The organism is Kitasatospora sp. NPDC088783 (assembly GCF_044750705.1).
Taxonomy (GTDB): domain Bacteria; phylum Actinomycetota; class Actinomycetes; order Streptomycetales; family Streptomycetaceae; genus Kitasatospora; species Kitasatospora fiedleri.
In genome coordinates, this window is the sequence record NZ_JBIVKJ010000004.1 from 495,486 (window position 1) to 610,828 (window position 115,343).

The following is a 115,343-nucleotide window of genomic DNA, read 5'->3' on the forward strand; positions in this document are numbered from 1 at the left end:
GGCTCGCTTCCGTCCCTGGCGGTGCCCATCCCGCTGCGCGGGGGCGGTCCGGAGGGCTTCCCGGAGCCGGTGGTCGCCCCGCCGACTCGCGTCCCGTGCCCCAGCCCGGTCCCGCCTCGGTCCCGGCTCGCTCCCGCCCCGGCGGTGCCCGCCCCGCTGCGCGGGGGCGGTCCCGAGGGCTTCCCGGAGCCGGTGGTCGCCCCGCCGACTCGCGTCCCGCGCCCCAGCCCGGCCCCGGACCCGCCTCGGTCCCGGCTCGCTCCCGCCCCCGGCCTCAGCTGCGGGCGATGAACTCGGCCACCAGCGGCCCCAGCGCCTCGGGCGCGACCTCGTGGGTCTGCCCCGCCAGGGTGCGGTACTCCGCGCCCGCGGCGGCGGCCGTCGCGGCGGCGGCGTCGCGCAGCGGCGCGGGGCTGAGCCCGCCGTCGGCCACCAGCACCGGCACCGGCAGCGCGGCCAGCAGTCCGGCGGGCACCGGCGCGCCCGCCGTCCCGTCCAGCACCTCCGCGTCGTTGACCAGGGTCGGGGCCACCGCCTCGAAGGCCGGCCAGGCCGGTGACCGCCGCAGCTGTTCGACCAGCTCCCCGGGGGAGCCGACGAGGGCCATGAACCGGGCCACCGCGTCGCCCGGCCGGCCCGCGGTGATGTCCGCCTCGACGCCCGCCCGGTACGCCGCGAACCGGGCGAGCTGCTCCGGCGAGGTGCTGAACGGCGGCTCGTACGCCACCACCCGTTCCACCCCGATGCCCGCCCCCGCCGCCCGCAGGGCGAGCGCCGCGCCGGAGGACAGGCCCAGCAGCGTCGCCCGGCCGCCCGCCGCGGCGACGACCGCCGCCAGGTCCTCCACCTCCCGCCGCACGGCGTACGGCCCGCCCGCGCCGCTCTCCCCGCGCCCGCGCCGGTCGTATCTGAACACCCGGTGCGCCCCGGCGAGTTCGGCCGCGATCCCGCCCGACGGCCCGAACGCGCGGTGGCACAGCGCCCCGTCCACGACGACCACGGCCGGGCCGTCCCCCACGGCCTGGTGGGCGATCCGGGTGCCGTCGGCGGAGGTCACGTACGCGGTCGTGCCGTCTCCCCGCCGGGTGTTCACCGCTCACCCGCCGCGGCGGCGAGGGTGTGCGCGACCAGCGCGTTGGCGTGGCCGTGGCCCAGTCCGTACTCGGTCTTCAGCCAGGCCACCAGTTCCATGTGCCGGGTGAGCGGCGAGTCGGTGATCAACCGCTGCCACTCGGCGATCGGACGCCCGTACTTCTGCTCGATGGAGGGGAAGTAACTGGCCGGTCCCTTGACGCTCATCCCGTCGCTCCGTCCGTTCCGCGTGCCGCGCTCGCCGCGCCGCACGCCGCGTGCTGCCGTCACAGGAAAGGACGGGGCGCACCGGCGGAACTCATCGGTCCGCGCCGAAGTTTCTCCCGCCCCGTACGGTCGGCCCGTGGCACGCATCGACGACGGCACGATCGACCGGGCGGCCGGCTACCTGTGGACGGCCGGCCGGGTCCTCGAACAGCGGCGCTTCGCCCACCTGTTCGGCGACGCCCCCGACCCGGCGGGCGTCCTCGCCGCCCTGGACGCCTACCGCGCGCCCGGCGGCGGCTGGGCGTACGGGCTGGAACCCGACGTCCGCGGGCCCGCCGCCCAGCCGCTGGCCGCCGGCGCCGCGGCCCGGATCCTCGCCGAGGCGGACGCCCTGGCCGGTCCGCGCGGCGCCGAACTCTGCGACTGGGCCGCCACGACGACCACCCCGGACGGCGGCGTCCCGGCGGTCCTGCCCAGCCTGCGCCGCTACCCGCACCCGCCCTTCCTGCCGGTCGCCGACGACCCGCCCGCCGACCTGCTCGCCACCGGCCAGATCGCCGCCCCGCTGCTCCGGGCCGGGCTGCGCCACCCCTGGCTGACCGGCGCGGCGGACTTCTGCCGCCGCGCGATCGAGGCGATCGACCGGACCCACCCGTACGAGGTGATCACCGCCGTCGGCTTCCTGGACGCCGCCCCCGACCGCGCCTGGGCCGTCGAACAGGCCGCCCGGCTGGGCGAGTCGGTGCGTCGGCAGCGGCTGGTCCTGCTCGACCCGGCCCGCCCCGAGCAGGTCCGGCTCGCCCCCGGCTACGCGCCCGGCGAGTTCCACCTCCCGCACGACTACGCGCCCACCCCGGACAGCCTGGCCCGGGCCTGGTTCACCGACGCCGAGACCGAACGCGGCCTCGACCACCTCGCCGCGGCCCAACTCCCCGACGGCGGCTGGCCGATCACCTGGGCCCGCTGGTCCGCCGCCACCGAGAACGAGGCCCGCCCGGGCGTCACCCTGGCCGCCCTGCGCACCCTGCGCGCGTACCAGGGGTAGCGGGACGGGCCCGCGCCACGGCGCCGCCGTCGGTCGGTCAGGAGGCCGCGCGCTCGACCAGCTCGCCGATCCGGGCCGCCTCCGCCTCGCCCAGCTCGGCGATCGCGAAGTAGGTCGGCCACATCGCGCCGTCGTCCAGCTTGGCGTTGTCGCTGAAGCCGATCATCGCGTAGCGGGACTTGAACTTGGCGGCGCTCTGGAAGAAGCACACCGGCTTGCCGTCCGCGTTGTTGTACGCGGGCATGCCGTACCAGGTCTTCGGAGCCAGCTGCGGCGCGACCTCGGTGACGATCCGGTGGAAGCGCCGGGCGAGCACCCGGTCCGCCTCCGGCATCTCCTCGATCTTCTCCAGCAGGTCCTTCTCCGCCTCGGCCGCCTTCGCCGCCGCGGACGCCCGCTTGGACTCCGCCTTCAGCTCCTTGGCGCGCTCCTTCATCGCCGCGCGCTCGTCCGCCGTGAAACCCTCGTGCTTCTCCGCCATGGCCGGTCCTCCCGTTTCCCGTTCTCCGTCGCTCTCGATCGTAGGGACGGGACGGCCGCCGGGGCTTCTCGGAAACTGATCGGCTCCGGCCCCGTCAGGCCGCCCGGAACCTGCGCAGTCGCAGGCTGTTGCCGACCACGAACACCGAGGAGAAGGCCATGGCGGCCCCGGCGATCATGGGGTTGAGGAGGCCGGTGGCGGCGAGGGGGAGGGCGGCGGTGTTGTAGGCGAAGGCCCAGAAGAGGTTGCCTTTGATGGTGGCCAGGGTGTGGCGGGCGAGGCGGATGGCGTCGGCGGCGGTGCGCAGGTCGCCGCGGACGAGGGTGAGGTCGGCGGCTTGGATGGCGGCGTCGGTGCCGGTGCCGAGGGCGAGTCCGAGGTCGGCTTGGGCGAGGGCGGCGGCGTCGTTGACGCCGTCGCCGATCATGGCGACGGTGTGGCCTTGGTTCTGGAGGCGTCGGATGGTGGCGGCCTTGTCCTGGGGGAGGACGTCGGCGTACACGTCGTCGGCGGGGATGCCGACCTCGGTGGCGACGGTCTCGGCGACGGCCCGGTTGTCGCCGGTGAGCAGGACGGGTCGCAGGCCCAGGGCGCGTAGTCGGGTGACGGCTTCGGCGCTGGTGGGTTTGACGGCGTCGGCGATTTCCAGCACGGCGCGGGCCGTTCCGTCCCAGCCGACCGCGATGGCGGTCCGTCCGGCCCGCTCGGCCGCGGCCTTCGCCGCCGCCAGTCCGGCCGGCAGGGGCTGCGACCGGTCGGCCAGCAGCGCCTCGCGTCCGGCGATCACCGCGTGCCCTTCGACCAGGCCCTGCACGCCGAGGCCGGGGAGGTTCTCGAAGCCCTCGACGGCGGGCAGGTGGCCGAGGCGTTCCCGGGCGGCGGTGGCGACGGCGCGGGCGATGGGGTGTTCGGAGGCGTGTTCCAGGGCTCCGGCCAGTCGCAGTGCCTGGTCTTCGTCGGTGTCTTCGGTGGTGTGGAGGGCGAGGAGGGTCATGTGTCCGGTGGTGACGGTGCCGGTCTTGTCGAGGACGACGGTGTCGGCTTTGCGGGTGTTCTCCAGTACTTCGGGGCCTTTGATGAGGATGCCGAGTTGGGCGCCGCGTCCGGTGCCGACGAGGAGGGCGGTGGGGGTGGCCAGGCCCAGGGCGCAGGGGCAGGCGATGATCAGTACCGCGACGGCGGCGGTGAAGGCCTCGGTGGGGTTGTCGGAGGCCAGTAGCCAGCCGACCAGGGTGCCGAGGGCGATCAGGATCACGGCGGGTACGAAGACGGCGGAGATCCGGTCGGCCAGGCGTTGGGCGGCGGCTTTGCCGTTCTGGGCGTCCTCGACGAGTTTGGCCATCCGGGCCAGTTGGGTGTCGGCGCCGATGCGGGTGGCCTGCACGACCAGTCGGCCGCCCGCGTTGACGGTGGCGCCGGTGACGGTGTCCCCGACGGTGACCTCGACGGGCACGGATTCGCCGGTGAGCATGGAGGCGTCCACGGCGGAGCTGCCCTCGACCACGGTGCCGTCGGTGGCGACCTTCTCGCCGGGGCGCACCACGAAGCGGTCCCCGACGGCGAGTTGCCCGACCGGGACGCGGACCTCCCGGCCGCCGCGCAGCACCGCCACGTCCTTCGCACCCAGCTCCAGCAACGCCTTCAGCGCGGCGCCCGCGGTCCGCTTCGACCGGGCCTCGAAGTAGCGTCCGGCCAGGACGAACGCGGTGACGCCGGCCGCCGCCTCCAGGTAGATGTTCGACCCGCCGTCCGAGCGGGCGACGGTGAACTCGAAGCCGTGCCGCATCCCGGCCATGCCCGCGTCCCCGAGGAACAGCGCCCACAGCGACCACAGGAACGCGGCGCCGGTGCCGATCGAGACCAGGGTGTCCATGGTCGCCGCGCCGTGCCGGGCGTTGGTCCAGGCGGCCCGGTGGAACGGCCAGGCGGCGTACGTCACCACCGGCGCGGCCAGGGTCAGCGACAGCCACTGCCAGTCGTCGAACTGCCACGCGGGCACCATCGCCATCGCGATCACCGGCACCGCCAGCACGACGGCCGTGACCAACCGCTGCCGCAGCGGCGCCAGTTCGTCGGCCCGCTCGCCGCCTCCGGCCGCCGCCGTCGGGGGCTCGGGGAGCGCGGCGGTGTAGCCGGTGGCCTCGACGGCGGCGATCAGGTCGGCGACGCTGGTGCCGGGGCCGAAGTCCACCCGGGCCTTCTCGGTCGCGTAGTTGACGCTGGCCCGCACGCCGTCCATCCGGTTGAGCTTCTTCTCGATCCGCGCGGCGCAGGACGCGCACGTCATCCCGCCGATGCGGAGTTCCACCTCGGTGGAGGCGGGTGCTGTCTGGGTGGTCATCAGGGCTCCTCGTGTTCTCTCCCGGCCGGAGCCGGGCTCCCGCGGCCGGTCGCTCAGACCCGGCCGGTCAGTTCGTAACCGGCCTCGTCGATCGCGGCGCCCACCGCCGCCTCGTCCGGTTCGCCGTCCCAGTCGACACTCACCACCCCACCCGCCACGTCGACCTGCACGCCCCGGACCCCCACCAGCGCGCCGACCGCCGCGCCGACGGCCCGCTCGCAGTGGCCGCAGCTCATCCCGGCGACGGTGAACACGGTGGTGACGGCGACCGGCGCGGTCGCGGTGGTCGAACAGGTGCCTTCGCTGGAGCAGCAGGACACGGAAACCTCCGGTGTGGTCCTCCGATACCCATGGGGGGTATCGGCTTCGTGCCCCCAGTTATACCCCTGGGGGGTATCTACCGCAAACGTCTCCCCCCACGCCTCCCCGTGCTCTGTCGTCGGTTTCCGGCCAACTCCGCACCACCGTGGGCCTCTTTGCCCAAGTGCGCGGTGGTGGTACGAGCAGGTTGGTACGGTCGTCCGCCAGTGGGTGGGGAAAAGAAGCGGGTGGGGGAGAATTGCCGGAATGGCATGGCGGTTCTGGCCGGAGCGAGCCTTCCGAGGTGACGCGCCGCTTGGCGGTGAACGCCTATTCCAGGAAGAGCGGACTGCAGCTCAGGATCGAGCGCTGGCTGAGAATCGGGAAGAAACGGAAGAAGGAACCGGGGGTACTGACGGGGGAGAAGTACGCGGACTGGGTGCTGCGCCGGATAGCGGTCGAACGTCCGGTGCCGTCCTTCGGATTCGACCAGCCCCTGGTGGTCGCGCACTGCCTCCGCGCGGTCCGGCTCAGGGTCTGGCGCAGGTCGTTCACTGCGCTCCTGATCACACCGGGCGCTGTCTGCGGCGCGATGCGGACCGTGCCGTTCCCGGTGTCGGTCGGCCTGGTGGTCTGCGGCGTCTGGCTGGCGCTCTGGATCGACCGGGCCCGCGCCCAGTACGCGACGTACGCGCTGCGCCCCGATGCGTTCCGCACCGGCCGCAGCCGTGAGCCAGCCGTCGCGCGCCGGCTCCGGAAGGTCTGGCCGGCCCCGTACGCCGTTCCGCACGAACGCCGGCTGCGTGACGCCGAGGCCAGGGACCACTTCATCGGCGCGGGCTGGACGGTCTGGCCGGCGACCTCCATCGGCATCGATGTCGAGCCGGTTCCCCTACGACCGGACGGAAAACCCGTGGAACGGGAACCGGATTCCGTGGTCGATTCCCGGATGCGCAAGAAGGCCGGTCCTTTCGAGCCGGAGGATCCGCCCGAATCGCCTGCCGGATTCCGCCAGTTCACCGTGTCAGAGTTGCACGACTACGTCGCGGACCGGCTGCTCGACCCGGCACCGACGCACGCGGCGGACCACCCCCTGGCCGATATCGAGGTCCTCGGCGTCGCCACCCTCTCGGCGAAGCGCTGGCAGGACCTGGCCGAGCGGGACTGGCTGGAACTGGAGGGTCTCGCGATCGGGAAACCCGACGCGGGGCCGGGGGAGTTCGTCGCCCGCCGGTACCTGTGGGCGCGCATCCTGTCCTGGCACGGTGAGTTGGCGGTGTCACTGATCGTCAATTTCGCCTACGAGAGCGGCTTCCTGCGGGTGACCGCACGGCCGCACCTCATGGGGCCGCTCAACGAGGAACTCGACCCGGCCACCGATCCACCCCCGCCGTGGTCCTGGAAATGGCTTCGGACCTCCTGGCTGAAGGCCCTGCTCGACCTGGTCGACGTCGCCACCGGCCCCCTCGCACCGGCGGCGGCCGTCCGCGGACCCGAACGTGACGACGGCGGACCGGTCAGTCTCCGCGAGGCGTACTCCACCAGCTACATCGACGACATGGAGATGTACGAGGACGCCCGCCGGTACGTCCAGATGATGCAGCGCCGCGTGTTCGAAACGGTCGAGGTGTTCCTCGGCCACCGCCACATCGACCTCACCGCGTACAAGGCCCAGGCCACCGCGATCTACAACTTCGGGGTGATCGCCGGTGGCGACATCTCGGGCACCGTCACCAACCAGCCGTCCGACCCAGGAGCGCACCCGTGAACCCGACCCAGCGGCCGTCCGTCAACTTCGGCGTGATCGTCGGAGGCGACCTCACCGGCACCGTCCAGAACGCCCCGGCCGCCCGGGGCAGCACCCTGCACCAGGGCTCCGGTTCGACGGCGGCCGACCTGGAGGAGGCCCGCCGCCGCCTCCGGGAACTCCGCGAGGCCCTGACGCGGCACCGGGACGAACTGCCCGACCCGCAGGCGTGCCTGGACGAACTGGCCGTGGTGGAGGAGCGCCTGCCCCGGGCCGCCGAGGACCCGACCACCCTGCGGGCCGTCATGCGGTCGCTCTACCAGCGCTGTGGTGGCGTCCCAGGCCTGTTCACCATCGCGGGGGTCGCCCAGCAGGCCGTCGCAGCCCTGCTCTGACCGGTCCCGCAGCGGCCGGGTGCGGCCGATTCCCGGCCGTGGCCCGGCCGCTTCGGCGTAGCCTTCGTGCATGGCAGAGAGCAAGGCCGCGAAGGCCCCGCGGAAGAAGCCCGAGACGCACCTCGGGATGGTGCGCAGGGCCCGGAGGATCAACCGTGAGCTGGCGGAGCTGTACCCGTACGCGCACCCGGAGTTGGACTTCGACGGACCGTTCCAGTTGCTGGTGGCGACCGTGCTGTCGGCGCAGACCACCGACCTGCGGGTGAACCAGACCACCCCGGCGCTGTTCGCGAAGTACCCGACGCCGGAGGACCTCGCGGCGGCGGTCCCCGAGGAGCTGGAGGAGATCGTCCGGCCGACGGGGTTCTTCCGGGCCAAGGCGAAGTCGCTGATCGGCCTGTCGATCGCGCTGCGCGACCGCTTCGACGGCGAGGTGCCGCGCGCGCTGGAGGACCTGGTCACGCTGCCGGGCGTGGGCCGCAAGACCGCCAACGTGGTGATCGGGAACGCGTTCGGCGGGGCCGGCATCACCGTCGACACCCACTTCGGGCGGCTGGCCCGCCGCTTCGGCTGGACGGCCGAGGAGGACCCGGAGAAGGTCGAGGCCGACGTGATGGCGATCTTCCCGAAGTCGGAGTGGACGATGCTCTCGCACCGGGTGGTGTTCCACGGCCGCCGGGTCTGCCACGCCCGCAAGCCCGCCTGCGGGGCGTGCCCGATCGCGCCGCTGTGCCCGTCGTACGGGATCGGGGAGACCGACCCGGAGCGGGCCCGCAAGCTGCTCAAGTACGAGCTGGCCGGTCAGCCCGGCCAGCGCCTGCGTCCCCCGGCGGACTTCCCGGGCGAGGCCGCGGCCCGCGCCGAGGTCGCCGCCGGCCACCCGCTGCCGGACACCGACCCCGAGGCCCGGCCGGCCGCGCGGGGGCGGGCATGACGGCGTTCCCGACCCCGCCCGCGCTGGTCCGCGACGGCCTGCCGGCCTGGCTGCTGCCGGTGCGGGAGGCCGCCGAGCGGGCGGCGCCCGAGCAGTTGAGCCGGTTCCTGCCGCCCGCCGAGGGCGGTCGCCCGTCGGCGGTGCTGATGCTGTTCGGCGAGGGCCCGGCCGGGCCGGACCTGCTGCTGATCGAGCGGGCCCGCAGCCTGCGCTCGCACGCCGGGCAGCCGTCCTTCCCGGGCGGCGCGCTGGACCCGGAGGACGGCGACCCGGCGGGCGGCGGCCCGCTCGCGGCGGCGCTGCGCGAGGCCGTCGAGGAGACCGGCCTGGACGCGTCGGGCGTGCAGCTGTTCGCCCGGCTGCCCGCGCTGTACATCCCGGTCAGCGGCTTCGTGGTGACGCCGGTGCTGGGCTGGTGGCGGGAGGAGTCGCCGGTCGCCGTGGTCGACCCGGCGGAGACCGGCGCGGTGTTCCGGGTGCCGCTGGCCGAGCTGACCGACCCGGCGAACCGGGCCCGGCTGCGGCACCCGTCCGGCTTCACCGGGCCCGCCTTCCAGGTGGCCGGCCGCCTGGTGTGGGGGTTCACCGCGGGGGTGATCGACCGGGTGCTGCACTTCAGCGGCCTGGAGCGCCCCTGGGACACCCAGCGCACCGTGGAGCTCTCCGCCGAGGCCGTGGCGCTGTCCCGGCCGCGCCCCGACGCCTGAGGTCCCCCACCCGGGCGGCGCCCCTCAGCGCGGCAGCGGCGCCATGGTCGACACCGTGCCCCCGTCGTCCTCGTAGGAGTCCCAGTCGTTGGTCACCGAGCTCGCCGCCGACCCGATCACCCCGAGCACCAGGTAGATCACCAGCAGCGCCTTCGCGGCCCCGGTCAGCACCAGCGGCCGGGTCGCGGAGCGCACCGGCTCGGAGTCGGCCGGGTCGCCGAACACGGCCTTGGGGTAGGCCGCGGTGAGCATCATCAGGTACGCCTCGAACCGCATCCGGTAGCGCAGCACCGCGGCGGTGGCCTCGAACAGCGCCCGCGGCATCCGCCCGAGCACCAGCACCACCAGCCAGCTGATGAAGGACACCGCCCACCAGCCGCTCTGCAGCAGCCCCTGGACGATCCCGGCGGGGATCGCCAGCAGCAGCCGGAAGAACACCGCGAGCCGGTTCAGCGGCCCGCCGGCCCGCAGTTCGATCCGGACCGGGTAGTCGGGGGCGTCGAACCGGAACGGCGGGTAGCGGTCGGTGATCAGCAGCGTCGAGGCGTAGACCCGGGTGTCGTACGCCAGGTACCCGCTCAGCCAGCCGACGGCGAACCGCGGCAGCCGCCCGGCGAACAGCGCGCCGAACCAGCCGATCACCACCACCACGAAGGCGACGATCGACAGCAGCCACAGCACCACGTACTGCGGGACCAGCAGCAGCAGGCGCAGCAGCACGGTGAGCCGGTTCTGCGCCCCGGGCGGCGGGATGTCCAGGGCGGGCTGGAACTCGGTGCGGTCCACGACCGGCACGTCCCACCTGGGTTGTTCCATGGTTCGGCTCCCTGTTCCCTGGTCGGCTGCGCGGAAGGTCGGATGGTCAGACGGTCCCAACCGTCCCGGCCGCGCTGCCCGCCGGACTGACCCGATCGGGCGACGGCCGGGGACCGGTGTCCCCCGCCCGGCGGGACGTGGGAGGGTATTCGGGTGAACGTCCTGGATCTGCTGTTGATCGCCGCCGCGCTCGGCTTCGCCGTCTCCGGCTATCGGCAGGGGTTCGTGGTCGGCGCGCTCTCGGTGCTGGGCTTCCTGGGCGGCGGACTGGTCGCCGTCCAGCTGCTTCCGCTGCTGCTGCGCCACCTCTCGCCGGGCACCACCGCCTCGGTGGTGGCCGTGGTGGTGGTGATCGTGCTGGCCGCGGTCGGGCAGGCGGTCACCACGCACTTCGGGTGGAAGCTGCGCGGCCGGATCGGCCGGGCCGAGGTGAAGACCCTGGACGCGGTCGGCGGCGCGCTGGTCAACGTGCTGTCCATGCTGCTGGTGGCCTGGCTGATCGGCTCGGCGCTGGCGGGCACCTCGCTGCCCACCGTCTCCAAGCAGGTCCGCAGTTCGAAGGTGCTGGGCACGGTGCAGCGGGCGCTGCCCAGCGACGCCCCAAACTGGTTCTCCGACCTCAGCCAGGACCTGGCCCGCAACGGCTTCCCGCAGGTGTTCAACCCGTTCGAGCAGGAGCCGATCACCGAGGTCGAGCCGCCCGACCCGGCGCTGGCCAACAGCCCGGGCGTGCTGCGGGCCAGGGGCTCACTGGTGAAGGTGCTGGGCACCGCCACCTCCTGCGGCAAGACGCTGGAGGGCTCCGGTTTCGTGTTCGCCCCGCACCGGGTGATGACCAACGCCCACGTGGTGGGCGGCGTCGACGAGCCGACCGTGCAGATCGGCGGCGCCGGCCAGCTGTACGACGCGACGGTGGTCCGCTACGACTGGCAGCGCGACATCGCGGTGCTGGACGTCCCGAAGCTGAACGCCCCGCCGCTGTCCTTCGCGGGCGAGGCCCGCTCCAACGACTCGGCGATCGTCGCGGGCTTCCCCGAGAACGGCTCGTTCAACGTCCAGCCCGCCCGCATCCGCGGCCGGATCCAGGCCAACGGCCCGGACATCTACCACCGCGGCCAGGTCGTCCGGGACGTCTACTCGGTGCGCTCGCTGGTCCGCCAGGGCAACAGCGGCGGCCCGCTGCTCACCCCGGACGGCCAGGTGTACGGGGTGGTGTTCGCCAAGTCGCTGGACAGCTCCGACACCGGGTACGTGCTGACCGCCGCCGAGGTGAAGGACGACGTCACGCAGGGTGCCGCCGCCAGCGGAAAGGTCAGCACCGAGGGCTGCGCGCTGTGACCGCTCCGGGGCCGAAACCACTCTGACGGTCCGTCCGCCGCTCCTGGTAGCGTCGGCCCAGCTCACCCGATCGGTCCAATCCCGGGCCGCCTTGGACGGGAGCCCACGGGAGGTCGGACACACGTCATGATGGGTCACTCGCACGCGGTCAGCGGCGCCCTGCTGTTCGCGGCCACCGCGCCGTTCCTCCCGCCGGTGCTGAACATGCACCTCCAGCCGGCCGACGTGCTGATGGGCACCGTGCTGTGCGCGGGCGCGGCCCTCCTGCCGGACCTGGACCACCACGACGGCACCATCGCCAACTTCCTCGGCCCGATCTCCAAGCTGCTGTGCCGGATCGTCGCGCTGGTCTCGGGCGGCCACCGGCACGCCACCCACTCGCTGCTGTTCGTGGCGCTGATGGGCGGCGGCAGCTGGGCCGGGATCACCTACCTGGGCCGCAACTTCACCATCGGCCTGACGTTCTTCCTGCTCGCCATGGCGATCCAGTCGCTGCACCTGCACCCGCCGGGCGACGGCCCGCAGTCCTGGATCACCGTGATGGGCCTGGCCGCGCTCGGCACCTTCGGCATGCTCGAGTGGCTGCCCAGCGCCCCGGGCTGGCTGCCGTACGCGGTGGCCCTCGGCACGCTGGCGCACCTGCTCGGCGACTGCCTGACCAAGCAGGGCGCGCCGCTGCTGTGGCCGCACAAGGTGCGCTACGAGGTGGTGCTGATCAAGCGCACCGGCAACAAGGTGGAGACCAAGGTGCTCGTCCCGGTGATGACGCTGGCGACGTTCGCGCTGCTGCTCTGGTCGACCACCATCTCGCCGACCGTGCTGAGCTGAGCGCGCGGAACGGCCGGGGCCGGCCCGGAGGACCCCTCCGGGCCGGCCCCGGCCGTTCGCGGTGCTCGGGGCGGCTCACCCCTCCCGGCGGAGCCGGGCGCCGACCCAGCGGGCGCGCCGTCCGATGATCTTCGGAATACCGAGCCGGTACCCCGCTCCGCGTGGCGTCCGCCCGGCGGACTCGTAGGGCCACTCCGGCTGCGGGACGTGCTGTTGCGAGCTGCTGCTGCCACGGCGGCCTCGGCGCGGCTGGGCTTCTCGATCGGGCATCCAGGTCATACCGGAGGGATTCCCCTGGGCCGCCCGGAGTAACCGCCTCCGGGACCGCCGACTGGCCTATGCACTTGTCATATGAACGCCGCCAACTGGGCCGGATCGGCGGCCGGTTGGGCCGCCGCCGCTCAGGCCCCGTCGTGCCGGCGGACCCACTCGATCAGCTCCGCGGTGAACTCCTCCGGGACCTCCTCGTGCGGGAAGTGCCCGACCCCCGGCAGCAGCCGCCACCGGTACGGCGCCGACACGTACTCGCCCGCCCCCAGCGCCGTCCGCGACAGCAGCACCGGGTCCGAGGCGCCCTGCACGTGCAGCACCGGCGCGGTGATCTGCTTCTTCATCCGGCGGGCGAACTGGATGCCGTCCGGCCGCGCCATCGACCGCATCAGCCAGCGGTACGGCTCGATCGAGCAGTGCGCGGTGCTCGGCACCTGGATCGCCCGGCGGTACGCCGCCACCGCCTCCGCGGGCAGCATGTTCGGCCCGGTCCAGTCCCGCAGGTACGCGCCGACCAGCGCCCCGTCGTCCGCGACCAGCCGGCGCTCCGGGATCCACGGCCGCTGGAAGCCCAGCACGTGCTCGAACGCGGCGATCTGCTTGCGGTCGGTCAGCAGCGCCCGGCGCAGGTGCCGCGGGTGCGCCGCCGAGACCACCGTCAGGCTGCGGATCACCGAGGGGCGCATCACCGCCGCCACCCAGGCCAGCGTGCCGCCGGTGGCGTGCCCCACCAGGTGCGCCTGCCGCTCGCCGAGCGAGCGGATCACGCCGGTGACGTCCAGCGCCAGGTTGCCGGGGTCGTAGCCGCGCGGGGTGCGGTCCGAGCCGCCCATGCCGCGCAGGTCCAGCGCGACCGCCCGGAAGCCCGCCGCGGCCAGCGCCGTCAGCTGGTGCCGCCACGCCCACCAGTACTCCGGCCAGCCGTGCACCAGCAGCACCAGCGGGCCCTCGCCGAGCTCGGCGATGTGGAAGCGCGCGCCGTTCGCCGCCACGTCCCGGTGCGTCCACGGCCCGGCCGAGCGCACGCTCCACGGCTCCCCGGGCACCGGCGGTACGGGAACGGGAGCGGACTCATCCACGGGCTTCTGGTCCAACGACATACCAGCAGCCTGTCACATCCGCACCCCTCGCACCCGCCCGGTGCCCACGCCCGCGCGCAACCGTTACCGGCCGGTGCTCACTGGATCCGGCCCAGCGCCCGGTCGATCTCCTCCTTGGTGGCCGGCCGGGGCTTGGCGTTCTTCAGCACCTCGGCGGTGGCCTGGGCGCCCGCGATGGTCCGCTCCGGCTTCCGGATCTTCTTGAAGTACCGGACCATCAGGAACGCCAGCAGCAGCGCGATCAGCACGTACGCCCCGCCGACGATGGCGAACGACCAGCCGGTGGTGATGCCCAGCGCCTGCAGGCCCCAGGCGAAGGCGAAGGAGAACATCGGGATCGAGGCCAGCGCGACCACGCCCGCCACCACGCCGGCCGCGGTGCCGATCCCGCCGCGCACCACGTCGGCCTTGATCTCCGCCTTGGCCAGCGCGATCTCGTCGTGCACCAGGCTGGACAGCTCGGCGCTGGCGTCGGCGAACAGCTCGCCGATCGTCCGCTCGCCCTCGTGCGGGGTGCGGCCGTTCGGGGGTGCGGCTCCTGCGGCCATCGGCGGTCTCCGTTCAACGGGCTGGTGGGGTGTCCTGAGCGAGCGTTACACACGGGTGTGTCAGCTCAGCATCATGCCCCTACCGGCGAGTCGGGCACCACTCCGGGTACCCGCCGGACGGCGTGTCACCCCTGCTGTTGGTACACATCGGGGATCCCGTCGCCGTCCTCGTCCCGGTCCTCGTCCGCGCACAGCTGCCGGTAGTACCGGTTGCGCCGCTTCAACAGCAGGGTGCCGACCACCGCGCAGACCAACGAACCGACCAGCACGGCCTCCTTGCACAGCTCGGCCAGGTGCGGGTCGTCCGGGAAGGCCAGGTCGCTGATCAGCAGCGACACCGTGAAGCCGATGCCCGCGACGGTGGCCAGCGCGACCATGTCGGACCAGGTCAGCCGGGGGTTCAGAACGGCCCGGGTGTAGCGGGCGGCCAGCCAGGTGCCGCCGAAGACGCCCACCGACTTGCCGACCAGCAGGCCGATCACGATGCCCAGCGGCGCCGGCTGGGTGAACACCTCGCCCAGGACCTTCCCCGACACCGGCACGCCCGCCGCGAACAGCGCGAACACCGGCACCGCCAGCCCCGCCGACAGCGGCCGCACCAGGTGCTCGATCCGCTCGCCCGGCGACCGCTCCTCGCCCTCCTCGCGGTGGCAGCGCAGCAGCAGGCCCATCGCCACGCCCGCCACCGTCGCGTGCACCCCGCTCTCGTGCATCAGCGCCCAGATCACCACCGCCAGCGGCACGTACAGCCACCAGCCGCGCACCCCGCGCCGGTGCAGGAACCAGAACAGCACCAGGCCCGCCAGCGCCGCCCCCAGCGCCCAGAACTCGATCCCGGACGAGTAGAAGACCGCGATGATCAGGATCGCGATCAGGTCGTCCACCACCGCCAGGGTCAGCAGGAACGCCCGCAGCGCGGACGGCAGGTGACTGCCCACCACCGCCAGCACGCCCAGCGCGAAGGCGATGTCGGTGGCCGTCGGGATCGCCCAGCCCGCCGGGTGCCCGTTCGGCGCGGCCACGTTGACCACCGTGAACAGCAGCGCCGGCAGCAGCACCCCGGACGCCGCCGCCACCACCGGCAGCAGCGCCGCGCTCGGCGTGCGCAGCTCCCCGGCCACGAACTCGCGCTTCAGCTCGATGCCCGCCACGAAGAAGAAGACCGTCAGCAGCCCGTCCTGCGCCCACGCCTCCAGCGGCAGGTCCAGGTGCAGCGGCCCGCTCGGCCCGACGGTGTGCTCCAGCACCGCCTCGTACCCGTGCGGCCAGACGTTCGCCCAGACCAGCGCGCAGGCCGCGGCCACCAGCAGCAGCACGCCGCCGACCGTCTCGGTGCGCAGCGCGTCGGCGAGGTAGCGGCGTTCGGGCAGGGACAGCAGGCCGAGGAACGGACGGCGGTCGTCGGACGGGCCGGTCACGGCGGGGACCTCCTGAGGCGGCATGCGGACACACGGGTGGTGCAGTGCCGACCAGACTTCCCGGCGCGCCTCGGATCCTGACGTTTCCTTGACATCCTACGACGCGTGACAAGCGGGTCATCGGTTCGTCCCACTTTATGCCGGTCCGGCGGCGGCCCGCGGCGCACTGACCCGGATGGGTTCGGCCGGATGCGGACCACCCGCCGCGTTCCTAGGGTCGGGCGCAGAAGCGGGCCGCCGTCCGGGTGGCCCGCCCCGTCATGGAGGAGCCAATGCCCAGTCAGGAAGCCGAACCCATACCGGTGCAGGCCGTGGGTCCCCAAGCGAGAGGAGCCGTGGGCGCCGACACCGCCCAGCCTCCGTTAGCCGATCCGGACCTGGAACACCTGCTGCGCCCGCTGTTCGCCGCCGGCGCGCCCGAGGGCGGCATGGCCGTCGCGGTGATCCGCGGCACCGAGCGCACCGTCGCCTGCCGCGGCTACGCCGACCGGGCCGGCGAGCGCCCCGTCCGGGCCGACACCCGGTTCGAGCTCGGCTCGGTCACCAAGACCTTCACCGGCCTGCTGCTCGCCGACATGGTCGCCCGCGGCGAGGTCGGCTACGACGACCCGATCGACCGCTACCTGCCCGCCGAGGTGCTGCCCGGCTACCCGCACGAGCGCCCGATCACCCTGCTGCACCTGGCCACCCACACCTCCGGACTGCCCCGGCTGCCGGTCGGCCTGGCCCCCGCCGCGGTGCCCCGCTGGTTCACCAGCCCGTACGCCACGTTCAGCGCCGCCCACCTGCTGCGGGCGCTGCCCCGCACCCCGGTGCGCGGCACCCCCGGCACCCGGGTCCGCTACTCCAGCCTCGGCGCCGGGCTGCTCGGCCTGGTGCTGGAGCGGGCGGCCGGGCAGCGCTACCAGGAGCTGCTCACCGGGCGGGTCTGCGAACCGCTCGGCCTGCTCGACACCTCCTGCGGCACCGGCCGGGACGAGACCACCGGCTACCGGCGCGGCCGCTGGATCCCCTCGTTCAAGATCCCGGCGCTGCCTGGCGCGGCGGCCCTGCGCTCCACCGCCGACGACATGCTGCGCTACCTCCAGGCCCACCTGGCGGTGGACGCGGTGCCGATCCCCGAGCGGACCGGCGCGGCGGCGAGCCTGCGGACCGCGCTGCGCGAGGTGTGCCTGCCCCGGGTCTCCCGGCGCGGCTCCGGGCAGCGGATCTGCCTGAGCTGGCACCACCGCCCGGCCGAGGACGCCGAGGTGGTCTTCCACAACGGCTCCACCGGCCGCTGCACCGCCTTCGTCGGCTTCGACCGGGCCGCGCAGACCGGCCTGGTCGCCCTGGCCGGCCCGCTGGCCACCGGGCGCCGCCGGTTCGCGCAGACCGCGTACGACACGCTGCGGGCGCTGGCGGTCTGACCCCGGGGCCGACCGGCCCCGGTCGCCCGACGGGCCGGGCCCCGATCCGCACCGCGCGGATCGGGGCCCGGCCCGTCGGAGCGGTGGCGGATCAGCCCTCGGAGCCGGCGGCCGGCAGCTGGGACTGGATCAGGTTCATCACCGAGGAGTCGGCCAGCGTGGTGGTGTCGCCCACCTCGCGGCCCTCGGCGATGTCGCGCAGCAGTCGGCGCATGATCTTGCCGGAGCGGGTCTTGGGCAGCTCCGAGACCACCTTGATCTGCTTCGGCTTGGCGATCGGGCCGAGGGTGCGGCCGACGTGGTTGCGCAGGTCCGCGATCAGCTCCTCGCTGTCCGTCGCGGTGCCCCGCAGGATCACGAAGGCCACGATCGCCTGGCCGGTGGTGGCGTCGGTCGCGCCGACCACCGCGGACTCGGCCACCGCCGGGTGGCCGACCAGCGCCGACTCGACCTCGGTGGTGGAGATGTTGTGGCCGGAGACCAGCATCACGTCGTCCACCCGGCCGAGCAGCCAGATGTCGCCGTCCTCGTCCTTCTTGGCGCCGTCGCCGGCGAAGTAGCGGCCCTCGAAGCGCGACCAGTAGGTGTCGACGTAGCGCTGGTCGTCGCCCCAGATGGTGCGCAGCATGGACGGCCACGGCTCGGTCAGCACCAGGTAGCCGCCGGAGCCGTTGGGCACCTCGCGGGCCTCGTCGTCCACCACGGTGGCGGCGATGCCGGGCAGGGCGCGCTGGGCGGAGCCCGGCTTGGTCTCGGTGACGCCCGGCAGCGGGCTGATCATGATCGCGCCGGTCTCGGTCTGCCACCAGGTGTCGACGATCGGGGTCCGGCCCGCGCCGATGTGCTCGCGGTACCAGACCCACGCCTCGGGGTTGATCGGCTCGCCGACCGAGCCCAGCACTCGCAGGCTGGACAGGTCGAACTGGGCGGGGATGTTGTCGCCCCACTTCATCCAGGTGCGGATCAGCGTCGGCGCGGTGTAGAGGATGGTCACGCCGTACTTCTGCACGATCTCGAACATCCGGCCCTGGTGCGGCGTGTCCGGGGTGCCCTCGTAGATCACCTGGGTGGCGCCGTTGGAGAGCGGGCCGTAGACGATGTACGAGTGGCCGGTGACCCAGCCGATGTCGGCGGTGCACCAGTAGACGTCGGTCTCCGGCTTGAGGTCGAAGACCGCGTTGTGGGTGAAGCTGGCCTGGGTGAGGTAGCCGCCCGAGGTGTGCAGGATGCCCTTGGGCTTCCCGGTGGTGCCCGAGGTGTACAGGATGAACAGCGGCTGCTCGGCGTCGTGCGCCTCGGGGGTGTGCTCGGCGGACTGGCCGTCGACCAGCTCGTGCCACCAGACGTCGCGGCCCTCGGTCCAGGCCACCTCCTCGCCGGTGCGGCGCACGACCAGGACGCTCTGCACGCCGTCGACCTTGGTCAGCGCCTCGTCGATGGCCGGCTTGAGCGCGGAGGGCTTGCCGCGGCGGTAGCCGCCGTCGGCGGTGATGACGACCTTGGCGTCGGCGTCCTTGATCCGGGAGGCCACCGCGTCGGCCGAGAAGCCGCCGAAGACCACCGAGTGCGCCGCGCCGATCCGGGCGCAGGCGAGCATCGCGACGACCGCCTCGGGGATCATCGGCAGGTAGACGGCGACCCGGTCGCCCTTGGCCACGCCGAGCTCCTGCAGGGCGTTCGCGGCGCGGGAGACCTCGTCCTTGAGCTGCGCGTAGGTGATGGCGCGGCTGTCGCCGGGCTCGCCCTCGAAGTGGATGGCGACCCGGTCGCCGTGGCCGGCCTCGACGTGGCGGTCCACGCAGTTGTACGCGACGTTCAGCTTGCCGTCGGCGAACCACTTGGCGAACGGCGGGTTCGACCAGTCCAGGGTCTCGGTGGGCTCGACCGCCCAGCTCAGCCGGCGGGCCTGCTCGGCCCAGAAGGCCAGCCGGTCCTCGGAGGCCTGGGCGTAGGCGTCGGCGGTGACGTTGGCGGAGGCGGCGAGCTCCGCGGGCGGGGCGAAACGCCGCTCCTCCTTGAGCAGATTGGCCAGGCTCTCGTTGCTCAACGCGCACTCCTCATCGAGTCTCAAATGCCGGGGAACCCCGTGCGGAGGGATTGTCCCGTGTGTCCCAGCGCACAGCTCACCAGGCCGACAGCTCCGTTGACAAGTGCTGCCGGGAAATTGGTGTAGACCTTTGACCGGATCGGGACTCCGCCCCAGGTGGGCACGGCCCCGGCGCTTCCGCCGGCCCCCACCACGTTTTCCCGCCCCTCGCGCCGGTCAATCCCGCACAGTGCCTTGACGCCCCCGCCGACCGGCCCTCCACTGAGAGTGCTCACTCCATCACCATGAGCAACCATGATGGAGGTACCACCATGACCGTCACCCCACCCCTCCCCGGCGACTTCGCGGTCGTCCGGATGGACGGCGCCATCGGCCGTCTGATCCGGATCGGCCAGTTCCTCAACGGCGACGGATTCGCCGACTACGAGCACGCCTTCGTCTACCTCGGCGACGACCGCCTGCTGGAGGCCCAGCCCGGCGGGGCGCGGCTCGAACCGCTCTCCGGCTACGACGGCGTCCCCGCGCGCTGGTCCACCGGCCGGATACCGCTCACCGACGGCCAGCGCGCCGCGATCACCGCGGCCGCCCACTCCTACCTCGGCACCCCCTACAGCTTCGCCGACTACCTCGCCCTCGCCGCCGCCCGCCTGCACCTCCCGGCGGGCCCCCCGCTGCGGCGCTTCGTCGCCACCACCCGGCACATGATCTGCTCCCAACTCGTCGACCAGTGCTACCAGGACGCCGGCGTGCACCTCTTCACCGACCACCGCTGGCCCGGCTACGTGACCCCGGCCGACCTGGCCCGGCTGCTGCGGTGACACCGGGGCCCGCGGGAGCGGCCAACCGCTCCCGCGGGCCTCCGACTTGGTGGGCCTCCGTTGTGACGGGCCTTCGCGGCCGCACGCGTCGTCCGGCTCGTAGCGTGCGGCTCGTACCGGGCGGCTCGCGCCTCCTACGCGGCCAGGTCCTGCTCCGGCTCCACCCGCGCGTGCACCGGGGTGAACCGGCCGGTCGCGGCGTCCAGCACGTAGGTCTGGGCCGTGGCGAAGTCGAAGTACATCCCGACCAGCCGCAGCGAACCGTCCGCGACCCGGCGCCCCACCGCCGGGTTGGCCAGCAGCTGGTCGAGCTGCTGCACCACGTTGGTGATGCACAGCTGCTCGACCACGTCCGCCGCCGGACGGCCCTCGAACTCGGCGGGGGCGCGCCGCAGGCGGTCCAGCGAGCTGCGGCCGTTGCGCAGCCAGCGGGCCAGCGCGGTGGGCGGGCCGGACGCCTCGGTGACGCCGTCCAGCAGGGCCTTCATCGCGCCGCAGCCGGAGTGCCCGCAGACCGTGATCGAGGCGACCTCCAGGACCTCCACCGCGTACTGGACGGCGGCAGCCACCGAGTCGTCGGCGGCACCCGGCTCGTACGGGGCGGGGGCCAGGTTGCCGACGTTGCGGACGGTGAAGAGGTCTCCGGGGCCGGAGCTGGTGATCATGCTGGTGACCATCCGGGAGTCCGCGCAGGTGAGGAAGAGCTGCGAGGGCGTCTGGCCGTCCCGGGCGAGGCGGGCCAGCTCCTGGCGGACCAGTGGGGCGGTGTGCTGCTGGAAGCCGCGGACGCCGTCGAGCAGGCGGACGTGCGGGTCGTCCTCGTTCTGCTCGATGCAGTGGTGGCCGACCCAGGGCGTCCAGGCCCGGCAGCGGTGCGGGCCGGGGGAGCTGCCCGCGCGGACGGTGCCGTCCGGGTCCAGCACGTCGTTCGGCCGGCGCTCGGTCAGCATCGCCACCTGCGCGCCGGAGTCCTGGTGGCCGGTGCGCCAGGCGTGCAGCGCCTCGTAGGCGGCGTGGTCCAGGAACGAGCCGTCGTGGTGGACCGTCACCCGGGCCCCGGCGGGGATCCGGGTCAGCGCCCGGCTCAGCTTGGGGACGGCGGCGAAGGTCAGCGGGCCGTGGGTGCGGACGGTGTACGAGCCGTCCTCCTCGGCCAGCACGTCGACGTGGGCGCGGGTCAGCCGGTAGAGGGCGAGCAGCATGGCCACCGCGCCGCCGAGCACCACCCCGAGCGGGACGCCGAGCAGCACCACTCCGAGCACGGTGGCCAGGTACACCGGGAACTCGCGGTGTCGGTGCACCCGGCGGATGTGCGCGAAGCTCACCATCTGCACGCCGACCACCAGCACCAGCGCGGCCAGCGCGGCCAGCGGGATCCGCCGCAGCCCGGCGGTCAGCGCGAGCGCGGCGACCAGCACCCAGCAGCCGTGCAGCACCGCGGAGGCCCGGGTGGCCGCCCCGGCCTGCACGTTGGCCGTGGAGCGGACGGCGCCGCCGGCCACCGGGAGGCCGCCGAGCAGTCCGGAGAACAGGTTGGACGCGCCCTGGGCGCGCAGCTCGCGGTCCAGGTCGCCGCTGCGGCGGGTCATCCGGTCGACCGCGACGGAGGACAGCAGCGATTCCACGCCGGCCACCGCGGTGACCGTCAGCACCAGGCCGAGCAGCACCGCCCAGTGGTCGGACAGCAGGGCGGAGGAGGGCAGCGAGAAGAACTGGTGGTGCTCCCAGACCGGGAGCTCGACCCGGGCCAGCCGCAGCTCGGCCAGCAGCGACAGCGTGGTGGCGGCGGCCACCGCGACCAGCGCGGCGGGCAGCCGGGCCAGCCGGGCGCCGATCCGGCCGGCCGCGCCGGGCAACCGGCCGAGCCGGGGCCAGCCGTACAGGATCGCGAGCGCCAGCAGGCCGACCATCAGCGCGGGCAGGTGAGGTCCGGCCAGTTCGCCGGGCAGCGAGCGCAGGTCGGCCAGGGCCGAACTGTGCGGCGTGCCGCCGAGGATGACGTGCAGTTGGGCGATCGCGATGGTCACGCCGACACCGGCCAGCATGCCGTGCACCACGGCGGGCGAGACGGCGAGCGCGGCGCGGGCCACCCGCAGCGAGCCGAGCAGCAGTTGCAGCAGACCGGCGGCGACGGTGACCAGGCAGGCGGTCGGCCAGCCGTACTGGGCGATCACCCCGGCGGTGACCACGGTCAGCGCCGCGGACGGGCCGCTGACCTGGAGGTGGGTGCCGCCGAGGAAGCCGGCCACCAGCCCGCCCACCGCGGCGGCGACCAGACCGGCCGTCAGCGGGGCGCCGGTGGCCAGCGCGATGCCGAGCGAGAACGGCACCGCGATGAGGAACACCGCGAGGGAGGCCGGCAGGTCGTGCGCCAGCAGGACGCGGACCCGGCCCGGGGTGCCGCCGGGCGGCGGCGGGGCGTGGTCGGTGGTGTCGGAGGCGATGGGGGCGCTGGAGACGTCGAGTGTCATGGGTGTCTTCCCGTCTTCTTCCGGGGGAACGAACGCAGTCAGGTCCGGCGGTGGGTCTGGTCGGATCGGCTGTCGTGGGTCACAGCGGGTGCGGCGGGGCGGCGGCGCGGCCGTGGGGAGCGTGCGCGGCGGCGCGTTGCGAAGGTACGGCGTTGCGGGGTGTGGCGGGGCCTGGGGCGCGGTGGCGACGGCCCGTGGCGTCCGGTGGTTCAAGAGTTGGTAAACCGAGAGTAATGGAACCTTTGCACAGCGTGTGCTTCGAGTGCCAGTACAAATAGGGGCGTTCACCACATCGTGTGGCACCCGGGTCGGTCGGGAATTTCCCGGCGGGAAGGCCGGAGGGGCCGGTCCGCCGGGCTGGGCGGACCGGCCCCTCCGGGCGGTGGAGCGGGGCGTCGGCTCAGACCCCGGCGGTGCTGGCCCGCTCGGCGCCCAGCACGTAGTCCGGGTCGACCTGGTCGGCCAGGTCGGCGCCGACCTTGGCGTTGCCCCAGCTCTCCGCGTTGCGCAGGTGGAAGCGGGCCGCCTGGGCGCTGTACCGGCGCGGGTCGCGCAGCCCGTGGGCGGCGTCGGCGGCGGTCCGCAGCCGGGCCAGCACCTCCCGGTTCGCGGGCTCCAGCTCGCGCAGCGGCGGCTCGTCCCCGCGCTCCAGCCGCCGCACCCAGCCGGACTGCCCGAAGCAGGCGTACAGGTCCTCGCCGACCTCGCGGCGCAGGAAGGCCAGGTCGTCCGGGCTCTGCACCTTGTTGCCGACCACCCGCAGGTGGACGTCGAAGTCCTGGGCGTACTCCTTGTACTGGCGGTAGACCGAGACGCCCTTGCGGGTGGGTTCGGCGACCAGGAAGGTCAGGTCGAAGCGGGTGAACAGGCCGGAGGCGAAGGAGTCGGAGCCGGCCGTCATGTCGGTGACCAGGTACTCGTCCGGGCCGTCCAGCAGGTGGTTGAGCAGCAGCTCCACCGCGCCGACCTTGGAGTGGTAGCAGGCCACCCCGAGGTCCTCCTCGGTGAACGCGCCGGTCGCCAGCAGCCGGACCGAGCCCTCGTCCAGGGCGACCGGGCGGGCGCAGGCCGCGTACACCGGGTTCTCCTCGACGATCCGCAGCAGCCGGGAGCCGGGGCCGGGCGGAGTGGTCTTGATCATCTCCTCGGCGGAGCGGATCAGCGGGTTGTCGCCGCGCAGGTACTCCTTGATCTCCGGCAGGTGCGCGCCCAGCGAGGGGAGCGCGGCGGCCTGGGCGTCCGTCAGGCCGAGGGCCGGTCCCAGGTGCTGGTTGATGTCGGCGTCGACGGCGAGCACCGGGCGGCCGACGGCGGCCAGGTGGCGGATGAACAGGGCGGACAGGGTGGTCTTGCCACTGCCGCCCTTGCCGACGAAGGCGATCTTCATCTCTGAGTCTCCGGCTCTCTGGCTCTGTGGTGTCCGTGGGGCCCTGGCGGCCCCGGCGCTTGTTGGAAACCGTTATCGTCACCGATTAGTGGACATGCTAGCGGTGGTTTGGGGTAGCGCACATGAGGGAAGGGCGGATTGCCACGAAAGGGTGACCCGGGGGTTGCCTCCCGGCCGCCCCGTGGATTCATTACTCTCGGGTAGGTGACCACAGGAACTGACCCGCTCGCCCCGCTGGCCCAGCTCGCCGGGGTCCCCGAGGCCGTCGCCGAAGTGCGCAAGAACGTCGACCGCCTCTACGGGCACCGCGTGATGCGGCGCCGGGCGGGCGAGGTGACCTCCGAGTCCGCGCTGCGCGGCGCCCGCGCCTCGGCCGCCCTGGACGGCGCCGACTGGCCGCTGGAGGAGGTCCGCCGCCGCACCGACTTCGGCGCCGACCCCGAGGCCCGCACGGTCGGCGCCGCGCTCCGCCTGTCCGCCGAGGCCGGCCAGCTGCTCAGCGTCTGGCGCACCTCCCCGCTCCAGGTGCTGGCCCGGCTCCACCTGCTCGCCGTCGGCGACGGCGACCCCGCGGCCGGCCGCCCGCGCCGCGACGGCGAGGAGGCCGCGCCGCTGTTCCCGCGGGAGGTCGCCGCCACCGAGGGCGAGGCCCCGGCCGGCCCGGTCGGCGAACTCCCGCCGCCGCCCCCGCCCGCCGAGACGGCCGCCCGCCTCGACCAGCTCGCCGGGCTGCTCACCGCCCGCACCGAACGCCCCGCCGGCGGCGCGCCCGCCCTGGTGGTCGCCGCCGTCGTGCACGGCGAACTGCTCGCGCTGCGCCCGTTCGGCACCCACAACGGGCTGGTCGCCCGGGCCGCCCAGCGGATCGTGCTGACCGCCGAGGGCCTCGACCCGAAGGCGATCTGCCCCGCCGAGGTCGGCCTCGCCGAACTCGGCACCGCCGCCTACCGGCAGGCCCTGCTCGGCTACCTGGAGGGCACCCCCGAGGGCGTGTCCCGCTGGCTGGTGCACTGCGCCGCCGGACTCGGGCTGGGCGTGCGCGAGAGCACCGCGGTGTGCGAGGCGATGCAGCGCGGCATGGTCTGAGGGCCCCGCCCGGACGCGAGCCGGTCCTGCCCCGGCGCGGTCCTGCCCGGGTGCGGGCCGGCCCCGCGCGGTGCCGGAACCCGTGGGCTCCGGAACCCGCCGGTCCCGGAACGCAGTTGCGGCGACGCCCGAGACTTCCGGGCGTCGCCGCTGGTACGGAGACCGGGTTACCAGTGCATGCACCGTTTCTATGCCCATCAGGCGGGGTCCTGTGCCCGTTCGCCTGGTGCGGCGGCCCGTCAGCGGGTCGGCTGCATGTGGGTGCCCGGCTGTCCGTACATCGGTCCGTGGGGCCTTAACTGCGTTGTCGGTTCGACCTCTTGGGGTCCTGACCGGGTCTCGCGGGCCGTACCCCATTTCTACCTCAGATCCGCCGAAAGAGGAACCCGAAAACAGGTTCTTTACGGGTTTGCGTAGAGGTTTGTCCGATTTTGCGAACCCGGCGGCGGTCGGACCCGCCGCCGCTCAGGCCGCCGCCGGACGCCGCCGCCGCGCGCTGTACCAGAGCACCCCGGCCGTCAGCACCGCCGTGCCGATCGCCACCGCGGCCACCACCGAGCGGCTCGGCGCGTGGAACTCCGGGAGCCGGCGGGTCAGTTCGACCGGCCGGCTGAACGCCAGCACCGGCCACTCGCGGGCCGCCGCCTCCTTGCGCAGCGCCCGGTCCGGGTTGACCGCGGCCGGGTGGCCGACGGCCTCCAGCATCGGCAGGTCGGTCGAGGAGTCGCTGTACGCGTAGCAGTTGGCCAGGTCGTAACCCTCCCGCTCGGCCAGCTCCCGGATCGCCGCCGCCTTGTTCTCGGCGTACGCGTAGTACTCGATCTCGCCGGTGTAGCGGCCCTCCTCGACGTGCAGCCGGGTGGCGATCACGTGGTCCGCGCCGAGCAGTTGGCCGATCGGCTCGACCACCTCGGAGCCCGAGCTGCTGACGATCACCACGTCCCGTCCGGCCGCGTGGTGCTGCTCGATCAGCGAGGCCGCCTCGTCGTAGATGAGCGGGTCGATCATGCCGTGCAGGGTCTCCGCGACGATCTCCCGGACCTGCTGGACGTTCCAGCCGCGGGTGAGCGAGGACAGGTAGGCCCGCATCTTCTCCATCTGGTCGTGGTCCGCGCCGCCGACCAGGAAGATGAACTGGGTGTAGGCGCTCTTCACCACCGAGCGGCGGTTGATCAGGCCGCCCTGGTAGAAGGGGCGGCTGAACGCGAGCGCGCTGGACTTGGCGATGATCGTCTTGTCGAGGTCGAAGAAGGCGGCGGTGCGGGGCGCGTCGTGGCCGCCCCGGTCCGCGCGGTGGCCGGTTTCGGCGCCCGCGTCGGGTCCGGCAGCGGCGTCGCGGTCGGCGAAGTCGGCGTTCTCGGTGGTGTCCACGGGAACCGAGGATAGAGGGGCGGGCAAAAGGGAGGGCCATTCGGTGGACCCGCGGGCGTGCGGGTTTGTGTTTCTGGGCGGTCGGGTACACCATGGAAGTCACGGATCGTTCGCGCGACCGTGCTAACCCGGTCCGGCTCCTCCCCCCCGAGCCGGGCCGTGGATAGACGACCCCCGCTCTCCCCCCCGGCGGGGGTCGTCGCATGTCCGGGCCCATTTCCCTTGGCAGTTGAGCCTGCAGGGAGTGGTGGTGCCGGTGGTTGCGGGGGGTGCTCCAGCGGCTCCGGAGCCGTTGTCGAGGTTTCTCCGCATCCCAAGTTTTTGTCACTCTGCGTAGTTGTATGAGTGTCATATCGGCATACCCGAAGCGTCAATTCCGAACTGCTTTAGCCCCCGTCCGAGTGACCTCGGTTATCCACAGGGGCGAGTTATCCACAGGCAATCGGAAGTCGGCTGACGCATTCCGCGCCGTCCTGCACCGTGGTGTCCGCGCCGCCACGCGGAGCCCGTCCGGGCCACCGCGTCCGACGCGCCGTCAGACCGTCCCCGCACCACGGGAGGCCGCCTTGTCCGCTTCCGTCACCGACCCGCACGCCACCGCGCCCGAGCCCCCGCCCGGGCCGCTGGTCCTCACCGGCGACGCCGCGCTCGCCGAACAGCTCACCCGCCTGTGCGCCGCCGCCGGGGCCGAACCGCGGCTGCTCGGCGTCCCACCGCCCGCCCGGCTGTGGGCGGACGCCCCGCTGGTGCTGGTCGGCGACGACCTCGCCGACCAGTGCGCCGGCCTGGCCCGCCGGCCCGGCGTCCTGCTGCTCGGCCTCGACCTCGACGACGGGGAGGTCTGGGTCCGCGCCGTCCGGCTCGGCGCCGAGCACGTGCTCTTCCTGCCGGACGCGCAGCCCTGGCTGCTCGACCGGATCGCCGACGCCACCGAGGGCGTCGGGCCACCCGCCCTCACCGTCGCCGTGCTCGGCGGGCGCGGCGGCGCCGGCGCCTCCACCCTGGCCTGCGCCCTCGCGGTCTGCGCCGCCCGGGCCGGGCACCGCACCATGCTGATCGACGGCGACCCGCTCGGCGGCGGGCTCGACGTACTGCTCGGCGCCGAGCAGGCCGGCGGGCTGCGCTGGCCCGACCTGGCCGCCTCCCGCGGCCGGATCAGCGGCACCGAGCTGGCCAAGGCGCTGCCCGGGCCGCACCGGCTCAGCACCCTGTCCTGGGACAGGTCCGACACCCTGGCCATCCCCGCCGAGGCCATGCGCAGCGTGCTGGCGGCCGCCCGCAGACGCGGCGGGCTGGTCGTCCTCGACCTGCCCAGACAGCTCGACGCCGCCGCCGCCCAGGCCCTCGAACAGTCCGACACCGGGCTGCTCGTGGTCCCCGCCGAACTACGCGCCCTGGCGGCCGCCGACCGGGTCGCCGCGGCCGTCCGGATACGGCTCACCGACCTGCGGGCCGTCGTCCGCACCCCCGGCCCGTCCGGGCTCACCGCCGCCGACGTCGCCCGCGGCCTGCACCTGCGGCTCGCGGGGGAGCTGGCCCCCGAGCCCGGCCTCGCCCTGGACGTCGAACGGGGCACCCCGCCCGGCCTGCGGGAGCGCGGGCCGCTCGCCCGGTTCTGCGGGCGATTCCTGACCGAAGCGATGCCGCCCGTCGTGGCGGCCTGAGGAGCGACCATGACCAACCGCCTGCACGCCATCGACTCCCGCGCCGTGGACCCGCACGCCATCGACTCCCGGGTCGTCGACTCGGGCGCCGTCGGTCTGGACGCCGTGGGTGTCCGTGCCGAGGACGGCCGTGCCCCGGACGATCACCAGGGCGGCCGGCGGGCCGTTCGGCGGCCGATCGCCCGCACTCACCGCCGGATCGCCGTACCGCGGCCCCGCAGCCTCGTCAGCGCCCCGTCAGATCCCGTGGAGGACGTCCTCCCGGCCGGGGACGGCGGGTCCGCTCCCGAGGGCCGACCGGCCCCGCCGGTGCGCTACCTGGTGCGCCGGAAGCCGCCCGCCGCCCCGGCGGACGACGGGCCGCCGGCCGTCCCCGTCGCGGGGCCCGCCGGACCGGTCCAGGACGGGGCCGCCGACCTGGTGGACGCCGTCCGGATCCGGCTCGCCGAGGCGGGCGCGCCGCCCACCGCCGGGTCGGTCGCCGCCGCGCTGCGTGCGGCCGGGCCCCCGCTCGGCGGGGCCGACGTGCTGAACGCGGTGCGCAGCCTGCGCTCCGAGATCGTCGGCGCCGGCCCGCTCGACCCGCTGCTGGCCGAGAACGGCGTCACCGACGTCCTGGTCAACGGCCCCGACCAGGTCTGGGTCGACCGCGGCCACGGTCTGGAACGCGCCCCCCAGGTGCGCTTCCCGAACGCGGACGCCGTCCGTCGGCTCGCCCACCGCCTCGCCACCGCCGCCGGACGCCGCCTCGACGACGCCCGCCCCTGGGTGGACGCCAGGCTGCCCGACGGCACCCGGCTGCACGCCGTCCTCCCCCCGATCGCCGCCGACTGCACCCACATCTCGCTGCGCACCAGCCGCCGCGAGCCCTTCACCCTCCCCGGACTGGTCGCCGCCGGGGCCCTGCCCCCGTCCGGGGCCGACCTGCTCGCCGCTGTCCTGCGGGCCCGGCTCTCCCTGCTGGTCTCCGGCGGCACCGGCACCGGAAAGACCACCCTGCTCGCCGCCCTGCTCGGCCTCGTCCCCGGCAACGAGCGCATCGTGCTCGCCGAGGACTCCGCCGAACTGCGCCCGGACCACCCGCACGTGGTCCGGTTGCAGTCCCGCCCGCCCAACCAGGAGTCGCTGGGCGAGCTGACCCTGCGCGACCTGGTCCGGCAGGCGCTGCGGATGCGGCCCGACCGGCTGGTGGTGGGCGAGGTCCGCGGCGCCGAGGTGGTGGACCTGCTGTCCGCCCTGAACACCGGCCACGAGGGCGGCTGCGGCACCGTCCACGCCAACACCGCCGCCGACGTGCCCGCCCGGCTGGAGGCCCTCGGCTCGCTGGCCGGCCTCGACCGGCACTCCCTGCACAGCCAGCTCCGGGCCGGACTGGACGCGGTCGTCCACCTCGGCCGGGACCGCGCCGACGGCCGCCGCCGGGTCACCGGGTTGCACCTGCTGGTCGGCGGGCCCGACGGCCTGACCGGCACCGCCGCCGCCGTCCACTTCGACCGCGACGGCCGGGCCCGCCCCGGCCCCGGCTGGCCCCGCCTGCGGGAGCTGTGCGCCGAACGCGGCCTCGACCTCCCGCCGCACCCGGAGGCCGCCGGGACCGGGGCCGGGGTGGGTCCGGGGGCTACCGCCATCGAGCTTGCGGAGGAGGGGACATGACGGTGGGTCGGCTGGAGTGCGTCTGGGTGATCGCGCTGTGCGTGCTCGGGGTGGTGGCGTGGCGCCTGCTGCGCTCCGCGGTCAGGAGGCTGTGATGACCGTTTCGGTCGAGGTACTCGGGGCGTCCGGGGTGCTGGCTGGTGTGTTCCGGCCCGGTGGTGCGGCTCGTGCGGCGGCCCTGCTGGGGGTGGCCGCCGGGGCGATCGGCGGGGTGCTCGTGGCGGCCTGGCTGCTCGGAGTACGCCGCCGGATGTGCGGTGGCGGCCGGATGCGGCGGGTGCTGCACAGGCGTCGGGGCCGGTGTGGGCCGTCGGGCCGGTTGGGGCGGATGCGGGCGCTGTGGCGGCGTCGGCGACCGCGCTGGCTGGTGCCCGAACTGCTGCTGCTCCCGCTCGGGGCGGTGGTGGGGCACGGCACCTCCTCGGTGCTTCCGGTGATCGGGGCGGCCTGCGGGGTGGTCCCGCTCCGGCGCTGGCGGGCGGGGCGGCGCACGGCCCGGGCGGCCCGGCGGCGGGCTACGGCGGTGATCGACCTGTCCGCCGGGCTGGCGGCCGAGCTGCGCAGCGGTGCCACCCCCGAGCAGGCCATGCACGCCGTCCTCGCCCGGGCCGCCCCCGACTGGGGCCGCCGCCTCGGCGCCGAACCCGCGGCCCGGTTGGCGGCGGGCCGCTACGGAGCGGACCTGCCTGCGGCGCTCCGCCTGGTGGCCGAACTACCGGGCGGGGAGGGCGCGGCGGCCATGGCGGCCTGCTGGCAGGTCAGTACCGAGAGCGGCACCGGGCTGGCGGCCGGGCTGGAGCAGGTCGCGGACGCGCTGCGGGCCGAACGGGCCCTCAGCGAGGAGATCGCGGGCGAACTCGCCGGCCCGCGCACCACGATGGCCGTCCTCGCCGCCCTGCCCGCCGTCGGCCTCGGCCTGGGCGCGGCACTCGGGGCGGACCCCGTCCACGTCCTGCTGCACACCCCGGTGGGCCTGTTCGGCCTGCTGGTCGGGGCGGCCCTGGAGACGGCCGGGATCCTCTGGACGGCCCGGATCGTCCGCTCCGCCGAGGACGCCCCGGCCCGCCCCGGACCGGCCCGCCCCGCTACCGCCAGTTGCGGGATCTCCCGGACCCGCGGCGACCTCCGGCTCGCGACTCCGCGGTCGCCGACGGTGGGGCCGGCCGGGTGGTGACGGCCTTCGGGCAGGAGGCTCGGGCTCAGCCGGATGCTTCTACGCGCTACGGCGGCAGGGTGATTGACGGTTACTCGGCGAGGACGGTGGGCGGCGGATGGCGCGGTACGGGCCCCGGGCCGCCGTGTCGGCACCGGGGCGGGGAGTCCTTCGGGCGGATCGGGAGGGGTGGGCGTGGCCAGGGAGCGAGGACGGCGCGGGGTGGTGCGGGCGCGGGGCGATCCAGGGGGTTCGGTGCGGGTGGCGACGAGTGCAGGAGGCGAGGTGGACGTGACGGCGGTTCTGGTGCCGACGGCGGTTGCCGGGTTGGCCGGGGAGGTGCTGGCGGCGGTGCAGGGGCGGGCGGTCCGTCGGCGGGTCGAGCGGTGCGTTCCGGCGGTGTCGGCCGCTGCGGGGCGGGGTGGGCGACGTGGGCGGGTGGCGGCAGGGGTACGGCGGGCGGTCGGGTGGTTGGCGGGAGATCGGCCGCTGGCGGTGCTGCTGGGCATCTCGGTCGGGACGCTGGTCGGCGGCTGGGCGGGCCCGGTGGTGGGTCTGCTGGCCGGTGGGGCGGCCTGGCGGCTGCTGCCCCGGGTGCGGTCGCCGGACGGGCGTCGGCAGGCGGCGGAGCAGGACTGGCTGGTCCGTCAGCTCCCTTTGACCGCAGAGCTGTTGGCGGCCTGCTTCGGGTCGAGCGGTTCCCCGGCCGGGGCGGTCGCCGCCGTCGCGGACAGCGTGCCGGTCCCGATGCGGGATCGCCTGGCCGCGGTCGCCGCCCAACTCGCGCTCGGGGCGGGGCCGGAGCGCTGCTGGGAGCAACTGGCGTCGGACTGCCCGCCATTGGCACCGCTCGCCCGCTGCCTGGCCCGCACCAGCCTCAGCGGTACCCCGCCGGCCGCCACGCTGACCGGTCTGGCCCAGTCCCACCGGGCGGCGGCCGCCCGGGCGGCGCACGCGAGGGTCCGGCGGGCCGGAGTGCTGGCGACCGCACCGCTCGGGCTCTGCTTCCTGCCCGCGTTCGTGCTGATCGGGGTGGTGCCGGTGGTCACGGGGCTGACCGCCGCCTTCTCCCAGCGCCTGTGAGCAGCACCGCCCGGGTGCGCGGTCTCCCCGGAGCCCTCGCGGTGCCCTCCCGCCGCTCTCCCGTCGCGCTCTTGAGCCCTCTGCGGCTCTCCGGCCGGTTCGAACCAGGTCGTTCCTGCGGCCGATCCACTGTCAGAGAAAGGGATTTCACCATGAAGAAGCTCGTCAGGGTTGTCCGGCCCGCTGCCGTGGTGCTCGCCGTCCGCAGGTGCGGGGGCTGGTTCCGGCACCGCTATCGGAGGGTGGCGGACGGTCCGCCGGACGCCGGGATGAGCACCGCGGAGTACGCGATCGGCACCGTTGCCGCCTGTGCCTTCGCCGCCGTGCTCTACAAGGTGGTCACCAGCGGCACGGTCTCCGGAGCGCTGTCCGAGATCCTCGAACGGGCCCTGCATGCGGTCTGACCGGAGGCCGCCTGACCGCAGACCGACTGACCAGAGACCGACTGACCGCAGACCGGCGGACAGCGGGATGGTCACGGCGGAGACCGCGGTCGGGCTTCCGGCCCTGGTGCTGCTGGCGGCGATGCTGACCTGGGGCGTGGTGGCGGCCGGTGCCCAGATCCGCTGCGTGGACGCGGCCCGGGTCGGCGCCCGGGCCGCCGCCCGGGGCGACACCGACGCGCTGGCCCAGGCCGCCGCTGCGGCCCCGCGCGGAGCGAAGGTCGCCATCGACCTGGCCGCCACCACCGCCCGGGCCACCGTCGAGGCCCCCTGCCCGGGCCCGGGCCGCCTCGCCGCCCTGCTGTCGGTCCGGCTCACGGCCACGGCGATCGGCGCCCGGGAGGACGTGCCGGCCGACGGCTGAGGCCGACGGTGAAGGCAGCCGGCAACGAACGGAAGGAGACGGCTCATGCGGGTGAGGGTGCGGGTACGAGCGAGGGGGAGCGGCGCGCCGCCGGGAGCGGCGGGCGACCACGGTTCGGCGACGGTGTGGCTGGTGGCGCTGGGGTCGCTCGGGGTGGTGGTGTTCTCGGCCTGCCTGATGCTGGGGACGGTGGTGGCCGCCCGTCACCGCGCCGAGTCGGCGGCCGATCTCGCGGCCCTGGCCGCCGCCGACCGGCTGCTGCTCGACGAGGACGGCGGCTGCGGACGGGCCGCGGCACTCACCCGGGCCCAGGAGCGGGCCGAACTGGTCTCCTGCCAGGTCCTCCCGGGGCAGGACGCGGTGGAGGTGGTGGTCCAGGTCCCGATCCACGGCGTCCCGGTACCGCTGCCCCCGGCCCGGGCCCGCGCCCGGGCGGGTCCGGTCTGGGCCTGGGGCGAGGGGGCCGACGCGGCGGCGTTCACCGCAGGACGGGAACCGTCGCGGCAACGAACGCGCCCGGGAAGCGCGGTGACGGGCGTTCAGGCAGGCGTGCAGGTGGGCGTCCGGGCGGACGGCAGGTCAGCCGTTCTCGACCGGTCCCTCCTCGCTGGCGCCGTCCGGGGCGGTGGCCCGGGTCGGGGCGCCGGCGAGGAGGACGGTGAGCAAGCGGATCGCGGCGGCCTTGTCGAGCGGCTCGTTGCCGTTGCCGCACTTCGGGGACTGGACGCAGGACGGGCAACCGCGTTCGCACTCGCAGGCGGCGATGGCGTCCCGGGTGGCGGTCAGCCACTCGACGGCGCGCCGGAAGCCGCGTTCGGCGAAGCCCGCGCCGCCGGAGTGGCCGTCGTACACGAAGACGGTCGGCAGGCCGGTGTCGGGGTGCAGCGGGACGGAGACGCCGCCGATGTCCCAGCGGTCGCAGGTGGCGAACAGCGGGAGGAGTCCGATGGAGGCGTGCTCGGCGGCGTGGGCCGCGCCGGGAAGCTGGTCGAACGGGACGAGTGCGTCCAGGAGCTGGTCCTCGGTGACGGTCCACCAGACGGCGCGGGTGCGCAGCGTGCGGGGCGGCAGGTCGAGCTTGCTCTCGCCGAGGACCTCGCCGGTGGAGATCCGCTTGCGGAGGTAGCCGACGACCTGGTTGGTGACCTCCACCGAGCCGAAGCCGAGCCGGGCCTCGCCCCACTCCTCGACGGTGTCGGTGGACAGGATCGAGATGGAGGTGACGTCCCGGGCGGAGGTGGTGTACGGCGGGTTCGCGGGGGAGACCAGGGCGACCGAGGACTCCAGGTCGAACTCGCGGACCAGGTAGGTGGCACCCCGGTGCAGGTGGACGGCCCCGGTGTGCACGGTGGTGTGCGCGGCCTCGGCGTCCACGGTGCCGAGCAGCCGCCCGGTGTCGGCCTCGACGATCTGCACGGGGCTGCCGCCGCTGCCGCGCAGGTCGACGCCGTCGGCGGCGCGCTCGCGGCGGGTCCAGTACCAGGAGCCGTCCGAGCGCCGCCGCAGCAGGCCGCGCCGCTCCAGCACCGGCAGCAGCGGTGCGGTGGACGGGCCGAACAGCTCCAGGTCGGCGTCGGTGAGCGGGAGTTCGGCGGCGGCCGCGCACAGGTGCGGGGCCAGCACGTGCGGGTTGTCCGGGTCGAGGACGGTGGCCTCCACCGGGGTGGCGAACAGCGCCTCGGGGTGGTGGACGAGGTACGTGTCCAGCGGGTCGTCCCGGGCGATCAGCACCGCCAGCGCCCCCTGGCCCTCCCGGCCCGCCCGCCCGGCCTGCTGCCACAGCGAGGCCCGGGTGCCGGGGTAGCCGGCCAGCAGGACGGCGTCCAGGCCGGAGACGTCCACGCCGAGTTCGAGGGCGGAGGTGGAGGCCAGGCCGAGCAGCCGACCGGTGTGCAGGTCGCGTTCCAGGGCCCGGCGCTCCTCGGCCAGGTAGCCGCCCCGGTAGGCGGCGACCCGGGCGGCGAGCGGCTGGCCGAGCTGCTCCTGGGCCTGCAGCGCGACCAGTTCGGCGGCCCGCCGGGAACGGACGAAGGCCACCGTGCGGGTGCCGCCGTGCACCAGGTCGGTCAGCAGGTACCCGGCCTCGGCGGTGGCGCTGCGGCGGACGGGCGCGCCGTGCTCGCCGACGTTCTCGGTCAGCGGCGGCTCCCACAGCGCGAACACCAGCGGGCCGCGCGGCGAGCAGTCCTCGGTGACGGCGGTGGCGGGCAGGCCGGTGAGCCGCTCGGCGGTGACGGCCGGTTCGGCGGTGGTCGCGGAGGCCAGCAGGAAGGTCGGCTCGGAGCCGTAGCGGGCGCACAGCCGCCGCAGCCGGCGCAGCACCTGGGCGACGTGCGAGCCGAACACGCCGCGGTAAGTGTGGCACTCGTCGACCACGACGTACCGCAGCGCCTTGAGGAAGGAGGACCAGCGGGGGTGGGCCGGGAGTATGCCGCGGTGCAGCATGTCCGGGTTGGTCAGCACGTAGGACGCGTACTGGCGGACCCACTCGCGCTCCTGCGGCGGGGTGTCGCCGTCGTACAGCGCCACCCGGACGCGGTCGGGGACGAGTTCGGCGGCGCGCCGGCGCTGGTCGGCGGCCAGCGCCTTGGTCGGGGCCAGGTACAGCGCGGTCGCGCCGCGCCCGTTGCGGGCCTCGGTACCGGTCAGCAGGTCGCTCAGCAGCGGGGCCAGATAGCCCAGCGACTTGCCCGAGGCGGTGCCGGTGGCGATCACCGTGGTCCGCCCGGCGGCGGCCAGGTCCATCGCCTCCGCCTGGTGCGCCCAGGGCAGCACCACGCCGAGCCCGGAGGCCGCCGCGACGACTTCCTGCCGGATTCCTTCCGGCCAAGGCGCATACCGGGCCGCTCGGGCGGGCAGGTGCTCCGTATGGGTGAGGCGGTCAGACCTGCCGCGCCCGTGGGAAAGGGCAGTGAGCAGGGCCTCGGGCTGGTGGTGACGGGGCGGCATGAAGACCCAGTGTGTCACCGGCGTGACGGAGAATCGCTGTTAACCATCGTGCGGCCGTAGCCGCAGGTGGTTGAATGAGGCCCGTGACGGCCGCATGGCCGAGGGCCGCAACGCTGAGGCTCCGACCTGCCGGTTCGTCGCGCCCTGGCCCTGCGACCCTGCGGTGGCAGCCGCTGGGTTGAAGATCGCAATGACGTAGCAAGGCAAGGTGCTGGAGGTTCCGTGGACCTGTCCCTGTCGACCCGTACTGTCGGCGATCGCACGGTCGTCGAGGTTGGCGGCGAGATCGATGTGTACACCGCGCCCAAGTTGCGCGAGCAGCTTGTCGAGCTCGTCAACGAGGGCAACTACCACTTGGTCGTGGACATGGAGGGCGTCGACTTCCTCGACTCCACCGGTCTCGGCGTGCTGGTCGGTGGCCTGAAGCGGGTCCGTGCGCACGAGGGTTCGCTGCGCCTGGTGTGCAACCAGGAGCGCATCCTGAAGATCTTCCGGATCACCGGTCTGACCAAGGTGTTCCCGATCCACAACTCGGTGGACGAGGCCGTCGCGGCGACCGACTGACGTCTCCCGTCGGTCGGCCGTTCCCATCGGTCGCTCCCACCGCATCACTTCGATCGACCGTCGCCGGTCGGCCGGGCCCGTCGCCCTGCCCGACCGGCGTGGTCGGTGTCCCCGCCTCCGCCGTGCGGGCCGGTGTGCCCGGCGGCGGTGGAGCAACCCCGGAGGGGAGACATGGCAACCGTCGAACTTCGATTCAGCGCGCTTCCCGAGCACGTGCGCACCGCCCGGCTGGTGGCCGCCGCGGTGGCCAGACGCGCGGGGGTGGACGAGTCGGTGCTCGACGAGTTGCGCCTCGCCGTCGGTGAGGCCTGCTCGCGCGCGGTGGCGCTGCACCAGCGCAACGGCATGGGCGGCGCGGTCCGGGTGGCGCTCACCGAGCAGGAGAAGCGGTTCCTCATCGAGGTCGCCGACGAGGCCGGACCGGCGCACGCCGCCGGTGCCGCCGCGGGCGGCGACCCGGAGGACGAGGACGCGCTCGGCCTCGCGGTGATCACCGGCCTGGTCGAGGACGTCGAGGTCGGCAACGGCTCCGACGGCGGCGTGATCCGGATGAGCTGGCCGGTCACCCCGGTGTCCGTCTCGGTCTGACTGGGGGGCGGGAGGCCGCTCCGCAGGCTCGTCCGCCCATCGCCTCGTCCGCCCATCGAGTCGTCCGCCCACCGGGTCCGTTCGGGCGGCCCGGTTCGTTCCGGCAGCGCTGTCCGTTCCGGTGGCGCTGCTCGGTCCGTCGTACGTACCGCCTCGGCAGGTCGAGCGAGGCGGTGCTTCGTCGTTCCCGGGCAGGTGCTGAGCTGCCCGGATGCCGTGGGTCGCGGCCTTCCCGCCGGGGCGGTCCGGGCGGGCGTGTAGGTTCGCTGGCGATACCCGGAGCCGGGTGTCAGTGACCGAAAGGGCCCCGGTGAAGAAGCGACTGGTGACCGTCCCCGTGCTCGGCGTGCTGTTCGCGCTGGCGGCGGTCGGCTGCTCCGCCGACGATTCGTCGGCGAAACTCGACGGCTGGGCGAAGAGCGTCTGCGACGGCGCGAAGGACCCGATCGCCCAGTCCAAGGCGGCCCTCGCGGACACCGCGGACGTCAAGCAGGGCGAGGCCCCCGTCGACCTGCAGAAACGGCTCTCGGCCGACCTCGCCTCGCTCGCCACCACCAACCAGCAGCTGGCCGACGCGGTCCAGAAGGCCGGGGCGCCGAAGATCGACGACGGGGCGAAGGTCCAGCAGGACGCCGTCAACGAGCTGAAGCAGGTCGCGCAGGGCTACCTGGACGCGCAGAAGAAGCTCGACGGGCTGACCAGCGCGGACCAGGCTAAGTTCGCGGACGGCCTGCGCAGCGTCGGGGACCAGGTGCAGCAGCTCTCCCAGGTGTCCACCTCCGCGCTGGCCACCCTGCAGAGCGGCGGCCTGGGCGAGGCGATGAAGAAGCAGCCCGGCTGCAAGGCCGGTACCGCCACCGCCGGAACGGGCGCGTCCGCCGCGCCGACCGGCGGCGCGGGCGCGACCGGCACCGCTGCCCCCGGCGACAGCGCCTCCCCGGCCGACCCGGCGGCCTCCGGCAGCCCGTCCGGGTCCGCCGCGTCCGGGTCGACCGCGTCTGGGTCGACCGCGTCTGGGTCGACCGCGTCCGGGTCGACCGCGTCCGGGTCCGCTGCCGCGTCCGGTTCGCCCTCGTCCGCCAAGAGCTGACACCCCGTCGGTCCGCACCGCTCCGAACCGACGCGCCCCGACCGACGCGCCCCGACCGGTGGGCCCGGACCGGCGGGCGGGGCGATCCTCGCGTGGGACGGGGGAGAATGGCGGGGTGACGAACAGCCCCGTTCTTGATTCCGGCCGGATGGCGGAGTTCCGCGAGGCGCTGCTGAGCGCCTCCTTCACCGCCGACGGACTGCTGGACCTGCTCGGCCCGACCGCGTACGCGGCGCTGGCCCGCAGCGAGGCCGTCCCCGCGCTGCGGGCGACCCGCGGCGGCTCGCCGCTGGAGACCCTGGTGCGGCTGTTCCTGCTGCAACGGGCCGTGCCCAGGGCCGCGGCCGCCGCCGCGCTGCCGGTCGACGCCCTGCTGGCCGACGGCTGGCTGACCGCCGACGGCGACGAGCTGCGCGCCACCGTGGACGTGCGGCCGTACGCCGACGAGGTCGCCGGGCTGCCCAGCGCCGACGCCTGGGTGGTCTCCGACCTGGGCTGCGCCGTCGGCGGCGCGGGCGGGATCGGCTCGGGCCGGACGGCCACCGGGGTCGAGCGGCGCGACCTGGTGCTCGGGGTGGGCGGGGCGTCCACCACGCTGGCCAACCTGACGGTGCGCCGACCGGTCCGCGAGGTGCTCGACCTGGGCTCCGGCTCCGGCGTGCAGGCCCTGCACGCGGCCCGGCACGCCCAGCGGGTCACCGCCACCGACCTCAACCCGCGCGCCCTGCACTTCACCCGGCTGACCGCCGCGCTCTCCGGCTTCGACCAGGTCGAGACCGCCGGGGGCAGCCTGTACGAGCCGGTCGGCGAGCGCCGCTTCGACCTGATCGTCTCCAACCCGCCGTTCGTGATCTCCCCGGCCGGCCGGTTCACCTACCGGGACGGCGGGATGGCCGGCGACGAGCTGTGCCGCCGCGTGGTCCGCGGCGCGGCCGCCCACCTGGCGCCCGGCGGCTACTGCCAGCTGCTGGCGAACTGGCAGCACGTCAAGGGCGAGGACTGGCGCGACCGGTTGGCCGGCTGGGTGGCCGGCACCGGCCTGGACGCCTGGGTGGTGCAGCGCGAGGTGCAGGACGTCGCCCAGTACGCCGAGCTGTGGCTGCGCGACGGCGGCGACCACCGCGGCGAGGAGTACGCCGCCCGGTACGAGGAGTGGCTGGACGACTTCGAGGCGGCCGGCGTCGAGGGCATCGGCTTCGGCTGGATCACCCTGCGGGCCTCCGGCGCGACCGACCCCGTGGTGCGGATCGAGGAGTGGCCGCACCCCGTCGAGCAGCCGCTCGGCCCGCACATCGAGGAGTGGTTCGCCCGGCAGGACTTCCTGCGCGCCCACGACGACGCCGGGCTGCTGGCCGCCCGCTACCTGCTCGCCGACGAGGTGGTCCAGGAGCAGATCGGCGACCCCGGCTCGGAGGACCCGGAACACGTGGTGCTCCGGCACAACCGGGGCATGCGGCGGGCCACCAAGGTCGACACGGTCGGCGCGGGCTTCGTCGGCGTCTGCGACGGCACCCTGGCCGCCGGGGAGATCGTCGACGCGATCGCCCAACTGCTCGGCGAGGACCCGGCGCAGCTGCGCGAGCGGGTGCCCGAGTCGCTGCGGCTGCTCACCGAGCAGGGGTTCGTCGAGCCGGTCCGCTGAGTCCGCGGACCGAGACCCGCTGTCGCGGCGCCGCCCCGCGGAGTCCTGCGGAGTCCTGCGGAGGACCGGTCCCTCACCCGGGGCGGGTTCACCTCGCCGTTCCCCACCCGTGGCCGGGCGTACGCCGGGCGTCCGCCGCCGGTTGTCCACCGGGTGCCAGGGTGCTGTCCACAGGCTGTGGAAACGCGGGGGAGGGCCGGGGTGGAGACGCCGACGACGCTGGTGGGCGGGGCGGTCCTGACGGTCTTCGGGAGCGCGCTGCTGCTGTGGTGCGCCGTGGAACTGCGTCTTCGCCACCGCCTGCGGCGGTACGGGGTGCCCGCCACCGCGCAGGTGGTCGCCGATCCGGACCCCGCCGCGGCGATGGACGGCAGCCCGCTGCTGTCCTACCCGGTGGCGTCGCCCGGCGGCCGGACCGGTCTCGCCGCCGATTTCCCGGCCGATTTCCCGGCCGACCTCCCGGCCGACCTCGCGGTCGTGGCCGACGCCGGTGCGGGTACGGTTCACGAACTGCGTCCGCTCGCCGCGCCGGACGGGGCGCACCGCCTGGTGCTGGCCCGGCCGCGCGGCAACACGCCGCTGCGCCGCCCGGCCCGGCTGATCCCGGGCGCGGCCGTCCAGGTCGCCTACGACCCGCGCCGTCCGGACCGGGTGGTGCTGGCCGCCCACGAGGAACTGCCCTCGCTGCCGGCCGACCTGTTCTGGGCGCTGCTCGCCACGTCCGCGCTGGCCGGGGGCCTGACGCTGCTGGCCCTGGCGCTGCGCTGACGCTGCCGGCCGGTCCCCGCTGAACGTCCCGGCCGACGCCTGCGGAGCGCGTTCTTCCGCTTGGCGTCCGCGCACCGTCCGGGCGCTTCCCGACGGGTTCCCGACGGGTTCCCGGACGGTTCCCGAGCGGTTTCCGGACGGCGGGGGAGAGGCGGATCGGGCCGCTCCGGGGCGGGTTCCGGCCGTTCGGGGGCGGGCCGTTCGGACCCGGTGGAAGGCGTGGTTGCCGGGGAAAGACATGCCCCGGGGCCGGTCGCCGGGTTACCGTTCGAGTGGCGTCGGTCGGCCTTGCCGGTGAAAAAGCAGGTTCCGTCCGTTTGACAAGGGTGGCCGGGGTACGGTCACACTCCGCTGGTGGGGCCGTCGCGCTGCGGCAGCCCGGGAGCTGTCGCGCTGCGGCAGCCCAGGAGCTTTGGTAAACGACCGGGAGAGAAGAGCGAAGGTGTCCCCGAGCAGCGAGACCGCGCACGGCAAGCGACTCGTCATCGTCGAGTCGCCGGCCAAGGCCAAGACGATCAAGGGCTACCTCGGGCCCGGCTACATCGTCGAGGCCAGTGTCGGTCACATCCGTGACCTGCCCGGCACGGCCGCCGAGGTCCCGGACGAGTACACCGGCGAGGTGCGCCGCCTCGGCGTCGACGTGGACCACGACTTCGCCCCCATCTACGTGGTGAACCCGGACAAGAGGTCCCAGGTCACCAAGCTGAAGTCGTTGCTCAAGGAGTCCGACGAGCTCTTCCTCGCCACCGATGAGGACCGCGAGGGCGAGGCCATCGCGTGGCACCTGCAGGAAGTGCTCAAGCCCAAGGTGCCGGTGCACCGGATGGTCTTCCACGAGATCACCAAGGACGCCATCCAGGAGGCCGTGCGCAACCCGCGGCACCTGAACAAGCGCCTGGTCGACGCCCAGGAGACCCGCCGCATCCTGGACCGCCTCTACGGCTACGAGGTCTCCCCCGTGCTGTGGAAGAAGGTCATGCCGAAGCTCTCGGCGGGCCGCGTCCAGTCGGTGGCGACCCGCCTGGTGGTCGAGCGCGAGCGCGAGCGGATCGCCTTCACCTCGGCCTCGTACTGGGACCTGGTCGGCACCTTCGGCACCGGCCGCACCGCCGCCGACGCGGCGAACCCGGAGTCCTTCGGGGCCCGGCTGGTGGCGGTCGACGGCAAGCGGGTCGCCACCGGCCGCGACTTCGGCCCGGACGGGCGGCTGAAGAGCGCCGCGACCACCCTGCACCTGGACGAGCAGGCCGCCCGCACGCTGGCCGCCGCGCTCCAGCAGACCGCGTTCAGCGTCCGCAGCGTCGAGTCGAAGCCGTACCGCCGCTCCCCGTACGCGCCGTTCCGCACCACCACGCTGCAGCAGGAGGCCAGCCGCAAGCTGGGCTTCGGCGCGAAGCGGACCATGCAGGTGGCGCAGAAGCTGTACGAGAACGGCTTCATCACCTACATGCGCACCGACTCGACCACGCTGTCGGAGACCGCGATCACCGCGGCCCGCGCCCAGGTCACCCAGCTGTACGGGGCCGACTACCTGCCGTCCGCGCCGCGCACCTACGCCTCCAAGGTGAAGAACGCGCAGGAGGCGCACGAGGCGATCCGCCCGTCCGGGGACCGCTTCCGCACGCCCGCCGAGACCGGGCTGGGCGGCGACGACTTCCGGCTGTACGAGCTGATCTGGATGCGCACCGTCGCCTCCCAGATGAAGGACGCGGTCGGCCAGTCGGTCACCGTCAGGGTCGGTGGCCGCTCCGCCGACGGGCGGGACGCCGAGTTCTCCGCCTCCGGCAAGATCATCACCTTCCACGGCTTCCTGAAGGCGTACGTCGAGGGTGCCGACGACCCGAACGCCGAGCTGGACGACCGCGAGCGCCGGCTGCCGCAGGTCACCGAGGGCGACCCGCTGGCCGCCGAGAAGCTCACCCCCGAGGGCCACGCCACCAAGCCGCCGGCCCGCTACACCGAGGCCTCGCTGGTCAAGGAGCTGGAGGACCGGGAGATCGGCCGCCCGTCCACCTACGCCTCGATCATCGACACGATCATCAACCGCAAGTACGTGTTCAAGAAGGGCACCGCCCTGGTGCCGTCCTTCCTGTCCTTCGCGGTGGTCAACCTGCTGGAGAAGCACTTCGGCCGACTGGTCGACTACGACTTCACCGCGAAGATGGAGGACGACCTCGACCGGATCGCGGCCGGCCAGGCCGAGTCCGTGCCGTGGCTCAAGCGCTTCTACTTCGGCGCGGGCGCGGCCGGCGGCGCGGCCGTCGGTGCGGTCGGCGCCGCCGCCGACGCGGGCAACGGCGACGGCGACCACCTCGGCGGCCTCAAGGAGCTCGTCACCGACCTCGGCGCGATCGACGCCCGGGAGATCAGCTCCTTCCCGGTCGGCGACGGCGTCGTGCTCCGGGTCGGTCGCTACGGCCCGTACGTGGAGCGCCCCGCCGCCGTCGAGGGCGAGACCGGCCAGCGCGCCGACGTCCCCGAGGACCTGCCGCCGGACGAGCTGACCGTCGAGCTGGCCGAGGAGCTGTTCGCCAAGCCCAGCGGCGAGCGCGAGCTCGGCACCGACCCGGTCAGCGGCAACCCGCTGGTCGCCAAGGCCGGCCGGTACGGCCCGTACGTCACCGAGGTGCTGCCCGAGGGCACCCCGAAGACCGGCAAGAACGCCGTCAAGCCGCGCACCGCCTCGCTGTTCCAGTCGATGGACCTGGACACCGTCACGCTGGAGGACGCGCTGAAGCTGCTCTCGCTGCCGCGGGTGGTCGGCGCCGACGCCGAGGGCAACGAGATCACCGCGCAGAACGGCCGCTACGGCCCGTACCTCAAGCGCGGCACCGACTCGCGCTCGCTCACCAGCGAGGACCAGCTGTTCAGCATCACCCTCGACGAGGCGCTGGCCATCTACGCCCAGCCCAAGGCGCGCGGGCGGGCCGCCGCCGCGCCGCCGCTCAAGGAGCTCGGCAACGACCCGGTCAGCGAGAAGCCGGTGGTGGTCAAGGACGGCCGGTTCGGCCCGTACGTCACCGACGGCGAGACCAACGCGACGCTCCGCAAGGACGACGAGGTCGAGACCATCACCCCCGAGCGGGCGTACGAGCTGCTCGCCGAGAAGCGCGCCCGCGGGCCGGTGAAGAAGACCGCCAAGAAGGCCCCGGCGAAGAAGGCGACGACGGCGAAGAAGGCCACGGCCACCAAGACCGCGGCGGCCAGGACCGCGGCCAAGAAGACCGTCGCGAAGAAGACCGCGACGGTGAAGAAGACGGCGGCGAAGAAGACCACCGCCAAGGCCGCGGCGGGCGAGAAGTCCGCCGCTGCCGACGGCGGTTCCGAGGAGAGCTGACGGACACTCCGTAACGGGCCTGTTCGAATTCGGGCGGGCCCGTCAAGGACGGGCACCCGCACTCGCTACGCTGACCGTATGACGAGCGAGGAGCTGCCCCCCACCGCACGCACCGCCGCCCCCGGCCTCCCGGAGGTCGCCCCCGCCGGGACGCCCGGTGAACGGGCCCGTGCGCTGCTCCGGCTCCGGCCCTACCGGAAGCTGTGGACCACCCAGCTGCTCGGCGGTGCCGCCGACCGGCTGACCCTGCTGGTGCTGGTGCCGCTCACCGTGCTGGCCGCCGTGCTCGGCGGCCAGTTCGGGCACGGCTACCGGGCGCTCGCGCTCGCCGTCGCCGCGGTGTTCGCGGCCCGGCTGCTGGCCACCGGGCTGGTCGGCGCCGTCCTGCTCGGCCCGGTGCACGCCCTGGTCGGCGGGAAGCTCGACCGGCGCTGGAGCCTGCTCGGCGCCGACCTGGCCCGCGCCCTGCTGGTCGGACTCGCCCCCTGGTGGGCGGTCTGGACGCCCGGCTCGGCGATCTGGCCGCTGCTCGGCACCGCCTTCCTGGCCGGCGCCGCCGAACGGGTCTGGACGATCGGCAAGGCCGCCGCCGTCCCCGGCCTGCTGGCCGTCCCCGAACAGCCCGGACCGCCGTCCGCCGCCGCGCTGGACGCCGTCCGCACCCTCGACCTGCGCACCGGCTGGGCCGCCCTGCCGCTGGCCGCCGCCGGGCTGATCGGCTTCACGCTGCTCAACAACGTGCTGGCCGCGCTCGGCCTGGACTGGCTGCGCGACCACCAGCTCACCGTCGCCGCGCTCGGCACCACCGCCCTGTTCGTCGCCAACGCCGCGCTGCTGTACTTCCAGGAGCTCCCGGCCGGGGCCACCGCCGCGCCGCGCTCCCCGCTCCAGGGCCTGCGCGCGCCCGTGGACGCCCTCCCGTCGCCCACCACCACCCTTGCCGGAGACGCTTCGCGTCGCCCCTTCGCTCGCCCGTCCCTGAAGAAGGGCCGCACCGGCTCCGCCCCCTACTTCACCTTCTCGATCGCCGCCGCCTACGCCTCGATGGCGGGCGTCACCGCGCTCGGCCTGCTCACCGCGGGCGAGCACCTGGCCGGACCGATCGGCTACGGCCTGCTCGTCCTGGCCGCCGCCGGCACCCCCGCGCTCGGCATCCGGCTCAGCCGCGCCACCCTGCCCGGCCTCTCCCGCCGCCGGCTGCTCGCGCTCGGCCTGGTCACCTCCGGCGTGGCGCTGATCCTGGCCGGACTGGTCCTCGACTTCGTCCTGGTGCTGCTGTTCACCGTGCTGGCCGGCCTGGCCGCCGGCGTGGTGATCGCCACCGGGCGCGGGCTGCTCGCCCAGGAGATCGAGGAGATCCGCCTCGGCCAGGTCACCGGGCACCTGTACGCCGTCCTGCGGGCCGTGGTCGGCGCCGCGCTGGTCGGCATGCCGCTGCTGGCCGCCGCGTACGGGCAGGTCGCCCTCGGCGAGGTCGGCCGGGGCAGCTTCACCTTCATCCACGACGGCGCGGCGCTCGCGGTCTCCACCGCCGGGCTGCTGACCCTGGCGCTGGCCGCCGTCGTCCTGCTCAAGACCGACGACCAGCGCGGCGTCGTCCCGTTCGGCCGCGAGCTGGCCCAGGCCGTCCGCGGCCGGGCCGAGATCGCCCCGCACCGGGCCGCCGGCCAGGGCTACTTCATCGCGCTGGAGGGCGGCGACGGGGCGGGCAAGTCCACCCAGGCGCAGGCCCTCGCCGAGTGGATCCGGGCCAAGGGCCACGAGGTCGTCCTGACCCGCGAGCCCGGCGGCTCCCCGATCGGGCAGCGGCTGCGCGCCCTCGTCCTGGACGTCGGCAACACCGGCCTGTCGCACCGGGCCGAGGCGCTGATCTACGCCGCCGACCGGGCCGAGCACGTCGAGAACGTCATCCGCCCGGCGCTGGAGCGCGGCGCGGTCGTCCTCACCGACCGGTACATGGACTCCTCCATCGCCTACCAGGGCGCCGGCCGCGACCTGGCCGCCACCGAGGTCGCCCGGATCTCCCGCTGGGCCACCGGCGGGCTGGTGCCCGACCTGACCGTCGTCCTGGACGTCGACCCGACGGCCGCCCGGGAGCGCTTCACCGAGGCGCTCGACCGGCTGGAGTCCGAGCCCACCGAGTTCCACCAGCGGGTCCGCTCCGGCTTCCTGGCGCTGGCCGCCGCCGACCCGGCCCGCTACCTGGTCGTCGACGGCACCCAGCCCGCCGCCAACGTCACCACCGCCATCCGGCACCGGCTCGACCGCGAGCTGCCGCTCTCCGGCCAGGAGAAGGCCGCCAAGGCCGAGCAGGAGCGCAAGGCCCGCGAGGAGGCCGCCCGGCGCGCCGCCGAGGCCGAGGCCGCCCGCAAGGCCGCCGAGGAGGCCGAGCGCAAGCGCCTCGCCCTGCTGGAGCAGCTGCGCGCCGAGCAGGCCGAGAAGGACCGCCTGGCCGCCGAGGAAGCCGCCCGCGTCCAGGCCGAGGCCGCGCGCAAGGCCGCCGAGGACGCCCGGATCGCCGCCGAGGCGGAGTCCGCGCGACGGGCCCGGGAGGAGGCCGAGCGGCGCGCCGCGGAGGCCGCGCGGGCCGAGGCGGCGGAGGCGGCGGCGCGCGAGGCCGCGGCGGAGGAGGCCGCCCGGGCCGAGTTCGCGCGCCAGCGCGAGCTGCAGCGGGAGGAGCAGCGGCGGCGCGCCGAGGAGGCGTTGCAGCGGGCGGAGGACGCGCGGCGGGCCGCGGAGGCGGAGGCGGCTGCCGCGCTGGCGGCGGAGGCTCCGACGGCTCCGACCCCGGCTGCGCCCGCTCCGGCTGCGGCTCCGGCGGACGAGACGGCGGTGCTGCCGAAGGTGGAGTCCGACGTGGAGACCACCCGGGAGCTGCCCAAGCCCGGGACACGGGGTGCCGGCCCGAAGGGTTCCCGGCCCGGTTCAGCTTCCGGGTCCGGGTCCGGTTCCGGGTCCGGCGCGGGGGCTGGGGCGGCCGGGCGGCCGGCGGTGGACGAGACCGCGGTGCTGCCGAAGGTCGGGGGCGTTGACGAGACCGCGGTGCTGCCGAAGGTCGGAGGCGTCGAGGAGACGGCGGTGCTGCCGGTGGCGGACCCGGCCCGGCAGGCGCCCCGGGCGCTGTTCCGGGACGAGCCCGACTCCGCGCAGACCCGCGAGCTGCGGCCCCGGCCGGAGTGGGCGGAGGAGACCCCGCTCGACGACCTGCCCAGCCTGACGGACAGCCTGCTCGGTTCCCGCGAGGAGTGGGCCCGCTGGGAGGTGGCCGAGCCCGAGCCCGGTCAGGACGAGCAGCAGCCCAAGAAGGGCGGCTGGCGCCGCCGCAAGGACTAGGTCCCGTCCGGGTGGACGGGACGGCGTGAGCAGGGGCGCGGGGAGCCGCGCGCGGGGTCCGTGCCCCGCGCGGTTCCCCGCGCCGCTGCGTTCCGGGCCCGGGTTCCAGGTCGGCGCGTCGGTGCTGTCCGCGGGCGGGGTTAGGCTCGGCGGGGCGGGATCGGCGAGGAGGAGCGCGGCGTGAGTGTGTGGGACGACCTGGTCGGCCAGGACCGGGTGGTCGAGCAGCTGCAGGCGGCGGCGCGGGCGGCCCGGGCGAGCGTGCTGGCGGGGCGGGGCGGGCCCGCGGAGGGCAACGCCTCGCTGATGACGCACGCCTGGCTGTTCACCGGCCCGCCGGGTGCGGGGCAGGTGACGGCGGCGCGGGCGTTCGCGGCGGCGCTGCAGTGCACCAGCCCGGACCTGGAGCTCGGCGGGACGCCCGGCTGCGGCTTCTGCGACGGCTGCCACACGGTGCTGTCGGGCAGCCACGCGGACGTGAAGCAGGTGCGGACGGACGGCCTGTCGATCGGCGTCGGCGACATGCGCGAGCTGGTGCTGCGGGCGGCGAGCTACCCGACCGGCGGCCGCTGGTCGGTGATCATGGTGGACGCCGCGCACCGGCTGACCGAGGCGGCCGCGAACGCGCTGCTCAAGGGCGTCGAGGAGCCCTCGCCGCGGACGGTGTGGCTGCTGTGCGCGCCGTCCGTGCAGGACGTGCTGCCGACGATCCGCTCGCGCTGCCGCCTGCTGGTGCTGCGCACGCCCGCCGCGGAGGCGGTCGCCGACATGCTGGTCCGGCGGGACGGGGTGGAGCCGGAGGCGGCCCGGCTGGCCGCGCTGGCCGGGCAGGGCGACATCGACCGGTCGCGGCGGCTCGCGGTGGACGAGCAGGCCCGCTCGCGGCGGGCCGAGGTGCTGCGCATCCCGCTGGAGGTCGCCGACCTGGGCGGCTGCCTGGCCGCCGCCCAGCGGCTGGTGGACACCGCGAAGGCGGACGCCGAGGCGCTGGCCGAGACCCAGGACACCCGGGAGAGCGAGGACCTGCGGGCCGCGTACGGCGCGGCGGAGGGCAGCCGGGCCCCGCGCGGCATGGCCGGGGCGGTCAAGGAGCTGGAGAAGCGGCAGAAGAGCCGGGCCACCCGGACCCGCCGCGAGACGCTGAACGTGGCGCTCGGCGACCTGCTGGGCTTCTACCGGGACGTGCTGGCCCTACAGTTCGGCGCGGTCGGCGAGCTGGCGAACGAGGACCAGCGCCCGGCGCTGCAGCGGGTCGCGGGGGCGGGCACGGCGGAGCACACGCTGCGCCGGATCGAGGCCGTGCTGGCCTGCCGACGGGCGCTGGACCGGAACGTGGACCCGCTGCTGGCGGTGGAGGCGATGACGGTGGCGCTGCGGGCGGGCTGAACCCGCGGGGGTGGCCCTGGGCGCTGCGGGACGCCGAGGGAATGCTGTGGGGCCGTCCGGCCGTCGCTCGTTCGAGTGAACGTGCGGAGACGCCCGTACCGCCCTCGGGCGAGGGGGCGCGTGGTCTTGCACCCTGTGCACTGACCACGCGCTCGCGTCCGGCGGCCGGTCCTTCCCCGAGGTGGTGCGTCCCCATGCCCCGTTCGCTCCTGGTCCTGTTGTTGCTGGTGGCCGCGGTGGCGGGCAGTTGGCTGGCCCGTGCGGCGATGGTGCGCTGGCGGGACCTGCGGTCCGCGCAGACGTACGAGCTGGCGGCGGAGGTGCGGCCGGTGCTGGTGCGGGCGGGGGCGGCGGGGCTGTGCCTGATGTGCGTGAGCGCGCTCGGGGTGGCGGTGCTGCTGGGGGAGCGGGGCGGGGCGGGGCGGGCCGTGGCGGTGGTGGCGGCGGACCGGCCCGCGGGCAGTGCAGACCTGGTGGCGGCCGGGTCGTCCCCCGCGTCGGTGCCGGCGTCTGCGGCCTCGACGACGGCCTCGGCGGTGGCGTCCGCGGTGGCGTTCGCGTCGGTGGGCAAGGTGGCGGGCGGGGAGCTGGTGCAGGGCGCGGTGCCCGGTCCGGACGGGCGGGCGCGGGCGGTGCGGGTGTGGCTGCCCGCCGAGTACGGGAAGAACCCGGCGGACCGGTTCCCGGTGATCGTGCTGCACTCCGGGACGCCGGGGCGCACCGCCGACGCCGACCTGCCGGACGTGTTCGACGGCGTGGCGTCGGCGGCGCAGCAGGGCAAGGCCCGCCCGTTCGTGGTGGTCGCCCCCGAGGCCCCCGGCGGCACCGGGCACCCCTGCGACCTGGTGGCCGCCGCCCCGCAGGCGGTCGCGGACGACGCGGCGCTGCGGGCGGCCGTCGGCGCGGCCTTCCGCACCCTGCCGGCCGGCCCCGCGACGTGGAGCGTGCTCGGCGTGGACGGCGGCGCGCCCTGCGCGGCGGCGGCCGGGCTGGCCCGTCCCGACCTGTACGGGGCGGCCGCGGCGGTCTCCGGCCGGTACGACGCCCGGGCGCTGGCCGGGGCGGCGGCGGAGGCGCCCGGGGCGGCGGGCGGGCGGCTGCTGCTGGCCGCGGCGAAGCGGGACGCGGCCGGGCTGGCGTCCGGACGGGCGGTGCAGGCGGCGCTGCGGGACGCCAGGTCACGGGCCGAGGTGCGGACGTCCGAGGTGGTGCAGGACTACACGCCGGAGCGGGAGCGGCTGCGGCTGGTGCGGGTCGCGGTGCAGTACCTGGCGGAGCAGCTCGCCAAGTAGCGGCCGGCGGCGGGCGCGGGGTTACGCCGTCGGACGCGGGGCTGTGGTGCGATCGGCGGTGCGGCGATCGGCCGGCCGGGGTGGTGGGTGGGCGAGTCGCCGGGCCTGGCGGTGCCGCCAGCTAGGCTCGGCCTCCCGGTGCCGGCCCCGGCCGCCGCGCCGTTCCCAGGGGAGAGGACCCACCGTCATGAGAGTCGCCCGGACCCGCCGGCCGGTCGCCGCCACCGCGCTGGCCGCCGCCGTGTCGCTGCTGCTGGCGGGCTGTACGTCCGGGCACCCGGCCGCGTCCGGCACGCCGTCCGGTGCCGGGGGCCGCTCGGCGGACAGCGTGGCGGGCGGAGCGACGGGTGGCGCGGCGGGCGGCGCCCCCACGCCCGGGGCCACCCCGCTGGAGCCGCTGCCGGTCGAGGTGCCGGCCGCGCTGGCCCCGTACTACGCGCAGCAGTTGAGCTGGAAGCCGTGCGACTCCGGGTTCGAGTGCACCACCTTCAAGGTGCCGCTGGACTACGCGCACCCCGGCGACGGGCACGACGTGGAGCTGTCCGCGGTCCGCAAGCCCGCGGGCGGCACGGGGCACCGGATCGGCTCGCTGCTGCTCAACCCGGGCGGGCCGGGCGGCTCCGCGATCGACTACACCGAGCGGGTCGCGGGGCACTACGACGCGGGCGTGCGCTCCAGCTTCGACCTGGTGGGCTTCGACCCGCGCGGGGTCGGCCGGTCCGCGCCGATCACCTGCCTGACCGGCCCGCGGATGGACGCGTACACCGCCACCGACCTCACCCCCGACGACCAGGGCGAGACCGACGCGCTGGTGGCCGCCGACAAGGAGTTCGCCGCCGGCTGCCGGGCGCAGGCGGGCGACCTGCTGGGCCACGTCTCCACCGTGGAGGCGGCCCGCGACATGGACGTGCTGCGGGCGCTGGTCGGCGACCGGAAGCTCAACTACGTCGGCAAGTCGTACGGCACCTTCCTGGGCGCGACGTACGCGGGCCTGTTCCCGAGCAAGGTCGGCAAGGTCGTCCTGGACGGCGCGATGGACCCCTCGCTGGACGCCGCCACCGGCAACCTCACCCAGGCCGGCGGCTTCGAGACCGCCTGGACGGCGTTCGCCGAGGACTGCGCCAAGCGCGACGACTGCCCGGTCGGCCGCAGCGCCGAGGAGGCCGGCCGGAAGCTGGACGCGCTGTTCGCGCAGCTCGACGCCGAGCCGCTGCCGACCGAGCAGAACCGCCCGCTGACCGAGGCCCAGGCGCTCACCGGCGTCGCCGAGGCGATGTACGCCGAATCGCTCTGGTCCTACCTGCGCGAGGCCCTGACCACCGCCCTGGCCGGCGACGGCAGCGCGCTGCTCAAGCTCGCCGACAGCTACTACGGGCGCGGCGACGACGGCAGCTACGAGAACCTGATGTACGCCAACATGGCCGTCAACTGCCTCGACCTGCCCGCCCCGTTCGCCGACCCGGCCGCGGTCACCGCCGCCCTCCCCGCCTTCCGGAAGGCCGCCCCGCACTTCGGCCGCGACATGGCCTGGATGGCGCTCGGCTGCGGCTACTGGCCGGACAGGGCCACCGGCGCCCCGCACACCGTCCGGGCCGCCGGGTCCGACCCGATCGTGGTCGTCGGCACCACCCGGGACCCGGCCACCCCGTACGCCTGGGCGCAGTCGCTGGCCGGGCAGCTGGAGGCCGGGCGGCTGCTCACCTACGAGGGCGACGGGCACACCGCGTACCAGCGGCAGAACGCCTGCGTCGACGACGCGGTCAACGGCTACCTGCTGGGCGGGGAGGCGCCAGCGAACGGGAAGGTCTGCAAGGACTGAGCGGGGCGCGGGGCGTTCTCCAGGCTGAAGGCTGTCAGGAGTGTCCACCTGTCAGGAGTGTCCACGCGTGAAGGGGCTGGCGGCTACCATGGCGCAGCCCCTTCGGCGTCCCGCCCCCGTCCGCTCCACCCGCCCCCTGGAGACCGCAGTGCTCGGAGTCCACGACCTGGCCACCTACGTCCTCGGCGCCCTGGCCATCGTCCTGCTGCCCGGCCCCAACTCCCTCTACGTGCTCTCCGTCGCCGCCCGCAAGGGCGTCCGCACCGGCTACCGGGCGGCCTGCGGCGTCTTCCTCGGCGACCTCGTCCTGATCAGCCTCACCGCCCTCGGTGCGTCCTCCCTGCTCCGGGCCAACCCCGCGGTCTTCGCGGTGGTCCGGTTCGGCGGCGCCGCCTACCTGCTGTGGATCGGCTACGGCATGCTCCGGGCCGCCCGCCAGATGTGGCGCGAGCGCGCCCTCGCCGCGGCCCCCGACCAGGACGGCACCACCGAGGACACCGAGCGGCCGTTCCGCCGGGCGCTGATGGTCAGCCTGTTCAACCCGAAGGCCATCCTCTTCCTGCTCTCCTTCTTCACCCAGTTCGTCGACCCCTCCTACGGCGCCCCCGTCCTCTCCTTCGCCCTCCTCGGCGGCATCCTCCAGGCCTTCTCCTTCCTCTACCTCTCCCTCCTGATCTTCACCGGCACCACGCTCGCCAACGCCTTCCGCCGCCGCAAGCGCCTCTCCGCCGGCCTCACCTCCGCCGTCGCCGTCCTCTTCGCCGGCTTCGCCGCCAAACTCGCCGCCTCCTCCGCCTGACCCCGGCCCCCGCCCCGCCGGGGCCGCAGGTCGGGGCCGCCCACCGGGCCGCCCGCCCGGTGGGCGCGTACGGATCACCTCCGGAAACTGTGTAGACTGGCGCGCGTTGCCGATGCGACCCTTGCCCTCACCGGGCCGGGTCACCGGCAGCGGTGCCGCCTTAGCTCAGTTGGCCAGAGCAACGCACTCGTAATGCGTAGGTCATGGGTTCGAATCCCATAGGCGGCTCTGCGAAACCCCAGGACTCACTCGCCGTGACCTGGGGTTTTGTGCTTTCTCGGCGTGCAGGCATGTCTCGGCGGCGCGCCACAAGATCGCCTGCGTGAGCGATGCGTGAGCGCGGGCGTTGATCTCAGGTCAGACCTTGGCCTTCTTGGCCTTGGTCTTCGCCTTCTTCTTCGCGGCCTTCCGCTCGGCCCTCTCGGCTTCGGCCGCAGCCTTGGTGCGGGCCTCGGCCTCGGTCTTCCGCTGGAGGGGGACGAGCCGCGCGGCGGCCTCGGCGGCGCCCTTGGCGATCTCGGGCAGGACGCTGGTGTAGGTGTCCGACGTGATCTTGATGGAGGAGTGGCCGAGCATCTCGGAGACCACCTTCATATCCACCCCGCCGGCGAGGGCGAGCGTGGCCGCGCCGTGGCGGAGGTCGTGCAGGCGGATCGGCGGCAGCCCGGACGCGGCGATCAGCCGCGCGAACATCTCGGTGACCTTGCCGGGGTGGAGCCAGGAGCCGTCCTCGTTGGTGAAGACCCGGCCAGTATCCTTCCAGGCCGGTCCCCAGTCGGCCCGCTCCTTCTGCTGCTGCTCGCGGTGGCGCCGCAGGACGGCCACCGTGTCGTCGTCGAGCGCCACGGTCCGGAAGCTGCCGTCGGTCTTGGGGTCGGACTCCTCGACCTCCCAGCCGTCCTGTACGAGCTGGGTCGTCACGGTCAGCGAGCTGTCGTCGAGGTTGGTCTCGGACCACAGCTGCCCGCACGCCTCGCCCCGGCGAAGGCCGCGAAAGGCGATCACGTGCCACATCGCGTACAGGCGGTCTTCAGCAACGGAGTCAAGGAACGCGCCGGTCTGCTGTGGCGTCCAGACCATCACGGGGGAGGGCTTCACGCCGGTCTCCCGCCACTGCGCGACCCGCTCAGGTGTCCACACCAGGCCCTTCGGCTTGGTGGCCGGGTCGAGCTTGACGTGGGCGGCCGGGTTGAGGGTGATCAGGCCCTCGGGGATGGCGGCGTTCAGGGCGGTCCGGAGCGTGGCCCGGATGCGCTGGCGGGTGGCCGCGCCGGTCGTGCGCCGGAAGGGCGGCATCCCGGCGAGCTCGGCGTGCAGGGCCTTGCGGCGGGCGCGGTTCTCCGCGCCCTTGTTCGGGACCGTGGCGAGCTCGGCCTTCAGCGCGTGCCGCAGGGCGTTGTTCTCCAGGATCTCCTCGTTGGCGTCGGCGATGGCCGTGAACATCTCGGCGAGCGTGCTCACCCGCAGCCGGTCGACGCGGATGTGCCCGATGCGGGGCTTGAGGTGGATCCGGACGTCGCACTCATAGCGGGTGAGGCCGGACTTGCGGATCTTCTTGCCGGCCAGCCAGGTGTCGAGCCACTCGCCCACGGTGACGCGGGTCGAGAGGTCCTGACCGGTCTTCAGGCGATTGCGGGTCTCCTCAACGTCGGGCAGCTTGGCCTTCTCGTCGGCGACCTTCACTAGGAGGTCGGCGATCAGGGCCAGGTCCTCGCCGTCGTCCTTGCCGAGGGCTAGCAGACCGCGGACGTGGTCGAGGTCGGCCTGGGCCTCCTTGAGCGTCCCGTAGCCGGAGCGGTTGAACGAACGGCGGGTGCCGTCCTCGGCGTTGGGCAGCTCCTGGCGGATCGAGTAGGCGCCGTGCTTGCGGCTGCCGAGCTTCGGGCACGCCTTGCCGAGCGGCTTGCCGGTGGCGGCGTCGCGGCAGTAGCAGCGGTGGTAGGTGGAACCCTTCATTCGTCCTCCTGGTCGGTATCGGTGTTCAGCGGGGGGAGTTCGGCGTCGAGGAAGTCGAGATTCGACGCGAGGTGCGGGACTTCCAGGCCGATCTCGCGCAGGTGTGCCCTGACGGGTTGAAGTCGCTCGCGGACGGCCACGACGAAAGCGTCGAGTTTCTCCTGTGAGCCAGGAGGCCAGTTCTCCCGGAACGGTCGGAATTCCAGCTGGAACGCGTCGTGGTGCTCCTCTCGGAGCTCCTGCCAGATCCGTTCGTGCTCCCGGTAGAGGCGGAGCCGGTACATCTCGAGCGAGTGGCGGGCCTCGCCGGTGAAGTGGGTGAGTGCTGACCAGCGGTCGCTGAGCATCTCCGGCAGGTAGTCGAACCTGCCGCCCAGGGCGGGGGAGAAGAGCAGCTCGACCGGTGCGATGTCCAAGGCCTCGGCCACGACGATCAGCTCGGGAATCGTGATCGTCTTTCGCCTGCCGGACTCCCAGTTGGCGATGACGTTCCGAGGGATCTCGTAGCCCAAGTCGCCTGTTGCGTCGGCCACGTCCTGTGCGGACAGTCCAAGGTCCTTCCTCCTGCGGGTGATTGCTCGGATCACGTCCTTGGTGATCCGTTCGTGCCACTCGGGCGCTTCTTCGTCGTCGATGGACCAGTGTTCCTCGCGGCGTTGTGTCATATCGACACATTAGCCACTGGAAAGCTTCTCTCCGTTGCGGCACCGGGCCGCGACCCCGCCGTGGTGGGGAAGTCTCGGATTTGGAGTTCATGTGCGAACTGATATGACGTCGGTGGCGGTGCAGGGGATGGGTCGGGCCGAGCTGCTCGCGCTGCCGGCGGCCATCGATCTCGACACCGCCAACCGCGCCATCGGGCTGGGGCGGAGCAAGGGCTACGAGCTGGCCCGTCTCGGCGACTACCCCTGCCGGGTGCTCCGGCTGGGCAAGAAGTACCGCGTGATCACTGCGGACCTCCTGCGCCTGCTCGGCATCGACGCGACGGTGGGGGAGGGGGTGGCGGCAGATGCAGCTTGACTTGGCGAGAGCCCGTTCGACAAGCCTGTCTGCCGTGGGCGGACTTGCCCGCCAGCAGTGGATCTTCCAGGCGCGTCTGCGTAGGTTCGTGGTCCCCCAGCGGCGCAGGCCGCCGGGCGCCACCGCCAACGTGTTTGCAGATCCTTCGAGTTGGGTGGGCGTGGCCTTTTGCGCCCACCCGCTCGGGACGCACGAAGGCCCCCGGTGCTGCGAACACCGAGGGCCTGGCGAAGTCCCTATCCACGACCTTCATCGGCGGCGCGCGACGGATCAGGTCCCGCGCCCCAGTCTGGAGCTTCAGCATGGAGTTTACGTCCCACCAGCCCGACAGGACAGCCCCTTCCGTGCCCGGTTGGCCGCCGGTCGCCAGGCCCGGCGGGCCCGGGGCCCACCACGACACCCCTCTCGTCGCTCCGTCCACAGGCTGTGGACGGGACTCCGCCGGGGCGGAGACCGCCACGGCCGCCGCCGTGGCCTGGGTCGACGCGATGCCGGACGCCGAGGCCGGCGAGGGCTCCGAGGTGCTCCGGCAGCTGAAGGACCTGATCGCCAGGTTCGTGATCCTGCCGTCCGAGCAGGCCCTGGATGCCGTGACGCTGTGGGTGGCGGCGACCCACCTGCAGGGCTCGTGGCAGCACGCGCCGCGGCTGGCGGTGGTCGGCCCGGCGAAGCGGTGCGGCAAGTCGCGGCTGCTGGACGTGCTGACCGAGACGGTCCACCAGCCGGTGCTGACGGTGAACTCGACCCCGGCGGCGGTGTTCCGCTCGATCACCGAGGAGCCGCCGACCCTGCTGGTCAACGAGGCGGACACGATCTTCGGCAGCCCGAAGATGGCTGAGAAGAACGAGGAGATGCGCGGCCTGCTGAACGCCGGGCACCAGCGCGACCGCTACGTGCTGCGGGTGGTCGGCAACGACCACACCCCGCGCAAGTTCCACACCTTCGCGATGGCGGCCATCGCCGGGATCGGCGACCTGCCCGACACGATCATGGACCGCTCGATCGTGGTCCGGATGCGCCGCCGAGCCGAGGGCGAGTCCGTGGCACCGTACCGCACCAAGCGCGACAGCCCCTCCCTGCACGCCGTCCGCGACCGGCTCGCCCGCTGGAGCGCGCCGCTCGCCGACCGGGCCCTGAACTGGGAGCCGCGCATGCCGGTGGAGGACCGCGCGGCCGACACCTGGGAGCCCCTGGTGATCGTCGCCGACCTCGCCGGAGGCCACTGGCCGCGCCTGGCCCGCCAGGCGTGCCGGCGGATGGTCGACGCCGAGGTGCAGAGCGAAGAGGACAACCCCGGCGGGGCGCGGATCCTCGCCGACATCCGCCGCGTCTTCCACGCCGCCGGGGAGCCGGAGAGCATCGCCACCGACCAACTGCTGTTCACCCTCAACGGCGACCCCGAAGCCCCCTGGGCCGAAACGGGCCGGGGCGGGCTGACCCCGCGCGGCCTGGGCGCGATGCTGCGCGAGTTCGGCATCTCCTCCGGCAACGTCCGCATGCCCGACGGAACCCAGCGCAAGGGCTACCTGCGCAACAAGTTTCTCGACGCCTGGCGCCGCTATTGCCCCACCGTTCACCCCACCACCGGCAGCAGCGCCGCCACGAGCACGACCAGCGCCATGGCCAGCAGAGGCTGACCACCCCCGTGGTGCCGTCCCAGCCGTAACAGCGCAGGTCACCGCACCCGCCGCCGAGACGGAACACCACGCCAAGACGGCACCGGCATCCGTACCGAGACGGATCAAGCCGCTGTCGGGACGGCAGACGTCCCCGCCCGCCGCCGCCCCCATCCGGGGCGCGAGCGGCGGGCCCTGGCCGGGACGGCAACCACACCCGTCTTGTGCCGTCCCAGCCGTCCCTGCCGTAAAACCACAGGTCAAAGGCCGTCCGCCCGGGACGGATAAGCGTCCCGAGACGGATGACGCGACCGTCCCGAAACTGAACATCCCTCCCCGAAGCCGCACCCGCCAGCAGCCTCGGGGAGGGGCTCCGAGACGGCAAGACGGCAAAGACGGCACTTCCACACACCACCCACTCCACCTGCGAGGACCACCTTCCGCATGCCCGTCACCCGCCCACGCCGCACGTTCCGCCCGGACGCCGTCCTCGTCCAGGCCGCCATCGCGGGCGCCCTGTCCTTCGCCCACCTCCACGACATCGCCGACGCCGCCGGGCAGCACGGCTGGAAAGCCTGGGCCTACCCCGTCTCGGTCGACCTGCTGCTCGTCGCCGCCTGGAACCGGATGCGGACCCTGCGCACCAGCGACCGCCCGGCCGGCACCGCCTGGACCTGGTTCGCCATCGCCTTGGCCGCCTCCCTCGGCGCGAACGTCTCCACCGCCGGGCTCCTCGACCTCGACCGCGTCCCCGCCTGGCTGCGGATCCTGGTCGCCGGATGGCCCGCCCTCGCCTTCCTCGGCGGTACCCTCCTCACCCACGGCACCAGCGCCACCGAACCGAAGCCTGTCGAGGACGAACTCCCGCTCCACGAAAACCCCAATCCCACCCTGGTAGTCCAGCCCACCCCGCCCAGCCCCGTGCCGATCACAGAGCGCAGGGAAGACGACCTGACTCCAGACGAAGAGCCAGTCGTCCTTCGCAAGCGCACCGGACGTCCACCGGCGAAGACCATGGACCAACTCGTGGAGATGATGCGGCCGATCGTCGCCGAGCACGGCCTCAGCGTCGCCGTGGTCGAGCAGGCTCTCAGCAACGCCAAGGTTCCGATCAGCAGCAAGCGCCGGACGGAGCTGATGGCGCTCCTGCGGGACGAGCAAGCTGGGCCTCCGCTCAAGAACGTCGAACGCACGCCTGAGCAGGCACGCGAGCATCCGCTGCCCGCCTGACACGCCACCGATCCGGGACGGCTGCCCGCCAATGATCCGTACGGCGTTGGCGGGCGGCCACGTCACCGCCAAGGGTCTGGCGGATGTCCACCTGGTGTTCAGCGAGATCCGCCAATGGACCGGATCGCTCTTCCGCCGAACCGCTTGCCGCCCGAATAGGTTCGTGCGCCGCGTTCGCAGCTTGCTCGCATCACATCACCTTGACCGCCTGCTACAGGAGATCAACCCGTGACCGACACCCATCACCCCGACGGCACCACCGGCGAGAGCGCGAAGGAGAGGAGTAAATCCCATACCGTAAAGGGTCTTTGGCAGTGGGCGTTCGGCAACCGAGCCCCTGGCGGAGCCAGTAGTACCGCGAGTCCGACTCGTGGCCGGACTCGCGGGATCTCCGCCCCAGGGGTGGCCGAGGCGGCCCAGCGCGAGGGCGCGCCGGGCCAGGAGGTCGGGGCCGAGGGTAGCCCCGACCCGGACAAGCTCCTTGCCGTCCAGCAGCAGATCCTTGCCGACGTCCGCCCGATCGAGACCGACGACGAGTCCTCCGACCACAGCACCGTCGATGATGCTGCGCCGAAGAACCGCCGCTACACCGGCACCAAGCGCGAAGAGCGCGTCGGCCCTCTGCGGTTCGAACCCGAGGAAGAACCTCGACTGCGTGCGGCTGCCACCGCCAATGGCTACCGCGGTCTGTCCGGGTTCGCCGCCGACGTGGTCCTGGCCTTCATAGTCGGCCGGTTCTTCATCGACCTGCCCCTGGCGGAAGAGCGCCGACTCATCCACGAGTTCCGCGCCCGCGTCCTTCGCCAGATCAGCGGTATCGCCAGTAACGTCAACCAGATCGCCCGAGCCCTCAACGGCGGATACGAGCCTCCGGTCGACATCCGCCGCACCCTCGCCGAACTGCACGGCCTGCTCACCGAGATCGCGGAGGCCCTTCGCCAGCTCGCCAACCAGGAAGATTGAACACCGCCGTGATCGCCCCCATCAAGAACCCCGGCTCCAACACCCGCGGCCTGCTTGCCTACCTCTACGGACCCGGCCGCCACGACGAGCACCGCGACCCGCACATCGTCGCTGGCTTCGCCATGCTCGCCATGCCCGACCCCGGCCGCGACGAGAACGCCACCCTCACCCAGCTCGCCCGCTACCTCGACGAGCCCGTCCGCCTGCGCAACAGCGAGCCCGGCAAGAAGCTCACCGACCACGTCTGGCACTGCCCCGTACGCGCCGCACCCGAGGACCGCTACCTCTCCGACGCCGAATGGGGCGAGATCGCCGAACGCATCGTCCAGGCCGCCGGCATCGCCCCCAAGGACGACGACCTCGCCTGCCGCTGGATCGCTGTGCGCCACGCGGATGACCACATTCACATCCTCGCCACCACTGTCCGCGAGGACGGCCGCCGCCCCAAGCTCCACAACAGCGGCCAGCGCGTCGGCGCCCAGTGCCGCGAGATCGAGAAGGACTACGGCCTGCGTCAGCTCGGGACCGGCGACCGGACCGCCGAACGCCGCCCCACCCAGGCCGAGATGCACAAGGCCAAGCGCCTCGGCTGGGAACAGAACAGCCGCGAGTGGCTCCAGGACCGCATCCGCGCCGCCATTCCCCACGCGAGCAACGCTGAGGAGCTTCTCGCCTACCTCCAGGCCGATGGTGTCGAGGTCAAGATCCTCCGTTTCCCGTCCGGCGACCTTCGGGGCTACTCCGTCGCTCGCTCCGGCGACCTGAAGGCCAACGGGCAGCCGAACTACATCCCCGGTGGGAAGATCGCCCCCGACCTGTCCCTGCCCAAGCTCCAGGCACTCCTTGCGGCCGGCAAGCCGGAGGAGCACCCCACCGCCCGCCGCAACAAGCCCGCCACCCGCTGGCAGCACGCCACCAATGCCCTCGACACCTTCACCACCGACCACGACACCGCCGACGACAGTGGTGACGCGCGTGCGCAGGCGCACATCACCGCCCTCGGTGAACTGATCGAGGCCGCCGCCCAGACTGCGCCCCAGGACCTGCGTGCCGAACTCCGAGCAGCAGCAAAGAATTTCGCCCGCGCCCAGCGCTCCCAGATTCGTGCCGATCACACGGCGGCAGCCGGTCTGCGGCGGGCGGCCCGCGACCTTGTGCACGCCAGCAGCGGCAAGGACGGCAGCACCCTCGCCGTCTTCGTCGCGGCTCTCACCTGGGCCGCGGTCCTCTCCCAGCGCTGGCACACCGCCAAGGGCCATGCCCAGCAGGCCGAAGCCGCGCGTCGAACCGTCCAGCACCTCCAGGCCGCCTACGACCGGGCCGCCGCCGACCAGCTCGCGTTCCTCGTCCAGCGCCAACCCAAGGAGCAGACCCGCAACACCCTTGCCAGCGATGTCCGCGCCGCCATCCCCGACCACGCGACACGGATCCTCGCCGACCCCAACTGGCCCGCTCTCGCCACCGTGCTCGCCGACGCCGAGGCCAGCGGCCACGTACCCCACCAGCTCCTCGCCGAGGCCGCCGCCCGCCGCGAACTTGGCAGCGCCCGCCTGCCAGCCAAGGTCCTCATCGCCCGAATCCAGCACACCAGCTACAACCCCGCACCCAACCGCACCGTCGAGGCGGCACTCCTGCGCTCGTCCGCCGCCCCGACCGTTCGCCACCACGTCACCAACCCGACTACCACAGCCGCCCTCCAGCAGCCCGGCACCCAGGCCCGACGCCGCTGACCACCAGCGACCGGGTCCGAATCCTCGGTCAATGAGCTAACAGCCCTGCTGAGATGTCGATTTGATGTCGTCTGCGGCGGCCGGGAACCATCCCGGCCGCCGTGCGTCTTGTGTGCTTGCCGATCGTCAACCGACTTGAAAGGGCACCACTTGATCAACCCCGGCATCGACCACGACGGCCACCACCGAAGCGTCATCCGCGCCGTCGCTCACCCCGGCGAACTCGATGCCCGTGGCATCCCCATCATCTGCCCCGATGCCGCGCCCGCCGCGACTGGCTCCTGCTCAACGTCCGCCACCAGGTCTTCGTCCGATGCCGGTGCGCGGCCGAATGGCACGAGCCCGACCTCACCCGCGCCTACTTCGAGCTGCACTTCACCGCCCCCGAACACGAGTGGGACGAGTGGGACGACTACAACACCGCCGTGCGGGCACTTGCCTTCGACGGCCTGCTCACAGGCACCACCTGGGACTAGACCAACAGCTCTACGGGCGGCCACCTGCTGGGTGGCCGCCCGTAGAGCATCGGTCAGGCAGTGAGCGCGTTGTCTAGGTACGCCTGCACCGGCTCGAAGAGTCCATACGGCACATACTCGGGGATCTCGGCGAGACCCACCCACGCGAGCTGGTCCAGCTCCTCCGTGTCGACCACCTCAGCGGTGCCGCTGACGGCCTCGCAGGCCGTGTACGACATCAGCCGACCGGTCTTCGGATGTACCCGCTCGCCCAGGAGCTTGACGGCGGCCACACCCAGTCCGGTCTCCTCCGCTGTCTCACGGACAGCCGCCTCCTCGGGCGACTCGCCGGCCTCGATCTCACCGGCCGGGAACTGCCAGGAGAGCTGGCCCTCGCTCACCCGCCGCCGGACCATCAGGACGCGGCCTTCGTGGACCACGATCGCGGCGGCAATGCCCGGGCGTTCCTCTGCAGTCTGCTGTGTCACGTCTGCTCCTCCAGGGCGGCCAGGATGGGTGGGAAGATCGTATCGGCGTCGATGAAGCGGGTCACCGAGTTTCGAGGAACCCACATCACGTCGACGTTCTCGACGGCGTCGCTGTTGGTTGCCTCGCCGGCCAGGTACTCGCACAGGAAGTACTCGCACAGCACGCCTGTCACGGGGTGGAGGCGGCTGCCGAGGTTCTTGCGGACGGCGCAGTGGACCCCGGTTTCGTCCAGGGTCTCCCGGACGGTCGCGGTCTCCGGCTTCGCGCCGGGCTTGATCACCCCAGCCGGGAACTGCCAGGTGATCCCGGACGCGTCGTCGTCGCGCCGGCAGACCAGCAGCACGTCGTCCTGCCGGAGGACAACCGAGATGGCCACCCGCAGGACCTGCGCAGCTGGTGTGCCGAACTCGGAGGCTCCGCCGCCACGTTCTTTCGCTGCCAGGAGGGCGAAGCGCTGACGGGCCGCGTCGGTAGCTCTCTCGTGCGCGGCGTCGAGGAGCTGCTGCATCTCAGTTCTCGGTACGACCGAGGGGTCAGCGTGCCACGCGGCCACCGTTCTCACCGCGATCCCGAGCTGATTGGCGAAAGCCTCGTTGGTGAGGCGGAGGGCGGACTGGAGCAGGCAGGCGTAACGACCGCTCCAGACCTCGATGACGTCCAACGCCGTTCCCTCTCCGTCGTGGTCGCTGCAGTGCAGGAGGCGTGCGTCGAAGATGCACATCGACTGCACTGGCGCTTCATCGCTGCGCGGCGTGGAAACCGGAAGACTTGCGATCGGCACCCCAAGGCCAGGCTCATCTAGGCAACTTGAGTTCTGGAAGCACCCGTGAGCAACAGGACATACACGCCGACCCCATCGGAGATTCTAGGTGAGTACCCGAAGCAGGACAGCGAGTTGGGCGATTGCGCCCGTGAGACCGCCGTGCCGACAGGGCAGCGGACCGAACACCACCGGGGCGTGCAGGGTTCACCCGTTCGGAGGGTAGGTCGGAGCGCCGAAAGTGGTTCGCCAGCGCCGGTAACCTCAGTTCAGGACGGGCTGATCGTTCGTCATGTCTGAATTTCAGAAAGCTGAAAGGGAACTGATGGCCGAGGACCAGGTCCACACGGTCGAGCGCACGCTCGTCCTGCTCAAGCCCGACGCGCTGGTACGCGGCCTCGGGGGCCGGATCATCTCGCGCTTCGAGGACGCCGCGCTGAAGATCGTCGGCGCCAAGATGAAGTGGATGGACGAGGAGTTCACCCGCAAGCACTACTTCGACCTCGAAGAACGGCTCGGATCCGAGGTCTACAACCTCACGGCCACCTTCATGCAGCAGGGGCCGGTCATTGCCCTGGTGCTGGAGGGCTACGACGCCATCGCCACCGTCCGGAAGATCGTGGGCAGCACCTACCCGAACCAGGCTCCGGCCGGCACGATCCGCGGCGACCTCTCGCACATGAGCTCCGCGGGCAGCGTGGCAGTCGGCAAGGCCGTGGCCAACCTGGTCCACGCCTCCGGCAACAAGGAGGAGGCCGCGCAGGAAGTCGAGCTGTGGTTCGACAAGGACGAGCTGCACGAGTACCGCACGCTGGCCGAGATCTTCACCAACTGATGGCAGATCGCGGCGTCACCACTGAGACGCCGCTGCGTTGACCACCACCGGGGTACCACCGTCCGATCTGAGAGGGCACCATGACCAACCAGACCCGCCTGGCCTCCGCCGAGGAGCTGGAGTCGATCTTCCAGCGCGAGCTGGCGACCGACCGCTGGGCGGCCACCGAGACCGCCTACGCGCTGGCGGTCAGCCTCCGTGACGCCGGCGACTGGCCCAAGTCCCGCGAGTGGGTCCAGCAGTGCCTCCAGCTCCTGGAGGGCTTCCCGAACGAGACCGAGGACCAGGTGGCGACCAGCCGCGTGGCGGTCGGCGGCGTCCCGCTGCCGAACTACCTGCATGCCGGTGTGATCCGGGAGCGCTTCGGCGACCTGGGCTGATCCATCTCGGGTGGTGCGGCCGGTGAAGTGACTGCCGCCGCACCACCCGGCTCCACCACCAACTCCATATAGCCCATCCGGACCAGCGAGGGGCCGCCCCGCCTTGGTTCGGCTGGATCCGCCATGTCTGAAACGAGGAGACACGACCGTGGCTGTCGAGATCGAGATGCGCGCCCGCTTCGACAAGGAGACCCACGCCCAGCTCATGGACCGTCTGCGGAAGGACGGCGAGGACCTGGGCGACGACGCCAAGCACATCTATTTCTACGTGCTGCCCGAGCAGCTGCTGAAGGTCACGGACAACACGGCTGCCGGCACCGCCAAGATCACCCTCAAGGGCAGCAAGATCGGCCAGGGCGCCGCCTTCCACGAGACCGAGTTCGCGATCGCCCGAGAGGACGTCCCGGCGGCCGTGAAGGTGTTCAACGCGCTCGGCTTCGAGTCCGCGATGCACGAGGCGTTCAACTTCCGCCACAACTTCCGCTTCCAGGGCGTGGAGATCGCCCTCAAGTGGAGCGAGGCATGGGGCTACCACGCCGAGTTCGAGGTGCTGCTCGACGACGGTGCCTCGGACGCCGCCCGCGACGAGGCGTCCGCCCAGATCGTCGACGTCGCCGCCGAGCTCGGCGTGACGCTGATGAGCGAGCAGGAGCTGGCCGACTTCGCCGCCGCCTTCGAGGCCGCCGAGCAGGAGCGCAAGGCCCGCGAGGTACAGGCCGTGCCGATCCGGTAGGAGCACGTCACCGCGGTAGACCACCAGAAGGGGGTGGGCACAGATGAGCACGACCCCGACGACCACGAGTCTGGTCGACCTGGCTGCCCGAAGGCAGCTGCCGCACCACCAGTACATGGACCCGGCAACCGTTGAGTGGATCACGGCCAACCGGCCCGACCTCGGCGCGGCCTGGCCGCCGCCCCTGCGGCCGACCTCGAAGCACCTCCTGAGCCGGTCCGCTCTTCCGGCAACGTGGCTGGCGGAGCCTCGCCTCCACGACTCGCTCCACGGTCTCAGGCACAGCATGCGAACCGCCGCACTGGCCGCTCTGCTCGCTGAGATCCACGAGCTGGACGACACCGAGACCGCCACGGTCGTCCTGGCAGCGGCCGTCCACGACTGCCAGCGCCTACACGACCAGGACGACCGTGGCCACGGTGCTCGTGCCGCCGTCTGGCTGGCCGCCAACGCCGACACCGTCTGGACCCACTTCGGCTTGGTGGCGACACCCCGGCGGATCATCCAGGCAGCAACCGCCGTCCGCCTGCACGACGTGCCGTACGAAGCCTTCGGCGCGGACGACCGAGCGGACCATGGCCGAGCCGAGCGCATCTGCGACCTGGTCAAGGCCGCCGACGCGCTCGACCGGTACCGCCTGCCGAAGCTCGGCTGGTGGCCCGACGCGCGGTACGTCCGCGAGCCGGCCTTCGAGCAGCTCCGCGCCGTTGCCTTCGACCTCGTGGTCGTCTCCGAGACCGCCCACCTCGCCGGGGCCAGCAGTGCCGAGGCCGTCCTGTACGCGCTCGCCGAGAAGGGGCTGGTGTAGTCGTGAGCCTCCGCGACGCCTACAACCTGTGGGCTGACGCACACGCCTTCTTCGACTCCGCGCTGCTGCCGCCCGACGCTGGGCAGCGCGACCCGCTGGCGTCCCAGACAGCTGCCTGGCACAAGCGCCTGACCGACGAGACACCGAACGGCAGCCTGCTCCGCAAGAACGCGCTCTTCGACAGCCTGAGCAGCGATGGCAAGCTGCACCTGCTCCACGTCACCCACGCCCTGGAAGAGATCAGCCAGCAGGGCGTGCTCTACCCCTCCGGCGGATGCCTCGTCGGCAGCATCTACTGCGCGCCGCTCACACCAACCGACCGTGGCTTCCGCATGCACAACCTGGCCGCCTACGTCCTCACCAAGGAGGCCCCCGCCTCCCTCACCAAGATCGGCCTGACCGAGCGCGCGCCCACACCGCTGATCTTCGAGATCACCGCGCCACCCCAGGCATACCGCGGACTGGCGGGCGTTGACTATCTACGGCTGGGTTCGATCCACCTGCAGATTTTCACCGACCTCGAATACCTGCTCAGCAAGGCCGAGCGGCACCACCTGCGGGAGACGGTCGTCGGCCGGGTCAAGAACTCGGCGGCCTTCCTGGCCCTGGCCGCCGGCATCGTCTACCAGGGCTCGATCGTGGCAGCCGACGGCTTCCTGCAGTTGCTCGACGCGGCCATCCCCCGGTTGCCGATCCTCGGCTACCTCTACTTCGAGGCCCTCGCCGAGTACCTGATGCTCCACTCCACCTCGGCGCGGACCCGAGAACTGGCCGACCTCGGGGAGTTCAACAACTGGCTCTACAAAGAGATGCTGTTCGCCTCCTTCCCGGATATGGCCGGCAAGTTCAACCTCGCACGGTTCCGCCCCCGGCCGCAGCAGCTTGTGAGCCTGCTCCGACGGGTGGACCCGACCATCGACGCCGACCACGCCCGCACCTACCTCGTCGAGCGGATCAGCTACCTCGTCGCCGCCCGGCTTTTCACCAGCGGCCAAGTGCCCGAAGCCTGGCACCGCACGCGCTGGGAGTTCGACAGCCTCGCCACCCAGCTCGGCCCGCTGCTCGGCCATCTCATCCACCGGGAGCTCCGCAGCTTCGGCCGGTACCCCGACTTCTACTTCTACTTCGACCAGCACAAGGCCCTGCAAGCCTGGAACTACTGGAACCACATGGACATCGTCGCGCCGTTCAACGGCACGATGCCCAAAGGCGAGATCGGCATCAACCCGGCCTACCCCAACCTGGACTACCGCGTCTGGCGTGCCGAGCCGGACGACTCCGGGCACCTCCACCCGACTGAGCAGCTTGCGCTGAGCATCGCGCCTCGCCTGGTCGACATCAAGTACACGCTGATGCGCAACAGCAGCCGCTGACTGCTGCCCCAAGCCCCACGACGACCAATCGCGGAGGAGACGTATGCCCACCCACGACCCCACCAGCCCGTCCACCGCCCCCTGGCCGGTGCCCACGCAGCCTGCTGAGGCGCTCTTCACCGAGATCTACCGCACCAACCACTGGGGATCGCCCGAATCGGTCTCCGGGCCCGGATCGGAGCTGCGGCAGACCAAGGCGGTCCGGGCCGCCCTCGCCTCGATCCTCGCGCGCTACCCGATCCGCACCATCACCGACGCCGGATGCGGAGACGTCAACTGGATCCGCCACGTCGACGGATTCGACCAGCTGGACGCCTACGTCGGCCTCGACGTCGTCGCCGACCTCGTCCGGCGCAACCAGGAACGGCACGGCAGCGAGTGGGTCTCCTTCCGGCAGGCCGACCTGAGCCGCGACGAGATCCCGGCTGGCGACCTCGTCATCGCGCGAGACTGCCTCGTTCACCTCACCCACCACGAGGTGCTCGCCTTCCTCTGCCGCGTGGTCAACAGCGGCTCGTCGTACCTGCTTGCCACCACCTATGCCGACCTTGCCGAGAACCGCGACACCGCGGACACCCACTGGCGCCCGCTCAACCTCCAGGCAGCCCCGTTTCACCTGCCCGAGCCCGTCGAGCACTTCGACACCGACTTCACTGACGACGGCCGACACCACCCCGGCAACGGACTGGGCCTGTGGAAGATCGACCAGCTCAGCTCCCGAACCACCTGACCCTTACCTCAGGCGACCCAGGAAGCGAGACACGATGACCCCGCACGACCAGCAGATAACCGCCCTCCTCGCCCAGCTCGACCAAGCTCTCGACTCGTCGGCGACCACCCACGGCCTCGCGCGCACACTCCGAGCGACCCTCAAAGAGGTCGACCTCCACCGGCACCACCGGGCCAGCCTCGCCGCCCTCCCCGACGGCATCCTCACGCCGAGCCCGGGCAAGGTCCAGATCGGCGGTGGCGGCCACCGCATCGACGGGTTCTTCAACATCGACATCGTCCCGCCGGCCGATCTCCTTTGGGACGTGCGCGAGGGTATCCCGCTCGCCGACGCCAGCACCGAGGCGATCTTCTCCGAGCACTTCCTGGAGCACATCGACTACCCCCGCTCCGCCATGCACTACGCCCGCGAGGCTCACCGCGTCCTCGCGCCCGGCGGGCAGCTCATCACTGGTGTGCCGGACGCCGCCTTCGTCCTGAGCCAGTACCCGGCGCCGCCGAACCAGGCCGCGGAGATGATCGAGCGGTGGTACGCCAAGCGGCAGTGCCGAGGCAATATCAACACCTACCTCGACCTCATCAACTACGTCTTCCGCGACCAGGACGACGACCCGACCTATAACCCCCACTACTGGGCGTACGACCACGAGAAGCTCGCCCAGCTCTTCACCGAGGCTGGCTTCAAGACCGTCAAGCCGTGGACCTTCGACCCGACCATGGCCAACCCGAAGCGCCAGTGGGCCAGCGTCTACGTGATCGCCACGAAGTAGCCGCGCCCGCGAGCGATCCGCACGGGAGCGCATAGGACCTCTGCCCGTGGTGGCCGGCGATCCGGCCACCACGGGACGGCGGGACCACCTGATCAACGGCAACAGCGGGCACCCGCACGCCTACGCAGCCCCGAGCGGGAGGCACCACATGTCGCAAGGCCGTCCGTACGTCAGCCACCTGACCTTGGCCGACACCCCCAACGCGGTGCCCTGGGCCCGCCGGCACACCGCCGACATCCTGCGCCGCTGGCGGATCCCGGACGCTGTCATCGAGACGGCCAACCTCATCGTCTCCGAGCTCACCACCAACGCAATCCGCCACCCGGCCAACGATCAGCTGCAGAGCACCGGATACCCGAGCCTGGCCGGCGTCGGCACGTTCACGCTCGGGCTCCTGCTGACGGGAACAGGCTTGCTCGTCCAGGTCGCCGACCGCGATCCCCGGCCGCCAGCACGGCGAGAGGTGGGCGTGGAGGCCACCGGCGGACGCGGACTGTTCCTGGTGAGCGAGATGACCAACCGCTGGGGCTACTACCCCACGACGACGGCCGGGAAGGTCGTCTGGGCCGAACTTCTCCTTCATGGTCCCGGGCGATCCGGCTCAGGCCACACCGAGCAGGCCGACGAGCGCACGCAGCCAGCCGAAGCTAGCGGCCCAGTGCCCGACCCGCTGCTGATCGGACGAGTCTTGGTCGGCCTGCGCGAGCTTTAGATGTGTTGAGGCAGTGCAGTACTCGGCTCCGCCCGTGACCGGGAGTTGGACCACCAGCCTGCAGAGGCTGATCAACGTGATGGCTGCCCAGACAGCGTCGATCGCTGCTGCAGAGATGTACCGTACGCGCCGACCTGGATGAGGCTCTCGCCCTGCGGTAGCAGTGACTCTGGCCACAACGGACGCCTCTCCGACGCCCGCAGCACATCAGCCTCGACGTCTCATCGCCACTGTGGGTGAGTTCAGACCCGCGCTGTCAGTACTTCGCTCTAAGCTTGGCGACCATGAGCGAGCCAGTGATCCCAGTCCCCATCGATAGCCCCACACTGGAGGAGCTGACGCGCGCAGAGCTGATCGAGCTCATCCAAGCCCAGCAGGAAGCCGGTATTCGGATCAGCTTCCCCGGCAAGAGCAACGCCAGAAAGGTCGGGCGCATGGTCCGCCCTCGGACCCTGCGTGAACTGAAGACCTACGGAGCAGGCGATGAAGCTGAGCGTGCTCGCAACCTAGTCATCGAGGGCGACAACCTTCAAGCGATGGCCACGTTGTATAAGGATCGCGGCCAGGTCGATCTGATCGTTGCAGACCCGCCGTACAACACCGGCCGGGACTTCCGCTATAACGATCGCTGGGACGTCGACCCCAACGACCCGGGTCTTGGCGAGTTCGTGAGTTCGGATGATGGTGCGCGCCACACAAAGTGGATGCGTTTCATGTGGCCGCGTCTGCAAATGATGAAGTCGATGCTGAAGCCTGGTGGAGTACTTGCCATCTGCATCGATCACCGCGAACTGTTCCGACTCGGCCAAATGCTCGACGAGCTGTTCTTTGAGCAGAATCGCCTCGCCATCATTAACTGGCAGAAATCATATGCGCCGCGCAACGACAAGAATCACGTCAGCACGGCAACCGAGTATGTCTTGGTCTACGCCAAGGACGAGACAAGGGCGAGCACGTCCCTCCTGCCGCGCAGCCCTGAAATGAATGCCCGGTATAAGTCTCCCGACGGGGATCCTCGTTCATGGAAGCCCAAGGATGCTTCTGGGTCAAAGGCGCACAAGAACCAGACCATGGTCTATGCGATTCAGTCGCCTTTCACCGGGGAGCTTCACTATCCCCAGGCTGGGTGCTGCTGGCGTACCGCCCAGCGTCAGCTGCTTGTTTGGATCCAGAAGTGGGGCGCGGAGTATGAACTACGCGACCTCAACGATGCTGCCGAGCGGGCCAAGATCATTGGCGTCAAGGAGGCTGAGGTCCCAGCGGTCAAGGGGATCGTCCTCAAGACACCGCTAGCGCAGGCACGGAAGGCTGCGGAGAAGGCGCTCGCAGCTGGAGTGTGGCCACAGATCTACTTTGGACAGCGGGGCACCGGTAGGCCGCAGCTGAAGAATTACCTGGAAGACGTGAAGCAGGGGCGCGTACCCACTACGTTCTGGGCGGACGAAGACTATGAGTCAGAGCCGATGGCTCTGGGCACGGTGTCGTGGGGACACGAAGCGTCTGGGCACAGCCAAACCGGCGTGAGCGAACTCGACGCCGTGGTCGGACCGCATCATGGCTTCGATACGGTCAAGCCACTAAAGCTTATCGAGAAGATCATCAGCCTCTGGTGCCCGCTTGACGGGATCGTCCTCGATCCCTTTGCGGGCTCAGGAACCACAGGCCACGCTATCTTGCGGCTTAACGCTGAAACCAGTGCTACCCGTCGGTTCGTGCTGATCGAGCAGGGACGACCCGATCGCGGCGACAGCTACGCACGTTCGCTACTCGCGGATCGACTTCAGCGTGTGGTTGAGGGCAAGTGGCAGAGTCAGCGAGTCGAACCCCTGGGAGGCGGCTTCCGGTTCGCGGCCCTCGACCGCAAGGTGGATGCCGCTGCCCTACTCAGCATGGAACGGGGAGAGATGACGGATACCGTCATCGCCTCGCACTTCGACTCCAACCGTCGTCGCGGCCCTGGCCTCAGCTACGAGGCGCCAGGAACGTACCGCTACCTCGTGGCCCGCAACGCGGAGGACGAGGGCTTCTTCCTGGTGTGGGATGGCCCCGACCAGAACACGAACCTCACCGAGGACGTCTATGAAGAGATGGTCGAGGAGGCCGTCAGCGCCGGCCTGAAGCCGCTCTACCACGTCTACGCACGCCTGTTCCTCTTCCAGACCGATGATGTGATGTTCTATCAGATCCCCGATAGAATCCTCCGAGACTTCGGCCTCGATCTGCGCGGTGAGCCGTTCAGTGAAGAGTGAAGGCTGCTGCCACAGGGACGGCGTACTGACATCTGAGGGGGAAGCATGCTTGAGCTAAAGGACTTTCAACAAGAGGCGTCCGCAGAGATCGCCGAGCGGTTCGCCCGCTATTACGCGGACCCGCCCATGCGCGGAAAGCTCACAGCAGCGCGAGTAGTGCCTTTTTTCCAAGCACTTGCGTCGATCACGGCTTCCGGCAAGACCGTCATCCTGGCCGACGCGGTAGCCGGAATCTCTGCGACCCTCCCAATTGCTCCAGTTGTACTTTGGCTCAGCATGGGCCGCGTAGTTGTCGAGCAATCATTGGCCAACCTCTCTCCGGGCGGTAAGTACCACCACCTGTTGGGTGAGACCCATGTCGCGACACTGGCCGAATATGATGCGGATGTTGTCCGGGAAGCCGTTAATCCCCTGCTGTATTTTGCCACGGTTGGGACATTTAACCAGCGAGACAAAGAGCGCGGAGACCGGCTGATCTTCCGTTGCGATATCGATACCGCTGAGGCTAGCACCTGGGATCTCCTGAAATTCCGTACTGACGCGGAAGGTCACCGCCGCCCTTTGCTGGTTGTTTATGATGAGGGTCACAATCTCTCCGACCAGCAAACGAATCTCCTGTTGGAACTTCAGCCCGACGCCTTCCTTGTGGCCAGCGCAACTATGCGCCTACCGGCCCGCCTCTCTGATGAAATCAAGGAGTTGAAGAAAGAGGGCTGGGCAGATGGTGATCTCGTCACGGCCGTCGAGCCCTCTGCGGTGGTTGAAGCTGGCCTAATCAAGAGCACTGTCCTTCTTGCCGGATATGAAGCCCCGATGGAAGAGACAGTCTCAGCCATGCTCGCCGACATGAAGGACGCGGCTGCTCAGGCAAAGCTCCTAGAGTTGCAATCGCCAAAAGCAATTTATGTCTGCAAGACGAATATCGTTGAGGGTGACGCTCAGCGCAGCGACGATCCTAGGCGCCCATTCCTTGCGCGTGAAGCCCCGCCGATCCTGATCTGGCGATATCTCGTAGAGACGTGTGGTGTTGATCCAAGCAAGATCGCAGTCTACTGCTCTCTCAAGTTCGATCGACACTTTCCTCCGCCAGTTGAGTTCAACCTCTTTTCTGGTGGGGATAAGGACTACGTCAACTTCGCAGAGGGCGATTACGAGCATATTATCTTCAATCTCAGCCTTCAAGAGGGATGGGATGATCCGAGGTGCTATTTCGCGTACGTCGATAAAAGCATGGAATCGAACGTGGCGATCGAGCAGGTTATTGGTCGCCTGCTGCGTCAGCCCGGCGCTCAGCACTACGCTTCGGAACGTCTGAACACTGCACACTTCTACGTGCGTGTCGACAAGCGAAATGTGTTTAGCGAAATCCTCTCAGCTGTAGCAACCAAGCTGAAGACGGACGCGCCGGAGGTGCGTCTCGTGGCTGCGAGCCCTGGAAGCACCACTCCGGTACTACTCCAGCCTCGCAAGCTGCACACCATTTACAAAACTGCCCGCGATGCCTCATACGCCGCCGAGCCCATCACTGACATTATGGGAATGCTTACCGACTATCGCAAAGACGATGGGACGAACACGCGAGCAAGCGGCGGGCGAAGCATCGTGCAGCGCACAGTCGGCGAGTCGTTCACGGGTGGCCAGCCCGAGCTTGTGTGGGAGGATTTTGAGCACACTAATGAGGTGTCGGCGCGCTGGGTTTTTTCTCGGGAGGTCGGGCGTCGATTCCAAGGTGCTCTCGGAGTTGCCCCTACGCACGAAGGAAAATTCGATGCTCTAGTGGGATTTGGCTCGCCGGCCTATGCCCATGTGCTCCGCGTTGCAGCAGACGTTGTAGATGCGTACGCCACAAATGTGGTCCTGAAACAGCAACGGCCCAATCCGTACGAGGTGGGGCCCATCCTAGTGCGCCCAGATTCGCTCGAAACTTTTGAGCACAGTCTGCACGAGGGTTATAGCGACCTTAATCCGACCCTGGAGCTGCCGTTCGCCCGAGCGCTAGACACGCTTGGTCTACCATGGTGTCGCAACCCAAGCCGCAGCGGATACGGAATCCCCTTGATTACTATGGGGAAGACTCGGACATTTTATCCCGACTTCTTGGTTTGGTCGGGTGGCGACGTATTCGCCCTTGATACGACAGGCCCTCACCTCCTTGCAGATAAAACGGGCCGGAAGTTGCTATCGATCCGTGGCGTACGAAATGTGCCCGGCCAGTTGCTGGTCCGATTCGTATCTCCGGGGAAATTCGCCGACGAGGTCACCCAGATTGACAGCGAGGGATTTACTGTGTGGGGGTTGAAGCAGGATGGAACCCTGCGCATTTCTCTCACAGAGACGGCGGTCGAAGCTGTCAAAAAAGCCCTGATTTCAGAGCTTTAAGCCCAGCTCTTTAAGTGCCCGTCGACGTTAAAGATACTTGCCCCCGGGGCCCTCTTAGTTTGGCCTCGGGGGAGGTCGCGTTGGAAGAGTCTGAATGGCGATTTCATGCCATCGCGCCTGGCGACTAACCTTCACATTCGCCTTGCGGCGGCGTCCGGATCATGGGCGAGGGTGCGACAGGTACCGGTGTGCGCGAATCACCACCCGTGCGGGCCGCCGCAGGCGCGGGACGCCAGCTCTGCCGGGATACTGGCCGCCCGCGACCTGCACCTGTCCTGGCCAACCATCACGAAAGACGCCCGCACCGGGCCCGCGAGGTCATCGTGGAGCCCCTATCCGAGATCTAGGTGCGGCCGGTCACCCGGGCAGTCCTGCACTGGTTCGGAGCGAAGCTGCGTGAGCGATGCGTGAGCGATGCGTGAGCGGATGGCGTAGCACGTGCCGGATCCGGCTGGATCGCGGATCACCCGGCAGTGCTCTGACCTGCAGCTTCGTCACCAGGCGGTCGATGTCGGCAGCAGCCAACATGATCCCTCTCGGGCTCGTAATGCGTAGGTCATGGGTTCGAATCCCATAGGCGGCTCAGAAAAGCCCAGGTCAGATGCTATCTGACCTGGGCTTTGCGTGTTCACGATCAAGTTTGTAAGCAGCGCAACGGCATGTTCACATCGGCAAATCGGCCATAACTTGGCCACGCGTTCCGAGCGGCGTCGATCGCCTCCGAGCGGTGCGCTCCTGGAGAGGGCACACCTCCCCATCAGCCCACCGGCAGTCGGTTACTCAGGGTGAGATAGGCCGGAGGTCGTCCACCTCATGACACTGCCCCCGGAGGGGGTCTCCGGGGGCAGTGTCGCTCGTCCCCGTCAGGCCATGACGCCCGGGCGGGGGTATGCCGCTCTGCGGCGGGGGACGAGCTTCATGACGGCCTCGGCCGCTTCACGCGCAATGTCGTCCAGGACGGTCCGGTGGAGGTCGCGGGTGATGGCCGTGTCGATGTGGCCGAGCATCTCCGAAACGACCTTGGGGTCGATGCCGGCAACCAGAGCGAGTGCGGCCGCCAGGTGTCGAAGGTCGTGGAGTCGGACGGGCGGGAGACCGGCCTCCTCCACCAGGCGGCCGAAAAGGTCGCTGACCTTGCCCGGGTGGAGCCAGGTGCCGTCCTCCTCCACGAACATGCGGCCCGTGTCGGCCCAGCCTGGACCGGAGCGGAGCCGTTCCGCCTTCTGCAGCTTCTCGTGGTGGGGGAGGACACTGGTGGTGTCCAGGTCCAACGCGACGATGCGCGAACACCGCTGGCGGTCTTCGGCTCACCCTCCAGGGCCTGTCTGACAAATGATCATCTGGAAGGTTGTCGTAGCCAGAGGATCAGGGAAACCAGGAGGTGAGCTGCCCCGAGTTTCGTGGAGTCCGTGATCGTGTGTTCAGGCGGACTGCAGTGTGGCTTCCTGGCTTCGCCGGTGGTCGCGTTCGTACTCTGCTGGCGGAACGTGGTCCAGGGCGGAGGGGAGCCGTTCCTCGTTGTACCACGTGACCCACCGGAAGATCGCCCGCTCGACCTGCTCGAAGCCGGTCCACGGGCCCTGCATCCCGATCGACTCGGCCTTGAAGGTGCCGTTCAGCGCCTCGGCCATCGCGTTGTCGTACGAGTCCGCGACGGACCCGACCGACGGGCAGCGCCGATCTCGGAGAGCCGCTCGGTGTGGCGAACGGACACGTATTGCGACCCTCTGTCGCTGTGGTGCACCGGCCCGGAGTCCTTCTTGATCCGGCGCCGCCGCAGAGCCGTCGCCGGCGCGTCCGAGGGAAGTTCGGTCCGCATGTGGTCGGCGACCTGCCATCCGACGATGGTCCGTGAGAACACGTCCAGAACGAACGCGACGTAGACCCAGCCCGACCAGGTCCGCACGTAGGTCATGTCCGCGACCCACAGCCGGTCGGGCCGTTCGGCGGTGAAGTCGCGGTCGACCAGGTCCGGTGGCCTCGGCGCGGCCGGGTCCGGGATCGTCGTGCGGCGTCGCCGGCCGCGGATGACGCCCTCGATGCCGAGTGCGGCCGTCAGCCGCTCGGCCGTGCACCGGGCGGCCTCGATGCCCTTGCGCCGGAGCGCGCGGGTGATCCTGCGGGCGCCGTAGGTGGCACCGGACTCCTCGTGGACCTGGGCGATCAGTGGCCTGAGCTGCTCGTCTCGGAGCCGGCGGGCGGACTTCGGACGCTGCTCGCGGGCGAAGCAGGTCGACGGCGACAGGTCCGGCACCCGGCAGACGGGATCGACCCCGAAGCCGTCACGCAGGTGGTCGATCACCTGCTCGGCCTCGTCCGGGGACGGTCGATCTCCTGGGCAAGAAACACGCGGGCGGCCTTGAGGATCTCGTTCGCCCGCCGCAACTCCGCGTTCTCCCGGCGGAGTTGCTTGAGTTCTTCGAGTTCGTCGCCGGTCGGCCGGTCGTCGCGCTCTCCGGCGTCGGCCTCGGCTTGGCGGACCCAGTTCCGCAGGGCTTCCTTGTGGATGCCCAGGTCCCGCGCGACGCGCGCGATCGGGCGGCCCGTGGCGCGGACCTCACGAATCGCGCGCTCACGGATCTCGTCAGGGTACTTGCGTGGTGCCGGCACAGCAGATGGTTCTCCTTACGCCGGGATCGTAGCCCTGGCTTCGGGGACTCCACCAAACTCAGAACAGCTCAGTCCGCCGAGACCACCAACAGCCTGGTGCTGATGGGCGTCCGGTTGTACAACCCGGACAGCGGCCGATTCCTGTCGATCGACCCGGTCTACGGCGGCAATGCCAATCCGTACGACTACGTCTACGGCGACCTGCTCGCCGAGCAATGCTCAGGACCTGTGGATCGGTTCCGGGGAGGCATGCAGAGGGCGTACCTTTCCGAATGATCCTTAAGGTCTCCGAGCAGGCCCGCGTTGCAGCGCGGGTCGGGGAGGCATGCCCATGCTCGGCGTAGTCAACGAGGACGCCTCCACCCAGTCCGGCTCCCTGATCGACGAGATCGTCCGGGAAGGCGCCCGCCGGATGCTGGCCGCCGCCCTGGAAGCGGAAGTCAACCAGTACATGGCCGAGCTGGCTGCCGAGACCGACGAATACGGCCGACGCCTCGTGGTCCGCAACGGCCATCACCGGCCCCGGACCGTGGTCACCGCCGCCGAACCGGTCGAGGTCAAGGCCCCGCGGGTCAACGACCGACGCGTCGACGACGAGACCGGCGAGCGCAAGCGGTTCTCCTCGAAGATCCTGGCGCCGTGGTGCCGCAAGTCGCCGAAGATCTCCGAGGTGCTGCCGCTGCTCCACCTGCACGGCCTGTCCTCCGGGGACTTCGTCCCGGCGCTGGAGCAGTTCCTCGGTGGAACGGCCGGCCTGTCGGCCGCGACCGTGACACGGCTGACCGGACAGTGGAGCGACGACCACGCCGCCTTCCAGACCCGGGATCTGTCCGACCGCGACTTCGTCTACGTGTGGGCCGACGGCGTGCACCCAAAGGTCCGGCTCGGCCAGGCCCACTCGTGCGCACTGGTTCTGCTCGGAGTCCGGCTGGATGGCACCAAGGAACTGATCGCCCTGGCCGAGGGCCTGCGCGAGTCCACCGAGTCATGGGCTGACCTGCTGCGTGACTGCCGCCGCCGCGGGATGCGCGACCCCGAGTTGGTCGTCGGGGACGGCGCCATGGGCCTGTGGCGGGCGCTCGCCGAGGTGTTTCCGGCAGCCAGGCCGCAAAGATGCTGGGTTCACAAGACCCGCAACGTCACGAACTGCCTGCCCAAGTCCGCGCAGCCCGGCGCGACGAAGGCGATGCAGGACATCTACAACGCTGAGGACCGCACCCACGCCCAGAAGGCGATCGAGGCGTTCGCCCGCACCTACGGCACCAAGTGGCCCATGGCCGTCGCCAAGATCACCGAGGACCGGGACGAACTCCTCGCGTTCTACGACTTCCCGGCCGAGCACTGGATCCACCTTCGGACCACGAACCCCATCGAGTCGACGTTCTCCACGGTCAAACTCCGCACCAAGGTCACCCGAGGCGCGGGCAGCCCGGCGGCCGCCCTCGCGATGGCGTTCAAGCTGGTCGAGTCCGCCCAGGCACGATGGCGCGCGATCACCGGAGCCCACCTGGTGCCCCTGGTCCGCGCGGGCGCCCGCTTCGAGAACGGTGTCCTGGTCGAGCGGTCCGAGGAGGCGGCGTGAACGACATAATCACGGCGCTTGAAGCGCTGACCGACCGCGATCCGAACGGTCGGGATGTCGCCGTCGACACCCTCGGGGACCTCCTGTGCGGTACCGCACTCGACACGGACACTGCCCGTCTGGTGGTCGGACGCCTGGTCAGCCTGACCGTCAACGAACCGGTGACCAAGGTCCGCGAGTCCGCGCTGAACGCGACCGGTGAGGCATTCAACCACCACCGCCTGCCCCTGGACCTCGTCGAACCACTGGCCGTCGCCATGCCGACACCGGAGCGCGAACTCCTCGAACACTGCCTCTACATCCTCGGCGCCACCCACGACCCGAAGGCTCGGCTGCTGGTCGACCCGTTCCTCCACCACCTCGACCCGCAGGTGCGCGAAGCCGCCCGGCTCGCGGCATCCGAGATCACCGCATCGGAACGGCCCACCCACAGTCTTGACTCTTGCTCGTCCGTCCCGACTGCGGTGGCGGGCGGGGAACACGCACCACCTCGTCGCCTCGTTCGCGCCGGAGCAAGATTCGAGTGCGGGGTCCTCACAGAGCGGACTGACGGTGCCGCTGCTTGTACCGGCTATCCTGCCGCGGTCCCTCATGGGACCAGCGAGATCGACCGAGCAGGCAACTTGGCAGGGGGCCACTGGTGGTGCTTCAAGTGCGCGGCGTCGTATTGCCCGAGCGGGAGGAACGATCCTTCTGGATCGACGGTGACCAGCTGAGGGCGGGGGCTGCCCGGGATGCCGACCTCGTCGTTGACGGTGGCTGGCTGCTGCCCGGCCTGGTCGACGCACATACACATCCCGGTAGCGAAAGCATCGACGCCCCGTTCAGCGACGCGACACTTCGGCGGCACCTAACCGATCACCGCGACGCCGGAGTGCTGCTGGTACGCACGCCCGGTTCCGCAGCCCGCATCCCCGACTGGGTGGACGAAGACTCGGACATGCCTCGAGTCCACTCGGCCGGACGCTGGCTGGCCACCCCCGGTCGATTCTTCCCGGGCGTCGGGAGAGACGTGAGCGAGGCCGACCTGGTCCGTGCCGCTCTGGAGGAAGCCACTGCGTCGTCGGGCTGGTGCAAGGTCATCGGGGACTGGAGGCCTGACGAACCCGCCCTACCGCTTGACACCCTCACTGCTGTCGTCCAGGCCGTCCACGCGATCGGCGGCCGAGTGGCCGCGCACTGCCAGACCAGCGAAGGCAGTCGCAATGCTGTCCTGGCCGGCGTCGACAGTCTGGAGCACGGCATGCACCTGGACCCGAGCCTGATCGATCGGATGGCGAGCCAAGGCACCGCGTTCGTCCCCACGCTCAGCGTTTTCGGGTCCGATGCCGACCGGCGGCGGGCCGCCGAACCAAGCGCCCGCCGAGACTGGTGGCTGGCCGGATGGGACGCGATGCTGCCCAACGTGCGAGCCGCACACGAGGCCGGTGTCACGATCCTTGCCGGCACCGACAGCTTCCCATGCGGTACCGTCAGCTCGGAGATCGAATGGCTGATCCGTGCGGGCCTACCCCCCGAAGCGGCGCTGGGCGCGGCCTCCTGGTCGGCCCGCTCCTACCTTGGCCTATCCGGCCTGGTTGACGGAGCCCTCGCCGATCTCGTCGCCTACGACACCGACCCCACACTCGATCCTTCCGCCCTGGCCCACCCCAGCCGCATCATCCTTCGCGGCCGGGTCATAGCCTGAAGGTCACACGTCAATCCACAACTCTTGACAATTACTCGACCCGGAACATGCTCGACCTGTCCGGCAAGTACCGCTGGGAGACGCATTGGTACGGTGCCGCACTGCGGCTGAGCAAGTGGGAAAACAAGATGACCGCTGAGAACTCCTGGTACCTCAGCAGCTTCGTGGGGATGGTCCAGAGGTTCGGGTTCCGGGGCAAGGTCATCAGTGCTGTCCTGCTCGGCCCGTCCTGGGCCGGGCAGATCGCCCAGTACTTCGGCCGGTGCCTGCAGATCCGCACCTACGGGTGGTACTACACGACTTGGTGGATCGGCGGTTGCGTGTCACCACTGAACCGCTCGATGAACAGGTGCCACTCCGCTCTGCTGCGGAGTGGCACCTGCGGTGTTCCGGGCCGGTCCGCCGTCATCCGGTGACGCGCAGCCAGACCTCGAAGTGCCCGGTACCGCCGGATGTTCGGTACGGCAGGGCGCTGGAGAGGCGGTAACGGCCGCCGGTGCGCAGTTCCTCGCGCACGGCCCGAGGTACCTCGCCCGGGCTGGCTCCCCAGTCGAGGACCACACCGTCGAACCAGCCGTCCTGGATCGCCGCCCGGTAGCCGTCGACGCCCGACAGGTGTCCGCCGCGTCCCGTGTAGTCGATGTAGAAGACCGAGGTCCACTCGGTGTAGTCGGTCAGACGGTCGCGGCTGAGGTAGTAGACGGGGCCCTCGTGCGGTTCGCCCAGCCATTTCTGGCCCGGCCTGACCTTGTTGGCGAGGTCCTGGGTCAGGTAGGTGGTGTTCGGCCACAGCCCGTAGTTGTAGGCGGACTGTGACATCGCGGCGGTCAGGGCGATCACTGCCACGGCAATGGCGAGTTGCGGAAACTTGAAGTGCGCGCCCATCAGCCGGGTGAGGCCGACGCCCGCCATGGGCGCCGCGAACAGCAAGCCGAAGCCGACGTGCTTGTGCAGCGAGGTGCTGGTGGCCAGGTGGATCTGGTAGGCGGGCGCCAGCAGCGCGGTGCCGGTGAGCACTAGACCGATCGCGGCCCGCCAACGGGCCCCGGGTACGGCCTGACGCCAGCCGGGAACCTCGCTGAGCCTGGCCCGGCGGGTGTACAGCACGGTGCCCAGGACCGCGGCCAGGAACAGCAGCCCGCCCCAACGGGCGCTGTCCTGAAGGATCGACCACGCGGAGGTGCCACCGTGGGCCCGTGCGGTGGTGGTGCTGGCGACAGCACCGAGGTAGTCGGTGCCGTACATGCCGGCAGCGAGGAGCCCGATCGTGCCGGCAGTGAACACCGCGGTCCGCATCACGGCGCGGGCGAATCCGTGTCGCTGGTAGGCGACGAGGAGCAGGAGAAGCGCGATGGTGGGCAGATAGAGCGCGGAGGCGTACTTGACCGCGACGGCGAGGGCCGCGAGCGGGGCGGCGAGCAGCGGCAGCCCCCAGTGGCCGTGCCCGACGCGGACGACCACCCAGGTGGCAGCCGCCAGCAGCAGAACGGCGGCGGCGTCGTAGGTGGCGAGTGCGCCCATGAACAGCGTGGATTGGGTGAAGGCGAACAGCACCGCCGCGCACAGGCCTGCCCGTTCGTTGAACAGGCGCCGGGTGAAGCCGTACAGCAAGCCATTGGCGGCGAGCATGAAGACCGTGCTCATCGCTCGCACGCCGGTCAGGCCGAACAGGGAGTCGACACCGGCAGCCAGTACCGGGTAGAGCGCCGGGGCACCGGAGAAGTAGCTGCCGAAGCCGCCGTAGTCCGGGACGCCGTGGAAGAGGTGGTCGACCATGGCATGGCCGGCGTACACGTAGAGGGCCTCGTCCTCGAACGCGGTGTTGCGCAGACGAAGAGTCACCAGGCACTGGACCAGCAGGACAACGGCGAGCAGGCCGCGGCTGATTCGGGCGCGGCGCCGACTGGACCGGGCGGACCAGGCCATGTCGAGAACGGGCGGCAGGGCCCATCCGGCCCGGACCGGTTCTGCGAAGGCATAGCCTGGGTCCGGGTGGGGTTCGACGGCGGGCAGCACCCGGAGCTGCATCGTCCGTTCGTTCTCGGACTCCTGCCGGTGATACGGAGCCGACCCTTCGAGATGCGCGTCGGAGTGGTCGCTCTCGACGGGCGTCGCTTGGCGCGGGACGAACCAAGAACCCGGACCCGGAGGTTGTTTACTGTTCGGTCCGTACTCCTCGGAGCTACGGGTGTTCATCGGGATGCTCCACGTCGAAACCGATACGGGGGTCGGCCACCGCGTGGCGGAATGCGGCGAGCGACTCGGGGCTGCTGTCAACCCTCCAGTCGCTCTCCTTGCGCAGGTCGAACCAGACGAAGCCGACGATGTCCTGGTCCGCGAACACACCGGCGAACAGGTCGGCGATGTCGGCACTCTTACGGGGCGTCGGTTCCGAGGCGGTTTCCGCGAGCAGGACCGGTCGGGAAGTGAACGCCCGGATCTCCTTGAGCGTCGGGCCGAAGAGGGTACCGAAGGTGTGCGGCCCGGTCTTCGCGTAGTAGCCGACCACACCGAGCCAGTCGACATAGCCGTCCCCCGGGTAGTACGGCTGGAGCCGGACGTTGGGAACCGGATTGATCACGTTGGGGCTCCACACCCAGATCACGTTGGACACGCCGTTGTCCTGGAAGACGTCGTGGAGGTGCCGCCAGGCCTTGACGAAATCCTGCGCAGTGCTCTGCTTGGTACCCCAGGGGTACCAGTGGCCGTTCATCTCGTGCGCGAAACTGATCGCCACCGGCACGTTCAGATCGCGGATCGCCAGGGCTGTCCGGCGGACGTACTCGTCATCCTGACCTGCTGCTATGTCGGCCAAGGATATTCTGAACGGTTCCCAGGCGATGTAGGGGATCAGGCCGCGCTTCCACACCGCTGCAGTCTGGTCGGTCTGGAATTCGTCGCCCCAACCGAGGTAGTAAACCAGCAGGTTGGGCTCCTTTCCCACCAGTTCGGCCCAGGCGTCGACAGGGTCGAGCGTCTTGGGGACGCCGTCGAAGGTGGCACCTAGGTACTTGCGGGCCGGCTTGAGCAACTGGCTCACGTCGTAGGGCAGCCGGGGTGCGGCAGTGACCCCCTCAGCGCCGGGCTTCCCGGGTTCGGCGCCAATGCCTCCCGCGCCAATGGGAGCGGTGGGGCTGGGGGAGCAGGCCGCAGTGACTGCGGCCGCCGCTGCTGTGAGCATCAGTCGGCGACGGCTGATCTTCCCGGTCACGCGATGCTCTCCGTTTCGTCGGTCCGCGGCTGGACCAGGACGCGACCCACCGATGCGGCGTAGAAAAGTCCCGAGCCGAGCATGAGGGCGAAGTTGGCGGGGACCATGGTGTCCATCCGCCACAGGGCCGCACCGACCCAGAGCACAGCCGTCGGCATGCTCCACGTCCACATCCCGATCCAGAACCGGCGTGTCTTGTTGTTCTTCGCGGAACCGGAACCGGAGGGCTGCCAGCCCATCGGTCGGCGGCGCAGTACGTCCCAGATGGCGAAAACATGCGCCCAGCCGTACATCACACGGGTGGCCCAGGCCTCAAGCCGGTACGGGTTCCGGTGCCAGAGCGGATAGACCAGGGTCAGGTACACCACGCTCGGCAGGACGTACCACATGTTGGTGGCCCTGAGCTGGTCCGGGAAGACCAGGAGGAGGAGCAGGGCGATCAGAGGCCCGGTGAAGGTGAGAAGTGCCGTTTCGATGTAGTAGATGAAGCCGGAGATGTAGCAGAGACGGCTGGCGAATCGCATCTTGATCCGCCAGAATTCCCGCATGCTTCCGAGCATGCTCATCGAGGCCATGCACCAGCGGTACTGCTGGTTGTAGTAAGCGCCGATGCTGTCGGGGCAGACGCCGGTGGAGAGTGCGAGCGGCACGTATCGCAGGTCCCAACCGCGGGCACGCAGATCGAAGCCTGTATGCATATCCTCCGAGTGTTCGATCAGGCTGGTCCCGCCGATCTCGGCAAGCGCGGTGCGGCGGTACAGAGCGCACGAGCCGACACAGATCGAGCCGTCACTGCGCTGTCGGGAGACCTGTACGGAGCGGTAGAACAGTTCTTGGACAGCTCCTGCTCCGCGCTCGATCCAGTTCTGCTGGTCGAGGACGCGGAAGAACTGGGGGGACTGGACGATCGCGGTGCGCGGGTCGGCGTCGAGGTAGGGAAGCAGTTCGTCGAGTAGGTCGGCCCGCGGCGCAAAGTCGGCGTCGAGGATCAAGATGACGTCACCGTCGGAGTGCTCGAATCCGTGGCGCAGGTTGCCGGCCTTCTTGAACCAGCCGCGATTCGGTCGGACCAGGTAGCCGAATCCGAAGTCGGCCGCCATTGATGCCAGTTCGGGGCTGTCCGAGTCGTCCAGAACGATGGGTGTGACATTCCCCCGGTAACTTGCGGCCATGGCCCGGACGTGCGACCAGGTGTTGTGCAGCACCTCGATCGGTTCACCGCACACGGGAAGGAAGACATCGACCGTCGGAGGTACGACGGGGTCCCAGGAGCGGACGAGTCGGCGGTGCGCCTTGAGGTCGAAACTCGGGGTGAACGCCTCCAGCCGGACCCCGATCAGGAACCCGGCCACGGACAGCAGGAGCACCGGGGAGAACACCCAGATCCACAGACTGTGTCGGGCGGTGTCGATCTGACTGTAGGCGACGAACACGAAACCGATCAGCGAGGAGAGCGTCAGGACCCAGTTGTAGCGTTTGACGTAGGAATACTTCTCGCGGTCGTCCGGCGGCAAGGGAAGAAGTCCCGGCTTGGCCGCTCCGGGCCGTCGGCCCCGTGGGGCTCGGCGGGACCTGGCGCCGCCCGGCATGCGTTGTTGCGACGGAGTGTTTTGCAGCATTCTCACAGACCGGATTCGCCAGGAAGTTCTACTACGCGAGGCTAACTCGACCCGACGCCCGCCGAAACCGCCGATCACTAACAATTTGGCATCTTTTGCGCCATGGACTCGGCGCATGGTCATACTCATGCGCCGACAGCGCTCGTTACGTTGTGTACGCAAGCCTCTGCAAGATCCAGGCGAACGGTCCTCCCCGCAAGGGCCCGCTGCTCTGCCCCTCCGGGCCCGGCTGTTCTGCCGGTCGGCACCGGGCGATGATAGGTTGTCTGGCCCACCGTCCGCAGCATGCAGCCCAGCGCACCACTGGAGTGTTCCGAAATGCCCGCGCCAGAGTTCAGCGCTGGGGACGATGTCGTCCATTACGGCGATGTGACGCGCATCGGTGTCGTCGCGACGGCCCGACGCGGGATCCTGCCGGATCGGACATCCATGGTGCAGTGGGGGCCCGGTGCTCCTGCGGGGCCCGTGCACGCAGGCACCTGGCACGCCCTCGGTCGCCCCGTCAGGGCCAACTCGGGCAGCCGCGCCGCCTGAACCTCTCACAAGACCTGTTCGGGCATTCCCCGTCGGCGTACCTGCGGGTGACCCCGGGGAGGGGAGCCCTGCGGATCGCGGAGCGCAGGAGTCCGAGCGTCCGTACTCGCTTCTCCCGGATGGGCATCGCCGGGATGCGAGTCACCCCACTCTTCGGGGAGCGGCCGGTGGCCGGTCCCCGGGTGGTGCGCCAATGCCACCGGGGCCCGGCAGGTTCGCTTCGGTCGGCGGTGGAGCGAGCGACCGCGAGCCTTGATCGGCACAGCATCACCACTTCACTTGAAACAAGTCGGCCCATCAATCACTTTTCCATCACACTTCTCATCGGCAGGGTTTCGTCCTGTGGGAAGTTGGAGGGTGCAATTCCCTGGCAAAAGGGACATATGGCAACCGCGGCCGGGGCATTTGTCGCTTACCGGAGGATTTGCTGACGCGGCCACAGGACCTCCATCCTTCAGAGATTCCCCGGTGCCAGCCCTACTGGTCCACGAATCCTGGAAGAACCTTGTTCACAGTTGCGCTGTCACGCTCGTCCGTCCCCACCTGCTCCACGTCAGTCGGAACCGTCGCCGTCGTCGGTCTCGGCTATGTCGGTCTGCCCACTGCCCTCGCGCTGCTGGGCGCGGGCCGCCCGGTGATCGGACTGGACGTCAGTTCCGCCCGTCTCGATGCCATCCGAAGCCGCGACGTCGACCTGCTGCCAAGCGACCGGGAGCGGCTCGCGGCAGCCGTCGATGACCCCCGTTTCGTCCTCACCGACGACCCGTCACTCCTCGCGGACGCCGCGGTCGTGATCGTGTGCGTGCCGACCCCCGTCGACGCGCACCTGGTTCCCGACCTCGGTCCGCTGGCGGCGGCGTGCGCCACCGTGGTGGCCCACGCCGTGCCCGGTCAGGTGCTGATGCTCACCTCCACCACCTATGTCGGCTGCACCCGCGACCTGGTGCTCCGACCGCTCCTGACCCGCGGTTTCACGCCTGGCGAGGACATCCACGTGGCGTTCTCGCCGGAGCGGATCGACCCGGGCAATGCGCACCACGCCCAGGACACCACCCCCCGTGTCGTCGGCGGCGTGACACCCCGCTGCACCGACCTTGCCGCCGAGGCGCTCCTGCTGACGGCGCCCTCGGTCCACCGGGTCAGTTCGCCGGAGACGGCCGAGATGAGCAAGCTCTACGAGAACACCTTCCGGGCCGTCAACATCGCCTTGGCCAACGAGTTCGCCGACAACTGCCGCGGCCTCGGCCTCGACCCGCTGGAGGTCATCGAGGCGGCGGCCACCAAGCCCTACGGCTTCATGCCGTTCTACCCCGGGCCGGGCGTGGGCGGACACTGCATCCCCTGCGACCCGCACTACCTCCTGTGGCAGCTGCGCCGTCTGCGGATCGCCTCCCCGCTGATCGACACTGCGATGACCGCCATCGCCGGCCGGCCGCGCCAGGTCGTCCAGCGCGTGCGGGAACTGCTCGGTGACCGGGGTCGGGCGCTGACCGGTGCCCGCGTCCTGCTGGTCGGCGTCAGCTACAAGCCGGGGGTCGCCGACCTCCGGGAGTCCCCGGCCCTGGAGATCCTCGAAGAGCTGCACGACCTCGGCGCCTCCATCGCCTACCACGACCCGCTGGTGCCGACCGCGCGTCTGCACGGAGCCACGGTGCACACCGTCGCCGACCCCGCCGCCGAGGAGTGGGACATCGTGGTCGTCCACACCGTCCAGCCCGGGAGCGACCTGGCGTGGCTGGCCGAGCAGCCCGCCGTCCTCGATGCCACCTACCGCCTGCCCGGCGTGCCCGCGAAGGCGGTCCTGTGATACTCGATCAGGCGCCCCGCACCGGGACGGCCCCCAGCACCTGGCCGCACGGCCCCGAGCGCGCACTGCCCCCGCTGCCGACCGGCGTTCGGGCCCCCGCCCGCCGCCCCGGCCCGCTCGGGCGGGTGATGGACCGCGTGGACCCCGCCGTCCGCGCCGGGACGCGCCGCGTCCTGACCCTGCTGTGCATCCTGCCGCTGCTGCTGATTCTCGCCCGCGAGGCGCCGCGGCTGCCGCAGAGCCCGCTGATCCTCGGCTACGGCTTCGTGGTGCTGGCCGGCACGATCGGGATGCTCTACATCGCCTACAGCAAGTACGACGACCCCGCCGTGCGGGAACTGCGCAAGCGCCCGCGCCGACTGGACGACTTCCCGGCGCTGCCCGCCGTCCCGCGGGTCAGCTTCCTGCTGGCGGTCAAGGACGAGGAGGAGTGCATCGAGGCGTGCGTCCGCTCGATGGCCGCCTCCGACTACCCCGACCTGCAGATCGTCGTCGTCGACGACCTCTCCGAGGACGGGACCCGGGACGTGCTGCGCCGCCTGGAGCGCGAACTCGGCATCACCGTCCTGTACCTGGAGAAGAACCTCGGCAAGAAGCACGCGCTGGTGCGGGCCTGCGAGATCGCCGACGGGGACGTCATCGCGTTCACCGACTCCGACTGCATCCTCGCCCCGGACGCCCTGCTGCGCTGCGTCGACGCCCTGGTGCACCACCCCGAGCTGGGCGCGGTGAGCGGGCACTGCCGGGCGCTGAACGCCCCCGTGAGCGTGTTCACCCGGGCCCAGGACGTCTGGTACGAAGGGCAGTTCCGGGTCGCCAAGGCCGCCGAAGCGGTTTTCGGCTCGGTGGCGTGCGTCTCCGGTCCGCTGGCCGTCTTCCGCCGCGACGCGATCTACAACTACCTGCCGGCCTGGGCCGGCGACCGGTTCATGGGCGCGCCCTTCCGGTTCGCCACCGACCGGCAGCTCACCGGCTACGTGCTCGGCCAGAAGTGGAAGGGGCGCGCCCTGAAGCGGCAGTACGCCGACTCGCCGTTCGTGACGGCCGAGGACTTCCCGGAGCGCAAGTGGCGCATCGGCTACGTGCAGTCCGCCCGGGTGTGGACCAACGTCCCCGCCCGGTTCCGGCCCTTCATGAAGCAGCAGATCCGCTGGAAGAAGAGCTTCATCCGCAACATGTGCTTCACCGGCACGTTCATGTGGCGCCGCGGCTTCGGCCCGGCGGCCCTCTACTACGGCCACGCACTGTGGGTGGTCTCCGCCCCGCTGATGGCCTTCCGCCACCTGCTGTGGGCACCGCTGCACGGCGCCGCGTTCCTGACCCTGCTCTACCTGAGCGGCGTCGTGCTGAAGGGACTGGTCTGGGGGCTCGCGTTCAAGATCGACAATCCCGGCGACACCCGATGGCGCTACCGGCCGGTCATGAGCCTGCTCTCCTCGGTGGTCCTGGCCTGGCTGCTGCCCTATTCGATCGCCACCATCCGCCGCGGCGTCTGGTCGAGGAGCGCGACGTGAGGATCCTGCGCACCGCCGGGCGTCTCCTCGCCGCCGTCCTGTCCACCGCCGTCGTCGTGGGCGTCTACGCCCTCGTGCTCTCCCGAGGGAGTCTGCTGTGACCGCACGCTCCGACGCCCGCCGCCGGCACCGCGGGTCCGGCCGACGCGGCATCACTCACTGGCTCGCCCGCCTCACGCTGGTCGCCATGGCGCTCTCGGTGCTCGCCCTGCCGTTCTACGCCAGCTGGAAGTACTACGTCTTCCGGCGCGACGTCACCCCGCAGAGCGCCGTCGGCCCGGTCCGCCTCGACCGGGCGACCCAGGCCGCCTGGCAGAGCGGCTCCGCTCAACTCCCCGATGCCGCACCGCCGGTCGTCCTGACGTACCACGACATCAGCCCGACCAACCGCAGCGAGTACGTCGTCACGCCCGAGCGGTTCGACCAGCAGCTCACCGCGCTGGAGGCCGCCGGGTACCGGACGCTGACCACCGACGAGTTCGTCGACTACCTCAAGGGCGGGCCGGCCCCGCCGCGCTCGGTGTACATCACCTTCGACGACGGCACCAACGGCCTCTGGGTGTACGGGGACCGCATCCTCGCCAAGCACCACATGCACGCCGCCTCCTACCTGATCACCGGGAAGGTCGACCACAACCGGCCCTACTACCTCTCCTGGGCGGAGGTCTCCCGCATGGCGGCTTCCGGCCGGTGGGACTTCCAGGACCACACCCACGACCTGCACCAGCGCGGCCAGGTGGACGCCACCGGCACCCAGGCGTCGGCGCTGTCCAACCGGCTGTGGCTGCCCGCGCAGCAGCGGATCGAGACCGTCGAGGAGTACCAGGCGCGCCTCGACGAGGACATCGCGCAGAGCCTGGAGGACTTCCGCGCCCACGACCTGCCGCGCCCGCAGCTGTTCGCCTACCCGTTCTCGGAGATGAGCGAGCGGATCAACGTGCCGATCCCCGGTCCGTCGCTGCAGGGCATCCTGGAGCGGACGTTCACCGCCACCCTGACCGACTTGGCCCACCGGCCGCTGCCGGCCGGGCGCCGGGCGGCGGCCGCCAAGCAGGTCCAGCGGCTGGAGGTCTTCCAGACCACCACCGCCGAGGAACTCCTCGGGCAGGTCAAGCAGTGGACGCTGGTGCCCCCTGCGCTCGACGCGCCGCTGCAGGACGCGGCGTCCTGGGTGCGCACCGACGCCAGCAACGCCAAGGACATCGGTGCGCTGACCGGCGCGGGCCCCTATCCGGGCAAGAGCGGGTACGTGTCGGCCGACCTCCTTCCTGTGGCCTCCGCCGACTGGACCGACTACACCGTCAACGCGACCGTCGCCAATCTGGCTGACAGCACCAACAACGTCAACCTGACCACCCGCAACGACAGCCTGGACCCGATCACCGTCGGCCTCAGCCGCTCCACCGTGACCCTGCTGCGCGGCAGCGGCGACAAGCGCGAGCAGATCGCCGCCAAGCCGCTGGTCGCCGCGGCCACTCACCAGCTCCAGGTCACCGTGACCGGCAAGGTGGTCAAGGTCTTGGTCGACGGCCGCACCGAGCTCAGCACGGAGACCGGCCAGAGCGGTGGCAACGCCACCGGAGGCATCGGCCTGTCGGTGCGCAACGGCTCGGAGAAGACGCCCTGGCCCAAGTTCACCGACCTCAAGATCACCCAGGTGCCGGCCGGCACCGCAGCCGCCGCACCGACGACGCTGTCCGTCGCCAAGGCCGTCCTCCTCGACCCCGGAGCCAGCTGGGCCACCGCACCGGGGGTGCCCTCCAGCATGCACGTGGGCGGCGACGGGCTCGCACCCACAGGCCGGGCTCTGTCCGACTACGCCGCTTTCGAACAGGCCCGCACCGAAGGCTGGACCAAGTACACCGTCCGCGGCACCGTCCGACGACTCAACACGCCTGGCGTCTCCGCCGCCATCTGGGCCCGCGTCGGCAGCCCGTCCGCCGTCAGCGTCCAAGTGAGCCGCCGCGAGGTGCGGGTGCTGTCCGGCGACGCCGACAGCCGCAAGCTAGTCGTAAGTCGTGCTCTGCCCGACGCCGACCACCACGACGTGGCGATCACGGTCGGCGCGGAGATGACCTGGATCACCGTCGACGGCAACGTCAACTTCTCCTTGCCGGCCAGCGGAGGCACCGGCGGCGTCGCCTTCTCCGCCTACCGGGACGTCACCAAGAACTCCTGGCCGTCGGTGCGCCAGTTCAAGGTCACCGAGGCCCAGGTCAAGTGAACGACCCCCGACCGCGGCCGAGCCGCCGAGCGATCCTGCTCGGCGGCTCCGCCCTCACCGCCCTCGCCGCGACCACGGCAGCCTGGCAGCTGTGGCCGCAACCCGAGCCGAGCAGCGAAGCCTTCCGCCCCGGCCTGAGCGGCGACGGACTGCTCACCAACGAGTACGCCTTCCACAACGAGCAGGCTCCGGACGCCCGGACCAGCCCGGACTGGGTCGTGACCAGCGGTTCCCTGTTCGCCCACGGCGGCACCGGCTCGACCGGCGAACCGGACGGCGACTCCCCCGGCCCGGACTCCGCCCGGCACACCGGCTCGGCCGTCTTCCGCCTGGTCACCCGGCGCCGGGACTTCGCGGACTGCCGGGTCACCGCCGAGGTGTGCCTCCAGCCGCCGGTGACCACCGCGCGCACCCCGGCCCAGGACTGGGACGGCGCGCACCTGTGGCTGCGCTACCACAGCCCCCAGGAGCTGTACGCCCTCAGCTTCCGCCGACGCGACGGGCACGTGGAGATCAAACGCAAAACCCCCGGCGAGGACGGTGACGGCACCGACCAGGGCGACTACCAGACCCTCGCCGAAGGACGCCACGCCTTCCCCTACGACGAATGGCACACTGTCTCCGCGACCGCCCACAACACCGCCGACGGCAAGGTCCGCCTGGCCCTCACGATCGACGGCAGGACCGTCCTGGAAACCGTCGACAGCGATCCGCGTCAGCTCACCGTGCCCGGCGGAACAGGTCTGCGCGTCGACAACACCGCCCTGGAGTTCCGAGACTTCACCGTGAAACCGACCTGACCCGGTACGCAGACACGGCACAACACCGCCGATGGCGCGGGGCCGACTCCTCGACCCCGCCGCCGAACACCGCACCGGTCCTGCGCGCTGCCCTGCCCAGCCTTCGAGCCGGGAAAGCACCTGCCTCCCGCCAGTCCTGCCGGAGCTGCTCACAGAACGCTTCCCAGGCGCGCAGAACCGGCGAAGAGAACCACCGAACCGCCGACGGACTCTTCGTCTCCGCCAGGAGAACCCTGTAGAACACCGACAACACGATTCTGAGGGGGCAGCACCTCGTAGGTGTGGTTATGTGCGGCCAGTGTGCGGCCGGACGCCTCTGGGCGGGGTGACATCAGGTGGACGAGACTGGACAGCCGCATGTGCTCTGATCAGGCAGAACGGCACTACGGGGCACGAGGCGGAACCAGGCGTCACGATCGCTGATGGTCTCGTCATGCGTAGGTCGTGGGTTCGAATCCCGTGGGCGGCTCAGTGAAGGCCCGGGTCAGGCCTCTGACCTGCGGTTCTGTGGAAGATTTCGTTGTGGCCGCGCCGCGTTCGGCGGGGCGGGCGTCTGGCCGACATGGTGAACGTAGTAGGCGTGGGCGGTGCCGACGCCGGTCCGGACACCGGCGGCGATCTGGGCGGGGGCACCGTGCTCGCGTAGGTGCGCCAGTGCGACCAGGGCCCGTTGGGAGGGCCGGAGCTTGCAGTAGCGGTCACCTGCGGGGGTACGGTGACCCACTCGGCGAGTGCGTGCGGCAGGATAGGGCGACCAACGAGGCTTCCTGGCTGGTTGCTTGAGACGCAAGGCATCTCGCCCACCCGACCGTTGCCCGCCGCCCGGCGGGTACCGACCCGGCGCCCTGCCGTCAGTGCCGCCATCAACGGTGCCCGCAGCGTCCTCCAGGCCCTGCGGTATCCGCTGCTCAGGGCGATGCGACCGTCACCGCATCAGCGAACCAGGTCCGTAGGTCCTCGATCCGCGCCGCCAGTTCGTCCTCCGTCGGCGCCGAGAGGATCGCGGACGCGGCCCGACGGATCGTGTCCTCGGTCATGTCGGGCGTGGGCTCGCCCACGAGCAGCTCGACCTTCGCATGCATGACGCCCGGGCGGGCCAGCAGCTCGTTGACCGTCGGCACCCGGACCGCGGTGCCCGGACGAGCCCGCAGCATGGTGTAGCCGACGGCGTCCGGCGAGACCACCGGCATCCCGGGCGCCAGACGGGCCGCGTTCCGGACGCCCTCCTCGATCAAGTGCAGGCCGAACTTCGCTTCGAAGACTTCAATGATCCCGCCGCCGCCTGCTCGTGCCCCGCACTCCGAGAAGGACAGGCCATCCTCCTCGGAGAAGACCTCCATGTGGAAAGGGCCCTCCGAGAGCCCGAGCGCCTCCAGGCACGCCAGCGCGAACTTCTCCGTCCGGGCGTAGATCTCGGCGTCCCGCTCCGGGTCGAGCATGCATGAGCCGGCGATGGCACCCGTGTGGATCTCCAGGAGGTTGACGTAGTAGCGGGAGGCCGCGAACGCGGTGAGTCGACCGCCGGCCAGGATGCCGTCCAGGTGCATCTCGCGGCCCGGAACGAACGACTCCAGCAGGAACGGCCCGACGCCGTGGTCGCTCTCCAGCAGGCCGACGAACCGCTCCGCGAGCTGCTCGGGTGCATCGACCCGGTAGGTCCTGGACGTGCCCGCTCCCGCCACGGGCTTGAGGACGGCGGGCAGGCCCACCGCCGCGACCTCCGGGCTCCCCAGGTCCTCCGGGCAGGCCAGCAGCGCGGTGCGGGCGACGGGCAGACCGGCCTGCGCGACGATCAGCTTCTGAACCGCCTTGTCCCGGAAGGCCAGTGCGGTCGGGACGTCGTAGCAGGTCCGCAGGCCGAGGATCTGCGCCAGGACGGCCGAGGCCACCACCGCGAACTCCTCCGCAGTCCAGATCCCGACGAATTCGGACACCGGCGTCTGTGACCGGTGCAGCGCCCCGAGCAGTGCCTCGATGTTCGTGATGTCGCCGCAGGGCAGGAGCACGCGGTCGGCGTCGGCCCGGGTGCGGACCCCGGCGTACTTCTCCATCTCGACCAATGTGGCGTGCGGGATTCCGGCGCGATCCAACGCGTCCTCGACCGCGGGCTTCCAGCCGACCACGAGAATGCGTCCGCTCATGCTGTGTCCTTCGTCCAGGGATGATCACGGTGTTCTCTTCGACCTGCATCCGGCCTGTGCCGGGACCCGCCGTACGTCCGGTGCCTCGACGGCGTGCGGCCGAACCGCTCAGCCCCGGCCGCTCAGCCGCGGGCGCCCGCGTCCGGCACTCCGGTCGGGGCCGGCTCGTCCCGGATCGCGTTCACCAGTCCGGTCACCAGACGCGCCCGCGGCACCATCGCGTCGACCACGACGTACTCGTGATCGGCGTGGGCGCCGCCGCCGACCGCGCCCAGGCCGTCGAGCGTCGGCACGCCCAGGGCGGCGGTGAAGTTGCCGTCGCTGCCGCCGCCGACCGCCGTGCCCGCGAGGCCCGGCTGCAGTCGGCGCGCCAGCCGGAACAGCGGCTGCGACGCCGACTGCTGCATCGGCGGCCGGCCCACGGTGCCCCGGACTACGAGCCCGACTCCTCGGAGGTGCGGGCGCAGGCTCGCGAAGGCGGACTCGATCCGCTCCTTCTCCTCGGCCGTCTCGACGCGGACGTCGACGGTCACCGTCGCCTCGGCCGGCACCACGTTGTCGGCGATCCCCGCCGACGCCATGGTCGGCGTCACCGTCGTCCCGACCTCCGGTCGGCTCAGCGCCGCGATGTCCAGCACCTGGTGGGCCGCCTCGACCAGCGCGTTGACGCCCGCCTCAGGCTCCAGCCCGGCGTGCGCCGCCTGCCCCCTGACGGACAGTTCGAAGGTGCCGCAGCCCTTGCGGCCCGTCTTCAGGGCACCGCCCTCAGCCGCCCCCTCGAACACCAGGACCGCACCGCAGGCGCGGGCCCGCTCCTCGATCAGAGCCCTTGAAGAGCCGGAGCCGACCTCCTCGTCGGCGGTCACCAGGATCTCCACGCCGCTCGTGTCGTCCAGCGCCGCCAGACCGTGAACGGCCTGGACCAGACCGCCGAGCATGTCGAAGACCCCGGGTCCGGTCGCGCGGCCGTTCGCCACCCGGAAGGGGCGCCGGGCGAGCGTGCCGAGCGGGAACACCGTGTCGTGGTGGCCGAGGACCAGTACGCGGGGATCACCACCGCCCGACCAGTGGACGTGCGGACCCGCCCCGCCCTCCAGCAGGACGGCCCGCCCTCCCAGGCGGCTCTCGATCACCGCCGCGACGGCCTCGGCGGAGGTCCGCAGGGCAGCCAGGTCGCGGGACGGAGACTCGATCTCGACGAGCTTGCGCAGGTCGTCGAGCATCGAGTCAAGATGTACGGCGGTGCTCCGGTGCATTGTCACCTCCCGGGCCCACGGGGTGAATCGCCCGCTTCCGGGCGAAGAACGCTCCCATCGAATCCGGTCAGCCCCAGGCCGGGTCGTTCGGGGTGGCGGCGGGACCGGCAGCGATCGCGACGCTGGAGGCTGCCTCGGCCGAGACCGGGCCGTGCCCGAGGTCCGGGCCGGCCGTCAGCTGGACACCGGCGACGACGGCACACAGCGCGGCGAGGGTGGCGGCGGCGGTACGGATGGAGATGCGAAAGGTGGTGCTCATGGCTCCCTGTCCGGGGGGGGTGAGTCGCAAGTGGAGTGACGTGTCGCACAGGATTCGCGACCCCGTCACGTGCTGAATCATCGCGCACATCATGCCTCTGAAGTGCGGTTCTTCAATTGCGCGATGGTACATTGCACGTTTGTGACCTGTGAAAACACGTGTACTGGATCGAAGGCGAAGGACTTCGGAATATCCGGGGGCTTCCCGTGCGACTTCGCTCTGGACGCATATCGGGGGGCGGTTGAAGCGGGCAGCCTGGCGGCTTCCGACACGCCTCGCTGCCTGTCCGAGGTCGGCCTCGTCACGATGGTGGCCTCCGCCCCGGACCGCCGTTTCCCCGTGCCGCCCGCTCTGGTCGCGGACATCGCCCTGACACCCGTGAGCGGCGAACGGGCCCGGCTGCGGGAGGTCGAGCGGGGCATACGCGCCTCGCTCTCCCCGTTCGAGGCGCTGTACCACGAGGCGCAGCGCAGCAGTCATCCCGCGCTGACCGTCATTCGGGGCGAGACGGCCATCCGCCAAGCGCTGGACTCGGCCGTGAACGCCTGCTCGCGCGAGCTGATCACCGCCCAGCCGGGCGGCGGCCGCACCGCGCAGCTGCTTGCCGAGGCGGCTGAGCGGGCGCGCCCGGTGCTCGAACGTGGAGTGAAGCAGCGCACGCTCTACCAGCACACGGTGCGCCACCACGCGGCCACCCGGACGTACATCGAGAAGATGACGGCGACCGGGGGCTGCGAGTTCCGCACGCTGGCCGAGGTCTTCGACCGTCTGATCATCTGCGACCAGGAGGTCGCCTTCATCCCCATCTCCTCGGAGACCGCGTCCACCGCGCTGGCGATCCGCAGCTCGGAAGTGATCCGGTACCTGACGATCGTCTTCGAGCGCTCGTGGGTTCGGGCGCAGCCCATCGGCGAGGCGTCCCCGGTGGGCAGCCGCGCAGTGGTGGTGGACGACCTGCAGCGGACCATTCTGCGGGCCGTGGTCTCGGGCGAGACCGACGAGCGGGTCGCCCGTCGGCTGGGGATGAGCCGACGCAGTGTGATCGAGCACATCCGCAAGGTCGCGGAGCAGCTCGGCAGCAACAGCCGGGCCCAGCTGGGGTACATGCTCGCCGAGTCCGGGATCCTGCAGGATCCGGCGGACCCGAGGGCCGGTCACGGCCGCTACCCGGACTGAGCAGCGGACACGGCTGGGGCCCGGGCGGCCGTGCTCAGCCGGACGGTGCGAGCAGGTGTCCGTTGACCGCCCGCGCGGCCTGCGCGAACCCGGGCAGCTCGTGCACGACGACGCCGGCCGCCGCCAGAGCGCCCAGCCCGCGACACTCGCCCACGAACAACTCCGGCTCCCGCCAGGCGATGACCACCCGCCGGATGCCGGCCGCGATGACGAGTTCGCTGCAGCAGTACGGCCTCGACAGTCGGCGACCACAGGGCTCCAGCGACGAGTAGAGGGTCGCGCCGGCCAGGTCGGTGCCGGTCGGAAGCTTGTCCAGGGCGGCTTCCTCGGCGTGGTGCAGCGGGCTCAGCTCTCGGCTGTGGCCGTCGGCGAGCTGCCGGCCCGCCGGATCGACCAGCACCGCGCCGACGGAGAAGGCACTGGCCGAGGGCGGACAGCTCCGGGACAGCCTCACGGCCCGGTGCAGCCAGTGGGCGTCGAACGGTCCGGGCGGGCGCGGCGTCATCCGGTGGGCTCCCCGAAGGCGTAGCGGGCCACCACCACGTCGCCGACCAGCTCCGTGCCGATGGTGCGGAAGCGGTGGCGAGGGCCGCCGGGGAAGGCGGCCGGCCGTAGGAAGCGAGGGGCGTCGGACTCGCCGACCAGGTGCGGGGCAACGGCCAGGTGCAGCTCGTCGGCGAGGCCCTGGGCAAGGAACTGGGTCAGGACGCTGCCGCCGCCCTCGACCATCAGCATCTGCACGCCGCGGTCGGCCAGGTCGGCCAGGACGGCGCGCAGGTCGACCGGCTGTCCGGCCGGCACGACATCGGCCAGTCCTCGCAGGTGGGCGGCGAGGGCGGAAGCGGACCGGTCGGTGGTGTAGACCGTCCTGGTCCCGCCGTTGTGCCAGAAGCCGAGGTCCCGGTCCAACTCGGTCCGGTTGGTCAGCACCACCTTGCGGGGGTGGTCCGGCAGCCCGGACTCCCGGCGCCCCCGGATCAGTCCGGGGTCGCGCAGGGCCAGACCGGGGCGGTCCCGGAGCAGCGTGGTGGCACCGATCAGGATCGCGTCCGAGCGGGCGCGCAGCGCGTCCACCCGGGCGAGGTCCTCGGGGCCGGAGAGCATGAGCCGGTCCGGGTGCAGGTCGTCGAGGTGGCCGTCGAGGGAGACCGCGGCGCTGAGGACGACGTGCGGCCGGGCCGCGGCGGGTGCGTTCCGCTCCCGGTTCACCGGGCACCGTCCTCGGCCGCGATGGCGGGCCGGGTGCCGGTGCCGCTGACGACGGCACCGGACTTGACCACCAGGAAGCGGGGTCGGTGCTCGGCGACCGCCTCGGCGAGGTGGGTCCCGTCCAGCACGACGAGGTCGGCGGCGCTGCCGGGCGTCAGCCCGTAGCCGGGAAGGTCCAGCGAGCGGGCCGCCGACCAGGTGGCCGTGCGGACCGCGGCGGCGATCAGGTCGTCGGTGCGCAGGGAACCGCGCTGGGCGAAGGTCTTGGTCTGCTCCAGCATGTCGCCGTTGCCGTACGGGTTCCAGCGGTCGCGGATGCCGTCCGTGCCGAGTGCGCAGGTGACGCCGGCCGCCTCGAGTTCGGGCAGCGGCGGTACCGGGTCATCGAAGTTGGCGCAGGTGTGCACGGCCACCCCGTTCCCGGCGAGCAGTTCGAGTACCGGGGCGCGGTCGGCGGGCGTGCCCTGGCCCAGGGCGAACGCGTGGCTGATCGCGACCCGGCCCTGCAGGCCGAGGGCGGCGGTGCGTTCGGCGATCAGCCGGCACTGCCACCGGCCGAGGGAGCCCTCGTCGTGCAGATGGATATCGACGCGGACCCCGAAGCGCTCGGCCAGACCGAAGACCAGGTCCAGGTGGGCCACCGGGTCGTTGTCGCGGCCCGCCGGGTCGAGGCCGCCGACGGTGCCGACGCCGAGGCGCAGGGCCTCGGCCATCAGGCCTCCGGTCCGCGCCTCGCCCAGCAGGCCGCTCTGCGGGAACGCGACCTGTTCCACCGTGATCAGGTCGGCGACCCGGGCTGCGGCCTCGGCGACCGTGGTCACGCCGCGCACGCCGACGCCCGGGTCGACGTCGGTGTGGGTGCGGACGTGGGTGGTGCCCGCGGCGGACATCCGGCGCAGCAGCGCCTCGATCCGGTCGGCCGAGGGCCCGCCCGCCTCGTCGCGTTCCCGGCGCTCGTTGCCGATCATCTCGGCGAGCGAGCGGCTCGGGGTGTGCGGCCGCCAGGCGTCCGCCCACAGCGACTTGTCCAGGTGGCAGTGGGCGTTGACGAGGCCGGGCAGGACCATCCGGCCGCCCATGTCGATCCGCCGGACGCCCGCGGGTACTTCGGCGGCCTCCGGTGCGGAGCCGGCCGGACTGACCCGCGACACCCGGGAGTCCGTGAGGAGCAGGTCGTACTGGCCGGGCTTCCCCGGGAGCCGGCCGCGCCGCAGCAGCAGGGGTGGTTTCACGTCGGTCATTCCTCTTCCGGGAGCAGCGCCAGCCCGGCGTCGGCGGCGTGCAGCAGCACCGGGTTGCCGGTGGTGCCGTACGCCCGCAGGCAGGCCTCGGTCAGCTTGACGGCGTGTTCGTCGCCGTTGGCGATCGCCCGGTCGGTGAGGTCCACCGGGTCCGGAGGGTGTCCCGGTGGGAGCCGTCGGGTCGCGGCGGCCGGCGCGTGGACGGTGTACAGGCCCGCGCCGAGGTGCCACAGGCTGTCGTGGGTGCGGCGGCGCAGGTCCTCGGGGAGCAGGTGCAGCACCGAGCCGGCCGCGACCGGCGCGGTGACGGCGTGGACGAAGGCCGTGGGCCACCGTCGCCCGTGGGTGATCAGCAGTTCCGCGAAGGTCTCGACGAGTTCGGCCATGCCGGACTCGGGGGAGGCCGGGGGACGCAGGCCACCGAGCGCCGCGGGGAAGCCGGGGACGGCGCCAAGTGAGTGCAGGCGGTCGCGGATCAGGCCCGGGTGCACCCCGTTCGGGTGCAGGGGCAGGGTGTGTACGGCCCGGCGCGGCTCCAGCCGCCCGGTGGGGGCCGGGTCGCCGGGCAGCGTGGCGTAACGCGCTGCCCAGTAGGCGAGTGCGGCCGCCAGTTCGCGCCGGCGCTCGTCCGACGGGTGTTCCGCCATCGAGCGCAGGGCGTGCGAGGTGCGGATGATGCCGTGCGTGGCTCCTGCGGCCACGCCCGGCAGCAGCCGGGACCACCAGGTCGTCGCGGTGGCGAGCCAGTCGCCCCCGGCGAGTTCGACGTCGAAGTGGAGCTGCCAGTCGGTGACCCGCCGGACGTCGCCGAGCGCCTCCCGCCAGGCCGTCCGGTCCACGGGCCGCACGGGTGCCGGCCGGTCGTCGAGCTGTGGGAGGTAGCGGGTGAGCCACGGCTCCACCTCGTCCGGGCGGCCGAGCGCGATGAGGGCCTCGGCCGCCATCGGGCCGTGGTTGGTCAGTGTTCCGGTGTGTTCGGGGCCGGTGTGCCGGAGGCGGTGCAAGCCCTCGTCCAGCACCTGTGCGGTCGGGAAGGTCATCTGACCACCTGTCCTCGGACGGCCGTCGTCAGGCGACGTTGAGGGTGTGGCCGGCGATGGCGTGCTTGTCGCGCAGGTAGCGCATGTTGTCGGGGTTGACGTGGGAGCGTGTCGGCAGCACCTCGACGACCTCGATGCCGTAATCGCGCAGCTGACGGGCCTTCTCCGGGTTGTTGGTGAGCAGGCGGATCCGCTGCACGCCGAGGGCGAGCAGCATCTGGGCCGCGACGGCGTACTCCCGCTCGTCCGCCCCGCGGCCGAGCATCTGGTTGGCGGCGAAGGTGTCCACCTGGGTGTCCTGCAGGACGTAGGCGTCGATCTTGTTGTAGAGGCCGATGCCGCGGCCTTCCTGGCGCAGGTAGAGGATGATCCCGCCGTCCTGGGCGATGGAGTCCATCGCCTCGTCGAGCTGCGGGCCGCAGTCGCAGCGGCGCGAGCCGAACACGTCGCCGGTCAGGCACTCGCTGTGGATGCGCACCAGCGGGACGGCGTCCGCCACCTCCACCGCGACGGCGATGTGCTCGCGGTCGTCGACCAGTCCGGTGAAGCTCGTCATGGTGGCCTGCGCGTGGCCGGTCCGCGGGTCGGTCACCCGCTCCAGGCCGATCGGCACCTGAGCGCGGACGGTGGCGGAGGCGAGACGGGTGGTGCTGGCCATTCGGGTTTCTCCTTGTGAACGGTGGTGCGGACGACGGGTGGTGCGGACGACGGCGGTTGCGCGGACAGGGGGTCAGGGGGTGCGGGCGCGGGCGAGCCGACCGGAGAGCACCCCGAAACCGGCCCCCGCGATCGAGACGACGGCGCCCAGCGCCAGCCAGCCGACCGCCCCGGAGGCCAGCACCACGCCGGAGCCCAGCAGGGGGCCGACGATGTTCTGGGCGGCGGCGCCCGTGTTGAAGGCACCCATGTACTCGCCGTACCGGGCCTCCGGGCTGAGCCGGTGCGCGATCTCCCAGCTGGCCAGGAAGTGGAAGTTCTCGGCGACGGTCAGCAGGACGACGCCGAGGACGCACAGCCCGAGGCGGACCACCAGCGGGCCCGGCCCGGCCGGGGCGCACACCGCACAGGCCGCCGCCAGCGCGGTCACGGCGACCACCAGGCACCGCCCGGTCGCTCCGGTGAGGCGTGGACTTCGGGCGAAGAGGAACTGCAGCAGCACCGACAGCACCGTGTTGAGCGCCATCAGGCAGCCCGGCACCACCACTGGTAGACGGAGGACGGTGACCGCCCACAGCGGCATGACGACCAGCAGCAGGGTGTCGTGCAGCAGGATCAGGCTGTTGAGACCGCACAGCGTCAGGAAACCCGCGTCACGGAGCACCCCGTGCCCGGAACCGGTGGGTCCGGGGTCGGTCGCAGGCGGTCGAAGAGCCGCGCCACGGCGGAAGCCGGCGACCACCGCGGCCAGCACGAAGAAGCTGAACCCGTTGGCGAGCAGCACGGCGACGACCACCGTACGGGACCCGCCGGACAGGGCGAGCCCGGCCAGGACGGCGCCCGCGCCCATGGCGGCGTTGCGCACCCCGCGGATCTTGGCCAGCAGCGTGCGCCGGGCGTCCCCCTCGAACCGCGTCGCGATCAGCGACTGCTGGAGCGGGAAGGTCGTGGTCTCCAGGGCCAGGGTGAGCACCAGGAAGACCGAGAACACGCCGTACGAGGTGGAGAGCGCGTAGCCGACGGCGGCCGCACCGCGCAGCAGCAGCAGCGCGGTGTACACCCGCACCAGGCCGATCCGGTCGGCGAGCCGGCCCACCGGCACCGGGGTGAGCAGCCCGAACACCGATCCCACCGCCATGGTCGTGGTGACTTGGGCCGGCGTCAGGCCGATCATCGTGACGAAGTAGAGCGTTCCGGCGGCGGCGCTGAGACCGGAGCCGAACGAGTCCGCGGCACCGCCGGCGAGCAGCCAGCGGGCATCGCGCCGGAGCCGGTCCGGCCGGACCGGGGCCGGGGCGGCGGCCGGGGCGGTGGCGGTCATCGGCCGACTCCGTCCAGAACGACGGGTGCGCCGAAGGCCGCGTCGGCGTCCTGCCCGGGCCGGTCCTCCAGGACGAGCCGGTGCGCCGGGATGTGGACGTCGTCGCCGATTCGGACCGGCCCGAGCACTGAGGAGCCCACGCCGATCGAGGCCCGGTCGCCGATGCTCGGGTGCCGGCGCCCGCCCCGTTCCGCCGGGTCCCACCAACCGCGCGAGCCCAGGGTGACCTGGTGGTAGAGCGTGACGTCGTCACCGACCAGCGCCGTCTCCCCGATCACCACGCCGAAGCCGTGGTCGACGAAGAAGCGGCGGCCGATCCGCGCGCCGGGATGGATCTCCATCCCGGCCACCCGGCGCCCGAGCAGGGTCAGCAGGGCGGCCAGGAACCGGTGTCCGCGGAGGTGCAGGCAGTGGGCCAGCCTGTACAGCACCAGCCCCCGCCAGGGGGCGTGCAGCAGGGCCTCCGCCCGGGACCGCCTGGACGGGTCGCGGTCGATCACCGTCTGCAGGTCCTCCAGTACCACGCGGTGCAGCGGGACGGCGTGCGCCGCCCGACGGCCGCAGCGGCGCTTCACGGCTGCTCCACGGTGAAGGTGATCCCGGCCTCGGCGGTGGCCACCAGGGCCCGGACGTCCTCCTCGCGCGCACCGCCGAAGACGTGCAGGGACAAGCCGCTGCCGGCGAACCCGGCGGCGGCGGTGGGCTGGCCGACCGCGCGGTTCAGCCGACGCACCGCGGCCGCCGGGGCGACCGCGCCGTCGTCGTAGGCGGTCAGCACCCCGTCGGCGGCGTAGTGCACCGTCCAGCCGGCGAAGGCGTGGCCCGGCTCGGTGGTGAGCGTCCAGGGGTCGTCGCCGACGTCGATCAGCACCTTGGCGTGGTCGAGGTCGATGCCGCGGGTCAGTTCGAAGGCGGGCACCACTCCGGCACCGCCCGGGCGGGCCGCGACCTCGCAGAAGGTCAGCTCGGTGCCGTCCCAGAAGGCTTCCAGGTGGAGCACGGCGCTGCGCACCCGCCACCCCTCGATGACCTGGTGCAGCAAAGCGTCCGCCGCCGTGCGCAGTTGCGGGTCGCCGCTGGTGACCGAGGAGAGCGGCTCGCCCCGGGTGTGCGACAGGGTGTCGGAGACGTACAGCGACACGTCCCACAGGGTGCGGCCGGCGTGGACGAGCGCGTCGATGTGGCACATCCGGCCGGCGACGTACTCCTCGTACAGGTAGGCGTCCGGCTGGAAGCTCTCGCGCAGCCAGGTGTCGGCGGCGGCCGGGTCGCGCAGGATCGACACACCGCGGGAGCCCGCCTCCGAGCGGGGCTTGACGACCACGACCCCCTCGGCGGCCGCCGCGCGCAGCTGGTGCGGGTCGCTGAGGATCCCGCCGGCCGCGTGCCGGATGCCGGCCCGCGCGGCGCGCTCCTTCATCAGCGCCTTGTCCCGGAAGGAGCCGACCAGCTGCCGGCCGTCCCCGGGCAGGCCCAGGCGGTCCCGCAGCCCGGCGGCCGGAAGCAGCAGCCGCTCGGGGATCGCAGCGATCCGGTGGAACGGGTCCACCCGGTGGAAGGCCGCGACGAGCGCGTCGAGCCGGGCGGGCTCGAAGACGTCGGTGAGCACCAGGTCGTCGGTGATCGCGGTCCGCGCACCGGACGATCCGGCGACGACCGTCAGCTTGTACCCGGCCGGGTCGAGCAGCGGGCTGCCGTCAGCACGGAACGCCTCCTCGGGCGCGACGCGGTCAAGGAGCAGCACGTGGGTGCGCTCCCGTACCGGCACCGGCTTGGGGAGGCCGCGCTCGATCCGGGCGAGGTGCTGCCGGCAGTCGGCCGGGTCGGTGCCGACGACGGTGTACGTCAGGGCGACCGGTGCGCCGTCCGGGCCGGTGTCGACGCGGGCCTGAACCATCTCAGGGTGGCGCAGGGTGCGGTCCGCCCAGGTGCGGGCGTGGCCGAGCCGGCTGCCGGAGGGCGCGGTGTGGCGACGGGTGATCGCGTGCCGAGCGGGGCCGGCCGGCAGCGGACGGGCGGGGCGGCCGATCGCGGCCGTCACCGTGCTCTCCAGAACGCTGCGGCTCCGTACGGCATCGACCAGGTCATGGACCGCCGCGTCCAGGCCCCAGCGGATCGAGACGGCCGCAGGGTCGTCGGCGGGCGTCCAGACCTCGACGATGCCGTCGGTGACGCCCCGGTCGGCCAGGACCCGCTCGGCTGCGGCGGTCAGCACGGCCTGCTCGGCCTGCTCCAGGGTCGAAGGGAACTGCCAGGTCTCGGTTCCCTCCGGATCGACCTCGCGGTCCAGCACGCCCAGGCGCACGCACTGCCCGGCCCGGACCACGGCGAGCACGGCGTGCGAGCGGTCGGCGGGCAGCTCGCCGTACGGGGCCGAGGAGCCGGCCGTCTGGGGCAGCCGCAGGTCGTGCTGGAGGCGCCGGGCGAGCGGCAGCAGTCGGGCGGAGAAGGTGAGTACGCCGGTCAGCGCGTCCGTTCGGTGGATCCGCTCGACGGCGGCACGGACCGTGTCGGTGTCCTCGGCGCGCTGCCAGCTGCCGTTGAACCGGCGGTGCCAGAAATCGCGGCTCTGCCGCTCCTCGGCGGTGCCGCCCGAGGTGGCGGTGGCGGTGGTACCGGCGATCGCGGCGGCCCCGTCGCCGAGCCAGACAACGCTGACCCGCCCGGTGACGTTGCCGACGGACTCCAGCAGCTGCCCTGCGGGGACGGGAAATCCGTCCCGCTCGGCGGCGTCGAGCAGCAGGAGCAGGTGCGGGGCCCGGTCTTCCGGCCCGGCCTGGGCCTCCTCGACCGGCTGGGGCGGTTCAGCGGGCACGGTCGGCTCGACGACCACTCCGGCCAGGACCGCTGCGGCGGCGGCCTCCGCATCCGCGCAGGCGTCCTCCCCGGTCTCGCCGGTGGTCACCAGGTAGCCGATGCGGTCCCAGTTGCTGCGCAGCGGAAGGACGGCCGAGCCCGGCGCGACCGAGAGTTCGTAGCTCTCCAGCCCGGGCAGCGGTCCCTCGGGCGCGGTGATGCCGGTCACCGTCCCGGCCGTCTCGGTCCACAGGTGGCGCAGCGCGGCGGACCGGACCGGTTCGACCACCCGGTTGAGCCGCTCCCCGGTGGCGAGCGCCACCAGGTCGAAGAAGACCGGTCGGTCCAGTGCCAGGGACATCAGCCGGGTCACCACGTGCCCGGCCACCCGGCCGTTGATTTCGATCAGCTCGGGACCGGTCGGGGTGATCACCAGTTCCATGTGCACGGCGCTGTTGGTGATCCCGGCGGCCCGCACGGCGGCGAGGGCGAACTCGCGGGCCGCGCCCATGCCGGGGAACTCCGCGGGGAAGTGACGCCCCGTCTCCGCAGTGATGCCGGGGGGCTGGGCGCGCTGCTCGGTGAAGCCGAGCAGCAGCGGTTCGCCGTCCTGCACCATGATCTCGGCGCTGACGTAGCGGCCGAATGCGAACTCCTCGACCACCGCCTTGCGGCCGGCGGCACCGGGAGCGTCGAACATGGCGTGCAGGGCCCGGCCGGCCTCCTGCGGAGTACGGGCCACGGTGACGCCGACCGAGTAGCCGCCGAAGACCGGCTTGATCACGACCGGCAGGCCGATCTCCTCGACCGCGGCCAAGCCCTCCGCGCTGCCGGTCACCCCGCGCCAGCGCAGCGTGCCGAGACCGTGCTCGGCCAGCCGCCGGCGGACAGCGTCCTTGTCGGACAGCAGCCGGGCCGCCGCCGGGTTGTCATGCGGCAGCCCCCAGGTGGCCGCGAGACGGCTGGCCACCTCCAGGTAGTCCTCGACCCGGCAGATCACGCCGTCGACCGGATTGGGGCCCAGCCGGCCCTCCAGCCGCTCCGCCAGGTCCGAGGCCCGGGCCAGCCCGGGGACCTCGACGACGCGGGTGGCGTACTCGACGTCCTCGAAGCCGAGGTCACCGCGGAAGAAGTCCATGTCGTCGGCGACGAAGGACACCTCGATGCCGGCCCGGGACAGGGTCTTGACGATGTCGAAGCCGCGGACCGAGGTCGTCTCGATCAGGACGATGTGCATGTGCTGCCTCGCGGTAGGGGCGGATGGGCGGACGGTGGGCCTGGGGGCGCGCCGCGTCCGGGCGCGCGGTGGGAGCAGTGGGTGCGGGGACGGGGGTTCAGCCGTCGAGCTGCCGGGCCCGCTGCCAGTCCTCGGCGGATCCCGCGTCGGGCAGGACGGTCACCACGACGGCGTCCGGGGGGAGCCGGTCGGCGACCTCGCAGGCCGCCAGCCAGTTCGCCGCGGCCGAGCTGCCCACGGTGAGGCCGGTCAGCCGTCGCAGTTCGGCCATGCCGCGCAGCGCTTCCCGGTAACCGACCTGCCGGTGCGTCAACTCCGGCTCGCAGCAACGGGCAAACGGCTGGCGCAGGCCGTCTCCGAGTCCGGTGGCCCCCTGGTACTTGGGCATGCCGTTGGGCGGCTGCGCGCTGCCGTAGGGCAATTCGGCCGGGGTGACGCCCACCGTCAGCAGTCCGGGGTTGACCGTGGTGAGCGCCGAACGCACCCCCAGCAGGGTCCCGCCACTGCCGATCGACGCGACCCAGGCGGCGGGCACCCGGCCTGCCAGCTGCCCGATCAGCTCCTGCCCCGTGGTGGCCTCCTGGAAGGCCGGGTTGACTCGGTTGCGGTGCTGGTAGAGCAGCCGCCACTCGGGTTCCCGGGCGGCGATCTCCAGCGCGGTCTCGATGACACCGGTGAACCCGCGGGCCCCGTCGACGAGTCGGACGGACACACCGCGCCCGGCAAGCTCCTCGACGACCGCCGCCGGCGTCGCCGCGGGCAGCACGAAGCGCAGGGTGACCCCGACCAGGGAGCCGAGGTGCCCCAGCGCCCGGGCCAGGTTGCCACCGGAGTACTCCAGCAGCCGCAGGTCGGCCGCAGGCCGGTCGCCGTGTTCGTCCAGCACCGAGCACAGCAGCGCGTACGCGACCCGGTCCTTGATCGAGCCGAGCGGGTTCTCCCACTCGCACTTCCCGAGGACGGTGGCGCCGCCGACGGGCCCGGGCAGAGGCACGAGTGCGGTCCCGCCCAGGCGTCGGCGGAAGTCCGCCAGCGCCGGGTGGCGCCGGTGCACCGCGTCGAAGTCCGGCAGGGCCGCCGGGCCGGTGGCCAGCGGAGCGGCGAGTGGTTCGACCATCAGTAGCTCGCGGATTCGCGCATCGAGACGATCTGCGCGGCCCGCCACAACTCCGCGAAGTGGAGCCGCACGGCGAACTTGTCCAGCAGGTCGACCGGGCGGCCCGACTTTCCGGTGGCGGTCAGCGGACCGCCCTCCTCGCTCGGCGTCTCACGGAAGTTGGGGTGGCCGCCGACCCGGGACCACACCAGCCGCTGGTGGACCTGCTGCCAGTCCAGCAGCGCGTCGTCCAGTTCCATCAACTTGCGGGCGACTGAGGCCAATCCACTGATCTCGCCGTCGGCCGGGGCCGCTTCGGCGACCTCCCGGGACATCAGGTCAACCGGCCGCGCACCGTGGCGCGCCATGGCCGCCTCGAAGACCAGCCACAGGTGGCGGGCCACCCGGTGCAGGTTCTTGGCACCTGGCGAGTCCAGTCCGCTGTCGTTGCCCGGCAGCGTGGCCCGGATGCCGAGGAAGTCCGCCTGCGGGATGGTCTCGCGCAGGCAGTCGATCTGGTCGACCGTCATCCGCTGCAGGTGCACGGCGCGGTCCAGGAACTTGACGGCTCGGGTGTAACTGCCGTCCGACAGCGCTGCCGCGGCCCGCCTGATCTCGTGGTGCATCGTGTACCAGCACAGCTCAGGCATGATGTGGAGCGTCTGGAACAGCAGCAGGTCCGGGTGGGCGAGGTCGTCGAGCGGCTTGAGCGCGGGCAGGACCTTGGAGAACCCGACGACCTCGTCGTAGCCGGTGGGGCCGCCGATCGCGTAGGCGGGGCCCTCGATGAGGCTCTTCGCCGCAGTGGTCACACCAGTGCCCTTCCGTGCTCGCCGAAGCAGCGGCCGGCCGCGATCCGCAGGTCGGCGAGGACGTTGATCCTGCGCAGCCAGCGGTCCGTACCGTCGTAGCGGGCGGCGAAGGGGCGACGGCCGTGCACGGCGCGCTTGTTGTCGACGATCAGCAGCTCGCCGGGCACCAGTACGACGTCCCGCAACTGGACGTCGATCTGGTCGATGATCTCGTCCAGCGCTTCGGCGGCGTCGCCCTGCAGCTCGCGCGGCATGAAGGCCGGGTCGATGCGTACGTTCGGCGCGTCCGGGTCCCCCGACAGCACGGCCGTGTGCGGCGGGTTCTCGTTCATCTCCGCGATGGCGCGGAAGGCGGCGTCCTGCTTGCTGCCCGGGGTGACACCGGTGGTGGCCGAGTTGAAGGACGCGGTGTGCGACTCGTCGGGCAGGATGACGAAGTCCTCGGCGAACAGGCGCTCGCGGGTCGCCTCGTCCAGCTTGACGTCCTGCACCGGGGCGAAGGTGGTGGGGACCCGGTCATGGTTGCGCAGGCCCAGCAACATGATCCAGTCCGCCCGCAGCGGGTGGAAGGCGTCCTCGTTGTGCCACTCAAGGTTCACGGTGGAGCTGGACCCGAGCTGCTGGTCCTCGTGGCCGGCGATCGGGAACAGGTCGAGGACCATCCGACCCCCCTGCTGGCTGAGGTAGGAGACCGGGTCCCCCATCAGCGAGCCGACGAGCAGCAGGAGCGCGGCGGCACGACGGGCCTCCGCCGAGTCCGACTCGTCCTGGTAGCTGGTGGGGGTGGGACCGGCCACGGTCTCGTCGATGGGCAGGTTGGAGATGACCAGGCCGCCGTACGGACGCCCGGTCAGCCGGAACCGCAGCAGGGCGGCCTGCAGCCGCTCGGGGCACCGGGCCGCCCACAGCGCGACCTGGTCCAGTCGCTGGTCCAGCGGAACGTCCGACGCGCCCAGGAGCTCTTCGGCCAGTTCCTGCATTTCCTTGCGCTCCGCGTCGGAGAGCTCGAAGCAGGGAACCCCGCCGCTTTCGCTCAGTGGGAGTTCGCTCCGGAGAGCCACTTCGATTGTCATTCTTCAACCTCTTCTTTTTCTGCCCGAGCGCATCGACGGGGGAATATCGGCGCATGCCGAAAATGGCACCCCGCGTGCCGGACGCCTTCGCTTCCATCCTGCCCGCAGCGGCGGCGGTGCCGTATGCCGCCAGGGCGTCGCACATGGGTAGTGCACTTTTATGCAGGCGCCGACCGGGGCCCCGTTCCATGACAAATCAGACATTCGGCGGGCAGAGAGAAAGCCGGGGCGTCATCGACGCCCCGGCTCGGTGGTCCGGTCTGCCGGTCTGCCTGCCTGCCCGCCCGGCCGCTACCGGCCTACTCGTCGACGCGGTGGCCGGCCGAGCGGAGTACGGTCAGCGCGTCGGTCAGGCGCTCCGATGGCACCAGCACCAGATCCGCGTTGTACGTCGACTCCACGAACACCGGCACTCCCGCGGCCGCCAGCGGTGCGATGAGCAGGGACAGCACGCCCGGCAGGTCGAGCGCGTGGGCGGTGTCGCCGCTGTAGAGCGCCTTCCACCGTTCGACGGACGCGTCGTCCGCCTGCTCGTCCGCCTCGCGCACCAGGGTGAGTCCCTCAGGAGCCCGGACCAGTGAGATCCAGGATGACGCCAGGGCCGAGGCCTCGTCGGCCGGGCGCTCGATGCAAAATGATTCCGGAAGAATGCGCAGATGCTGCGCGGTCGCAGTAGTCACCCGCCGATAGTAAGACCGGATGCCCCGGGAAAGGCAATACCAATCGGGTTTCCCACCGGCAGGTCCGCCTGCTCCGGTCGCCGAGTTTCACGGCTCCGCCGCCGGGTGCCATAATCCGACGGGTCGCCGGGGTCATCGGGCCTCCGGAACCCCCTGTCCATTTCCGAGATCGGTGAATCCATGGACCATGCCCGCCAGCCCGTAGAACCGTCCGCCGAGCTGTACGCCGAACTGCTCGACGTGGCCCTGGCGGCTGCCGAGGGGGCCGGTGCCCTACTTGACCAGGGGCGCCCGGAGCATCTGACGGTCGCCGCCACCAAGACGAGCGCGGTCGACGTGGTCACCGAGATGGACATCGCCGCGGAGCAGCTCATCGTCCGGCTGCTGGCCGAACGCCGTCCGCACGACTCGATCCTGGGCGAGGAAGGCGCCGCCGCCGAGGGCACCAGCGGTGTGCGCTGGACCGTCGACCCCTTGGACGGCACCGTCAACTACCTCTACGGGCTGCCTTCCTGGTGCGTGAGCATCGCCGCGGACGTGGACGGCGTGCCGACGATCGGCGTCGTGGAGATCCCGGCCCGCGGCGAGCGGATGCACGCCGTCCGGGGTGCGGGCGCCTTCCTCGACGGGCGCCCGTTGCAGGTGCGACCGGCACCTCCGATGGACCGCGCCCTCATCGCGACCGGCTTCGGCTACCGCCCCGAACGCCGGGCCCGGCAGGCCGAAGTGCTCAACCACCTGCTTCCCCGGGTCCGCGACATCCGACGCGGCGGCTCCGCCGCGATCGACCTGTGCGACGTCGCCGCCGGCCGCCTGGACGGTTACTACGAGCGCGGCCTGCAGCCCTGGGACTACGCCGCCGGGGCCCTGATCGCCGCCGAGGCCGGCGCCCTGGTCGGCGGCCGCGCGGGCACCGCACCTGGTCCCGACCTCACGCTGGCCGCCCCCGCCGGCCTGTTCGAGCCACTCCAGGAAGCACTCGACCAACTGGGCGCCTGGCGCGACTGAGCGGCCCCCAGCGGATCCTCACCGCCGGCCGCACCGGTGGGGCAGCCGGCGACGAGGTCGGGGTGGTGCCGCTGGTGCGGCCATGCGCGACCGGAGGCCTCTGGACGAGGTCGGTGTGACGAACGCCCATGGTCTTGCCATGCGCAGGCCATGGGTTCGAACCTGGTGGGCGGCTCCACGGAGCCCGGATCGCAGTCCGCTGCGGTCCGGGCTTTTCCCGTTGCGGGCCGGGGCGTCAGGGGGTGGTCGTGTCGAAGGCGGTGCGGGCGCGTTCGACTTCGGGGAGGTGGTGGTGGGACCAGTCGGTGAGGGCGGCGAAGAGGGGGGCCAGGCTGCGGCCGAGTTCGCTGATCTCGTATTCGACTCGGGGTGGGACTTCCGGGTGGTAGGTGCGGGTGACCAGGCCGTCGCGTTCCAGTTGGCGTAGGCGTTGGGTGAGGACCTTCGCGGTGATGGGGCCGATGTTCCGGTTCAGTTGGACGAAGCGTTGGCGGCCGAAGTGGTGGAGTGTCCAGAGGATCGGCGTGGTCCAGCGGCTGAAGACGATGTCGAGCACCGGGGTGATCGGGCAGGGCTGGGCGCTGCCGTGGTCGGTGGCGGGTCGGTCCGTCGTGGGTTCGTTCCGGGTGGCCACCGTGTGCGCCCTCTCGTCGGTCGCTCTGCTGCGGGTACCCACTGTAGGGCGGGGGTGGGTGCGGGGGGTCGGTTTCCTCTAGGTACCTAGTATCTTTCCGGTGCTAGCTTCGGGTCGTGGCCGAAAAGGCCGCTCAGGCAAGGGACTTGGGCCCTGACGGACTGAGGAGCACGTTCATGATCGTTGTCACTGGGGCCACCGGGAACGTCGGCCGTCCGCTGGTCGGCCTGCTCGCCGCGGCGGGGGAGCGGGTCACCGCGGTCTCCCGGCGGGTGCCGGACGGCGGGTTCCCGGCCGGGGTCGTCCACCGGGCCGCCGACCTGGCCGACTTCGGGAGCCTGGCCCCCGCGTTGGAGGGGGCGGACGCACTGTTCCTGCTGCTGGCCGGCGAGCTCAACGGCCCCGGTGCGCCGGCCGCCGAGCTGTTGGAGCTGGTGCGGGCGGCGGGGGTGCGGCGGGTGGTGCTGCTCTCCTCACAGGTCACCGGGACCCGGCCGGCGGCGGTCTCGCACGCCCGGCTCCGCGAGTTCGAACTCGCGGTCCGGGAGAGCGGGTTGGCGTACACGATCCTGCGGGCCGGGGGGTTCGCCTCCAACGCGTACGCCTGGGCCGACGGCGTCCGCGCCCGGCGCACGGTGCACGCCCCGTTCGCGGACGTCGCGCTGCCGGTCGTCGACCCCGCGGACCTGGCGGCGGTCGCGGCGGCCGCCCTGCGGGAGGACGGGCACCAGGGGCGGGTGTACGTCCTCACCGGACCCGAGGCGGTCACGCCCCGGCAGCAGGTGGCGGAGCTCGGCGAAGTCCTCGGCGAGGAGGTCGCGTTCGTCGAGCTCACCCGGCAGCAGGCCCGCGCGCACCTGGCCCGCTTCATGCCCGAGGAGGTGCTCGACGGCACCCTCGACGTCCTCGGCTCGCCGCTCGCCGAGGAGCAGCGGGTCAGCCCGGACGTCGAGCGGGTGCTCGGCCGCCCCGCGCGGAGCTTCGCCGCCTGGGCCGCGGACGCCCGCCCCGCCTTCCGGTGACGGAGGAGGGGGGAGGGCTGGCCGGGGCGGGGGCTAGCGTTCGGCCAGGTACTCGGCCCAGGTGCGGGTGCCGCAGGCGTGCCCGGGGGAGGTGAGGGCGCCCTCGCGCAGCAGGCGGCCGGTCCGGCCGGGGAGGTGCAGGGGCAGGACGCGGCGGCGGCTGCCGCGGGCGCGGAGCCAGTCGGCGGCGAGGTCGGTGGCGGGGTGGATCTCGGGTCCGGCGAAGTCGGCGGCCGAGCCGACCGGGTCGCCGAGGGCGAGTTCGACGAGGCGGGCGGCGACCTCGGTGGGGTGGACGGGCTGGACGGGGGTGCGGGAGAGCATCGGGAGGGCGGGGAGCTTGGCGAGCGGGCGGAGCATGCCGTCCAGGAGCTGCGGGAACTGGGTGGCGCGCAGGTTGGTCCAGCCGAGGCCGGACCCGGCGAGGAGCTGCTCGCCCTGGAGCTTGATCCGGTAGTAGGCCATCGGAACCCGGTCGACGCCGACGATCGAGATGTTGACGACGTGCCGGACGCCGGCCCGCCGGGCGGCCGCCAGCAGGTGGCGGAAGGCGGGCAGGTCGTTCTTCGGGTGCCGCGGGTCGCTGGCGCAGTGGATCACCGCGTCGACGCCGGCGAACGCCTCGTCCAGGCCGGTGCCGGCGGTCAGGTCGCCGGTGCACCAGTCGGTGTCGGCGTCGGCGGGCAGGGCGGTGCGCCGGGTGAGGGCGCGGACGGGACGGCCGGTGGCGAGGGCGTGGCGCAGCACCTCGCGGCCGAGGACGCCGGTCGCGCCGGTCACCAGCAGCGGCCGGTCGGGGGCGGAGGGGAGGGCGGAGGGGGTGGCGAGGTCGGTGCGGTCGTTCATGGTCCGGGTTCCTTCCGGGGCGGGGGCAGCAGTGGGGCTCTCCCCGGTAGGAACCGGGCGGTCAGCCGTTCTGTGACAGTGCGCGGTGCCGCCGCGCGTAGTGGGCGAGCTTGTCCGGGTTGCGCAGGATCCGGATGCCGGTCACGCCGTCGGGCCCGGCGTCCAGCACGCCGACGGAGGTGAGGTCCCCGCCCTCCCATCCGAGCAGGACGGGGCTGCCGTTGGCCTCGGCGAGTTCGAACCGGACGCCGTCGGTGAACCGTTCGAACAGGCCGGCCAGGAAGCGGGCCGCGTTGGTGCGGCCGTGCACCGGCCGGAGCGCGGCGCGGACCTTGCCGCCGCCGTCCGACCAGACCACGACCTGGGCGGCGAGGAGCTGTTCGAGCTGGTCCAGGGCGCCGTCCGAGGCGGCGCGCAGGAAGCGGCCGAGCAGGGCGGCGTTCTGTTCGGCGTCGACGGGGCCGGGGTCCGGGGCCTCGTCGGCGAGGTGCTTGCGGCCGCGGTGGTAGAGCTGGCGGGCGGCGGCCTCGGTGCAGTCCAGGACGCCGGCGATCTCCCGGTGGCTGTAGGCGAAGGCGTCGCGCAGCACGACGGCGGCGCGTTCGGGCGGGGAGAGCCGCTCCATCATGGTGAGCACCGCGAAGGAGACGGCTTCGCGCTGCTCGGCCCGCTCCATCGGCCCGAGCGTCCCGCTCGCCACCGGCTCCGGCAGCCAGGTGCCCGGGTACTCCTCGCGCCGGGCCCGGGCCGAAGTGAGCCGGTTCAGGCAGAGGTTGGCGACCACCTTGTTGAGCCACGGCCCGGGCGCCGCGACCTGCCCGGGTTCGGCGCCGTGCCAGCGCAGGTACGCGTCCTGCACGGTGTCCTCGGCCTCGGCGGCCGACCCGAGCATCCGGTAGGCCAGCGAGAACAGCCGCTGCCGGTGGCGCTCGAACTCCCGTACCGCGTCGTCGGGTTCCGCGTTCATGGGGCCACGTTAGGGGATGGCGGGCGGCGGAGGGGACGGGGGAAGGGCGGGGAGGGCTCAGGCGGGGATCCGGAGGCCGATCCAGTCGGCGAGGCCGGTGGTGCCGGACGGGGTGAGGTGGACGACGCGGGGGCTGGCGCCGTGGCGGAGCCAGCCCAGGGTGAGCAGGCGGGCGGTGAGGGCGGCTCCGGCGGCGCCGGCCAGGTGGTGCTGCTGTTCGCTCCAGTCGACGCAGTAGCGGACCAGCGGGCGGCGGGGCGGCAGGGCGTCCAGGTCGATGCCGAGCCGGTGCAGGGCGGTCCGGCCGGACGCGGTGAGCCGGTAGTGGTGGTCGTGGCCGTAGCCGGAGGCGCGGTCGTGGACGGCGGTGGCCGGGTGGTGGGTGCCGTCGTGGCCGGTGAGCAGGCGCTGTTCGAGCAGGGCGCCCATCAGGGCGACGCCGAGCCGGCCGGCCAGGTGGTCGTAGCAGGTGCGGGCGCGGCGCAGCGCGTTGGTGGTGCCGCTGTCGCGCAGCGAGGTGATCGGCAGCGGGGGCGCGATCAGGGCGAGTGCTTCCAGGGCGTGACCGACCTCGGGTCCGGCCAGCCGGTAGAAGCGGTTGCGGCCGTGGCTGCGGACGGTGACCAGTCCGGCGTCGACGAGCCTGGCCAGGTGGGCGCTGGCGGTGGGCGCGCCGATGCCCGCCTCGGCGGCGAGGACGGCGCCGGACAGGTCGCGCCCGTCACTGAGCGCCTTGAGCATCCGGGCCCGGGACGGGTCGGCGAACAGGGCGGCGGCCCGGGCGACGTCGGGCTGGCCGGTGGAGGGCAACGAGGGCGCAGGGGGCGCAGGGGGCGAAGAGGGAGCGGGCACGCTTCCAGCCTAGGACGGCCCGGGGCGGGCACGGTTCGTCAGGCGGCGAAGTGTTCCGCGCGGAGACTGCCGTCATGACTTTCGTACGGATGACGCGGACGCCCGTCCGGCCGCCGGTGGCGCGGCTCGCCCTGCCACCGCTGGTCGCGCTGAGCCTGGGCCACTTCCTGGTGATGCTCGACGTCACGGTGGTCAACGTGGCGGTGCCGGACGTCCGGGCCTCGCTGGGGGTGGGGGCGGCGGGGCTCCAGTGGGTGGTGGACGGGTACAGCACGGTGTTCGCCGGGCTGCTGCTGCTCGGCGGTGGGTTGGGCGACCGGTTCGGGCACCGGCGGCTGTACCTGGCGGGGCTGGGGCTGTTCGCGGCGGCTTCGGCGCTCTGCGCGGCGGCCGGGTCGGGGGCGGTGCTGGTCGGGGCCAGGTTCGCGCAGGGGGCGGGGGCGGCGCTGCTGGTGCCGGCCTCGTTCGCGCTGCTGCGCGCGGCGTACCCGGACGGTGCGCTGCGGGCCCGGGCGGTCGGGGTGTGGGGGCTGGTCTCGGCGGTGGCGTTCGGCGCGGGGCCGGCGGTGGGCGGGCTGCTGGTGGCCGGGCTGGGCTGGCGGTGGGTGTTCTGGGTGAACCTGCCCGTCGCGGCGCTGGCCGCGCTGCTGACGTACCGGTACGTCGGTCCGGCGGCGGCGGCGACGACGGAGGGACGGTCGGCGGGGCGGTCGGCGCGGCGCGGCGATCCGGCGGGCCAACTGCTGGGCGTGCTGGGCCTGGTGGCGCTGGTCGGGGGCGTGAACGAGGCCGCTGCGCGGGGCTGGGGCTCGCCGTGGGTGGCGGCGGCGTTCGTGGTGGGGGTGGCGGCGCTGGCCGGGTTCGCCCGGGTGGAGCTGCGCCTGGAGCGGCGGTCGCGGCGGGACCCGGACGGCCGGGTGCCGCTGCTGCCGCCCGCGCTGCTGCGCGACGGCCGGCTCGCGGCGGTCGACGCGGTCGGCCTGCTGCTCAGCCTCGGGTACTACGGGATGCTGTACGTCCTGACGCTGCACTTCCAGCAGGAGCGCCACTACGGCTCGTGGGCGACGGGGCTGGCGCTGCTGCCGTCGGTGGGCATGGGGCTGCTCGCGGCGCCGCTGTCCAGCCGGCTGGCGGCCCGGCGCGGGCCGTACCCGACGATGGC

General features: G+C 72.1%; 95 protein-coding genes, 1 tRNA gene and 4 pseudogenes (1 of these 100 only partly in view). 57 read left to right on the forward strand and 43 right to left on the reverse strand.

What is annotated here, in order from left to right:
- Positions 1 to 274: 274 nt before the first annotated feature.
- Together ACIP60_RS14780 and ACIP60_RS14785 are read right to left on the reverse strand one after the other, a co-directional pair.
- A complete protein-coding gene (locus ACIP60_RS14780) occupies positions 275 to 1,057 on the reverse strand; it encodes an alpha/beta fold hydrolase (protein WP_400683719.1) in 783 nt (260 codons plus the stop codon).
- A 32-nt stretch (positions 1,058 to 1,089) separates the two neighbouring features.
- Positions 1,090 to 1,299, reverse strand: coding sequence for a DUF4287 domain-containing protein (locus tag ACIP60_RS14785; protein WP_400683721.1), 210 nt, complete (start codon positions 1,297 to 1,299; stop codon positions 1,090 to 1,092).
- A gap of 136 nt (positions 1,300 to 1,435) precedes the next feature.
- On the opposite strand from ACIP60_RS14785, the gene ACIP60_RS14790 reads away from it, so the two are divergent.
- Positions 1,436 to 2,344: a hypothetical protein gene (locus ACIP60_RS14790; protein ID WP_400683724.1), complete on the forward strand. Its 909-nt coding sequence runs from the start codon at positions 1,436 to 1,438 to the stop codon at positions 2,342 to 2,344.
- A 37-nt stretch (positions 2,345 to 2,381) separates the two neighbouring features.
- Here the strand turns inward: ACIP60_RS14790 and ACIP60_RS14795 are convergent, their stop codons facing one another.
- The 3 genes from ACIP60_RS14795 to ACIP60_RS14805 all read right to left on the reverse strand — a co-directional run bounded on the left by ACIP60_RS14795 (position 2,382) and on the right by ACIP60_RS14805 (position 5,486).
- The gene (locus tag ACIP60_RS14795) at positions 2,382 to 2,825 is read right to left on the reverse strand and encodes an iron chaperone (RefSeq protein ID WP_100837519.1); all 444 of its coding nucleotides are present in this window, start codon (positions 2,823 to 2,825) and stop codon (positions 2,382 to 2,384) included.
- 94 nt (positions 2,826 to 2,919) lie between these two features.
- A complete protein-coding gene (locus ACIP60_RS14800) occupies positions 2,920 to 5,166 on the reverse strand; it encodes a heavy metal translocating P-type ATPase (RefSeq protein WP_400683727.1) in 2,247 nt (748 codons plus the stop codon).
- 53 nt (positions 5,167 to 5,219) lie between these two features.
- Positions 5,220 to 5,486, reverse strand: a complete 267-nt coding sequence (locus tag ACIP60_RS14805) for a heavy-metal-associated domain-containing protein (protein WP_400683730.1) — start codon at positions 5,484 to 5,486, stop codon at positions 5,220 to 5,222.
- A 146-nt stretch (positions 5,487 to 5,632) separates the two neighbouring features.
- On the opposite strand from ACIP60_RS14805, the gene ACIP60_RS14810 reads away from it, so the two are divergent.
- The 4 genes from ACIP60_RS14810 (at position 5,633) to ACIP60_RS14825 (ending at position 9,249) form a co-directional block, all read left to right on the forward strand.
- A complete protein-coding gene (locus ACIP60_RS14810) occupies positions 5,633 to 7,234 on the forward strand; it encodes a hypothetical protein (protein ID WP_400683733.1) in 1,602 nt (533 codons plus the stop codon).
- Positions 7,231 to 7,608, forward strand: coding sequence for a hypothetical protein (locus ACIP60_RS14815; RefSeq protein WP_400683736.1), 378 nt, complete (start codon positions 7,231 to 7,233; stop codon positions 7,606 to 7,608). The genes ACIP60_RS14810 and ACIP60_RS14815 overlap by 4 nt, the downstream gene beginning before the upstream one ends.
- A 70-nt stretch (positions 7,609 to 7,678) precedes the next feature.
- Positions 7,679 to 8,542, forward strand: coding sequence for an endonuclease III (gene nth / locus ACIP60_RS14820; RefSeq protein ID WP_400683739.1), 864 nt, complete (start codon positions 7,679 to 7,681; stop codon positions 8,540 to 8,542).
- On the forward strand, positions 8,539 to 9,249 hold the full coding sequence (locus tag ACIP60_RS14825) for an NUDIX hydrolase (protein ID WP_400683742.1): 711 nt from the start codon (positions 8,539 to 8,541) through the stop codon (positions 9,247 to 9,249). Before nth ends, ACIP60_RS14825 begins: the two co-directional genes overlap by 4 nt.
- A gap of 24 nt (positions 9,250 to 9,273) precedes the next feature.
- Here ACIP60_RS14825 and ACIP60_RS14830 read toward each other — a convergent pair whose 3' ends face one another.
- Positions 9,274 to 10,065 carry a DUF4389 domain-containing protein gene (locus tag ACIP60_RS14830; RefSeq protein WP_400683745.1) on the reverse strand — a complete coding sequence of 264 codons (792 nt, stop codon included), beginning with the start codon at positions 10,063 to 10,065 and terminating at the stop codon, positions 9,274 to 9,276.
- 153 nt (positions 10,066 to 10,218) lie between these two features.
- On the opposite strand from ACIP60_RS14830, the gene ACIP60_RS14835 reads away from it, so the two are divergent.
- Both ACIP60_RS14835 and ACIP60_RS14840 read left to right on the forward strand, forming a co-directional pair.
- Positions 10,219 to 11,403 (forward strand): MarP family serine protease, encoded by a 1,185-nt coding sequence (locus ACIP60_RS14835; RefSeq protein WP_400683748.1) that lies wholly within the window; start codon positions 10,219 to 10,221, stop codon positions 11,401 to 11,403.
- A gap of 126 nt (positions 11,404 to 11,529) precedes the next feature.
- Positions 11,530 to 12,231, forward strand: coding sequence for a metal-dependent hydrolase (locus ACIP60_RS14840; RefSeq protein ID WP_400683751.1), 702 nt, complete (start codon positions 11,530 to 11,532; stop codon positions 12,229 to 12,231).
- A gap of 401 nt (positions 12,232 to 12,632) precedes the next feature.
- Here ACIP60_RS14840 and ACIP60_RS14845 read toward each other — a convergent pair whose 3' ends face one another.
- From ACIP60_RS14845 to nhaA, 3 genes are all read right to left on the reverse strand, one after another.
- Positions 12,633 to 13,601: an alpha/beta fold hydrolase gene (locus tag ACIP60_RS14845; RefSeq protein WP_400683754.1), complete on the reverse strand. Its 969-nt coding sequence runs from the start codon at positions 13,599 to 13,601 to the stop codon at positions 12,633 to 12,635.
- 77 nt (positions 13,602 to 13,678) lie between these two features.
- Complete coding sequence (locus ACIP60_RS14850) at positions 13,679 to 14,149, reverse strand: phage holin family protein (protein WP_100837527.1); 471 nt, start codon at positions 14,147 to 14,149, stop codon at positions 13,679 to 13,681.
- A gap of 125 nt (positions 14,150 to 14,274) precedes the next feature.
- The gene (gene nhaA / locus ACIP60_RS14855) at positions 14,275 to 15,567 is read right to left on the reverse strand and encodes a Na+/H+ antiporter NhaA (RefSeq protein WP_100837528.1); all 1,293 of its coding nucleotides are present in this window, start codon (positions 15,565 to 15,567) and stop codon (positions 14,275 to 14,277) included.
- Positions 15,568 to 15,902: 335 nt separating this feature from the next.
- On the opposite strand from nhaA, the gene ACIP60_RS14860 reads away from it, so the two are divergent.
- Positions 15,903 to 16,976: a serine hydrolase gene (locus ACIP60_RS14860; RefSeq protein WP_158585401.1), complete on the forward strand. Its 1,074-nt coding sequence runs from the start codon at positions 15,903 to 15,905 to the stop codon at positions 16,974 to 16,976.
- Between the two features lie 91 nt (positions 16,977 to 17,067).
- Here ACIP60_RS14860 and acs read toward each other — a convergent pair whose 3' ends face one another.
- Positions 17,068 to 19,023 carry an acetate--CoA ligase gene (gene acs / locus ACIP60_RS14865; RefSeq protein WP_400683759.1) on the reverse strand — a complete coding sequence of 652 codons (1,956 nt, stop codon included), beginning with the start codon at positions 19,021 to 19,023 and terminating at the stop codon, positions 17,068 to 17,070.
- A gap of 311 nt (positions 19,024 to 19,334) precedes the next feature.
- Between acs and ACIP60_RS14870 the strand changes: the two genes are divergently transcribed.
- Positions 19,335 to 19,841 (forward strand): hypothetical protein, encoded by a 507-nt coding sequence (locus ACIP60_RS14870; protein WP_400683762.1) that lies wholly within the window; start codon positions 19,335 to 19,337, stop codon positions 19,839 to 19,841.
- 134 nt (positions 19,842 to 19,975) lie between these two features.
- Here ACIP60_RS14870 and ACIP60_RS14875 read toward each other — a convergent pair whose 3' ends face one another.
- A complete protein-coding gene (locus ACIP60_RS14875) occupies positions 19,976 to 22,312 on the reverse strand; it encodes a SulP family inorganic anion transporter (RefSeq protein WP_400683765.1) in 2,337 nt (778 codons plus the stop codon).
- A gap of 400 nt (positions 22,313 to 22,712) precedes the next feature.
- Positions 22,713 to 23,699 carry an ATP-binding protein gene (locus ACIP60_RS14880; protein ID WP_100837533.1) on the reverse strand — a complete coding sequence of 329 codons (987 nt, stop codon included), beginning with the start codon at positions 23,697 to 23,699 and terminating at the stop codon, positions 22,713 to 22,715.
- A 204-nt stretch (positions 23,700 to 23,903) separates the two neighbouring features.
- Between ACIP60_RS14880 and ACIP60_RS14885 the strand changes: the two genes are divergently transcribed.
- Positions 23,904 to 24,785: an oxidoreductase gene (locus ACIP60_RS14885; RefSeq protein ID WP_400683767.1), complete on the forward strand. Its 882-nt coding sequence runs from the start codon at positions 23,904 to 23,906 to the stop codon at positions 24,783 to 24,785.
- 465 nt (positions 24,786 to 25,250) lie between these two features.
- On the opposite strand, the gene ACIP60_RS14890 is transcribed toward ACIP60_RS14885, so the two are convergent.
- Positions 25,251 to 26,156, reverse strand: coding sequence for an HAD family hydrolase (locus tag ACIP60_RS14890; RefSeq protein ID WP_400683770.1), 906 nt, complete (start codon positions 26,154 to 26,156; stop codon positions 25,251 to 25,253).
- Between the two features lie 566 nt (positions 26,157 to 26,722).
- Between ACIP60_RS14890 and ssd the strand changes: the two genes are divergently transcribed.
- The 7 genes and pseudogenes from ssd to ACIP60_RS14925 form a co-directional block, all read left to right on the forward strand.
- Entirely contained in the window at positions 26,723 to 27,820 is a 1,098-nt protein-coding gene (gene ssd, locus ACIP60_RS14895) for a septum site-determining protein Ssd (RefSeq protein WP_400683773.1), read from the forward strand.
- Between the two features lie 417 nt (positions 27,821 to 28,237).
- Positions 28,238 to 29,473: a TadA family conjugal transfer-associated ATPase gene (locus ACIP60_RS14900; RefSeq protein WP_400684183.1), complete on the forward strand. Its 1,236-nt coding sequence runs from the start codon at positions 28,238 to 28,240 to the stop codon at positions 29,471 to 29,473.
- 94 nt (positions 29,474 to 29,567) lie between these two features.
- Entirely contained in the window at positions 29,568 to 30,647 is a 1,080-nt protein-coding gene (locus tag ACIP60_RS14905; RefSeq protein WP_400683776.1) for a type II secretion system F family protein, read from the forward strand.
- 450 nt (positions 30,648 to 31,097) lie between these two features.
- Positions 31,098 to 31,709 (forward strand): type II secretion system F family protein, encoded by a 612-nt coding sequence (locus ACIP60_RS14910; protein ID WP_400683779.1) that lies wholly within the window; start codon positions 31,098 to 31,100, stop codon positions 31,707 to 31,709.
- Between the two features lie 152 nt (positions 31,710 to 31,861).
- On the forward strand, positions 31,862 to 32,113 hold the full coding sequence (locus ACIP60_RS14915; protein WP_400683781.1) for a DUF4244 domain-containing protein: 252 nt from the start codon (positions 31,862 to 31,864) through the stop codon (positions 32,111 to 32,113).
- Positions 32,114 to 32,180: 67 nt separating this feature from the next.
- Positions 32,181 to 32,516 (forward strand): TadE family type IV pilus minor pilin, encoded by a 336-nt coding sequence (locus ACIP60_RS14920; RefSeq protein ID WP_400683784.1) that lies wholly within the window; start codon positions 32,181 to 32,183, stop codon positions 32,514 to 32,516.
- 45 nt (positions 32,517 to 32,561) lie between these two features.
- Positions 32,562 to 32,897: pseudogene (locus ACIP60_RS14925) on the forward strand (Rv3654c family TadE-like protein); the annotation flags it as partial.
- A 198-nt stretch (positions 32,898 to 33,095) separates the two neighbouring features.
- Here ACIP60_RS14925 and ACIP60_RS14930 read toward each other — a convergent pair.
- The gene (locus ACIP60_RS14930; RefSeq protein ID WP_400683786.1) at positions 33,096 to 35,465 is read right to left on the reverse strand and encodes a DEAD/DEAH box helicase; all 2,370 of its coding nucleotides are present in this window, start codon (positions 35,463 to 35,465) and stop codon (positions 33,096 to 33,098) included.
- A gap of 222 nt (positions 35,466 to 35,687) precedes the next feature.
- Here ACIP60_RS14930 and bldG point away from each other — a divergent pair, with 222 nt between their 5' ends.
- From bldG to ACIP60_RS14990, 12 genes are all read left to right on the forward strand, one after another.
- Entirely contained in the window at positions 35,688 to 36,029 is a 342-nt protein-coding gene (bldG, locus tag ACIP60_RS14935) for an anti-sigma factor antagonist BldG (RefSeq protein WP_100837540.1), read from the forward strand.
- 171 nt (positions 36,030 to 36,200) lie between these two features.
- Entirely contained in the window at positions 36,201 to 36,617 is a 417-nt protein-coding gene (locus ACIP60_RS14940) for an ATP-binding protein (protein ID WP_111553788.1), read from the forward strand.
- 325 nt (positions 36,618 to 36,942) lie between these two features.
- Entirely contained in the window at positions 36,943 to 37,707 is a 765-nt protein-coding gene (locus ACIP60_RS14945) for a small secreted protein (protein WP_400683791.1), read from the forward strand.
- A 148-nt stretch (positions 37,708 to 37,855) separates the two neighbouring features.
- A complete protein-coding gene (locus ACIP60_RS14950; protein WP_400684186.1) occupies positions 37,856 to 39,349 on the forward strand; it encodes a methyltransferase in 1,494 nt (497 codons plus the stop codon).
- A gap of 201 nt (positions 39,350 to 39,550) precedes the next feature.
- Positions 39,551 to 40,117: a hypothetical protein gene (locus ACIP60_RS14955; protein WP_400683794.1), complete on the forward strand. Its 567-nt coding sequence runs from the start codon at positions 39,551 to 39,553 to the stop codon at positions 40,115 to 40,117.
- Positions 40,118 to 40,559: 442 nt separating this feature from the next.
- Positions 40,560 to 43,454, forward strand: a complete 2,895-nt coding sequence (gene topA / locus ACIP60_RS14960) for a type I DNA topoisomerase (protein ID WP_400683796.1) — start codon at positions 40,560 to 40,562, stop codon at positions 43,452 to 43,454.
- 78 nt (positions 43,455 to 43,532) lie between these two features.
- Entirely contained in the window at positions 43,533 to 46,787 is a 3,255-nt protein-coding gene (gene tmk, locus ACIP60_RS14965; RefSeq protein WP_400683799.1) for a dTMP kinase, read from the forward strand.
- A gap of 180 nt (positions 46,788 to 46,967) precedes the next feature.
- Positions 46,968 to 48,173: a DNA polymerase III subunit delta' gene (locus ACIP60_RS14970; protein ID WP_282206158.1), complete on the forward strand. Its 1,206-nt coding sequence runs from the start codon at positions 46,968 to 46,970 to the stop codon at positions 48,171 to 48,173.
- 194 nt (positions 48,174 to 48,367) lie between these two features.
- Positions 48,368 to 49,465 carry a hypothetical protein gene (locus ACIP60_RS14975; protein ID WP_400683801.1) on the forward strand — a complete coding sequence of 366 codons (1,098 nt, stop codon included), beginning with the start codon at positions 48,368 to 48,370 and terminating at the stop codon, positions 49,463 to 49,465.
- Between the two features lie 187 nt (positions 49,466 to 49,652).
- Positions 49,653 to 51,284, forward strand: coding sequence for an alpha/beta hydrolase (locus ACIP60_RS14980; protein WP_400683803.1), 1,632 nt, complete (start codon positions 49,653 to 49,655; stop codon positions 51,282 to 51,284).
- Positions 51,285 to 51,432: 148 nt separating this feature from the next.
- Complete coding sequence (gene leuE / locus ACIP60_RS14985) at positions 51,433 to 52,083, forward strand: leucine efflux protein LeuE (protein ID WP_400684189.1); 651 nt, start codon at positions 51,433 to 51,435, stop codon at positions 52,081 to 52,083.
- A gap of 154 nt (positions 52,084 to 52,237) precedes the next feature.
- A tRNA-Thr gene (locus ACIP60_RS14990) sits at positions 52,238 to 52,311 on the forward strand.
- Positions 52,312 to 52,440: 129 nt separating this feature from the next.
- Here ACIP60_RS14990 and ACIP60_RS14995 read toward each other — a convergent pair.
- Positions 52,441 to 54,039 carry a tyrosine-type recombinase/integrase gene (locus tag ACIP60_RS14995; protein WP_400683805.1) on the reverse strand — a complete coding sequence of 533 codons (1,599 nt, stop codon included), beginning with the start codon at positions 54,037 to 54,039 and terminating at the stop codon, positions 52,441 to 52,443.
- On the reverse strand, positions 54,036 to 54,704 hold the full coding sequence (locus tag ACIP60_RS15000) for a helix-turn-helix domain-containing protein (protein ID WP_400683807.1): 669 nt from the start codon (positions 54,702 to 54,704) through the stop codon (positions 54,036 to 54,038). Before ACIP60_RS15000 ends, ACIP60_RS14995 begins: the two co-directional genes overlap by 4 nt.
- Before the next feature lie 103 nt (positions 54,705 to 54,807).
- Between ACIP60_RS15000 and ACIP60_RS15005 the strand changes: the two genes are divergently transcribed.
- The 5 genes from ACIP60_RS15005 (at position 54,808) to ACIP60_RS15025 (ending at position 60,598) form a co-directional block, all read left to right on the forward strand.
- Positions 54,808 to 55,059, forward strand: coding sequence for a hypothetical protein (locus tag ACIP60_RS15005; RefSeq protein ID WP_400684192.1), 252 nt, complete (start codon positions 54,808 to 54,810; stop codon positions 55,057 to 55,059).
- A gap of 302 nt (positions 55,060 to 55,361) precedes the next feature.
- Entirely contained in the window at positions 55,362 to 56,696 is a 1,335-nt protein-coding gene (locus ACIP60_RS15010) for a DUF3631 domain-containing protein (RefSeq protein ID WP_400683809.1), read from the forward strand.
- 423 nt (positions 56,697 to 57,119) lie between these two features.
- Positions 57,120 to 57,905, forward strand: a complete 786-nt coding sequence (locus tag ACIP60_RS15015; protein WP_400683811.1) for a DUF2637 domain-containing protein — start codon at positions 57,120 to 57,122, stop codon at positions 57,903 to 57,905.
- Between the two features lie 228 nt (positions 57,906 to 58,133).
- Complete coding sequence (locus ACIP60_RS15020) at positions 58,134 to 58,868, forward strand: MobC family plasmid mobilization relaxosome protein (RefSeq protein ID WP_400683813.1); 735 nt, start codon at positions 58,134 to 58,136, stop codon at positions 58,866 to 58,868.
- A gap of 8 nt (positions 58,869 to 58,876) precedes the next feature.
- Positions 58,877 to 60,598: a relaxase/mobilization nuclease domain-containing protein gene (locus tag ACIP60_RS15025; protein WP_400684194.1), complete on the forward strand. Its 1,722-nt coding sequence runs from the start codon at positions 58,877 to 58,879 to the stop codon at positions 60,596 to 60,598.
- A gap of 529 nt (positions 60,599 to 61,127) precedes the next feature.
- Here ACIP60_RS15025 and ACIP60_RS15030 read toward each other — a convergent pair.
- Complete coding sequence (locus tag ACIP60_RS15030) at positions 61,128 to 61,541, reverse strand: NUDIX hydrolase (protein WP_400683815.1); 414 nt, start codon at positions 61,539 to 61,541, stop codon at positions 61,128 to 61,130.
- Positions 61,538 to 62,203 (reverse strand): NUDIX hydrolase, encoded by a 666-nt coding sequence (locus ACIP60_RS15035; RefSeq protein WP_400683817.1) that lies wholly within the window; start codon positions 62,201 to 62,203, stop codon positions 61,538 to 61,540. Before ACIP60_RS15035 ends, ACIP60_RS15030 begins: the two co-directional genes overlap by 4 nt.
- A gap of 424 nt (positions 62,204 to 62,627) precedes the next feature.
- Between ACIP60_RS15035 and ACIP60_RS15040 the strand changes: the two genes are divergently transcribed.
- The 10 genes from ACIP60_RS15040 to ACIP60_RS15085 all read left to right on the forward strand — a co-directional run bounded on the left by ACIP60_RS15040 (position 62,628) and on the right by ACIP60_RS15085 (position 73,270).
- Positions 62,628 to 63,137, forward strand: coding sequence for a nucleoside-diphosphate kinase (locus ACIP60_RS15040; protein WP_400684196.1), 510 nt, complete (start codon positions 62,628 to 62,630; stop codon positions 63,135 to 63,137).
- Positions 63,138 to 63,217: 80 nt separating this feature from the next.
- A complete protein-coding gene (locus ACIP60_RS15045) occupies positions 63,218 to 63,517 on the forward strand; it encodes a hypothetical protein (protein ID WP_400683819.1) in 300 nt (99 codons plus the stop codon).
- 148 nt (positions 63,518 to 63,665) lie between these two features.
- A complete protein-coding gene (locus tag ACIP60_RS15050) occupies positions 63,666 to 64,250 on the forward strand; it encodes a hypothetical protein (RefSeq protein ID WP_400683821.1) in 585 nt (194 codons plus the stop codon).
- A gap of 43 nt (positions 64,251 to 64,293) precedes the next feature.
- On the forward strand, positions 64,294 to 65,058 hold the full coding sequence (locus tag ACIP60_RS15055) for a hypothetical protein (protein ID WP_400683823.1): 765 nt from the start codon (positions 64,294 to 64,296) through the stop codon (positions 65,056 to 65,058).
- Between the two features lie 2 nt (positions 65,059 to 65,060).
- Positions 65,061 to 66,431, forward strand: coding sequence for a hypothetical protein (locus tag ACIP60_RS15060; RefSeq protein ID WP_400683825.1), 1,371 nt, complete (start codon positions 65,061 to 65,063; stop codon positions 66,429 to 66,431).
- A 43-nt stretch (positions 66,432 to 66,474) separates the two neighbouring features.
- The gene (locus tag ACIP60_RS15065) at positions 66,475 to 67,161 is read left to right on the forward strand and encodes a class I SAM-dependent methyltransferase (RefSeq protein WP_400683827.1); all 687 of its coding nucleotides are present in this window, start codon (positions 66,475 to 66,477) and stop codon (positions 67,159 to 67,161) included.
- Between the two features lie 34 nt (positions 67,162 to 67,195).
- Entirely contained in the window at positions 67,196 to 67,930 is a 735-nt protein-coding gene (locus tag ACIP60_RS15070) for a class I SAM-dependent methyltransferase (protein ID WP_400683829.1), read from the forward strand.
- Between the two features lie 46 nt (positions 67,931 to 67,976).
- Entirely contained in the window at positions 67,977 to 68,642 is a 666-nt protein-coding gene (locus ACIP60_RS15075) for an ATP-binding protein (RefSeq protein WP_400683831.1), read from the forward strand.
- A 284-nt stretch (positions 68,643 to 68,926) separates the two neighbouring features.
- A complete protein-coding gene (locus tag ACIP60_RS15080) occupies positions 68,927 to 70,891 on the forward strand; it encodes a site-specific DNA-methyltransferase (protein ID WP_400683833.1) in 1,965 nt (654 codons plus the stop codon).
- A gap of 45 nt (positions 70,892 to 70,936) precedes the next feature.
- Positions 70,937 to 73,270, forward strand: a complete 2,334-nt coding sequence (locus tag ACIP60_RS15085) for a hypothetical protein (protein ID WP_400683835.1) — start codon at positions 70,937 to 70,939, stop codon at positions 73,268 to 73,270.
- 863 nt (positions 73,271 to 74,133) lie between these two features.
- Here ACIP60_RS15085 and ACIP60_RS15090 read toward each other — a convergent pair.
- Both ACIP60_RS15090 and ACIP60_RS15095 read right to left on the reverse strand, forming a co-directional pair.
- Positions 74,134 to 74,541, reverse strand: a complete 408-nt coding sequence (locus ACIP60_RS15090) for a tyrosine-type recombinase/integrase (protein WP_400683837.1) — start codon at positions 74,539 to 74,541, stop codon at positions 74,134 to 74,136.
- A gap of 150 nt (positions 74,542 to 74,691) precedes the next feature.
- Positions 74,692 to 75,880: pseudogene (locus ACIP60_RS15095) on the reverse strand (IS3 family transposase).
- Between the two features lie 69 nt (positions 75,881 to 75,949).
- Between ACIP60_RS15095 and ACIP60_RS15100 the strand changes: the two are divergent.
- From ACIP60_RS15100 to ACIP60_RS15120, 5 genes and pseudogenes are all read left to right on the forward strand, one after another.
- A pseudogene (locus ACIP60_RS15100) lies at positions 75,950 to 76,087 on the forward strand (RHS repeat-associated core domain-containing protein); the annotation flags it as partial.
- Between the two features lie 124 nt (positions 76,088 to 76,211).
- A complete protein-coding gene (locus ACIP60_RS15105; protein ID WP_400683839.1) occupies positions 76,212 to 77,462 on the forward strand; it encodes an IS256 family transposase in 1,251 nt (416 codons plus the stop codon).
- Complete coding sequence (locus ACIP60_RS15110) at positions 77,459 to 78,178, forward strand: hypothetical protein (protein ID WP_400683841.1); 720 nt, start codon at positions 77,459 to 77,461, stop codon at positions 78,176 to 78,178. Before ACIP60_RS15105 ends, ACIP60_RS15110 begins: the two co-directional genes overlap by 4 nt.
- Positions 78,103 to 79,149 carry an amidohydrolase family protein gene (locus ACIP60_RS15115; protein WP_400683843.1) on the forward strand — a complete coding sequence of 349 codons (1,047 nt, stop codon included), beginning with the start codon at positions 78,103 to 78,105 and terminating at the stop codon, positions 79,147 to 79,149. Before ACIP60_RS15110 ends, ACIP60_RS15115 begins: the two co-directional genes overlap by 76 nt.
- Before the next feature lie 128 nt (positions 79,150 to 79,277).
- Positions 79,278 to 79,565 (forward strand): hypothetical protein, encoded by a 288-nt coding sequence (locus tag ACIP60_RS15120; protein ID WP_400683845.1) that lies wholly within the window; start codon positions 79,278 to 79,280, stop codon positions 79,563 to 79,565.
- Here ACIP60_RS15120 and ACIP60_RS15125 read toward each other — a convergent pair.
- The 3 genes from ACIP60_RS15125 to ACIP60_RS15135 all read right to left on the reverse strand — a co-directional run bounded on the left by ACIP60_RS15125 (position 79,555) and on the right by ACIP60_RS15135 (position 83,979).
- Positions 79,555 to 81,177 carry an ArnT family glycosyltransferase gene (locus ACIP60_RS15125; protein WP_400683847.1) on the reverse strand — a complete coding sequence of 541 codons (1,623 nt, stop codon included), beginning with the start codon at positions 81,175 to 81,177 and terminating at the stop codon, positions 79,555 to 79,557. The two genes, ACIP60_RS15120 and ACIP60_RS15125, sit on opposite strands and share 11 nt — an antisense overlap.
- Before the next feature lie 154 nt (positions 81,178 to 81,331).
- Positions 81,332 to 82,360, reverse strand: a complete 1,029-nt coding sequence (locus tag ACIP60_RS15130; protein WP_400683849.1) for a glycoside hydrolase family 26 protein — start codon at positions 82,358 to 82,360, stop codon at positions 81,332 to 81,334.
- On the reverse strand, positions 82,357 to 83,979 hold the full coding sequence (locus ACIP60_RS15135) for a glycosyltransferase family 2 protein (protein WP_400684198.1): 1,623 nt from the start codon (positions 83,977 to 83,979) through the stop codon (positions 82,357 to 82,359). Before ACIP60_RS15135 ends, ACIP60_RS15130 begins: the two co-directional genes overlap by 4 nt.
- Positions 83,980 to 85,018: 1,039 nt before the next feature.
- Between ACIP60_RS15135 and ACIP60_RS15140 the strand changes: the two genes are divergently transcribed.
- From ACIP60_RS15140 to ACIP60_RS15155, 4 genes are all read left to right on the forward strand, one after another.
- Complete coding sequence (locus ACIP60_RS15140; RefSeq protein ID WP_400683851.1) at positions 85,019 to 86,320, forward strand: nucleotide sugar dehydrogenase; 1,302 nt, start codon at positions 85,019 to 85,021, stop codon at positions 86,318 to 86,320.
- Positions 86,321 to 86,448: 128 nt separating this feature from the next.
- Positions 86,449 to 87,834, forward strand: a complete 1,386-nt coding sequence (locus tag ACIP60_RS15145) for a glycosyltransferase (protein ID WP_400684201.1) — start codon at positions 86,449 to 86,451, stop codon at positions 87,832 to 87,834.
- Positions 87,835 to 87,931: 97 nt separating this feature from the next.
- On the forward strand, positions 87,932 to 90,058 hold the full coding sequence (locus ACIP60_RS15150; protein WP_400683853.1) for a polysaccharide deacetylase family protein: 2,127 nt from the start codon (positions 87,932 to 87,934) through the stop codon (positions 90,056 to 90,058).
- Positions 90,055 to 90,858, forward strand: coding sequence for a hypothetical protein (locus tag ACIP60_RS15155; protein WP_400683855.1), 804 nt, complete (start codon positions 90,055 to 90,057; stop codon positions 90,856 to 90,858). Before ACIP60_RS15150 ends, ACIP60_RS15155 begins: the two co-directional genes overlap by 4 nt.
- Before the next feature lie 574 nt (positions 90,859 to 91,432).
- On the opposite strand, the pseudogene ACIP60_RS15160 reads toward ACIP60_RS15155, so the two are convergent.
- From ACIP60_RS15160 to ACIP60_RS15175, 4 genes and pseudogenes are all read right to left on the reverse strand, one after another.
- Positions 91,433 to 91,653: pseudogene (locus tag ACIP60_RS15160) on the reverse strand (hypothetical protein); the annotation flags it as partial.
- Positions 91,654 to 91,766: 113 nt separating this feature from the next.
- Positions 91,767 to 92,999 (reverse strand): acetyl-CoA carboxylase biotin carboxylase subunit family protein, encoded by a 1,233-nt coding sequence (locus tag ACIP60_RS15165; RefSeq protein ID WP_400683857.1) that lies wholly within the window; start codon positions 92,997 to 92,999, stop codon positions 91,767 to 91,769.
- A 122-nt stretch (positions 93,000 to 93,121) separates the two neighbouring features.
- Positions 93,122 to 94,255: a M20 family metallopeptidase gene (locus ACIP60_RS15170; protein ID WP_400683859.1), complete on the reverse strand. Its 1,134-nt coding sequence runs from the start codon at positions 94,253 to 94,255 to the stop codon at positions 93,122 to 93,124.
- A gap of 67 nt (positions 94,256 to 94,322) precedes the next feature.
- Positions 94,323 to 94,514: a hypothetical protein gene (locus ACIP60_RS15175; RefSeq protein WP_400683861.1), complete on the reverse strand. Its 192-nt coding sequence runs from the start codon at positions 94,512 to 94,514 to the stop codon at positions 94,323 to 94,325.
- Between the two features lie 102 nt (positions 94,515 to 94,616).
- Here ACIP60_RS15175 and ACIP60_RS15180 point away from each other — a divergent pair, with 102 nt between their 5' ends.
- On the forward strand, positions 94,617 to 95,690 hold the full coding sequence (locus ACIP60_RS15180) for a LuxR C-terminal-related transcriptional regulator (protein ID WP_400683863.1): 1,074 nt from the start codon (positions 94,617 to 94,619) through the stop codon (positions 95,688 to 95,690).
- Positions 95,691 to 95,724: 34 nt separating this feature from the next.
- Here the strand turns inward: ACIP60_RS15180 and ACIP60_RS15185 are convergent, their stop codons facing one another.
- The 12 genes from ACIP60_RS15185 to ACIP60_RS15240 all read right to left on the reverse strand — a co-directional run bounded on the left by ACIP60_RS15185 (position 95,725) and on the right by ACIP60_RS15240 (position 108,852).
- Entirely contained in the window at positions 95,725 to 96,195 is a 471-nt protein-coding gene (locus ACIP60_RS15185) for a dCMP deaminase (protein ID WP_400683865.1), read from the reverse strand.
- Positions 96,192 to 96,899 (reverse strand): RibD family protein, encoded by a 708-nt coding sequence (locus ACIP60_RS15190; RefSeq protein WP_400683867.1) that lies wholly within the window; start codon positions 96,897 to 96,899, stop codon positions 96,192 to 96,194. The genes ACIP60_RS15185 and ACIP60_RS15190 overlap by 4 nt, the downstream gene beginning before the upstream one ends.
- Positions 96,896 to 98,131 carry an amidohydrolase gene (locus ACIP60_RS15195; RefSeq protein WP_400683869.1) on the reverse strand — a complete coding sequence of 412 codons (1,236 nt, stop codon included), beginning with the start codon at positions 98,129 to 98,131 and terminating at the stop codon, positions 96,896 to 96,898. The genes ACIP60_RS15190 and ACIP60_RS15195 overlap by 4 nt, the downstream gene beginning before the upstream one ends.
- Before the next feature lie 5 nt (positions 98,132 to 98,136).
- Positions 98,137 to 99,180: a hypothetical protein gene (locus ACIP60_RS15200; RefSeq protein WP_400683871.1), complete on the reverse strand. Its 1,044-nt coding sequence runs from the start codon at positions 99,178 to 99,180 to the stop codon at positions 98,137 to 98,139.
- Positions 99,181 to 99,208: 28 nt separating this feature from the next.
- On the reverse strand, positions 99,209 to 99,838 hold the full coding sequence (gene ribA / locus ACIP60_RS15205; RefSeq protein ID WP_400683873.1) for a GTP cyclohydrolase II: 630 nt from the start codon (positions 99,836 to 99,838) through the stop codon (positions 99,209 to 99,211).
- A 72-nt stretch (positions 99,839 to 99,910) separates the two neighbouring features.
- The gene (locus ACIP60_RS15210; protein WP_400683875.1) at positions 99,911 to 101,158 is read right to left on the reverse strand and encodes an MFS transporter; all 1,248 of its coding nucleotides are present in this window, start codon (positions 101,156 to 101,158) and stop codon (positions 99,911 to 99,913) included.
- Positions 101,155 to 101,733: a serine O-acetyltransferase gene (locus tag ACIP60_RS15215; protein WP_400683877.1), complete on the reverse strand. Its 579-nt coding sequence runs from the start codon at positions 101,731 to 101,733 to the stop codon at positions 101,155 to 101,157. The genes ACIP60_RS15210 and ACIP60_RS15215 overlap by 4 nt, the downstream gene beginning before the upstream one ends.
- Positions 101,730 to 105,191 (reverse strand): ATP-grasp domain-containing protein, encoded by a 3,462-nt coding sequence (locus ACIP60_RS15220; RefSeq protein WP_400683879.1) that lies wholly within the window; start codon positions 105,189 to 105,191, stop codon positions 101,730 to 101,732. Before ACIP60_RS15220 ends, ACIP60_RS15215 begins: the two co-directional genes overlap by 4 nt.
- Before the next feature lie 97 nt (positions 105,192 to 105,288).
- Entirely contained in the window at positions 105,289 to 106,308 is a 1,020-nt protein-coding gene (locus tag ACIP60_RS15225) for a pyridoxal-phosphate dependent enzyme (protein WP_400683881.1), read from the reverse strand.
- On the reverse strand, positions 106,308 to 107,099 hold the full coding sequence (locus tag ACIP60_RS15230) for a hypothetical protein (protein ID WP_400683883.1): 792 nt from the start codon (positions 107,097 to 107,099) through the stop codon (positions 106,308 to 106,310). The genes ACIP60_RS15225 and ACIP60_RS15230 overlap by 1 nt, the downstream gene beginning before the upstream one ends.
- Positions 107,096 to 108,172, reverse strand: a complete 1,077-nt coding sequence (gntD, locus tag ACIP60_RS15235) for a guanitoxin biosynthesis L-enduracididine beta-hydroxylase GntD (RefSeq protein ID WP_400683886.1) — start codon at positions 108,170 to 108,172, stop codon at positions 107,096 to 107,098. The genes ACIP60_RS15230 and gntD overlap by 4 nt, the downstream gene beginning before the upstream one ends.
- A gap of 299 nt (positions 108,173 to 108,471) precedes the next feature.
- A complete protein-coding gene (locus ACIP60_RS15240; protein WP_400683888.1) occupies positions 108,472 to 108,852 on the reverse strand; it encodes an ACT domain-containing protein in 381 nt (126 codons plus the stop codon).
- 180 nt (positions 108,853 to 109,032) lie between these two features.
- Here ACIP60_RS15240 and ACIP60_RS15245 point away from each other — a divergent pair, with 180 nt between their 5' ends.
- On the forward strand, positions 109,033 to 109,860 hold the full coding sequence (locus tag ACIP60_RS15245; protein WP_400683890.1) for an inositol monophosphatase family protein: 828 nt from the start codon (positions 109,033 to 109,035) through the stop codon (positions 109,858 to 109,860).
- Positions 109,861 to 110,095: 235 nt separating this feature from the next.
- Here ACIP60_RS15245 and ACIP60_RS15250 read toward each other — a convergent pair whose 3' ends face one another.
- A complete protein-coding gene (locus ACIP60_RS15250) occupies positions 110,096 to 110,425 on the reverse strand; it encodes a winged helix-turn-helix transcriptional regulator (RefSeq protein ID WP_400684204.1) in 330 nt (109 codons plus the stop codon).
- A gap of 245 nt (positions 110,426 to 110,670) precedes the next feature.
- Here ACIP60_RS15250 and ACIP60_RS15255 point away from each other — a divergent pair, with 245 nt between their 5' ends.
- The gene (locus ACIP60_RS15255; protein ID WP_400683893.1) at positions 110,671 to 111,516 is read left to right on the forward strand and encodes an NAD(P)H-binding protein; all 846 of its coding nucleotides are present in this window, start codon (positions 110,671 to 110,673) and stop codon (positions 111,514 to 111,516) included.
- 33 nt (positions 111,517 to 111,549) lie between these two features.
- On the opposite strand, the gene ACIP60_RS15260 is transcribed toward ACIP60_RS15255, so the two are convergent.
- The 3 genes from ACIP60_RS15260 to ACIP60_RS15270 all read right to left on the reverse strand — a co-directional run bounded on the left by ACIP60_RS15260 (position 111,550) and on the right by ACIP60_RS15270 (position 114,181).
- The gene (locus ACIP60_RS15260) at positions 111,550 to 112,362 is read right to left on the reverse strand and encodes an SDR family oxidoreductase (protein WP_400683896.1); all 813 of its coding nucleotides are present in this window, start codon (positions 112,360 to 112,362) and stop codon (positions 111,550 to 111,552) included.
- Between the two features lie 61 nt (positions 112,363 to 112,423).
- Positions 112,424 to 113,329, reverse strand: coding sequence for an RNA polymerase sigma factor SigJ (gene sigJ, locus ACIP60_RS15265; RefSeq protein ID WP_400683899.1), 906 nt, complete (start codon positions 113,327 to 113,329; stop codon positions 112,424 to 112,426).
- A gap of 57 nt (positions 113,330 to 113,386) precedes the next feature.
- Positions 113,387 to 114,181, reverse strand: coding sequence for an ArsR/SmtB family transcription factor (locus ACIP60_RS15270; protein WP_400683902.1), 795 nt, complete (start codon positions 114,179 to 114,181; stop codon positions 113,387 to 113,389).
- Between the two features lie 74 nt (positions 114,182 to 114,255).
- On the opposite strand from ACIP60_RS15270, the gene ACIP60_RS15275 reads away from it, so the two are divergent.
- A protein-coding gene (locus ACIP60_RS15275; RefSeq protein ID WP_400683905.1) for an MFS transporter crosses the window boundary here: on the forward strand, positions 114,256 to 115,343 show its 5' portion. It continues 361 nt past the right edge of the window; only the first 1,088 of its 1,449 coding nucleotides appear in the window; the start codon lies at positions 114,256 to 114,258; the stop codon falls past the right edge of the window.

Excerpts from the sequence above, each read along its gene's own strand:
- ACIP60_RS14785 (WP_400683721.1), bottom strand. The coding sequence starts at position 1,299 with ATGAGCGTCAAGGGACCGGCCAGTTACTTCCCCTCCATCGAGCAGAAG.
- ACIP60_RS14795 (WP_100837519.1), bottom strand. The coding sequence starts at position 2,825 with ATGGCGGAGAAGCACGAGGGTTTCACGGCGGACGAGCGCGCGGCGATG.
- ACIP60_RS14800 (WP_400683727.1), bottom strand. The coding sequence starts at position 5,166 with ATGACCACCCAGACAGCACCCGCCTCCACCGAGGTGGAACTCCGCATC.
- nth (WP_400683739.1), top strand. The coding sequence starts at position 7,679 with ATGGCAGAGAGCAAGGCCGCGAAGGCCCCGCGGAAGAAGCCCGAGACG.
- ACIP60_RS14825 (WP_400683742.1), top strand. The coding sequence starts at position 8,539 with ATGACGGCGTTCCCGACCCCGCCCGCGCTGGTCCGCGACGGCCTGCCG.
- ACIP60_RS14830 (WP_400683745.1), bottom strand. The coding sequence starts at position 10,065 with ATGGAACAACCCAGGTGGGACGTGCCGGTCGTGGACCGCACCGAGTTC.
- ACIP60_RS14840 (WP_400683751.1), top strand. The coding sequence starts at position 11,530 with ATGATGGGTCACTCGCACGCGGTCAGCGGCGCCCTGCTGTTCGCGGCC.
- ACIP60_RS14845 (WP_400683754.1), bottom strand. The coding sequence starts at position 13,601 with ATGTCGTTGGACCAGAAGCCCGTGGATGAGTCCGCTCCCGTTCCCGTA.
- ACIP60_RS14850 (WP_100837527.1), bottom strand. The coding sequence starts at position 14,149 with ATGGCCGCAGGAGCCGCACCCCCGAACGGCCGCACCCCGCACGAGGGC.
- ACIP60_RS14870 (WP_400683762.1), top strand. The coding sequence starts at position 19,335 with ATGACCGTCACCCCACCCCTCCCCGGCGACTTCGCGGTCGTCCGGATG.
- ACIP60_RS14875 (WP_400683765.1), bottom strand. The coding sequence starts at position 22,312 with ATGACACTCGACGTCTCCAGCGCCCCCATCGCCTCCGACACCACCGAC.
- ACIP60_RS14880 (WP_100837533.1), bottom strand. The coding sequence starts at position 23,699 with ATGAAGATCGCCTTCGTCGGCAAGGGCGGCAGTGGCAAGACCACCCTG.
- ACIP60_RS14905 (WP_400683776.1), top strand. The coding sequence starts at position 29,568 with ATGACCGTTTCGGTCGAGGTACTCGGGGCGTCCGGGGTGCTGGCTGGT.
- ACIP60_RS14915 (WP_400683781.1), top strand. The coding sequence starts at position 31,862 with ATGAAGAAGCTCGTCAGGGTTGTCCGGCCCGCTGCCGTGGTGCTCGCC.
- ACIP60_RS14920 (WP_400683784.1), top strand. The coding sequence starts at position 32,181 with ATGGTCACGGCGGAGACCGCGGTCGGGCTTCCGGCCCTGGTGCTGCTG.
- ACIP60_RS14930 (WP_400683786.1), bottom strand. The coding sequence starts at position 35,465 with ATGCCGCCCCGTCACCACCAGCCCGAGGCCCTGCTCACTGCCCTTTCC.
- ACIP60_RS14940 (WP_111553788.1), top strand. The coding sequence starts at position 36,201 with ATGGCAACCGTCGAACTTCGATTCAGCGCGCTTCCCGAGCACGTGCGC.
- ACIP60_RS14950 (WP_400684186.1), top strand. The coding sequence starts at position 37,856 with ATGGCGGAGTTCCGCGAGGCGCTGCTGAGCGCCTCCTTCACCGCCGAC.
- tmk (WP_400683799.1), top strand. The coding sequence starts at position 43,533 with ATGACGAGCGAGGAGCTGCCCCCCACCGCACGCACCGCCGCCCCCGGC.
- ACIP60_RS14975 (WP_400683801.1), top strand. The coding sequence starts at position 48,368 with ATGCCCCGTTCGCTCCTGGTCCTGTTGTTGCTGGTGGCCGCGGTGGCG.
- ACIP60_RS14980 (WP_400683803.1), top strand. The coding sequence starts at position 49,653 with ATGAGAGTCGCCCGGACCCGCCGGCCGGTCGCCGCCACCGCGCTGGCC.
- ACIP60_RS14995 (WP_400683805.1), bottom strand. The coding sequence starts at position 54,039 with ATGAAGGGTTCCACCTACCACCGCTGCTACTGCCGCGACGCCGCCACC.
- ACIP60_RS15000 (WP_400683807.1), bottom strand. The coding sequence starts at position 54,704 with ATGACACAACGCCGCGAGGAACACTGGTCCATCGACGACGAAGAAGCG.
- ACIP60_RS15005 (WP_400684192.1), top strand. The coding sequence starts at position 54,808 with ATGACGTCGGTGGCGGTGCAGGGGATGGGTCGGGCCGAGCTGCTCGCG.
- ACIP60_RS15010 (WP_400683809.1), top strand. The coding sequence starts at position 55,362 with ATGGAGTTTACGTCCCACCAGCCCGACAGGACAGCCCCTTCCGTGCCC.
- ACIP60_RS15015 (WP_400683811.1), top strand. The coding sequence starts at position 57,120 with ATGCCCGTCACCCGCCCACGCCGCACGTTCCGCCCGGACGCCGTCCTC.
- ACIP60_RS15040 (WP_400684196.1), top strand. The coding sequence starts at position 62,628 with ATGGCCGAGGACCAGGTCCACACGGTCGAGCGCACGCTCGTCCTGCTC.
- ACIP60_RS15045 (WP_400683819.1), top strand. The coding sequence starts at position 63,218 with ATGACCAACCAGACCCGCCTGGCCTCCGCCGAGGAGCTGGAGTCGATC.
- ACIP60_RS15055 (WP_400683823.1), top strand. The coding sequence starts at position 64,294 with ATGAGCACGACCCCGACGACCACGAGTCTGGTCGACCTGGCTGCCCGA.
- ACIP60_RS15065 (WP_400683827.1), top strand. The coding sequence starts at position 66,475 with ATGCCCACCCACGACCCCACCAGCCCGTCCACCGCCCCCTGGCCGGTG.
- ACIP60_RS15070 (WP_400683829.1), top strand. The coding sequence starts at position 67,196 with ATGACCCCGCACGACCAGCAGATAACCGCCCTCCTCGCCCAGCTCGAC.
- ACIP60_RS15080 (WP_400683833.1), top strand. The coding sequence starts at position 68,927 with ATGAGCGAGCCAGTGATCCCAGTCCCCATCGATAGCCCCACACTGGAG.
- ACIP60_RS15085 (WP_400683835.1), top strand. The coding sequence starts at position 70,937 with ATGCTTGAGCTAAAGGACTTTCAACAAGAGGCGTCCGCAGAGATCGCC.
- ACIP60_RS15105 (WP_400683839.1), top strand. The coding sequence starts at position 76,212 with ATGCTCGGCGTAGTCAACGAGGACGCCTCCACCCAGTCCGGCTCCCTG.
- ACIP60_RS15120 (WP_400683845.1), top strand. The coding sequence starts at position 79,278 with ATGACCGCTGAGAACTCCTGGTACCTCAGCAGCTTCGTGGGGATGGTC.
- ACIP60_RS15125 (WP_400683847.1), bottom strand. The coding sequence starts at position 81,177 with ATGCAGCTCCGGGTGCTGCCCGCCGTCGAACCCCACCCGGACCCAGGC.
- ACIP60_RS15135 (WP_400684198.1), bottom strand. The coding sequence starts at position 83,979 with ATGCTGCAAAACACTCCGTCGCAACAACGCATGCCGGGCGGCGCCAGG.
- ACIP60_RS15145 (WP_400684201.1), top strand. The coding sequence starts at position 86,449 with ATGGACCGCGTGGACCCCGCCGTCCGCGCCGGGACGCGCCGCGTCCTG.
- ACIP60_RS15165 (WP_400683857.1), bottom strand. The coding sequence starts at position 92,999 with ATGAGCGGACGCATTCTCGTGGTCGGCTGGAAGCCCGCGGTCGAGGAC.
- ACIP60_RS15170 (WP_400683859.1), bottom strand. The coding sequence starts at position 94,255 with ATGCACCGGAGCACCGCCGTACATCTTGACTCGATGCTCGACGACCTG.
- ACIP60_RS15175 (WP_400683861.1), bottom strand. The coding sequence starts at position 94,514 with ATGAGCACCACCTTTCGCATCTCCATCCGTACCGCCGCCGCCACCCTC.
- ACIP60_RS15185 (WP_400683865.1), bottom strand. The coding sequence starts at position 96,195 with ATGACGCCGCGCCCGCCCGGACCGTTCGACGCCCACTGGCTGCACCGG.
- ACIP60_RS15200 (WP_400683871.1), bottom strand. The coding sequence starts at position 99,180 with ATGACCTTCCCGACCGCACAGGTGCTGGACGAGGGCTTGCACCGCCTC.
- ribA (WP_400683873.1), bottom strand. The coding sequence starts at position 99,838 with ATGGCCAGCACCACCCGTCTCGCCTCCGCCACCGTCCGCGCTCAGGTG.
- ACIP60_RS15210 (WP_400683875.1), bottom strand. The coding sequence starts at position 101,158 with ATGACCGCCACCGCCCCGGCCGCCGCCCCGGCCCCGGTCCGGCCGGAC.
- ACIP60_RS15220 (WP_400683879.1), bottom strand. The coding sequence starts at position 105,191 with ATGCACATCGTCCTGATCGAGACGACCTCGGTCCGCGGCTTCGACATC.
- ACIP60_RS15225 (WP_400683881.1), bottom strand. The coding sequence starts at position 106,308 with ATGGTCGAACCACTCGCCGCTCCGCTGGCCACCGGCCCGGCGGCCCTG.
- gntD (WP_400683886.1), bottom strand. The coding sequence starts at position 108,172 with ATGACAATCGAAGTGGCTCTCCGGAGCGAACTCCCACTGAGCGAAAGC.
- ACIP60_RS15245 (WP_400683890.1), top strand. The coding sequence starts at position 109,033 with ATGGACCATGCCCGCCAGCCCGTAGAACCGTCCGCCGAGCTGTACGCC.
- ACIP60_RS15255 (WP_400683893.1), top strand. The coding sequence starts at position 110,671 with ATGATCGTTGTCACTGGGGCCACCGGGAACGTCGGCCGTCCGCTGGTC.
- ACIP60_RS15260 (WP_400683896.1), bottom strand. The coding sequence starts at position 112,362 with ATGAACGACCGCACCGACCTCGCCACCCCCTCCGCCCTCCCCTCCGCC.
- sigJ (WP_400683899.1), bottom strand. The coding sequence starts at position 113,329 with ATGAACGCGGAACCCGACGACGCGGTACGGGAGTTCGAGCGCCACCGG.